Origin of the sequence: Corynebacterium sp. HMSC05C01, assembly GCF_001807155.1 — a bacterium.
GTDB classification, from domain to species: Bacteria; Actinomycetota; Actinomycetes; order Mycobacteriales; family Mycobacteriaceae; genus Corynebacterium; species Corynebacterium coyleae.
This window is the reverse complement of the sequence record NZ_KV787932.1, coordinates 1-97240: the sequence shown is the minus strand read 5'-3', so window position 1 is coordinate 97240 and position 97240 is coordinate 1. Positions and strand designations below refer to the sequence as shown.

Sequence of the window (97240 nt, the reverse complement as noted above, 5' to 3'; positions counted from 1 at the left end):
GACAAGCAAAATGCGCGCAGTGTTTGAGGACGAAGGGGTCACGCTGGTCGCGTAACCACGCACGCGTCATCTGACGGGTCGAGCCACTCCAGCTCTTTGCAATCAATCCCCTCGGCTATAGCAGTTGCAGTTTCCTTCCATGCTGTGAACTCGGCTGCCAGCAGGCTGGGGTCTTCCGAAGTAAACGCTTCTCGAAGGTCACGCACGCACGCCTCTCGGTCGTCCAGGGAAAGCGAGAGCATCCAAGGAAACGCTCGAATCATTCGTTCCACGTGATCAAACAAACGCCTTCGCCTTTCGACACAGCTAGCAAAGTTCTACTACGCAAACTTATGCGGTCATCGCGCGGAAGTCGAGGGGTATCAGACATCCTGCTCACGTAAAACAGCGCATAAAAACACCCCAAATGGAAAATTAAGAGTGTGCTGTGTGTCATAATTCGCAAACTGTGAACCACGACACGAATGGAGGACGCCCATGAGCTCGCTCATCCTAGTGCTCGTCGGCCTCGCGATGATGGCCGCCGGCTACCTGCTGTACTCAAAGTTCCTGGGCAAAAAGGTGTACCAACTCTCGGACGCCTACTCTACGCCCGCCCACACCATGGAAGACGGCGTGGACTACGTCCCCACCAACAAATACGTCCTGTGGGGCCACCACTTCACCTCCGTGGCGGGCGCAGCACCGATCATCGGCCCGGCCGTCGCCGTGATTTGGGGGTGGGTGCCGGCGTTCCTCTGGGTGACGCTCGGCACGGTGTTCTTTGCGGGGATGCATGACATGGGGGCGCTGTGGGCGTCGCAACGCCACCGCGGGCACTCCATTGGCACACTGTCCGGGCGCTACATCGGCGCGCGCGGACGCAACCTGTTCCTCATCGTGATCTTCCTGCTGCTGCTCATGGTCAACACGGCCTTCGCGGTCGTGATCTCCAACCTGCTGATCTCCACCCCAACCGCCGTCATCCCGACCTGGGGCGCGATCCTGGTCGCCTTGCTGATCGGCCAGGCGATCTACCGCTTGAACTGGAACTTGCCGCTGGTGTCCTTCGTCGGCGTGGCGGCTCTCTACGGCCTGATGATCCTCGGCGACCGCATGCCACTCGCCCTGCCCGAAGTCATGCTGGGCATCCCTGACCGCGGCTGGTGGATCATCTTCCTGTTCCTCTACGCCTTCATCGCCTCCCTGCTGCCGGTGTGGGTGCTGCTGCAGCCGCGTGACTACATCAACGGCCTGCAACTGTTCGTCGGCCTGATCATTCTGTACGGCTCGTTCTTCGTCGTCCGCCCAGAGGTTGTCGCTCCGACACTTCGCGACACCGTCCCCGACGGCACCCCCGGCATCTTCCCGCTCCTGTTTGTCACCATCGCCTGCGGTGCGATCTCGGGCTTCCACGGCATTGTGTCCTCGGGTACGTCGTCGAAGCAGATCGATAAGGAAACCGACGTGCGCTTCGTCGGCTACTTCGGCGCCGTCGGCGAAGGCCTGCTCGCACTGGGCACCATCGTTGCGACGACCGCCGGATTCAACACCATCACGGATTGGGAAAACGTTTACAACGAATGGAACGCCGGCGGCGTGGACGCCTTCATCCAAGGCGGCGGCGCACTGATGAACGAAGGCCTGGGCATCCCGCAGTCCCTGTCCGGAACAATCTTGGCGACGATGGCCGTCCTCTTCGCCGCCACCACCATGGACTCCGGTATCCGCCTGCAGCGCTTCGTCGTCACTGAAATCGGCGACCTGATGGGCTTCAAACTTTCCGGCCTCATCGCCACCATCATCGCGGTCGGCTGCGCACTCGGCCTGACATTCTCCATGGGCATCGACGGTTCCGGCGGCATGCTCATCTGGCCACTGTTCGGCACCACCAACCAGCTCATGGCCGGCCTGACCTTGTCCATCGTGGCGATCATGCTGACCAAACTGCGTCGCCCCTCCTGGCCGGTGCTCGTCCCGCTAGTCTTCGTCACCGTCATGTCCCTGTGGGCTGCCGTGCTGCAGGTGCGCACGTTCTACAACTCCGGCAACTGGCTGCTACTCGTCCTCGACGTGATCATCATCTGCTGCGCAATCTGGGTCATCGTCGAAGCGTTCACGGCGATCTCGAAGGCACGCCGCGAGCCCGCAGTGATCTGGCGTGACGACGAAACCATGCCCGGCGAACACGCTGCCGCCGGCGCTGACGCGGACGCTGCAGATGCTCGAGCGCTTTAAAGCCTTCGCGGCCGGCCTGGACGAGTTCTACAAGGCACCCTATCGTCGAGAATTTGCCCGCGCCGCCCGCGAAGAAGACGACCTGTTCACGCTGCTCGTCGCCTCCGAAACGCTTGGCATCCCCAACCCCGCCTCCTTTTACACCCTTGAGCTCATGCCATTGCTTTACGACGAATTCCACGCCTGGCACACCCGCATGGGCATGTCCCACTCCCCCTTGGACGGCGTGCGATGCTGCTAGAACCCGCACCCGTAATGTTCTTCGGCGGCAAAGGCGGCGTGGGCAAAACCACCGTGTCGGCCGCCACCGCGGTGCGCCTCGCCGAAACTGGCCGGCGCGTGCTGCTGGTGTCCACCGACCCGGCGCACAACCTCGGCCACATCTGGTCCGTATCGCTCTCCGACACGCCGACCGAACTCGAACCCGGCTTGAGCGTCGTCGAACTCGACCCCGCCACCACCACCGAACGCCACCTCGCCGAAGTCGAGCAGTCCATGCGGGCAATGATGCCGGAGCGCATGCACCCCGAAATCCGCCGCCACCTGGACCTGTCGCGCAACTCCCCCGGCATGCACGAGGCGGCGATGCTGGAACGCGTGGCGGAACTTGTGGACACCCAAGGCGTAGACCACATCATTTTCGACACCGCCCCCTCCGGCCACACCTCCCGCCTACTCGCTCTGCCGGAGTTGATGGCGGCATACACCGGCGGGCTGATGCAGCGCCGCGAACAGTCCGACAAGTTCTCCCGCGCCCTGCGTGGCCTCGGCGGCGCGGACGAGGACCCGGTGCAGCGCCGCAACCAGCAGATCCGCACCACGCTGTTACGGCGGCGTCGCAAGTTTGAGCGCCTGCGCGACATCCTCACCGACCCGGCCGCCTGCACGTTCACCATCGTGCTCACCGCCGAGCGGCTTCCGGTCCTCGAGAGCACCGAACTTTACGACGACCTCACCCACCACCACATCCGCGTCTCCGGCCTCGTCGTCAATCGCCGCAGCCCCGCCGGCACTGCTGGGGCTGGCGCTGGCTCGAGCGCTGGCGAGTTCTTGGCCGCCCGGCGCGCCGTGGAAGACGAAGCGCTGGCTCTTCTGGACGCGAAACTCCCCAACGTGCCGCGCGTGGAACTGCCGTGGCTGCCCGGGGAGATCGGCACCCGCGCCGCGCTCGCCGACATCGCCGAGCGCCTGTAGCCTCTCCCAAGCCCCCGCTCCGAGGAGTGGAAGGTGTCCGATTGGCAGCTTAGGGGCAAACCCGAACTCGCTTCGAAGCCCTTTTTCATCTGGCCAGCTGAGTTCGGGTTTGCTCCTAAGCTCACTTTTCGCCGTATTCCACCTCGGCGCGGTATAGGCTCACTCGCAATATCTGCGAGCGAGAGGAGCCCCTATGTGCCGTCCCGTCCACTGCACAACCTGCGGCAAGACGCAACGGCCGCGGGCCTAGTAGAAGCCCTCGAAGGCGCTGGCTTTCTTCGCGGTGCGCTCGAGGCGAGACTCGGTCATGGAGGCGATTTGGTCGATGATCACGCGCTCGCGCTCGGCGTCGGTGTCGGCCGCTTCGAACCAGGCACGGAACATCGTGTCCAGGGTGCCCGGGGCGCCGGCGCGCAGGTACTCATGGACGCGGTAAATCCGGTCGCGCTGACGGTCCTGACGCGCGAGATGGGCGGGCACGTCCATGACGTAGAGCACCGCGACGGTTTTGAGCAGGCGGACTTCGGCCTCGACGTCGGGAGGAACGATGAGGCGGCCGTGCTGGCGCCCCATCAGGCCCGAACCGGCGCCCACGCCGCCCGCGCCGCCCGCGCCCGCGCCGGCAGCAGCGTCGGTGCCTAGGTTCCCGTCGAGGGTCGCCTTGGTCACGCCGCCGATGTAGCGTCCCACCAACTGCGACGTCAGCCCCTTCAGGCGAACCCAAGAGGACAGGGTGTAGTCGAAGTCGGCGGCGGCTGCGATGGCGGGAAGGGCGCGGAGGCGGTCGGCGGCGTCGACGAGTGAGTCGGCGTCGCCACCAAAGGCGGCGGCACCCTTCTCGGCAAGGGCGGCGAGTTCGACGAAGTCCCACAACACCTGCAGGGAGACGCGCCCGGAGACGATGCCGTCTTCGACGTCGTGGACGGAGTAGGCGATGTCGTCGGAAAAGTCCATCACCTGTGCCTCCATCGGTGGCATGTCGTCGGTGTGGCCTTCGCGCGCCCACGCAAGCACCGCCGCATCCTCGTCGTAGGCGGAGTACTTCCGGTTTAGGGTGCCGTCGGGGTTGGTGCGGGTCACGGGGTATTTCACGGCGGCATCTAAGGAGGCGCGGGTGAGGTTGAGGCCGTAAGAGTGGTCGTCGATAAGCACTTTGGGCTCAAGGCGCGACAGGATGCGCAACGTCTGCGCATTGCCCTCGAAGCCGTCGGGCGCGACCTCGTTGAGCGCGACTTCGCCGTTGTGACCGTAGGGCGGGTGGCCGATGTCGTGGGTGAGGCCGGCCATCTCGCACAGGTCGGGGTTCAGGCCGAGGCCCTCGCCGATGCCGCGCGAAATCTGGGCGACCTCCAGCGAGTGCGTCAGGCGCGTGCGCGGAGTGTCACCGTCGCGCGGGCCAACAACCTGGGTCTTGTCCGCTAATCGACGAAGCGCCGCCGAATGCAACACACGGGCCCGGTCACGCGCAAACGCACCCCGCGAATCCGGCGCAAGCTGCGCCCCCTTCGGACCCTCGGCGGTGCGGCGTTTCGTATCGTCGGCGTTATAGGCGTACACGAAGCGCTACCCTAGTCGCATGACTAGCCGTTACCTTCGCGTCCTCGCCGTCGGCGGCATGCTGTTTCTCGCAGCGCCCGCCTCAGGTTTTGCCGAAACGCCCGCGCTTGCGCAAGGCGTGGCCACGGAAACCACCGTCCAGCCAGGGCTTTTAACCAAGCCTGTGACCGACGACGCCGGCGTGCTCACCGATAACGAGCGCGCCGAGATTGAACAGGCGATCCAGCAGGTCAGCCAGTCCCAGGGTAAGTCGGTGCGTGTGGTGTTCCTGCGTACCTTTGGCGGCATCAGCCCGTCCGACTGGGTCGACCAGGCCGTCGCCGCGAACGGTTCCAACACCGCCGTGCTGGTGATTTCCCCCGACGAGCGCGCCTACAACGTCGGCGGTGGCGAAGAATGGACCCAGGCCGAGATCGACCGGATGAACGACGCCGCCTACGCCCAGCTAAGCCAGCACAATTGGTCGCAGGCGGCGCTGAATGCGGTTGAGTCGGTCGATGGGTCGTCGTCGTCAAGCAATAGCGATGGCGCGGGCGCTGGCTGGGTCGCAGGCGGCCTCGGTGTCGCGGCGCTTGCCGGCGGTGGCATGTACGCGGCAACACGCAAGGGTTCGCGCAAGCAGCAGGCCAAGCAGATCGCGTCTGCGAAGGCGCTCGACCCGGCGGATACTGACTCGCTCGGCCGCCTGCCCACCGCGACCCTGGAGGAGGTCGCGCGCGACGCGCTCGTGTCCGCCGACGAGTCCATCACGCAAGGCAAGGAGGAGCTGAAACTGGCCACCTCCGAATTCGGCGCCGAGCGCGTCCGCCCGTTCACCTCCGCCATGAACGACGCCACCCGCACCCTGCAGCGCGCGTTTTCCACGCACCAGAAACTTTACGACGCCATCCCCGAAACCGAACCCGAAAAACGCGCCATGCTCCTCGACATCATCTCATCGTCGGGCAAGGCTGAACAGGCGCTTCGCGACAAAACCGCCGAGTTCAACGACATGCGCGGCGTCCTCATGCGCGCGCCCGAAGAGGTAGACAAGATCCTCGCCCGCACCGTGGACATCCGCGCGCGCCTCGAGCCCGCCCGCGCCACCCTTGCGCAACTGCGGGAGGCGTATGCGGTGGAGATGTTGTCGTCGATAGTGGACAACGTCGATGTTGCGCAGGCCTCCCTCGACGAAGCCGAAAAGGCGCTTAACGACGCCCGCAGCCTCGCCGCCCAACCCGCCGGCCGCCAAGGCGCACTCCTGGACACGCTCGCGGCTGCCTCGCACGCCGTGGAGGTCTCCGACACCAACCTCAACGCCATCGAACACGCCGAAGAGAACATCCGGGCGGCGAAAACCAATTTGCCAGCGCTTATCGACGAAATCCGCGCCGAACTCCGCGACATCGAAACCGTCAAGGGCTCCCGTGAGCAGGGCGCGCGTATCGACGTCGCCTCTTTGAACGCGGTTTCCGCCAAGGCCCAGCGCATGCTCGACGCAATGGGCAACCGCGCCGACACCGACCCGCTTGCCCTCTACGAGGAACTGGCGAACATGGACGCCGAAATCGACGACGCCCTCGACCGTGCCCGCGGCGTCGCCGGCGACCAAGCCCGCGCCCTGCAACTGTTCGACCAACAAATGCAGGTCTGCACCGCGCAGATCCAGCGCGCCGAAGACTTAATCCGCTCCCGTGGCCGCATCATCGGCTCGCACGCCCGCACCTTGCTCGCCGAGGCTAAGCGCCAGCACGCCCAAGCGATCCAGCTGCGTGTGCGCGATACGCGTACAGCTATCGACGCCGCCCGCACCGCCACCGACACCGCCCGCCGCGCCGAGCAGGCCGCTAACGACGATATCCGCCGCTACCAAGCGGCCCGCAACCGCGAAACCGCCGACTCCCTGGCCAGGGCGGTGCTGTGGGGCACGCTGCTCTCCGGTGGTGGAGGCGGCGGGGGTGGCTTCGGGGGAGGCGGCGGCGGCTTTGGAGGTGGTGGCGGCGGGGGCTTCTCCGGCGGGCGCCCCTCCAACCGCGGCGGCACGTTCTAGGCGGCACGACTGCTAGGTCGGGCGCCTGGCGCTGTGCGTGGCGCCGCAGCCGCTGTGCTGGCGCTCGCATGGGAGCGAGGCGCGCAGCGCTAGTTAGTGCAGCGCTAAATGCGGGTGCGGCGCGTGGGCGTGTCCACGAAGGTCAGCGCCCACGTCATGAAGACAAGATCCTCCATGGGCAGGTCGGCTTCGACCGCAGCGTCAACACCGGCCTTGATGTCGACGTGGAGGTCGCCCGAGGCCTTCCCGCGGGTCACGGCGACGAGGGTTCCGGCGGCGTCGCGGATCTCGCGGTGCAGGCCGGTGCGGTTCAGGGTGTAGCGGCGCCCGTCGCAATCCGCGGTGTAGCGCGCCACCGTAAACCCAGCCTTGCGCAGAACATACTCCCCGCCCGTATCCGCATCGACGGCCTTAAACCGGCGCGCGCTGCCCGCAGTGATGCGCAGCACGGCGCTCGGCAATGCCCCACCGACAGTGATGGTGTCGTCGGTGGCGGTGGCGCGGGTGCGGGAGTCGTCGAGAAGCGTGGCGCCCTGCCAAATCACAGCAACGCCACCACAACGATGAACAGCGACAAGAACACCAAAGTGCTGATCAGCGCGGTCGAATTGACCATCTTGCGGGCCTCAAGCACCTCGCGGGTCAACCACGCAAGGCCGGCAACCTGGGTGGGCGGCAGGTCGGTCTCGCCCTCGAACTCGAGGATCGCCTTGCGCACACCGTTATGGTCCTGGGTGAACTGGGCAACCTTCTCGCCGCTCGCATCCTCGACCACCCAGTTCTTGGAGGTCTCCGGGACGAACGCGTAGGCGTGGCCCTCGATGACCAGGTCGATGCGCTTCGCGCGCTTCAAACTGTTCGACGTGCGCACGATCTCCTCGCCGCGGCGCGTCGCTACCGCACCCGATTCGGGGTGCGACACCAACTGCCACTCCTCGCCGCCCACAATGGCGCGGTCGTGCGAGAACACACCCAACACCTCGGGTCCGTCCTCGGCGAGCAACTTCGGCGCGTCGCGGTCCGTGCGATCCCAGCTGACGTAGTGCATTAGCAGCCGATCAGGCGGGCGGCCAGGTAGGCCTCCAGCTCGTCGAGAGGCACGCGCTCCTGCTCCATCGTGTCGCGCTCGCGAACGGTCACAGCGTTGTCCTCAAGGGTGTCAAAGTCGTAGGTGACGCAGAACGGGGTGCCGGTCTCGTCCTGGCGACGGTAACGACGACCAATCGCACCCGAGGTGTCAAAGTCCACGTTCCAGTACTGACGCAGCTTGGTAGCCAACTCCTCGGCGGGGCCGGCGAGTTCCGGCTTCTTCGACAGTGGCAGCACGGCAACCTTCACCGGCGCGAGGCGACGGTCCAGGCGCAGCACGACGCGGGTGTCGGTGCCGCCCTTGGCGTTGGGTGCTTCTTCTTCATCGTAGGCGTCGATAAGAAATGCCATCATGGCGCGGCCCAGGCCAGCGGCCGGCTCGATGCAGTACGGGATCCAACGCTCCTCGTTCTGCTGGTCGTAGTACGACAGGTCCTCGCCGGACGCCTCGGAGTGGGTCTTCAGATCGTAATCCGTACGGTTGGCCACGCCTTCGAGTTCGCCCCACTTGGAGCCGGTGAAGCCGAACGCGTACTCGATGTCCACGGTGCGCTTGGAGTAGTGCGACAGCTTCTCCTGCGGGTGCTCGTACAGGCGCAGGTTCTCCGGGTTGATGCCCAGGTCGACGTACCAGTTGAAGCGGTTTTCAATCCAGTACTCGTGCCAGGTTTCGTCCTCGCCTGGCTTGACGAAGAATTCCATCTCCATTTGCTCGAACTCGCGGGTGCGGAAAATGAAGTTGCCCGGGGTGATTTCGTTGCGGAACGACTTGCCAATGTTGGCGATGCCGAACGGCGGCTTGAGGCGCGCGGACGTCATCACGTTTTTGAAGTTAACGAAGATGCCCTGCGCAGTCTCCGGGCGCAGGTAGTGCAGGCCTTCCTTGTCGTCGACGGGGCCGAGGTAGGTCTTCATCAGGCCGGAGAATTCCTTCGGCTCGGTCCAGTTGCCAGGCTGGCCGGTCTCCGGGTCGTTGATGTCGGCGAGCCCGTTTGCTGGCGGGTGGCCGTGCTTCTCCTCGTAGGCTTCGATCAGGTGGTCGGCGCGGTAGCGCTTGTTGGTGTAGAGCGACTCAACGAGCGGGTCGGTGAACACCTCGACGTGACCGGAGGCTTCCCACACGCGGGTGGGCAGGATGATAGAGGTGTCGACGCCGACGGTGTCGGGGCGGGAGGTCACCATGTGCTTCCACCACTGGCGCTTGAGATTTTCTTTCAGCTCGACGCCGAGTGGGCCGTAGTCCCACGCGGAGCGTGTTCCGCCGTAAATCTCACCTGCGGGGTACACCAAACCACGGCGTTTGCAGAGGTTGACGACGGTTTCGATCTTGGATGCGGGCATCACAATCTCCTGCGTGTAATACGGTTGCCAAAATACGTCGATCAGTCTAGCCGTTTCACTTTGCGACGACGCAGACGACCCTTTGGACATAAGTCCCACCTTTACGCCTGCTTCGAGTAAACTGTGTGACAACTGTGTAGGACTGTCGTCGAAAGGGGCCGCCCATGCGTGACGACCTTCGCTTTTCGCCGGAGGAGTTAGACCACACTGCCGCACTGATCCGAGTGCTGGATTCGGAGATGCGTCTTCGGATTTTGCTGCTGCTGCACGATTCACAGCGCGCGGTCCATGAGTTGGTGGGGATTTTGGGGAAGTCGCAGCCGCTGGTGTCGCAGCATTTGCGGGTGCTTCGCAACGAAGGCCTAGTCGCCGCCAAACGCTGCGGCCGCGAAGTCGCCTACGAACTTGCCAACCCCACCGTGATCCGGATTATCCACGCGCTCGTAGACCATGCCTGCGAGTTCTACGCGCCGGCCGCTGACACAACCCGGCGCACGTCGGTGCCGGGCCAGGACTAGCCCGAATCAGCACTAGGCAAGATCCGGCTAGGCCTCGTCTCAGTCGAGCGCCATCCCGGCTAAGCTGGCCCGGTATGAAACACCGCCCACACAGCACGCGTCCGGTCCCGAAGCTTGGCCCGAGGATGACTAAGCAGCGCGCGGCGGTCGTCGATACGCTGCGTGGCTTAGACAAATTCGCCTCCGCACAGACCATCCACGAGATCCTCACCGAACAAGGCGAGTCCGTAGGACTGACCACCGTCTACCGCACGCTGCAATCCCTCGCGGACGTCGACGCGGTGGACGTGCTTTACTCCCCCGAAGGCGAAACGCTCTACCGCGACTGTCTCGCCGACCACCACCACCATCACCTCCTGTGCTCCAAATGCGGGCGCAGCGAGGAAATCGAAGGCGGCCCGGTAGAAAGATGGGCCGAGGTGATGGCGAAGCACTACGGCTACGAACTCGTCGGCCACGACGCCGAAATCTACGGCGTGTGCCGCGACTGCCAGGCCAAACGCTAGCTATCGAACTTATCTACCGCGCCGCCAAAGCGCCGGTCACGCTTCGCGTACTCCAGCACCGCGTCCCACAGGTCCTGCTTAGTAAAGTCCGGGAACAGCACGTCCTGGTACACCATCTCCGCGTACGCCGACTGCCACAGCAGGAAGTTTGAGGTGCGCTGCTCCCCCGACGGGCGCAAAAACAGGTCCACGTCAGGCATGTCGGCGCGGTACAGGTAGCGTTGGATGGTTTTTTCGTCGACGTGGCGCACGCGGTCGTCGATAAGCGCCTGCACCGCGTCGGTGAGTTCGGCGCGACCGCCGTAATTGACGCACATCGCAAGGGTGAGCCCCGTGTTGTGCTTCGTGAGCTCCTCGGCGACCTCAAGCTCCTCGATCACGCTGCCCCACAGCTTCGGGCGGCGCCCGCACCACACCACGCGCACGTTCTTCGCGTGCAACTCATCGCGCTGACGGCGCAGCACATCGCGGGTGAAGTTCATCAAAAAATGCACCTCGCTCGGCGAGCGCTTCCAATTCTCCGTAGAAAACGCGTAGGCGGACAGCCACTCCACCCCACCAAGTTCGATGCAGGCGTCGACGGCATCCATGAGCTTCTCCTCGCCCACCTTGTGCCCCTCCGTGCGCTTCAAGCCCCGTTGCTGCGCCCAGCGGCCGTTGCCGTCCATCACCAGTGCGATGTGTTTCGGGATGAACTTCTTGTCAATCTTCGGTGCGCCCATGGGCGTTCATTATGCCTGCCCCATGATCTTCAGGCTCTTCAGCCCGGCCTCAAGGTTGTGCTGCACATGCGCCACGGTCGCGCGGTGAATCTGCGCAACGCGTATCGACGACACCCCGTACCCACCCCGCAACAACCACATATCGTGCAGCGTCTCCGGATCCACATCCATCGAGCCGGTGGGCCGGCAGTTGTTACACACCGCCCCGCCGACGGTGGCGTTGAACGCCTTGTGCGGGCCCGGGGCCTGGCAGTTCGCGCAGTTAAACAGGCTTAAACCCCAGCCGGCGTGCTCGGTGGCCTTGAGCATAAACGCGTCGAGCACCAGCGTCGGGTGCTGGTCGGTCTGCAGGTTGGTTAGCGCCTCCTGCACAAGCGCGAACAGTTCCGGATCACCCTGGTCGTAGGAGAGCTTCTCGGCGACCTCCATGACGGCGCAGGCGGCGGCGTAGCGGTCGAAGTCGTCGATGATGCGGGCGCCGAAGTAGGTGACGGTGTCGGCGCCGGTGATCGTCGATAAGCCTCTGCCCGGATACACCTGCACATCCACATCCACAAACGGCTGCAAGCGCGAGCCGAAGCGACTTTTCACCTTGCGCACACCTTTCGCCACCCCACGCACCAAACCATGGTTGCGGGTCAGCAGCACAACGACGCGATCCGCCTCACCGAAATCGTAAGTGCGCACCACAAAGGCGCGATCGCGCCACGACGGCCTAGAAGCCAAGTCGGCCCAACGCCTTCGGATCCTGCTGCCAGTTCTTCAGGATTTTCACGCGCACGTCCAGGTAGATGTTCTGGCCGACCAGGTCGATGATCTGCTTGCGCGCGCGGTGCACAATGCCGCTTAAGCGCCGCCCGTCCGGGCCCTCAATGATGCGCTTCTGGCCCGGGCGCTCCAGGTACAGCACCGCGTAGATCATGGTGCGCTCCGGGTTGTTCGGGTCCGGATGCATTTCGTCGATTTGGACGGCGACGGAGTGCGGGAGCTCGTCGCGAAGACCGCGCAGTGCCTCCTCACGGATCAACTCGGCGATACGCGTCTCTACATCCTCGTCCGTGGTGTGGCCCTCCGGGTAGAAACGCGGACCCTCCGGCAGATGCTCGATCAAGATGTCCAGCAGCGTGTCCGTCTGCACACCCGCGGTTGCAGAGACCGGCACGACCTCGCTGTCAGGCCCGAGCAGGTCGTGCAGTTCGAGCAGGCGCTCGCCGACGGTGTCCTTGCCGGTCTTGTCCAGTTTGGTCACGATGCCCACGATCGGCGTGTTCGGCTTCGTTTTGCGGATCTCGTCGAGGATGAAGCGATCACCGGGGCCGATCTTCTCGTCCGCCGGCACGGTAAAGCCGATGACGTCCACGTCCGCGAACGTGTCCTTGACAATGTCGTTGAGGCGCTCGCCCAGCAGCGTGCGCGGGCGGTGAATCCCCGGCGTGTCCACCACAATGACCTGCGCACCGTCACGGTTGATCACGCCGCGGATCGGGTGGCGAGTCGTCTCCGGCTGGTCGGCCATGATGGCGATCTTCTCCCCCACCAGCGCGTTGGTCAGCGTGGACTTGCCGGTGTTCGGCCGCCCGACGAAGCTGACAAAGCCCGACTTGAACCCGTCCGGCGTGTTTGTGAAACCGCCGTTCGCGATCGCGTCTTCTGGCAGGTTGTCCGGGAAATCAATCATGGTGCGCATCCTACCGTTGTGGATAACTTTTTCGGTGGTGTGGGAGTTATCCACAGATTTTTTGCGGGGTCTTGTGGGGGTTGCAGTGGGTTTCTAGCGTCTGATGCATGGATTTTATTGAGTTTTGTTCCGCGGGCGTGGGGATGCTCGCCGGGTTTTCTCGGGAGGCCGCAGTTGCAGCTGGCTTATCGACGACACGAGCGCGCGACCTCGCCCGCGTCTTCGATACGTACTATGGCCCGACCAAGTTCACGCGCAAGCAGGCTGATGCGCTGGCGTTGGCGGAGGGGTTGCCGATCGACCAGTTGGTGCTCATCGAGAAGAAGTTGGTTGTGGTGGGCTCGGCTGCTGAGCGGTGGCGCATCCGGTTGGATCTGGTGCGGCATCGTGGTTCGTTTCGCTCGTTGTCGAAGCGCATCAGCAGGCTTATCGACGTCCCCGTGACCGCCCCCAAACCCTCCTGCCGGTTCACGCGCTCGCGTGAGGGCATGCGTACCATGACGCTGACGTACAACGAGCGCGACTTGGCGGATTTGGAGCACACGCTGCGCTCGATGGTCGATGAGGATCGGCCTGCTGCGGAGCAGATGGCCGGCTCACTGTTCCGCCTGTTGCGCGAGGGCGGCGGGGTGCCGCGCGCGGCGCTGCGGCCGATGATTTTGGTGCCGATCCAGGCCTACACCCGCATCATGGACGGCTGCGGCGACGACGTCGAACTTGTACTTACCGACGGCACCACGATGACCGGCGCCGAGTTTCTCACCCACGAGTTTGGCGACGTGCTCGAGGTGGCCGCTTTCCACCCGCAGAAAGGTGCGGTGAACCTGTACCGGACGCAGCGGCTTGCGAATGGGAAGCAGCGGACGATGTCGAAGTTGATGTCGCCACGTTGCGCCTTCCCCGACTGCAGGCATTCCGCCGAAACCACCCAAACCCACCACATGCACGCCTGGAAACACGGCGGGATGACCAACATAGACAACCTGGCGCAACTGTGCGCCTACCACAACGGAGTCAACGACGACGACCGGTGGCGGGCGATCCGCGGGCACATCGACAACCCGAACGGGCGCATCTGCTGGATCGCACCCAACGGGACCGAAGTGCCCACCGTGACGGGGGCGATGGAGCTGCTGTTCGACTAATCGATTCACCCGGCCCCGAAAACGCGAAAAACCCGCCCGGGTGGGCGGGCCAGTCGGCGTGCCTGAAACGAGTTAGAGGGCTTCGACCTCGAACTGGAGTTGCGGGTTGGCGTAAAACTCCTGGGCCTCGACGAGCTGGAGTTCGTTGGTCTCGGCCTCGAAGGTGAGGCGCAGCATGTCGTAGACCGAGGAGGCGGTCTTTGCCAACGCGTCCTTTGCGTCGTGGCTGCGCACGTAGTGACCGGTGAACAGCGCTGCGGTGACGTCACCGGAGCCGTTGCGCTTAAACGGCAGGCGCGGGGTGCGCACGATCCACTTACCGTTGTCGTCCACGGCGATCATCTCGATCGCATCCTCGGGCGTTTCGGGGCGCTCCACCGAAGTCACCAGCACGGTCGACGGGCCCATCTCACGGGCCGCATCCACCGCGGCGAGGGTCGAATCCAGGTCGGTGACGTCGCGCTCGGTGAGGTAGCCCAACTCGAACTGGTTCGGCGTAATGATGTCCGCCACCGGCACAATCGTCGAACGGAACAGCGGCGGGATCGTATCCGCCACGAAGCAGCCCGACTTCGCCGACCCCATCACCGGATCGCACGCATAGAGCGCATCCGGGTTTTCAGCCTTGATGTCGCGCACGGTGCTGACGATCACGTCGGCGATTTCCGGGGAGGCCTGGTAGCCGGTGAGGATGGCGTCGATAAGCGGGAACGCATTGCGGTCGCGGATGCCCTTGAGCACCGCCGCAACGTCGGCGGCCGGAATGATCGGCCCCTCCCACGCACCGTAACCCGTGTGATTGGAGTAGTTCACCGTATACACCGGCCACACCTCGTGGCCGATGCGCTGCAAAGGAAAGACCGCCGCCGAGTTGCCAACATGGCCAAACGCGACGGCGGACTGGATCGAGAGAATATTGCTCATAGGAGCATTTTAGAGCTCCGGCGACACCAGAATCTTCACTGCGGTCTCGTTGCGGTTAATCAGGGTGTCAAAGCCCTCGTCGACGACACCGTCGAAGCCGATCTTGCCGGTGATGAACGGCTTCAGATCAATCTTGCCGGACTCCACCAACTTGATGGTCTGCGGGTGATCGTGGGCGTAGCCGATGATGCCGCGGATGGTCAGTTCCTTCATCACGAGCGCGTGGATGTCCAGCTCGGCCTTCTTCGACCAGATGGACTCGACGACCAGGGTGCCCTTGAGCTTCAGGCAGTCGATCAGCTGGTCGAGCACAACGTTGACGGAGGTGCACTCGAATGCGACGTCGACACCCTTGCCGTCGGTGATCTTGTCAACCTCTGCCTTGAGGTCGGTTGCGCTCGGGTCGATCGCGTAGTCTGCGACACCTGCGTCGAGCGCCTTCTGGCGACGCAGCTCGGAGAGCTCGGAGACGATGACGGTCAGGCCGTATGCCTTCGCCACAGCTGCGGTGAGCACACCGATCGGGCCGGCGCCACCAATGAGGGCGACGTCGCCTTCCTTCGCCTCAGACGCAACGAATGCGTGGTGGGCGACGGACAGCGGCTCGATGAGCGCAGCCTCGTCGAGCGGAACATCGTTGGAAATCGGGTGAACCCAGCGACGCTGCACAGCGATCTTCTCGGAGAGGCCGCCGCCACCACCTGCGAGGCCGATGAAGTTCACGTCCGGGTGGAGGTTGTACGGGCCCGGCTCCTTCGGGTCGACGTCGTCCGGCAGGACGTACGGCTCGACGACAACGTGCTGGCCGACCTCGAGGTCGTCGACACCCTCGCCGAGCGCCGAAACAACGCCGGAGAACTCGTGGCCGAGGGTGATCGGCGGCTCCTCACCGGTGATGGGGTGCGGATGGCCAGGCTTCGGGCAGAAGATCGGGCCTTCTAGGTACTCGTGCAGGTCAGTGCCGCAGATGCCGCACCAGGCGACGTCGATGAGCACCTCTCCCTTGCCTGCAACCGGGGCGTCGATTTCCTCGACGCGGATGTCCTTCTGGCCGTAGTAGCGAACTGCTCGCATGGTGGAACTCCTTTCGGTTGGTTACAGGTGCTACGATACCCCGTTTTCGGGTTCCTCGCCGACCGCAACCAGCACGGTGCGGGTCTTGATGCGTCCGCGTCGGTCGCGGCCGCCTTCTGCGGTGTAGCGGATGCCGTCGCGCAGGATGGAGGCGCCGGGAAGGGGCACGCGGCCGAGTTCGTACGACAGCAGGCCGGCGACGGTGTCCACATTGTCGACGACCTCCTCCGAGTACTCCAGCGTGTAGTCGAGGTGGTCGGCGAGGTAGTGCACGAGGTCGTCGAGAGGCAGGCGCGCTTGGACGCGGAAGACGCGCTCGTCGATTTCTTCGATGGGGGCTTCCTCGTCTTCGTCGTATTCGTCGGTGATTTCGCCGACGATTTCTTCAAGAAGGTCTTCCATGGTGAGCAGGCCTGCGACGTTGCCGAACTCGTCGATAACCACCGCGATGTGGGTGTTCTGCTGCTGCATCGCGCGCAACAGCAGGTCGAGCGGCTTGGAGTCCGGGATGAACATCGGTTGGCGCATCAACTCGGTCAGTGGCGTGTTCGGGTCGACGGGCGCGCCGCGGTCGGTGAACATGTCTTTGAGGTAGGCGACGCCGATGATTTCGTCGACGTTTTCGCCGATAACGGGCACGCGCGAGTGGCCGGAGCGCACCATGAGTGCGGTGGCTTGGCGGGCGAGTTTTTCGCCTTCGATCCACACCATTTCGGGTCGCGGAACCATGACTTGGCGTGCGGTGGTGGAGGCGAGGTCGAAGATGTTTTGGATCATGCGGCCTTCGGTGGTTTCCACCACGCCTTTTTCTTGGGCGACTTCGACCATTTCGCGCAGTTCGATTTCGGTGGCGTATGGCCCGTTGCGGAAGTCTTCGCCGGGGTGGAACAGGTTGCCGATCCAGATGAGCAGTTTCGCCACTGGTCCGAGCACGGTGTGGAAGATGTGCAGGCCTTGGGCGGCTTTGAGCGAGATGGTGTACGGGTTACGTTTGCCGGCGGTGCGTGCGAACACGCCGATGATGGAAAATTGCAGCAGCGTGACGACGATTACCGCCACCGCAATCGCCCACGCATCTGACGCGATGACGTCCATGGCCAGCATCGCCGCCGAGACTGCCGCCATAACGTCTAAGACGGTGCGCAGCAGCACGAGGGTGTTGATGTGATTCGCGCGATTTTCGACGACGCGCAGCAACGCATCTGCACCCGGCGTCTCATCCTTGACCATGCCTTCCACGCGGGCACGCGAGATGGGTGCCAGGGCGGATTCGACGGAGCCGAGCAGGCCGGAGAGCAGTAGCGCAACGACGGTGATCGTTGCGAAGGTGATGGTCAGTGTCACTCGGCGCCCTTCATCAGCTTGTCTAGCTCGTCGCGGTCAGCCGCGGACGGGAAGGCGTGCGGGCCGGTCGGCTTCGGCTGGTATGCCACCCCGCGGCGGGCCAGGTCGTCGTACCAGTCGGCGAGGATCTCGTTTTGCAGCGCGAACATTTCCCGCTCGTCTTTCGGCTCGATGTGGTCGTAGCCGAGCAGGTGCAGCACGCCGTGGACGGTGAGCAGCGCCATTTCGTGGGCGAGGTCGTGGCCGGCCATCTCGGCCTGTTTGCGGTCGTAGGCCGGGCACAGGATGATGTCGCCGAGCATCGCGGGCCCCAGCATGTCGGCGTCGGGCCGTCCCCCACCCGGGGTGAGTTCGTCCATGGGGAAGCTCATCACGTCGGTGGGGCCTTCGAGGTCCATCCAGCGGACGTGGAGGTCGGCCATGGTGGCTTCGTCGACAAGCGTGATGGTTGCTTCGGTGTCGGGGTGGACGTCCATGGTGCGTAGGGCGTAGGAGGCGACGTCGATAAGCATTTGCTCGTTGACTTCCGCCTCGCCGGACTCGTTTAAGACTTCAATGCTCACTGCGCTGCCTCCGCTTCGCGCTCTGCTTCAATCTTCTGCTGCCGCTTTTCGTAGCGCAGCGCGTTCTGGGCATCGTGGTGGTCGTAGGCGGCCACGATGCGGGAAATCAGGTGGTGGCGCACAACGTCGTCGGCGCGCATCTCCTGGAACGAAATGTCCGGAATGTCGCTCAAGATACGACGCGCCACACGCAGGCCCGAGACGGTGCCGCGCGGCAGATCCACCTGAGAGGTGTCACCCGTGACCACCATCTTCGAACCAAACCCGAGGCGGGTCAGGAACATTTTCATCTGGGCGCCGGTGGTGTTCTGGGCCTCGTCAAGGATGACGAACGCGTCCGACAGGGTGCGCCCGCGCATGTAGGCCAGGGGCGCGACCTCGATGATGCCGGCCTCGATGAGTTTCGGGATGGCCTCTGGGTCCATCATGTCGCGCAGCGAGTCGTACAGCGGGCGCAGGTACGGGTCGATCTTGTCGGAAAGCGTGCCGGGGAGGAAGCCGAGTTTCTCACCGGCCTCTACGGCGGGACGCGTCAGGATGATGCGTTTGACCTGCTTGTTCTGCAGCGCCTGCACCGCCTTCGCCACCGCAAGGTACGTCTTGCCGGAGCCGGCAGGCCCGATACCGAAGGTGATCGTGTTCTCGTCGATCGCATCCACATAGCGGCGCTGACCGGCAGTCTTCGGGCGGATAACCTTGCCGCGCCGCGCAATGATCTCCTCGCCGAGGATGTCCGCGACCGAGCCGGGGGCTTCCATCTCCATGAGTTTCACCGCCTCCACGACGGTGTCAGGGCGAAGCGGCACGCCGCGTCGCGCCATGGACTCCAGCTCCTCCACCACGCGCAGCGCGTGCGCCACGTGGGCGGCCGTGCCGCGCACCGACAAGGTGGTGCCGCGGGCGTGGAAACTCACGTCCAGATAGCGGTCCAGTAGTTGGAGGTTGTTGTCGTTGATGCCGAGGACGGATTGTGCGTACGCCGAGTCGAGTTCGACCTTGCGCGTCACCATTTCTTCCATGTGCGTTTACCCTACCAGCGGTTTGTCAGCGCGCCGATCGCGCTGAGCGCCGCGAACGCGGCCGTTGCGGTGCGCAGGACTTCGGGGCCGAGTTTCACGGCGTCCGCGCCGAGCAGTTCGAGTTCGTCTTGCCCGATGCCGCCTTCGGGGCCGACGATGAGCCAGACGTCCTCGCCGAAGGTGACCTCACGCAGCGGCACGGTCGCATCCTCGTGGAGTACAAGCGCGTGACCCTCGTTCCTCGGGTCACGGAGGAGATCGGACAACTGGTTCGTGGTCACCGGCTCGTGGATCTCGGGCACCCACGCGCGGCGCGCCTGCTTCGCGCTCGCCAGCGCTTGCGAGCGCCACTTCTCCACCTGCTTCGCCTGCTTGTTCGCCGGCCAGCGCGCAATGGTGCGGTGCGAAATCCACGGCACGATCGCGTCCGCCCCGCCTTGGACTGCCAGGTCGACGGCAAGTTCCGCACGCTCACTTTTCGGGATCGCCTGCACGACCGTCACGCGCGGCGTGGGGCGCTCCACGAACTCATGCTTATCGACGACCCCCTCAACCCTTGAGGCATCCACCCGCGTGACGGTGACTTCCGCCTGGTTGCCGGTGCCGTCGAAAAGCATGATGCGCTCACCCGGCTGGATGCGCTTAACGTGGGCGTGTTTGGCCTCGGGGCCTTCGATGATGCCGGAGGTGGGGTCGTCACTAAGAAAATAGGGCAGGCTCATCGGCGGAAACGATCACGCATCCGGGAGAAGAAACCATCGCCGTGCTCGCCGCCCTCGGAGTGGACTTTAGGGTCCTCCGGGTGGCCGGCGCGCAAGTCCTCGAGTGCAGCGCGTTCCTCGTTGGACAGCGCGGTGGGCACGGTGACCTCGATGTGCGCGATCATGTCGCCGGCACCTTCGGCGCGCAGGCGCGGCATGCCCTCGCCGGAAAGCACGACGCGGTCGTCCGGCTGGGTGCCGGCGGGCACCTCGATGCGGGTCTCATCGCCCGTGAGATTCTCCACGGTGAGCTCGGTGCCCAGCGCCGCGTCATACATGGGCACAGTCAGGCGCAGGTGCAAGTCGTTGTTGTCGCGCACGAACACCGGGTGCGGCTCGACGTGCACCTCGACGTACAGGTCGCCGGCGGGACCGCCGCCGTGGCCGACCTCGCCCTGGTCCGCCATGCGGATGCGCATACCGTTATTGATGCCGGCCGGGATGTTGACCACCAGGTCGCGGGTGGCGCGCACGCGGCCGTCGCCGGCGCACTGGGCGCACGGGTCGGTGATCACTTCGCCGAAGCCGTGGCACTTGTGGCACTCGCGGGTGGTCATCACATTGCCCAGGAAAGACTGCTGCATCTCCTGGACCGCACCCTGGCCCTGGCATACGTCACAGGTAACCGGCTTAGCCCCTGACTTGGAGCCCGAGCCGTGGCATTTGTCGCACAGCACCGCCGTATCGACGGTGACGTCCTGCTTCACGCCCGTGAACGCCTCTGCGAGCGTGATCGAGGTGCGCAGCAGCGCGTCGTTGCCCGGCTGCACGCGCGAGCGCGGCTGGCGAGCACCACCGCCGCCGCCGAAGAACGCCTCGAAAATGTCGCCGAGGCCACCGCCGCCGAAACCGGCGCCGCCCATGCCGCCGCCGGCCTCCATCGGGTCGCCGCCGCGGTCCACGATGGAACGCTTCTGCGGATCCAGCAGCACCTCTTGGGCTGCTGCGATCTCCGCGAACTTCTCGGCAGCTTCCTCGGACGGGTTCACGTCCGGGTGGTATTTGCGTGCGAGCTTGCGGTACGCCCGTTTAATTTCCTGCTCGGTGGCGTCCTTGTCCACGCCGAGGATGCCGTAGTAATCGCGAGCCATATCTTCCCTTCTATTCACCCCGCAGTGTGCGGCTGATGTAACGAGCCACGGTGGCAACCTTCTGCATGGTACCGGGGTAGTCCATGTGGGTTGGACCGACTACCCCGAGGCCGCCGAGTGCTGCATCGCCTGCCCCGTACGCTGTTGTAACAATTGAGGCGCTGGATAATTCCTCGTCTTCGTTTTCGCGGCCGATGCGCACGGAGACACGTTCGAGTTCTTGGGCGCCGGCGAGCAGTTTCAGTACGACAACTTGCTGCTCGAGGGCGTCGATGACGTCCTGGAGGCCGCCGGAGGGCACGAGCAGGTTTGAGGAGCCTGCGATGATGAGGCGGTCGGGGGCGGCGTCGACAAGTGTGGTGATGAGCACTTCGGCGGCGCGCGTGGTGGGTTCGGTCAGGTGCGGCGGGGCGCTGACCGCCACGCCGGCGAGTGAGGCGGAGGCGTCGCGCATGTTCTTGCCCACAAGTGCGTCGTTGAGGATGTCGCGAAGGATGCGCACGCCGTCGTCGCCAATTGGCGCGGCGAGATCAACGTTGCGTTGGTCGACGCGGCCGGCGTCGGTGATCAGCACGAGCAGCAGGCGCGTTGGTGTGAGTTCGACAACCTCACAGTGCTTCACCCGCGAGGCGGACAGGTTCGGCAGTTGCACCACGGCGGCTTGGTGGGTCAGTTGAGAGAGCAGTTGCACGGAGCGGCGTAGCACGTCTTCGAGGTCCACCCCGTCTTCGAGGAAGTCCAAAATCGCGTGGCGCTCGGCGGCGGACAGTGGTTTGACGTCGTGGAGCGCATCCACGAACTTGCGGTAGCCGGCCTCGGTGGGGATGCGCCCGGACGAGGCGTGCGTCTGCGAGATGTAGCCCTGCTGCTCAAGCACCGCCATGTCGTTGCGGATCGTGGCCGACGACACCCCCATGTTGTGCCGCTCCACCAGCGCTTTGGAGCCGACGGGTTCTTGGCTGGCGATGTAGTCCGCCACGATCGCCCGCAGCACCTTTTGGCGCCGCTCGTCTGCTGCGCTCATGATCGCCTCCTTACTCGGCTGCCAGGATATCGGTGATGATGCCGTCTGCAAGCAGTCTGCCGGTATCAGTCACGCGCAAGCGCTCTCCCCGCTCTAGGAGCCCCGCGCGCACATGCTTATCGACGACCCCACGCGCCCGATCCCCAACCCACCCGGCCGGAATCCCCTCACGCAGGCGAAGCCCGAGCATGATCGCCTCCATGTGGGCTTCGTCTGCGGTGATGGTTTCGGTGTCCTGGATGGGCAGGGTGTCGTCGTGAAGCAGTTGTGCGTAGCGCTCGGGGCGCTTGACGTTGAAGAAGCGCTCGCCGTCAATGAAGCTGTGCGCGCCGGGGCCTGCGCCCCACCAGTTCTGGTTGTGCCAGTAGATGAGGTTGTGGCGACACTCGCCGCCGGGTTTGGCCCAGTTGGAGACCTCGTACCAGTCGTATCCGTTGCCCTCCAGCGTTGCGGCGATGATCTCGTAGCGGTCCGCGTAGACGTCCTCTTGCGGTGCGGGCAGTTCGCCGCGGCGGATCTTGCGCGCCATGGCGGTGCCGTCTTCCACGATCAGTGAATAGGCGCTGACGTGGTCGACGCCGGTTGCAAGGATGGCATCCAGGGTGCGGCGTACGTCGTCGTCGGTTTCGGTGGGCGTGCCGTAGATCATGTCCAGGTTCACGTGCTCGAAGCCTGCGGAAAGGGCCTCGCGTGCGGCGGCGACGGCGCGGCCCGGGGTGTGCTGGCGGTCTAGGACTTTCAACACCGGCGTGGAGGCGGACTGCATGCCAAGCGAGACGCGGGTAAACCCGGCATCGCGCAGGCCCGCGAAGTAGTCGGGGCTGGTGGATTCAGGGTTGGACTCGGTGGTGATTTCCGCGCATGCCGCAATACCGAACGTGTTGCGGATGGCGTCCAGAATGCGGCCGAGGCCTTGCGCGCCGAGCAGGCTTGGGGTGCCGCCGCCGATGAACACGGTCTGGGCTTCCGGCAGCCCCCGGGCAGCCGCGAGTTCGAGTTCGCGCTCCAGCGCGTCGAGGTACTGCGCGTGCGAGGAATCCACCTCGGTGGGCGTATACGTGTTGAAGTCGCAGTAGCCACAGCGCGTCGCACAAAACGGCACGTGGATATACACGCCGAAGGAATCCATCACGGAACCCCCCACCTAAGCCCCGCGCAGGGAACGCTTCGCCGCCACCTTCGCCACAATGCGGTCGATGCGGGCGCGCTCCTCCAAAAACTCCGGCGGGTTGGATCCGCGCATCGTGCGTACGAACGCCGGGTGGTCCAAGCAGACGGTTTCCACCCAGCCGATCACGGCTTCCTCGACGATCTCACCGACCCGCGCGTACAGGTGCGGAAGCGACACCACACCGAGTTCGCGAGCGACCATGTCAGTTTGCTCGAGGGTAAACGAGACGATCTCCTCCAAGTGCTGCACCACCAGTTCGGTGCGTCCGACGAGTGCGTCGTGCATCGTCTGCACCGAGAACGGTGCTTGAAGGGGGAAGAGATCTTTGAGGCCGGCGGCGTCGAGAAGTTCAGGCTGCGGGATGCGCTCCTCTGGACGCACCCCCACCGACAGATAGCCGGCGGCGCGGCCAGACGTTAAAGCTTGGCGCAGGCCGATTAACTCGGCGACGATGCGACGGGCGTCCTGGCGGGCGTCGTCGACAATCTCCTCGAACTCTGCCAGGCAATCTTCAGTGAGCTCACCGTCATAGTCCGCAATCGACTCGGCGACGTGCTCGATGTACTCCGCAACCTCGTCGCCGATGTTGTAAATCTCCTGGGTAAGTTCACGGTGACGCAGCACGGCTGCAGTTTTGTGCACGGCGTGAACCCCCTTAAAACGGACTGTGGAAGTGACAAAATGGGATGCTATGCCACAGCGTGAGCCGATGAGGGTAGGCGCGCCGCTAACGCTGATACAGCTTGTCGATGTCCTCCTGGAAACGCTGGAACACCACATTGCGCTTCACCTTCATCGTCGGCGTCATCTCGTCGTGCTGCTCCGACAAGTCGCGGTCGAGGATGCGGAACTTCTTAATCGCCTCCGCGCGCGAGACGGTCGCGTTTGCCATGTTCACCGCGTCTTGCACCTCGGCGCGCAACGCCGGGTCCTGCGCCAGATCCGACACCTTCTTGTTCGCCGGGATGTTGTGGTTCGCCTTCCAGCGCTTCAGTTCCTCCTCGTCGAGGGTGACCAGCACGCCGACGAACGGTTTACCGTCGCCGACCACCAACGCGTTAGAGATCAGCGGGTGCTGGCGGATGATCTCCTCCATCGGTCCCGGGGAGATGTTCTTGCCGCCGGCGGTGACGATGAGGTCCTTCTTGCGGCCGGTGATGGACACGAAGCCGTCTTCGTCGACCTCGCCAAGATCGCCGGTGTTGAACCAGCCGTCCGTGAGCGCTTCCTCGGTCGCGGCCGGGTTGCGCCAGTACTTGGAGAACACGCCGGGGCCTTTAAATTCGATCTCGCCGTCGTCGTTAATCCGCACCGAGTAGCCATTGACCGGGCGGCCAACGGTGCCGATCTTGTTGCTGTGCGCGTTGTTCACACACGCCGCCGCACACGTTTCGGTCAGGCCGTAGCCCTCGTAGATCGGCACACCCATGCCGCGGAAGAAGTGCGACAGGTCCGCGCTCATCGCGGAGCCACCCGTAATCCCGTACCAGACGGAACCACCCATGGCCTCCTTGATCTTGGCGTAGACCAGTTTGTCGTAGAGCTTGACCTTGGCCTTCTGCACTCGCGACGGGCCGTCCGGCGTATCCAGCGCCTTGGAGTACTCAATCGCGGCCTTTTCGGCCTCCAAGAAGACACGTTTGCCAATCGCGGAGCCATCCGCGGCCTTGTTGTAGGCACCCTCACGCACCTTTTCAAACACGCGCGGCACGCCGATGACCAGGTTGGGGCGTGCGCGCTGCAGCTCCACGGTCAACGTCGAAGTATCCGACCAGTGCGACTGGGTCGCGCCCGAAATCGTCCACGCCAGCGCCACCGCGCGCGCCAGCACGTGCGCCAGCGGCAAAAACGTCACCATGCGCTGGCCAGGGAAGGACACGGAGCCGATCTCGTTTTCCAGCAGCGCCCACGCCTGGTACGCCCAGTTGCCGTGGGTGATCTCCACACCTTTGGGGCGGCCGGTGGTGCCGGAGGTATACACGATGGAGCCCAGATCGGGGTGGCGGGTGGCGGCAACGCGGTCGTCGATAAGCGACTGCTCCACCTCGCGGCCCTCAAACTTGATCTGCTCCACGGCGGCCGAGTTGAACTCGTAGATGCGCTGCAGCTGCGAGGTCGAGTCGGCCATGCGCGGGGTGCCGTCCTCGCCGAGGAGGAACGGGCTCATGAGCATCGTGTGGTCGCGCGTTTCCGTGAACGCGATTTTCGCGCCGGAGTCCTCGAGGATCCACTGGATTTGGTGCATCGAGGACGACGGGTAGATTGGCACGGATGCGGCGCCGGCGGCCCAGATGGCGAAGTCGAGCAGCGCCCACTCGTAGCGCGTGCTGGACAGGATGGCCACGCGGTCGCCGGGCTCGATACCTGCGGCAATCAGCCCCTTGGCCACGTCGTAGACTTCTTGCAGGAACTCCCCTGCCGTGACCGAGATCCATTCGTAGTTGCGGGGCCGCGAGAACAGCACGAGGTGCGGGTGCTTCTCGCACATTTCGATGAGTCGGCTCAGGCACGTTTCCGTGTCGTTGAGGGTGAATCCAAGTTCCGTCGTGTGAGAAGTCGATGGCATGGTGCCCAACATTACCGACGTTTTGGCAGAATGCGGAAGCGTGACCAACGTGGAACTGCTGCACGCCCTTGCCGAGTCCTATGGCTTTGGCACCTCCTATCGCGCGACTGATGGTCGGATGGTGTCGCCGCCGCCTGAGTCGTTTGTGGCGTTGTTGCGGGCGTTGGGGCTTTCGCTTGACGACGACCCCACCGACGAGGAACTCCACTTCCACCTGGATGCCCGGCGCGAGCACTGGGCGACGCGCCCCTTGCCGCCGACGGTGGTGGCCACCGAGGGACACGAGAAGCACTTCAACGTGCACGTGCACGACGGGCACCCGGCGCACTGTTGGATCCGGATGGAGGATGGTTCCTCGCGGGATTGTTACCAGGATGAGAATTGGGCGCCGCCGTTTACGGCTTCAGATGGTGTGGTGTGGGGCGAGGCGACGTTTCATACGCCTGGGGACCTGCCGCCGGGTTGGCACGAGTTGCATCTGGAGTCGGACAATTTTGATGCGGTATGCACGTTGCTCGTGGTGCCCGATTGCTTGTCGACGAACTCCGCCGTGGTCCAGCACCCTGTCTGGGGTGTGATGGCGCAGTTGTATTCGGTGCGCTCTGCGTCCTCGTGGGGGTTGGGTGATTTTGGGGACCTGGCGTTGTTGGCGGAGACGGTCGCCGCGCAGGGGGCTGACTATCTGCTGATCAACCCGGTGCACGCTGCCCAGCCTGTGCCGCCGGTGGAGGATTCGCCGTATTTGCCCACGTCGCGCCGGTTTATCAACCCGCTCCACATTGCGGTGGAGCAGGTGCCGGAGTTTGAGCTGGTGGATAGTGATTTGCGTGCGGCGATCACCGAGTTGGCCGCGCCCCTGAAGGCATTGAACACCTCGCCGGCGCCGCTGGATCGCGACCGTGTGTTCGCCGCAAAGTTGGCGGCGCTGCGCGAGCTGTTCTGGGCCTCCCAGGCCGATGCCGCGCGCACCCACGACTTTGAACTGTTCTGCCTGGACGAGGGCGAAGGCCTGCGCGAGTTTGCCACCTGGTGCGCCGCGCAAGCCGCCGAGTCGGAGCACCACCCGGAGCACCACCCGGAGCATCGCTCGAGGCACGCTGGCGGCGACATCGAGGACCTCGTGCAGTTCTACATGTGGCTGCAGTTCATCGCCGACGAGCAGCTGCGCCTCGCCCAGGAGCGCGCGACAGCGGCCGGGATGTCGATCGGCATCATGACGGACCTTGCGGTGGGCATCCACCCTGGCGGCGCGGACGCGGCGACACTGCGCGAGGTGTTGGTGTCCGATGCGTCGGTGGGAGCTCCCCCGGACCAGTACTCGCAAAAAGGCCAAGACTGGTCGCAGCCGCCGTGGAACCCGCAGCAACTCGCCGAGTCCGGCTACGGGCCGTGGCGCGACCTGCTGCGCACAGCGCTGCGCCACAGTGGCGGCATCCGCGTCGACCACGTGCTCGGACTGTTCCGCCTGTTTTGGGTGCCACGCGCCGGCACACCCGCTGGCGGGGTGTACATGAACTACGACTTTGAGGCCATGGTGGGCACCCTCGTGTTGGAGGCGCAGCGCGCCGGGGCGGTCGTCGTCGGCGAGGACTTAGGCACGTTCGAGCCGTGGGTGCAGGACTTCCTGCGCGACAAGGGCATTTTGGGCACCTCGGTGCTGTGGTTCGAATCCATCCCGCCGGGCGTGCCGCGCCCCTCGCAGCAGTACCGCCACCTGGCGCTTACGGCTGTGGGCACGCACGACCTGCCGCCCACCGCTGGCTACCTCAAGGGTGCACACAACGAATTGCGCCATGAGCTCGGGCTTGTCGACGACCCCGTGGAGCACCTCAACGCCACCGACCGCATCTGGATCGACCAGGTGCTTGGCCTCGCGCGGGAGGAAGGTGCGCTTACCGGCGACGACGAAAAGGCACTGATCACGGGACTGACGCGCTTCGTCGCCTCCACCCCATCGGCGATGACGTGTACGAACCTGGTGGACATGGTTGGCGACGAGCGCATTCAAAACCAGCCCGGCACCAACGGCGAGCAGTACACCAACTGGCGCATGCCGCTTTGCGACGCCACCGGCACCCCCGTGCTCATCGAACACCTACCGGAGATGGAGTTGTTTAAGGCGGTGGCGGAGGCGTCGATACGCAACTAAAGCGCGCCGATCACCGCAGCAACAATGACAAGAGCGATGAGCACCCACATTGCTTGGGTCACCCGCGACTGCGGGTACTTACGCTGCGGCTTGGGCAGCTGTTGATCCTGCTTGCGCAGCTCTTCAGGGTTGGCCATGGTGCCCAAGCCTAGACCGAGCCGGTCGACGACCCAAAGCAGCACATAGGACACCGCCGCGCACGCCGGCAGCGCCAGCACCACAATCAGCGGCACCTGCAACCACGGGCTCAACCCCATTAACCAGCCCATTTAGACCGCTTTCAACGCCATCATCACGATCGGGCTCACCGCGGCAACAACCACCAAAATGCCGATAATGATCCCGATAACTTGCGACGCCGACGGGCCCGACGGCGCCTGCTCCACCGCCTTCTGCCTTGGTGCCACCGTCGGCACACTCGTCGGCGTCGCGGCACCAGACTCAAACGTCGCCTGCGCAGGCGTCCTTCGCGGCACCAAGGTCGGCGTCAACGTGATCGTGCCACCCGGCGGGTTGGTGATCGTCGTGGAGTAGCGCAGCGAATACTGGTACTCCAAAAAGTCGTCGACCTGCTCCTCCCCGTACACCGGGCCACTGTCGAGCGAACTGGCGCGCTGGAACCCAATCAACTGATGGTTATCCTCGCCCGCGACATAGTTCGCGCCCGAGATCACCCCCACCAGGCCGCGGCCCGGGATGTACACCGGCCCACCGGAGTCACCTGGCACCGGCATCTTCGGCGCGTCGAAGTACGTGGTGTTTTCAACCGTGCCGACGAACTTGCCGCACGTCGAGGCATCCGAGCGCCCATGGGTGGAGTACCCGCGGAAGCAGATCGTGTCGGTGCTGCTGATCTTTTCCACCGGTATAACCGTCCCGCCATACGGGTTGCCGCCAACACGAACGTCTTCGAACCAGTAGATCACCGCCCAGTCGTTGGCGGACGTCTTCGGCGAATACGCCCGCGCGGGGAAGATCAACCCTGCGGGCTCGTCGATTTGTTTGCCGGCGCTATCTGCAAGGTAGACCAGCGCGCCCTGGGGGAAGTACTGCTCGTTTTGTACCACGCAGTGGGCGGCGGTGTAACTGCGGCGGTGCTCGACGTCGTTGAAGCCAAGCGTGCAGGCGGTGAGGCGGTTAGAGCCTAAATTATCGACGAAAATCCGCCCACCCTGCGCCGCATTCAACGCAGGCGAAGCAGGCGCGACTGCAGGAACCACCGACGCCGCAAGCGTCGTGGCAACCACCGCAGCCGCGCACCAATGCTTCACACTTCCGCGGGACATGCCGCCAGCGTAGCGCAGGCCGTTAACCGGCTATGCCGATACGTCGGAGCCCGCCAGGCCGCGACGCTCCAGCAGCGGACGCGTGTCCTTGTCGCGGCCACGGAACGCACGGTAGGCCTCGGCGTAGTCGCGCGAGGACCCCTTGGACAGGATGGTCTCGCGGAACTTCGCGCCGGTGTCGCGGTTGATGCCTTCCTGTTCGACCAACTGGTAGCCGTCGGCATCAAGTGCTTCTGCCCACAGGTAGGAGTAGTAGCCCGCCGAGTAGCCGCCGGCGAAGATGTGGTTGAACCAGGTGGAGCGGTAGCGCGGCTCGAGCCCGTCGATGTCCAGACCGACCTCGCGCAGGGCTTCTTCCTCGAAGGTTTGGATGTCGGACGGGGTGTCCTCGGTGATCGAGTGCCACGCCAGGTCGATCGCGCTGGCCGCGAGGTACTCGGCGGTGAGGAAGCCCTGGCCGAACTGACGCGAGGCCTTCAGGGCGGCGAGTTGCTCGTCGGAAATGACCTCGCCGGTGTCCACGTGGCGCGCGTAGTTGCGGGCGATCTCCGGGGCGAACGCGTAGTTCTCGTTGATTTGGGAGGGGAACTCCACCCAGTCGCGCGGCACGTTGGTGCCGGAGTTCGACGGGTAGCGCACGTCCGACAGCAGGCCGTGCAGCGCGTGGCCGAACTCGTGGAACAGGGTGGTCACTTCGTCGATAGTGAGCAGGTTTGAGGTGATCGACATGACGTTGACCACCACCGGCTTCGTGCCCGCCAGGTGCGACTGGTCCACAAAGGAGCTCATCCAGGCGCCGCCGCGTTTCGACGAACGCGCGTTGTAGTCCGTCAGCAACAACCCAATGCCAGTGCCGTCTTCTTCCTTCACCTCCCAGACGTCCACGTCGTCGCGGTAACCGTTGAGGTCCTCGCACTTTTCCACCGTGATGCCGTAGAGGAGGTTGGCGGCGTAGAACACGCCGTCGGTAAGCACCTGCTCGAGCGGGAAATACTTGCGGATCTCCGCCTCGTCGATGCCCAGTTCCTGCTCGCGACGCTTCGCCTGCCAGTAGGGCCAGTCCGCGCCGTCGAGGTCTTCACCGGCGAGTTCGGAGGCGAGCTTGCGCTCTGCCTCGGCGTTCGCGGCGGCGGCAGGCGCCAGGTCCGCGATCAGTTGGCGGGCGGCGGCCGCGTTGCCTGCGGTCTCCTCGGCGATGACGTAGTCGGCGTGCGAATCGAAGCCGAGCAGCTTCGCGCGCTCGAGGCGCAGCTTCACCGACTCGGCGACGATGTCGGCGTTGGTGTCGCGGCCGCGGGCGCGGGAGGCGTCGAAAAGTTTGTGGCGCGCGCCCGAGTTTTCGAGTTCGGCTTGCAGGGACTGGGTGGTCGGCAGTTCGATCGGCACGACGAAGCGCTCGCCGTCCTGGTAGGCCTCGATCTGTGCCTCGGATAGGCCCGCAAGTTCCTCGCGGGTCAGTTCCACGGCGAGTTTCTTCGTATCTGCCAGCAGGTTGCGGCCGAAAAGTTCGGAGAGTTCCGACAGGCGCTGGTTGATCTCCTGCAGGCGCGTCTTGCCGGCCGCATCCAGGTCGGCGCCGCGGCGTGCAAACCGGCGCTTGAGTTCGTCGTGAAGCCGCTGCGATTCCTCATCCTCCGGCGTCGTGACCTGCTGGATGCGGGAGTAGAGCTCGCTGTTTTGGTAGATCGAGTCCACGTGCGCGGACAACTTCGGCACTATCCGGTCGGCGACGGCGTCGAACTCGTCGGTGGAATCGGTGCCCTGCAGGTTGAAGAACCACGCCATGACACGGTCCAGGTCCGCACCGGCGAGCTCGAAGGCCTCGACGGTGTTCTCCCAGGTTGGGGTGTCTTGGGTGGTGATGTCCGCGATTTCCTGCACGTGGTTGACCAACGCCTGTTCAAAGGCGGGTTCCACATGCTCAAGCCGGATTGCGGCGAAGTCCGGCAGGTTGTAGGGCAACGTCGATGGCGCAAGCAAAGGATTTGTCATGCGCGACAGTCTAATAGCTCAAATTGCCCTTGAATGTGACGTTGCCAACAGTGAACTCGGCGTCCCACAGGTTGCCCTGCGCGACCTCGAAGGGGAACTTCGCGTTCGTGGTGGCACCCGGCCCGAGCGGCATGTCGATGCCGACGACATCCACCTGGGCCTTCTCCGCATTGGAGATGTAGGAGGCGTCGGTGTAGGAGGAGCCGTCGGTGCTGTAGCGCAGTTCCGGCTTCAGGGCGTCGACAGGCAGTGGCGCGTCGGACGTGTTGGTCACCGCAATAACGACCACGGTGCCCACGCCTGTCGACGACGTCCCCTGCCACTTGTACGACAACTCCATCGCCGGATCCTTGACGGACTTGCCGGTGACCTCGTCGGTGACCTTCGGGTCGGTTTCCTCAACGTTGAAGGTGGGCTTGTCGTTGACCTTCGATTCGACGGATTCTTCGAGGTTCTGGCTGGTTTCGTCGCCAATCGGGTCTTCTTGTTGGTCCACGCAAGCTGCCAGCGGCATGGTCGTGGCCAGGATGACGGCGGCAAGCCGGGTGCTCGTGCGGATGGACATGTGCGCCTCGTTTTCTGTCGCGTAACTAGTGCTTCGCTGCACACAATACCGCGCAGGTACCCTGTGGAAATTATGCAGTCTTTGATGCGCGTCGTTCGCAGTGCTTCCGCGTTGTGGCCGTTTTATATCGCGGTTGTGGTGGTGTCGTCGATAGTCGCGGGGCTTGGGCTTATCTCCCCGTTCCTCATTCGGGAGGCAACCGACACGATCATTGCGGCGCTTGGCGACGAGCCCGTGCCCGACGCAACCCGCACCGTCGTCTGGCTCGCCATCGCGCTGTTTGTCGCAGAGGCGTCCGCTTCCATGCTGCACAACGTGTCCGGATACCTGGGCGATGTGATGGTGGCGCGCATCCGCCAGATTCTGTCTACGCGCTACTTTGCCAAGTTGCTCGCACTACCGCAGCGTTACTACGACAACCAGGTCACCGGCACGATCATCGCGCGGCTGGACCGCTCGATTGCGAACGTCACGCAGTTCATCCAATCCTTTACCAATAATTTCCTGCCGATGCTGCTGCAGGTCGTGGCCATTTTGGGCATCACGGCCTACTACTACTGGCCGCTGACGGTGCTGCTGGCGCTGCTGTTCCCGCTGTATACGTGGCTGACGGCGTTGACGTCGAAACGCTGGCAGGTTTTCGAGCAGGAAAAGAACGCCAATATCGACGAGGGCAACGGGCGTTTCGCCGAGGTCGTTGGCCAGGTGAAGGTGACCAAGTCCTACGGTGCCGAGGTGCGCGAGTTAGAAAAGTTCGGCCGCCACTACACCAACACGGTGGACATCACACGGCCGCAGTCGCGCTGGTGGCACTCCATGGATACCGCGCGCGGCGTGGCCATGAACCTGATCTTTTTGGGGATTCACCTGATCCTGTTCACGCGCACGCTCGATGGGCATTTCACGGTTGGTGAGATGGTCATGCTCATCCAGATGGTGACCATGGCGCGCCAGCCGGTGACCATGATGAGCTGGATCGTCGATTCCGCGCAGCGCGCCATCGCCGGCTCGCGCGACTACTTCAAGGTGATGGACGAGCCGGTCGAGCCGACCGCGAACCGCCAGCTGGTGGCCGCGACGGAAGCCTCCGGCATGCCGGCGCTCGACGCAACGCAGCAGACACCGCTGAGGGTGCGCGAACCGGTCGTCGCATTCGACAACGTCACCTTTGAGTACATGCCGGGTGAGCCGGTGCTGCACGATGTGACGTTTACCGCCCGTGAGGGCGAGAAGATCGCGCTGGTTGGCGAGTCCGGCGGCGGCAAGTCCACGATTGTGAACCTGCTGCTTGGCCTCTACCCCATCACGCGTGGCCGCCTTGAGGTGTGCGGCGAGGAGATCTCGCACCTGGACGTGGAGAAGCTGCGCGCCACCACGGGTGTGGTGTTCCAGGAGGCGGCGCTGTTTTCCGGCTCGGTGTTTGAAAACATTGCCTACGGCAAGCCGGACGCGACGATGGAAGAGGTCGTTGCCGTGGCCAAGCGTGCGAACGCGCACGACTTCATCATGAAGTTCACCGATGGTTATGACACGATCATCGGCGAGCGCGGCCTGCGCCTGTCGGGTGGTCAGCGCCAGCGTGTGGCGGTGGCGCGCGCGATGCTCAAGGACGCCCCGCTGTTGATCCTCGACGAGGCCACCTCCGCCCTGGACACCAAAGCCGAGCGCGCCGTCCAAGCGGGCCTGGATGAACTTATGCGGGATCGCACGACGATCATGATCGCGCACCGCTTATCGACGATCGCCGGCGTGGACACCATCATCACCCTGCGCGACGGACGTATCGACGAGATCGGCTCGCCGGCAGATCTGGCTGTCTCTGGCGGTATTTATTCAGAGCTGTTGCGCCTGACGGCATCCTCTTCTGCTGCAGATAGGAAGCGGTTGAAGGCATTTGGCTTCGCCGCCGACGGGGGCGATGACGACGAGTACGACGAAGATGAAGACGAGGGCGCAACGGACTAAACCGAAATCACGTTCAAAAGTTCTTCAAGACCTCTAAAGTCCTGCGGATTCCTCGTATACAAATCAAGCCCTTCCGCCACAGCAGTGCTTGCGATCAAGAGATCAAACGCACGCCCTCGTGGCTTTCGCCCGGCACGGATCACTGCCCCATATACAAGGGCATAGGCTTGTGCTGCACGATCGTCGAACGGAATACACTCAACTAGTTCAGCGATTGCACGGGCCTGATTTGATCGGCGGGCACGCTCCAAAGGATCCTGCGCTGCAACAGGGCCGACAGCCAGCTCAGCGAAAGCGATAGACGAGATTGTCCACTGCTCTGGCAGTAGATTTGGATCTATTTCATCGAGATCGAGGAGCACTGATGTATCCAACAAGCCTCTGCTAGTCACGCGGATCAATTCGTTGGTCTACATACTCGTCAATATCGGCCCGGAACTTTTCAAAATCGACTTTCGGAAGCCGCCTGACCGTTGCTAGCAAGTCTTCTTTTCGTGCGAATCGTGGCTTCCTTAATGGTCGCAATTCACCTACCGGATGCGAGTTGCTTGTAATCACAAATGTCTCCCCCTCGTCGAGCGCTCGCATGATGCGCCCGCTTTCATTTCGCAGCTCTCGCTGGCTGATTGTCTCCGTCATGCACCGACCGTAGCACCACGCGCTACGGCATAAAAGGGTCCGCGAAAGAAAAAATCCCACTACCGTAGGGCGCATGCAATTTCCCAGCCTTGAAACCCTGCAAGCCCGCGGCACGCGTAAGTGGACGCAGTTCGACGCTGACGTGCTGCCGTTGTTCATCGCGGAAAGCGACTTCCCCACTGCCCCTGCGGTGAAGGAAGCGATTGCGGATGCGGTGGAACGCGAGATGTTCGGCTACACCCCGGCGCCGCACGCGCACCATTTGGGTGAAGCGGTGGCTGGGTTCTACGAGCACCGCTACGACTGGCGCCCGGACGCGGATAAGATCTTTCCGGTTGCGGATGTGGTGCGCGGTGTGATGCTGGCGATCAAGTACTTCACCGAGGGTGATGTGATTGTGCCGGTACCGGCGTATTTCCCCTTCCTGGAAGTGGCTCAGGTTGCGGGCCGCAAGCGTGTGGATGTCTCCAGCGCAGGCGGGCTCGACCTGGATGAGGTGGACGCGGCGTTTGCCAACGGTGCGGGCAGCATCATCGTGACCAACCCGTTCAACCCGGGCGGCTACGTGTTCACGGCCGACGAGTTGGATGCCGTCTGCGAGGTCGCGCGCAAGCATGGCGCGCGGGTGATTGTCGACGAAATCCACGCGCCCTTGGTCTTCGACGGCGCCCACGTCTGCGCCGCAGAGAACAACCCGGACGTGTGCATCACGGTGACGGCAACGTCGAAGGCATGGAACGTAGCGGGCTTAAAGTGCGCGCAAATGATCTTTACCAACGACGAGGACGTCCGTACGTGGAATGCGTTGTCGGGGGTAGCCAAGGACGGCGTAGGTACCCTCGGCATTGTTGCCGCGGAAGCCTGTTACACGCACGGCCGCGAGTTCCTCGACGAGGAGATTGAGCAGCTGCGGGCGAACCGGGATTGGCTCGTCGAAAACCTGCCAAAGGCGGTGCCGGGTATTGCGATGGAGGTCCCGCAGGCGACCTATTTGATGTTCCTGGATTTTAGAAACACCAAGCTTGTGGACGAAAAGCCGGCGGCGTGGCTTCGTCGTCACGCAAAAGTTGCGATGAATGAGGGCATGGACTTCGGCCCCGGCGGGGAGCATCGCGCGAGGATGAACTTTGCTACTTCCCCGGAGATTCTCCAGGAGGCGGTCCGGCGGATCGGGGACGCGATCGACGCGCTCCAACATCCCACCTACTGGAACTTAGTTCCCATCTGGCGGGCGTGTGGTTTATGCTAAGACAACTGCACACTAGCTAGAGAGGTTCTCCCAATGGGTTCCACAGCGATTTCGCAGGCAGATGGCCAGTCAACGAATGGGCGCTCCACCAGCGCAATCATCGTGACGGCGCTTGCCCTGTTCTCAATGTTCTTTGGTGCGGGAAACCTCATCTTCCCGCCGATGCTGGCCGTCCAGGCCGGTGACAACTTCTGGCCGGCACTCATCGGCTTCCTGGTCACCGCATCGCTGCTGCCGGTGCTCGCCGTCATCGCGATTGCCCTGTCCGGCTCGAACCTGCGCGACCTCGCACAGCGTGCCGGCACCGCCTTCGGCGTGGTCTTCCCGGTTCTCGCGTACCTGTCCATCGGCGCGTTCTACGCACTGCCGCGTACCGGCGCCGTCTCGTTTGAAACCGCGATCACCCCGCTGTTCGGCTTCGATTCGCTGTTCGCTTCTGGCATCTTCAACATCGTGTTCTTCGGCATCGCCCTGGCGCTGTCCTGGAACCCGAGCACCATCATGGAGAAGCTGGGCAAGTTCCTCACCCCAGCGCTGGTCATCTTGCTGGTGATCATGATCTCCGTGGCGGCATTCCGCTGGACTGCCGAGCCGGTCACCCCGCAGGAGCCGTACGACAACGGCCCGCTGACCTCCGGCCTGCTCGAGGGCTACCTGACCATGGACTCCATTGCGGCGCTGGCGTTTTCCATCGTGGTGATCTCCACCCTGCGCGGCCACGGCTTCAAGGAAGGCACCCCGCTGGTCAGCGGCACCATCGCAGCCGGCGTCGGCGCAGGCATCATGCTGGCTCTGGTCTACGTCGGTCTTGGCGTAGTCGGTCGCGTCATGCCGGGCGCATCCAACTTTGACAACGGTGCGGGCCTGCTCGCCGAAGCCTCCAACCTGACCATGGGTGGTGCCGGCCAGGCGGTCTTCTCCGCCATCGTGCTGCTTGCCTGCCTGACCACCGCTGTCGGCCTGATCACCGCAACCGCCGAGTACTTCTCGGAGCAGTTCCCGGGTTCCTACCACGTGTGGGCCGTCATCTTCGCTGTGGCTTCCATGATCATGGCAACGCAGGGCTTGGACTTCGTGATGGCGATTGCCGCTCCGGTGATCGGCTTCCTGTACCCGCCAGCCATCACCTTGATCGCACTGACGCTCATCGAGCCGGCATTCCGCGCACGTACTCGCTTTAGCTGGGCGTTCTTCCTGCCACTGTGGGTCGCCGTGGTGTGGTCCGCTATCGAGACCTTCATCTCCCTCGAGTGGGCCGCCGACGCACTGCGCCCAATCGTGCAGTGGGCACCGCTGGCCGCCGAGGGCCTCGGCTGGGTGGTCCCGGTTGTCGTGGCGTTCATCATCGGTTTGATCGTCGACTTTGCTAAACCGAAGCCAGCGATGATCCCCGGCACTATGGAGTCCGTCGAGGGTGAGGACCTCTCCGCGGAGGGCGACGCGAAGCCGGTGCTGCAGTCGTAGTCGCACCTGGCTCTCCTGCGAGGCCCCACTGTTCGCAAAACGCGTACGGTGGGGCCTTATGCGTACGCCACTTTCTCTGATCGATTTTTGCACCCGCTACCCCGACGAGTCCGTCGGCGAGGCGATGAAGCGCTCCGTTACTTTCGCGCAAAAGGCGGAAGGGTTGGGCTACGACCGGATTTGGTACGCGGAGCACCACAACATGTCGAGCATTGTGTCGTCGTCACCCGCAGTGCTCATTAGCCACATCGGCGCGAAGACCGAGCGCATCCGCCTCGGTTCGGGCGGTGTGATGCTGCCAAACCACTCCCCGTACGTGATTGCGGAGCAGTTCGGCATGCTCGAGGAGCTCTATCCCGGCCGCATCGACCTTGGCTTGGGCCGCGCGCCCGGTACTGATCAGCAGACGCTGGGCCGTGCTTTGCGACGAGACCCTGCCGCCGCCGAACGCTTCCCCGAAGACGTTCTCGAGCTGCAGGCGTGGCTGTCCAACGAGTCCCCACTGCCAGGCGTGACCGCGATGCCCGGGTTTAACACGAACGTACCGCTGATCATTCTGGGTTCGTCCATGTTCGGCGCATCCCTGGCCGCAAAGTTGGGCCTGCCGTACGCGTTCGCCTCCCACTTCGCGCCGCAGCACTTGGAGCAGGCCACCACCTATTACAAGGAGAATTACCAGCCGTCGGAGCGCTACCCGGAGCCGTACTGCATCGCCGCGGTCAACGTCACAGCTGCCGATTCCGAGCAGGAAGCCGAGGAACAAACCCGTATCGTGCACCGCAACCGCGTGCGTGCGTTTATGGGTCGTCGTGGCACTGCACTTTCGGACGATCAGCTCGACGCCGTGGTCAATTCCTTCCAGGGCCGTCAGATCACGGACATGCTGCGCTACACGGCGAAGGGCACCGGCGAGCAGGTTGCGGAATACCTCGAGGCCTTCCAAAAACTGGCCAATGCGGACGAGTTGATGATTTCGCTGCAGTCCGGCAGCCACGATGCAACCCTGCGCAACATGGAAATTTTGGCCGGTTCCTGGGGAAAGTAAAATTCTGGTGAACAGTGGTCTAGGATTTGGCTATACAAATCCGCTTCGACCACGAAAGAACTGACCCTCATGGCTCAATTGCCCACCGGTCCACTCCGTCGCCCACAGCAGCACGAGGAGATCGCCGATTATCTTCGCGACGAGATTTTCGCAGGTCACATTCCTGCGGGTGAGTCGCTGCCAAGCGAGGTCGAGTTGTGTGAGCAGTTCAACACCTCCCGCGGACCGGTGCGTCAAGCGGTAGCGACGTTGCGCGCGGAGGGCCTGCTCTCCTCGGGCCGCGGGCGTCGCTCCCTGGTGCTGTCCAATACCCGCACCGAGACGTTCGAGGAGATCCTGTCCACCACCTCGTGGCTGTACCGGATGGGCAAGAACCCGGGCGAGGTGGTCAACCGCCGCGGCATCATCCAGGCCGACGAGACCGTCGCCGAGAAGATGCGCATCACACCGGGGGCGAATGTGTACGTCCTTGACCGGGTGCGCAGTGCCGACGGTGAACCGCTGGTGGCCGAAGTGATGTACTTCGACGCGTCGCTGACTGACGTGATTGAGACGGTGGACACCTCCGAGGATTCCATCCACCGCGAACTCATTCGCGCGGGCGCGGACTTTAACAACCTGTCGCGTTCCTTCACGGTGGAGCGCGCCGATGCGCAGCTGGCAAAGCAGCTCGGTATCGAGGAAAACGACCCGGTAGTTGCGGTGGCGCTGAAGGCGCTGACACACAACGGTGACGTGCTCGAATACGCCGTGCACATCTTCCGCGCGGACAAAGTGTCCTTCGGATTGAACAATGTTCGGGGGCACTCGTCCCCCCTGTGGTTCCAGGTGGAATCCGACATCCACTAATCTCACAGCATGCTTTCAAGGACGCTGGTCGCAGCCACCGTCTCCCTTTCACTTGCGTTGGCTGCTTGCACCAATTCCGAGGCCCGCGATGAGGTGGTGGTTGCGGCTTCCGCAGCACCTGCTGGCTTGGACTTCACCACCGTTGGCGGCGCTGCTGCACCCCAGGCTCTCGTGGGCAATGTGTACGAGACGCTGGTGCGTATCGACGACAACGGCCAGCCCATCCCCCACCTCGCCTCCTCGTGGGACCGCGACGGCGACACATTCATCTTCCACCTACGCGACGACGTGACGTTCTCCAACGGCAAAGCGTTTACCGCCGAGGACGCCGCGTTCTCAATCGATTACGTGCAAAACGAGTGGACGAATGGGTTGAAGGCCCAGATGGCTCCGGTCGTCGATACGCACGTGCTCGACGAGCACACCTTGGCCGTCACCATCGAGGGTGACGCGGACGCGTGGCTGTGGTCCATGGCAACGCTGACCGGCGCGATGATGACCCCGGCGAGCATCGAGCGCCTGGCCACCGACCCGCTGGGAACCGGCCCATACACAGTGCAGCGCTTCGACATCGGCGAGAAGATCGTCTTCGAGGCACGCGAGGACTACTGGGACGGCTCCGTCGAGCGCAACGCCGTGATGCGTTACTTCGACGACCCGGTCTCCGCCGTCAACGCGCTGCGCGTGGGTGACGCGGACGTGGTGTGGGCGATGCAAGCCCCGCAATTGATCGAGACGCTGCCCGAGGACATCCGGGTGGAAGTGGGCACCACCAACGGCGAAGTGCTACTGAGCATGAACAACCAACGCGCCCCCTTCGACGACCCCGACATCCGCCGCGCGGTGGCGTACGCGATCGACCGCGACGCGATCAACGAGGTGGTCTACAACGGGCTGGCCACCGACACCGGCGGCGCCCCCGTCCCACCGACCGACCCGTGGTTCACCGGGCACAACTACTACCCCTTCGACCCCGACAAGGCCCGCAAACTGCTCGCCGGGCGCACCCCGGAGGTCACCATCACGGTGCCCAACCTGCCGTACGCACAGACCGCATCGGAGCTGCTCTTCTCGCAACTTCGCGACGTCGGCTTCAACATCAAACTGGAAACCGTCGAGTTCCCCGCCGTATGGCTCAGCCAAGTGCACAAGGGCCACGACTACCAGTCCTCACTCATCGCCCACGTGGAGCCACGCGACGCCGCCCAACTGTTCGGCAACCCGGACTACTACCTGGGCTACGACTCGCCTCAGGCTCAGCAGCACTTCGCGGACGGCGACATCAAAGCCGCCATCGACCAAGTCATGGCCGACGCGGCGTCGCTGACCCTGGTCAACGCGCCCAATATCGTGCTCTACGCCCCAGGCGTGAGTGGGCTCAACCCCAACGTGGTCACTGACTCGCTACGGCTGAACGAGGTGAAGAAATGATCCGCACCATCAGCAAACATCTGCTGCGCTTTGTGCTGCTGCTCGTCGCCGCCAGCCTGATCATCTTTACGCTGCTGCGCGCAGTGCCGGGCGACCCGGCGCGCATCGCGCTCGGCGTGGCGGCAACCGAGGCAGACATCGCAGAGCTCAACACCCGCCTCGGGCTCGACCGCCCGTTGCCAGCGCAGTACTTCGACTGGATTTCAGGGCTGATCACCGGCGACTTTGGTGTGTCGTTGTCCTCGGGCAAGGAGATCACCGAATCCGTCATTGAACGCGCCGGGGTATCGCTGACGCTTACGGTGCTTGCGATGACGGTGTCGCTGCTCGTCGCGGTACCCGCCGGTGTGTACATCGCGGGTCGGCGCCGTTCCGCGGGACCTGCGCTGGTCAGTGGCCTGTCGCAGGTGGGCATCATCGTCCCGTCGTTTTTGGTCGGTATCGCGCTGGTGGCGTTGTTCTCCGTACGCTTAGGCTGGCTGCCCGCCAACGGGTGGGGCACGCCTGCGCACGTGGTGCTGCCGGTGGCGGCGCTTTCACTTGTGCAGGCGTCGATTCTGACCCGCTACATTGCGGCGTCGGTGCGCGAGGAGCTGGGGAAGGATTATGTGCGTACGGGACGGGCGCAGGGGTCGTCGATACGCGCAGTGCTCTACTCCTCTGCCCTGCGCAACGCGGCACTGCCGGTGATAACGGTCGTGGGCGTGCAGCTGGCGTCGCTGGTCGTTGGCGCGGTGGTCATCGAGCGCGTGTTCACGATCCCGGGGTTGGGCACAATGCTTCTCGACGCCGTAGGCAACCGCGACCTCACCACCGTTCAAACTGTGATGATGCTGGTCGTGGCCTTCACGCTGGTGGTCAACCTCATTGTGGATCTGACTTACACGGTGGTCGACCCGCGGATTCGGAGGCAAGCATGACAACACAACGCAAAATCGGCGGGCTGATCGTCCTGGCCGTCGCGGCAGTTGCGCTGCTGTCGCTGGTGTGGACGCCGTTCGACCCGCTACAGGCCGACGTTCAGAACCGACTCCAGGGCACTTCGGCAGCGCACTGGATGGGCACCGACCAGTTCGGCCGCGACATCACCTCGCGCGTCATGGACGGTGCGCGCCTGACCCTAACGGTGGCCATCGGCGCGGTTGGGCTTTCCGCGTTGGTCGGCGTGCCGCTGGGCATCTGGGCCGGTATGCGCCGCGGTGCGTCCCGGTTTGTCATGGCCGGCGCTGACCTGCTGCTCGCCTTCCCCGCGCTGCTGCTGGCCATCGTGTTCACCGCCGTGTTTGGTGCCTCGATTTGGATTGTTGTGCTGGCCATCGGTATCGCCGGCGCCCCCGGGTTCGTCCGCGTCGCCCGCGCCGGCACGCTGCAGGTGATGCAAAACGACTACATCCTGGCCGCGCGCATTGCCAAGGTGTCGGGCCCTGGGATCGCGTGGCGCCACGTCCTTCCGAATATCTGGCCGATCGTGCTCACACAGGTCTCCGTCGCCGTAGCTCTCGCCATTCTCGCCGAGGCTGGCCTGTCCTTCCTCGGCCTCGGCTCCCCCGCACCCTACGCGTCGTGGGGCCGTATGCTGCAGGCCTCGCAACCATTCTTGGCCACTTCCCCGCACCTCGCACTGTGGCCGGGCCTGGCCATCGCGGTGACCGTGCTGGGATTTAACCTGCTCGGAGGCACCGATGATCGACGTTAAGCACCTCAGCATCGACGGCATTCTCCACGACATCACCTTCCACATCGCCCCCGGCGAGCGCGTGGGCATCATCGGTGAATCCGGCTCCGGCAAGTCCGTCACCGCCTTAAGCATCATGGGGCTGAGTGACCTGCCCGCGACCGGATCCATCACCGTCAACGGCACAGAGATGGTGGGCACCCGCGACCGCGTGCGCCGCCGAGTGCGCGGAAAAACCGTCGCCATGGTCTTCCAAGAGCCCATGACCGCACTCGACCCGCTGAAAAAGATCGGCCGGATCGTCTCACGCGACCTGCTCCGAGACGTCGGCGTGGACCGCCCCGACGCCTACCCGCACGAACTTTCCGGTGGCCAGCGCCAGCGCGTGCTCATCGCGCTTGCCCTTTCTCAGGACCCGGACGTGCTCATTTGCGACGAGCCCACCACCGCCCTCGACGCCATCGTCCAGTCCGACATCCTCGACCTGCTCGACCGGCTTGTCCGCGAGCGCGGCATGGGCCTTTTGTTCATCTCCCACGACCTTGCCGTGGTACGCCGCATGACCGACCGCGTACTGGTGTTCAAGGACGGCCGCATCGTCGCTGGCGACTCCGACTACGCCAAAGCACTCGCCGCCGCAGCCGAGCCCGGCGCGCCCGCTGCCCCTGTCACGCTCGGCGAGCCGGTCGTCGAACTGGATGGTGTCTCGCTGCAGCGCGGCGCCACCATGGCAGTCGACAACGTCACCCTCACCGTCCGCGAGGGCGAGCGCCTGGCCATCGTGGGCGGCTCAGGCTCGGGCAAGACCTCGCTGCTCCACCTGATTGCGGGGCTGCGCCAGGCCACCTCCGGCACCGTGACGGTCGCAGGGGACGTGCAGATGGTGTTCCAGGACCCGTACTCCTCCCTTGACCCACGTATGGAGGTTGGGGCGTCGATTCGTGAGGTAGGCGTCGATAAGCAACGCTCCGACGAAATGCTCGAGCGCGTCGGCCTTGCCGGCACCGGCCACCGCAAGCCGGCGCAATTCTCCGGCGGGCAGCGCCAACGCATCTCTATTGCGCGCGCCGCAGCCCCTCGCCCGAGCATTTTGCTTGCCGACGAACCCGTGTCCGCCCTCGACGCCACCATCCAGGACCAAGTGCTTGACCTGCTTCGCGACACCATAGGCGCCAACACCCTCATCTTCGTCACCCATGACTTAAACGTCGCGCGTGAACTCTGCCCCACCGTCGCCGTGATGCAGTCAGGGCGCATCGTCGAGCAGGGGCCAACCGAGGAGATCTGGGCCAACCCACAGCACCCCTACACCCGAGAACTGCTCGCCGCCGTACTATAGGCACCCATGAGTGCCGCAAAAATCTGCGTGGTCGGATCCATCAACGCCGACCTCACCGTCAATGTTGACCGACACCCCACCCCAGGCGAAACGCTACTCGGCTCCGGCGGAGGCATCACCGCCGGCGGCAAGGGCGCGAACCAAGCCTGCGCCGCCGCACGCCTCGGCGCCCCCGTCGCACTGGTCGGCGCGGTAGGCACCGACTCGAACGCCATCCCGGCAACTGCACTGCTGCGCGAGGCGGGCGTCGACCTCACCCACGTCGAAGAAGTCACTGAGGTCACCGGTCTTGCCGTGATCACCGTCGCAGCCAACGGCGAAAACACCGTCCAGGTCGTCCCCGGCGCCAACGCACTGGTCGACGCCGACTTCGTCTCCCGCCACGCCGAACCCGTCGAAGCCGCCGAAGTTGTCCTGCTGCAAGGCGAAATCCCGGCCGACGGCTTCGCCCGCGCCGTCGAACTGGCAAAGGGTCGCGTGGTGATCAACCTCGCCCCCGTCGTCGACGTACCACGCGAGGCCCTGCTCGCCGCCGACCCACTGATGGCCAACGAGCACGAAGCAGGCCTGATCCTCGACCAGCTTGGCTACGACTCCACCGGCACCCCCGAGGACCTCGCACGCCGCCTGAAGGACGCAGGCTTCGCCTCCGTCGTGCTCACCCTCGGTGCAGCAGGTGCGCTCGTGGTTGAAGGCGACGCGCTGACCCACATCCCCTCCCCACAAGTCGAGGCCGTAGACACCGTCGGCGCCGGCGACTCCTTCGCAGGCGCGTTCTGTGCCCGCATCATCGAGGGCGACACGCTCGTCGAGGCCTCCACCTATGCGTGCCGCGTCGGCGCGTTCTCCGTCACCCGCCCCGGGGCACAACCGTCCTACCCGACCGCCGCCGACACCCTGCCTGGAGCGTAAACCCAAATGAGCCCTCAGATGATGCCGCGACGGTCGTCGTCGACAAGCAATAAACGCCCCATGCGCGTCCAACGCACACAAGGCGTCTACCCCGACGACATGCACCCCGGCCTCGTCCCGGGCATCAGCGTCGAAGAATCACGCCACAACTTCAGCCTGGACAAAGTCGTTTTCGGCGTGACCGCCGCAGCGATCCTTGCCTTCATCATCTGGGGCGTGACCTCCCCAGAACAGGTCGGCTCGAGCGCGTCAAGCGCACTGTCATGGGGCCTTCGCAACTTCGGCTGGCTCTTCAACATCGTGCTCGTCGCCTGCGTCATCATCATGGCAGTGCTGGCGTTCTCTCGCTTCGGCAACATCACACTGGGCAAAGACGACGAAGAACCCGAATACTCGTTCTTCTCCTGGGTCGCCATGATGTTCGCTGCAGGCATCGGCGTAGGCATCTTCTTCTTCGGCCCCTCCGAACCACTGACCATGTACCTCGACCCGCCACCGCTGACCGTCGAGGCCGAAACCGAAGAAGCACTGCACCGAGCAATCGCCCAAGCCAACTTCCACTGGGGCCTCTCCCCGTGGGCGCTCTACGCACTGGTCGGCGGCGCCATGGCCTACTCCTGCTACCGCCGCGGACGACCCACGCTTATGTCGTCGCTGTTTACCCCGGTGTTCAAGCGCTCAGGCCCTTTCGGCACCATCATCGACATCCTGGCGATCGTGGCCACCCTGTTCGGCACCGCGGCCACGCTGGGTATTTCTACCCTGCAGATCGGCGACGGCATCGCCATCATGCGCAGCGGCGACTCCGCCCCCATGGGCGTGCTGCTGACCGTCATGGGCGTGCTCACCATCGGCTTTGTTATCTCCGCCGTCTCTGGTGTGGGCAAAGGCATCCGCATCCTGTCGAATATCAACATCTCGTTGACGTCGGCGGCCATCCTGTTCATCTTCGCCACCGGGCCAACCCTGCTGCTGGTCAACCTGCTGCCGTCAGGCACCCTGGTCTACGCCGACCGCTTCTTCGACATGGCGTCGCGCTCCTTGTCCTGGGGTGAAGACACTCTCGACTTCCAGTCTGCCTGGACTGCCTTCTACTGGGCGTGGTGGATCGCCTGGGCACCGTTCGTCGGCATGTTCATCGCACGAATCTCCCGCGGACGCACTCTGCGCCAATTCGCGGTAGTGACCACGCTCGTCCCCACCGCCGTGCTCATCTGCGCGTTCACCATCTTCGGCGGCACCGCAATCACCTTCTCCCGCGAAGGCCGCGAAGGCTTCGACGGCACCGCCACCCCGCAGCAAGTGCTCTTCAACATGTTCGGCGAAATGCCGCTGGCGGAGATCACCCCGTACATCCTCATCGGCATCCTCGCGGTGTTCTTCATCACCTCCGCAGACTCCGCCTCCGTGATCATGGGCTCCATGTCGTCCAAGGGCGACCCCGAGCCGAACAAACTCGTGGTGGTCTTCTGGGGACTGGCCATGATGGGCATCGCTGTGGTCATGCTGCTCTCCGGCGGCGAAGACGCCCTGTCCGGCCTGCAGTCCCTGACCATCCTGTCCGCAATGCCGTTCTCAGTGGTCATCCTGTTGCTGATGTACTCGTTTATCAAGGACCTCTCCACCGACCCCATCGCCATCCGCAATTCCTACGCCCGCAACGCGGTGAAGTCCGCCGTCATCCGAGGCATCGAAGAATACGGCGACGACTTTGAAATCGTGGTCGAGCCCTCCGCAGCAGGCGAAGGCGCAGGTGCCGAGTTCGATTCCACGTCCGACGAATACACCGACTGGTATCGACGCACCGACGAAGAAGGCACCCCCGTCGGCTACGACTACGAAACCGGCGAATGGTCCGACGGCTACCAGCCCGAAGAGGAAGACAGCACAACCGCCGAGAACGACGGCGCCGCCGAAGACAACCGCGGCTAGCTACTTCCCCGCCATGTCCAGCAGGCGGCCGAGCACCGCCTTGCCGTGGCGGCGCAGCCCGTCGTGCTGGAACTGGTCCGTCTCAAACACCTTCGCACCGATGACATCCGCAGTAGCCAGCGACAGCTCGCGCGGCACATAGATGTCGTCGGTGTACACCGCCGCGTATGCGTCGTGGCCCGAACCGAGCCCGGCGTAGAGGTTGTCCCAGTCGTCCTTTACTGCCAGCGCCTCTGCTGCAGCCTTGAACGGGCGCAGCTCCGGATCCTCGTCGAATTGGAACGGGAAGATGTGCTCGCCGGTGAGGTAAAACTCTTCGTCGTCAGGGCTAGTGTCCGGCGCAAACCCTGCAAGTTCGCGGGAGACTCGCTCCGCCGCCCAGTTCGTCGCCCCCGGCACCGTGCCGCCGTAGATCGACTCATGCACCGCCGCATACAGCGGGCCTTTGGCGAAACTCACACGCTCCCCCACCGACGCCAAAAAGTCCGTGCGCAGCCTGCCGTTCGGGTGAAACGGCGCCTCAAACAACTGCGCCAGCGACGCGAACCCATCCTCGCGCCCCAACTCAATGCCGAGAGTGCGCAGGCGCCGCGCGCTCAGCCGCTCGCCGGTAGGCAGCAGTTCCTCCTCCGCCTCAAGGTGGCGGCACACCTCGCGGATCGTCCGCTCAGCCTCCGGGTACTGCTCGTTGAACTGCAGGTGGCGGTGCTTGAGCTTGGCAAAGGTCGCACGGTAGACGCTCTCTACGCCCTCGCTTATCGACGGCAACCCGCCCGTAAACAACGCCCTCCCCACACTCTCCGGGTGCACGGCCAAATAATGCGTCAGGCAGAACCCGCCAAAGGACTGGCCCAACACATCCCACTGCTTCAGCCCCATCTCCTCACGCAACGCTTCCGCGTCGGCGATGATGTCGCTGGCGCGAAGCTGGGTGAGCACGGTGTCGTCGATAAGCGACGGCGTCGCCGAATCAATCCTGGTCGAGCGGCCCGTCCCGCGCTGATCCAACATGACCACCTGGTAGCCGCGCTCGAGCGCAGTTTCCACCCACTCGAACCGCTCACGCGGCGCCGGAAAACCCGGGCCACCCTGCAGGAACAACAACGCCGGGGCATCCGCCTCACCGAAGATGCGGGCGAAGATGGAAAAGCCGCCACGGTTCAACACAATTTCACGCATACGGCGATTGTAGGAACCTGGGCGAGAGTTTCCACGTCAAATAGTTATGTACGACGGAATGAACATCGAATTCCCGCCAACCATCGTCAATGCGTCCCAGATGGAACGCGGACAAAACTACCTGCCTGTTAGCAAACAACGCTTCATCCACGAGCGCCACAGCCTGGAACAGTGGGCAGTCCAACTCGCGGCACGACACCACCCACACAACCAGAAATACGACGTGCCCGCAGCCGTGCGCGCCGTCGTCCACGCGTACGAACGCCCAGGCAGCGTGGTGTGCGGATTCTCCGCGCTCGCTCTCTACCGGTTGCCCTTCCTCGTAGAAGGCGCAGACACCACTCTCCGCGCGCCCACACCTCAAAAACTCACCGCATCGGCTGTATCTCCCGCCGTCTCACGACTCCACGCCCCACACACAGAAACATGGACCCTCACCCACCGCGGTGTGCCCATCCGCGTTTCTCGACCATTACGTGCAACCGTGCAGGCTCTGCAACAAATTCGACGAGACGAACACTCGTGGCAGACAGAGCCAATCCCCGGTGTGAGCCCAGAAATGGTCAAGGCTGTACAACTTGTCGACTGCGCCCGTCGACACCTCGGACTACAGGCGGAAGACATTCGCGCCAGCGCCCTTCGGCAAATCAATCAACGGTGGCTGTCTCGGGTGCTCGATCTGTCCCGTTCAACTGCCGATTCGCCGAAAGAAACCGAACTGCGGTTGCTCCTCCAGCCAGTGGTTCGCAACTACGGCCACACGCTCGTAGAGCAGTATCCGCTGACAGTGGGCGGCAAAGCCATTACGACCTTTGATTTTGCCATCCCCGAACTCAAGATCGGGATCATGTTCGACGGCCGACACCACTGGGAGTCCGACCAACGACAGTTAGATACGTCCATCAACCTGACATCGATGCTTCATGGTTGGACGGTTCCCCGGGCGGGGTCGAAAACCATGCAGCAATGCGTCGAGGTCGTGGAGAAAACGATCCGGCAGGCGCGTCGGCGCTAGCGCGATGCAAGATGTTACAAGGCCCACGGTAGCGACCTGGGCAAAGTGTAAAACCACGCAGGCGGTACTGCGTGGTTTTACATCAAACTAGGGCGCCGAACTACTCCTCGTCGGTGGACAGCGCTGCCACGAACGCTTCCTGCGGCACGGTGACCGAACCGATGGACTTCATGCGCTTCTTACCGGCCTTCTGCTTCTCCAGCAGCTTGCGCTTACGGGAAATGTCGCCGCCGTAGCACTTCGACAGCACGTCCTTGCGCAGGGCGCGGATGTTTTCACGGGCGATGATCTTCGAGCCGATCGCGGCCTGGACGGGCACCTCGAACTGCTGGCGTGGGATGAGCTCTTTGAGCTTCTTGGTCATCTTGTTGCCGTACCACTGGGCGGAGTCCTTGTGCACGATGGCGGAGAACGCATCGACGGGTTCGCCCTGGAGCAGGATGTCCACCTTGACCAGGTCGGCTTGCTGCTCGCCGGCTTCTTCGTAGTTGAGCGATGCGTAGCCCTTGGTGCGGGACTTCAGCATGTCGAAGAAGTCGAAGATGATCTCGCCGAGCGGCATGAGGTAGCGCAGCTCCACGCGGTCCTCGGAGAGGTACTCCATGTTCTTCATCTGGCCGCGCTTGGACTGGCACAGTTCCATGGTGGAGCCGACGAACTCCTGGGGCACGATGATCGTCATGTTCACGATCGGCTCGTACACCTCGGGGATTTTGCCGCCGGGCCAGTCGGACGGGTTGTGCACCATTTGTTCGGTGCCGTCTTCGGAGATCACGCGGTAGGTGACCGACGGTGCGGTGGAGATCAGATCCAGGTCGAATTCGCGCTCGAGGCGGGTGCGGGTGATCTCCATGTGAAGCAGGCCCAAGAAGCCGCAGCGGAAACCGAAGCCCAGGGCGACGGAGGTTTCGGGCTCCCAGGTGAGGGAGGCGTCGTTCAGCTGCAGCTTCTCCAGCGATTCGCGCAAGGCCGGGAAGTCCTCCTGGGAGACTGGGAACAGGCCCGAGTACACCATCGGCTTCACTTCCTCGAAACCTTCTAAAGGTTGCGAAGCGCCCTTGGAAGCCCAGGTGACGGTGTCACCGACGCGGGTTTCGCGCACGTCCTTCACGCCGGTGATCACGTAGCCGACCTCGCCCGGGCCAAGCCCCTTGGTCTTCTTCATCGTGGGTGAGACCACGCCGATTTCCAGGATCTCGAGCGTGGTGCCGGTGTTCATCATCTGCACCTTCTGGTTCGGCTCCAGGCGGCCGTCCATCATGCGCACGTAGGTGACAACGCCGCGGTAGGTGTCGTAGACGGAGTCGAAAATCAGGGCGCGGGCCGGCGCCTCTGCGCCGTGCTCGGACTCCGGAGCCGGGATCAGCTCAACGACGCGGTCGAGCAGTTCCGGCACGCCCTCGCCCGTCTTGCCGGACACGCGCAGCACGTCTTCCGGTTCGCAACCGATGATGTTGGCGATCTCGAGTGCGTACTTTTCCGGGTCGGCTGCCGGCAGGTCGATCTTGTTCAGGACCGGGATGATTTCCAGGTCGTTGTCGATGGCCATGTAGAGATTGGCCAGGGTTTGGGCTTCGATGCCTTGGGCTGCGTCGACAAGCAAAATTGCGCCCTCGCACGCGTCGAGGGAGCGGGCAACCTCGTAGGAAAAGTCCACGTGGCCTGGGGTGTCGATCATCTGCAACACCATCTCTTCACCCGCGTGCGCGCCGGTCTTGGGCACCCACGGCAGGCGAACGTTTTGAGCCTTGATGGTGATGCCACGTTCGCGCTCGATGTCCATGTTGTCGAGGTACTGGTCGCGCATCTCACGCTCGTCCACCACGTTGGACAGCTGCAAAATGCGGTCTGCCAGCGTGGACTTACCATGGTCGATGTGGGCGATAATGCAGAAGTTACGGATGCGGGCGGGGTCCGTGAACGTATTTTCCGCGAAGTTCGTCGATTTGGCAGCCATAATTGCTTCATCTTACGTGTCGCGCGACGCGCTAACGTGTGGGCATGCCAACTGAGTTTCACAGAGCTGGTTTAACGCACCGTTTGCGCAAGCCTGCGTGGTGGCGTCCGCTCGTCGAGTTCGTGGTGCTTGCTGTGTGCATCGCAGCGTTCACGATGGCGATGGCGGTGCCGATCGGCCTTGCCGCTGGGTTCTACGGGCTGGGCGATCTTTTCGACGAAACCTCCTCCGACCCGCTTGCCTCCCTGGTGCAGGTGTTGTTCATCGCGGCTTGGCTGCCTGCGCCGTTTATCGCCGCGCGGGTACTCGGCCGCAAACCTGGTGCGCTCTCCAGCATCGAGGGGCACTTCCGCTGGGGCGTTGCTGGGCGCGCGTTCGTGGTGGTCGGCGCGATCTATGGGGCGCAGGTGCTTCTCGACGCCCTCCTGTTCGGGACCGGCGACCTTTCGCTGAGTCCTCGCGAATGGATGCTGCTCGCCGCCTTTGTGGTTGTCGTCCCGCTGCAGGCCGCGGCCGAGGAGTACGTCTTCCGCGCGAGCCTGCCGCAGATCCTCGGCCAGTGGATCTCACCTGGCTGGATTTGCTACGGGCTGCCCGCCGCCGTGTTCGTGGCGTTGCACTTGTACAACTGGATCGGCCTGCTCGACATCGCCATTTTCGCCCTGTGCGTCGCACTGCTGACCTGGCACACCCGCGGTGTGGAGGCGGCCGTAGTTTTGCACGCGGTGTCCAACACGATTGTGTTTTCCTACGGCACGCTGGGATTGACTGATCCAGGCGAAACAGAAATCACCCTGCCTCAAACGGCCGTCTCCGCGTTGCTCACCATCGGAACGACCGCGCTACTCATGTGGGTGCTGCGCAACGTAGGGAAACATTCGCAGCAAAAAGTGGTTGTTCCATCCCCCGCGAAGGCTTAGAGTGGCCAGTGACCATAAACCGGAGGTGAAACCGTGGCGTTTGAGCGCTTTAAGCGAAAGAGGAAACCCGTCCTCGACCACGGTTTTACGCTGTTTGGTGATCGACTGACATCCCAGATCCAGCAACGCCGTGGTCGTGCCCCGCAAGTCTCGGTGCGCCCCACCGACTCCGTGTGTCGCAGCATCTACTACGCCCCGGACATGGACGGCACCGCCGAACCAGGCGAGGTTGTTTGGGTCACCGTCCCTTCACATCCGCCGCGGCAGCGCTCGATCCTGATCGTGGGCCGCGAGCGCCACGACGTGTTGGGGTTGCTGATCTCCCCCGAGCGGGAACACGAAAACGATGAGCGGTGGTTTGAAATCGGGCCGGGCGATTGGGAATCCTCCGGCCAGCCATGCTGGGTGCGTTTGGATAAGACCCTGGTCGTGCCGGAATCAGACGTGGAACGTCGCGGCACCACCGTCCCGCCACGCCGCTTCCAGCGGGTGGCCAACACGCTGCGCGAACGCTTCAACTGGTCGTAACTCCAACAGTTTGGTTTGTGCAGTTCACACTGTTATTCTTTCGGGGTTGTTCGCATCCGGCGCTCAATAGGGTGTGCGGTGCTACGCGGACAGGACCTTGGGTTCGCGTTTGATACCCAAAGCACTGCACGCAATGCCCTGCCAGATGCCGCGACATGTACATGTTCGATTGAGAAACCAAGAGGTATTTCACGATGGCAAACATCAAGCAGCAGAAGAAGCGCGTTCTCACCAACGAGAAGCGTCGTCAGCGCAACAAGTCCTTCCGTTCCGCTACCCGCACGGAGATCCGTAAGTTCCGTGAGGCTGTGGAGTCCGGCGACAAGGCTGCCGCTGAGGCGCAGCTGCGCGTTGCTTCCCGCAAGCTGGATAAGGCTGTGACCAAGGGCGTCTTCCACCGCAACTCTGCGGCGAACAAGAAGTCCAACATGGCTCGCGCCCTGAACAAGATGGACTAATTGCCGTTGTTCACAGGTTGATCCCGCCCAGGTTTATTCGGGGCGGGATTTACTTGTTTCTAACGCCGCGTGCGGCCCGACAAAAGAGGAACTTCCGTGAAAATTAAAAAGCGTGCGGTTGCGGCCGCGCTGACGTTTAGCCTGATGGCATCCCCTGCAATCGCTCCAGAGGCGAAGGCTGCAGACCCGTCCGTTTCGGCATCCGTGGATGCAGCTGAGCTCGTTTCTGCATTGTCGAAACTCCTTCCGATGAATAACCCGCAGGTCAAGCAGGCGCTTGGCGTGTTGACGTTGATCATCGCCGGTATTTTGGTTGCGGTGCCGATGGCGGAAGCGGGGTCGTCGATACGCAATGGCTCCGTGGGCGACAAGGCTCCGGGCAAGCACACGCGCCGCATCGTGGTGGATGGCACCTCGCGCTCCTACGATGTGGTCCTGCCGTCGAACTACTCCGAGGGTGTCGCCTACCCGGTGATTCTTGGTTTTGGTGGCTGGCAGCACACCGCGAGCCAGACGCGTGACTACCAGAAGTTCGAGACCGCAATCGACAACACGATTGTGATCTACGCGCAGGGTGTTGACAACGCGTGGGCTGGCGCGCCGTATGCCCGCACGTCGCTGAATGAGGACATCGCCTACACGCGCGCCATTATCGACGACGCCGCGACCCAGTACGGCGCCGACCCGAACCGTGTCGTCGCAGCCGGCCTGTCCAACGGCGGCGGGTTTGCGGCCGCACTTGCCTGCCACGCCCCCGACACCGTCAAGGCGGTCGCCTCCGTCGCTGGTGCGTTTTACAACCCGACCGTGACCGGCTGCGCCTCCGGATCGGTGCCGACGCTGATCATGCACGGCACCAACGACAACGTAGTGGGATACAACGGCGGTATCCGGCACGGTGCGTTCTACGAGTCGGTGGATAGCGTCATGCGCACCATGGCCTCGAAGAACAAGTGCTCGGGCGCGACCACCCGTTCGCGCTCCGGCAACGTGACCACGTTTGAGGCGCAGGGCTGCGACGCGGCCACGCGCGTGGAGCGCATCGAGGGTGGCATCCACACCTGGTTCACCGACCCGAGCGCAACCGCCCACACGGTGCGCTTCCTCCTGCCCTACCTGTAAACGGCGAGCCGTTTACAGGGCGGTTAGAGCGCCAGCGCCCCGCGCACGATCAAGGTCAGGCCGACGATAACGAAGAACGCGCCTGCACCGATGTCGATGTAGGGGCCGGCGCTCAGGAACTTCCGCCGCACCCGCTGGGTAGAGATCACCTGGACAAAGACGGCGAACAGGACGAAGGAGCTCAGCCACAGCGCAAACGTCACGATGAGGGCGGTGCTCAGGCTGGGGCTGGGCGGCAGCAGTGGGGCGATCATGGCGGACAGCGCGATGACGATCTTGGGGTTGGCGAGGTTCGTTGCTAAGCCACGCATGTATGCAGAGCGCACCGTGCCGAGCCGCTGCTCCGCCTCTTCGAGGGTCATTGGTGGGTTGTGCCGATCCGCGAGACCACCACGAACGTTGCTCGCACCCATCGCGATCAGCACTGCACCACCCACCAGTTGGACGTAGGTCAGCGCGTCTGGGAACGCGTTGAGCAGCGCCGCAGCACCAAAGACGGTGAGCGCGCACCACATGAGCACGCCAGTTTGGATGCCGATGGCGGTTGCCCACCCGTGGCGGCGCGAACGCGTCGCGGTGCGGGTAATCAGCACCACGTCGGGACCTGGCGCGGCGGCACCGATGACGTTGAGGCCGATGATGACGGCGAGATCTCCCGGCGCGATCATACGAGCTCCGCGATGCGTCGCACGGCGTTTTCCAGGGCGAACTCGGCGTCGCCGCCTTGGCCTTTCACCTCTGCGTCGAGGTCAGCCACGATGATCACCGCTTCGGACACCGCTCGGCCGGACCAGTAGCGCGCCACCTGCATGGTTTTCTTGGCCACGTACGGGTGCATGCCTACGGTGCGTGCGATCTGGTCGGGGTTGCCGCGCACGCCGTAAAGTTTCGCGATGTCGCCGACTTTGTGGGCGAGCGCTGCGGCGATGGTGGCCGGTTTGACGCCCAGTTGAAGTGCTCGGCGCGTCGATGCGAGTGCACGGTCGGCGCGACCGGCGACCATTTGGTCGGCGATGTCAAAGCCTGCGACCTCCGCGACGCCAACGTAGTATTCGCGCACTGCGGCGACGGTGATTTCCCCGTCGGTGTCGGCGACAAGCTGGCTAACGGCGGAGGCGAGTTCGCGCAGGTCTGAGCCGACGGATTCCAGGAGTGCGGCAACCACATCGGGGGTAGGGCGCACGCCGTGGGAGCGGAACTCTTCGGTGACCCAGGTGCGACGTTGGCCGTCGTTAAGCGGATTGGCCTCGTGCACATCGGCGAGTTTTTTGAACTTGGGCACCAGCGACTTCTGCCGCCCACCACCGGTGTGCTGGATGATGATCACGATGCCGGGTGCAGGATCCACGCACGCTTTCAGCAGTACCTCGGTGGGTTCTTTGCCTGCGAGTTCTGCGTGTTTGACCAGTACGACGCGGTCTTCGGCGAACAGTGACGGGCTGGTTGCCATGGCGATTTCGCCTTCGGTGACGTCGCCTGCGCGCAGGGTGGTCACTTCGATGCCGTCGCCAGCGTCGGCAATGATCTTTTTTGTGGCACGCTCGGCGAGGAATTCGTCTTCGCCTAAGACAAGGTGCACGGGGTTGAGCATGACGACCATCTTAAAACTCTCGCCGCGGCAGCACTTGGGTGCCATCCGGGTAGATGGCAACGTTGCCGTCGCGGTTGGGAAAGATCACGGGGATGCCCTGGTCAGTGACCACGGGTCTTCGGTGGGGGCGGCCCTTTTCAAGCACGACAACAAGCTGCGTGCCCGGCGGAATGGGCAGGGCATCTTCTTGCTTTTCGACGACATGAGCACGCAACCTGCCCACATCCACGGGCGTGCCCGCCGGCGCCTGCGACAGGACCACACCGAACCCGCACACAAGCGCCGCCGCCAGAGTGGTCTTCGGGTATCCGGCAAACAAGCCCGCGAGGAACCATCCGTAGACAACCACGACGACGATGGGTTCCGTCTCTACCGTGGCACCGGGAAACCGTGCACCGTTTTCTGCAACCACACGCACCCAATAGGCCATGGGTTCCACCACCCACAGCACAGGTGCAGCCAACCCGCCGTGGATGAGGCCGAGCAACACCGCCGCAAGGCCGAGCACGGTCACCGGGCCGGTCACCGGTGCGACGATGACGTTTGCCACCACAGAGACTAAAGAAGCCCGGCCGGCCATCATGGCGACAATCGGCATCGTCGCTACGTCGGCGGCAACCGCAACGGCAAGTGCACGCACGAGAATGTCGGGCCAGCCCGTGGCAGCAAGGACGCGGTACAACAGCGGAAACAGCGCGACGATGCCCGCGGTCGCCGCTACCGAGAGCGCGAACCCGTAATGCACCGCCAGGTCTGAATCCACCAGCACTAGGCCGATCACCGATAAACACAGCGCGTGGATCGGCTCGGACTGGCGTGAAGCCAACACCGCAGTCAACCCCACCAACCCAGACACGGATGCGCGCAGCACGCTCGGCTCGGGTCCGACCAGCGAGGCGTAGAGCAACAGCGCCGCAGCCGACGCCACGATACGGCCCCGCAGCCCCAAGCCCACTGCCGCTGCGGCAATCGCTGCGAACGTGGTCACGATTGCCACGTTCGCACCAGAGACTGCTGACAGGTGCGAGAGGCCAGTGTCGATGTAATCCTGTTGTTCCTGGCTGGTTTGCAACGAGACGTCCCCGAGCACCATGCCCGGGATCAGCCCTTGGGCGGACTCCCCCACGGTGGCCTGGACAACGCCGGCAAACGTTTCCCGGGTGTGCTGTGCAAACGCAGCCAACCCCTGCGGTGGGGCGACCACCTCAACTGACCCGTTGACCGCAATCGGGTTGATCCCGGCCATCTCCGATTCCTTCACCACGCCGCGCACAACCACCTGGGCGCCGGACACGGCAGTGTCCGGCACTTCATCGACAAACACGGGCGTCAGCGTCGGGTTGCCATCTACCTGCACGCGGACGATGAACCTGCCGGTGCTCGTCTGCTTCGGCGCGCCCGATACCCGGCCCACGAACTGACCCGCGGGCTCCCACGCCCGCGCAATGCGCAGTCGCACCCCGGTGGTCACGACGGCGGCCGCACCCATCCCCGCAATGAACACCGCCTGCCCGTAGGCGCGCAGCACCACAGCACCGATAACGGCCACCAGCACCACAACCACCGCGATGCCCACTCCGAGGGTGATCGCCACCGCAGCCGCTGCCCACACCACCAGCGCCGCCGGGACAAGCCTGATCTCCCCCACTTACCCCACGCCCCGTCTATAAGCCAACCTGGTCGCGCATTGCCGCAAGTTTCGCCGGTCCAATTCCTTTCACGTCAGTCAACGCATCTACCGACGCAAACGGCCCGTTTGCCTCACGGTGCGCCACGATCGCGGCTGCGGTTGACGGGCCGACTCCGGTAATCGTCGTCAATTCCTGCACCGATGCGGAGTTGATCGACACCACCCCACCCGCCGAAGCGGCAGCAGCGCCAGCACCGCCAGCAGCGCCAGCACCGCCACCGGAATCCGTAGCGGCCGGTGGGGCGTGTTGGGAGCGGACGTGGATCTGTTGGCCGTCGACAAGCAATTGCGCATGATTGATCGAGATCAAGTCAGCATCCGGCAATGGCCGGGCCGTCTGCAGCGCATCCGCGACCCGTGCACCCTGGTTCAACGTGATCAGGCCCGGGTTTTCCACCTCACCAACAACAGAGACCACCACGGTGCCTGTGACCTCGGTGGGAGAGGCGACCTGCTCCCACGCAACGCCCTCATCATCCACGGGGCCGGATCGGGTCACCGCCCATCCGCCGACGGCGAGCAGCACAGCGCCGGCGGCGGCCGCAGCTTGTTTCACAGGGATGCGCACCCGCGGCTCTGGGTAGCGCACCGTCAGGAGGTCTTCTTCCCCGGTGGGCCGGGTGAGCTCCTTGAGTCGTTCAGTGGCGTTCACACCAAAAACGCTATAAACCCCCGGCACACGCGCCAAGGGGTCAGAAAAAATCTGTGGATAACCCGCCATCTACGGGCGACGAAAACAACAGTTATCCACAATTACGAGATGAGAACACCACCGACAGGCCGATTGCCCCTTCGCCGGTATGCATCGCGATCACCTTCACCAGCGGCTCGACCATGACCCGTGAGCCTTCCGGAAGTGTTTCGCGCAGCAGGTCCGCGAGTTGCTCGGCGGCGTCCGGCGCGTCCGCGTGCTGCACTGCGGCGAAAACGGGCTCGTCGCACGCGCGCTCTTCTACCAACTCGGTGAGTTTGGCAAACGCCTTCGACTGTGTGCGAGTCTTGCCCGCGAGTTCGAGCTTGCCTTCCCTGATGTGCAGGATCGGCTTGTTTGCCAGCAGCGCAGCCGAGAGCATCGCGGTGCCGGCAGGCAGGCGGCCGGACTTGCGCAAATCGTCGAGTTGGTGCAGGTACAACCACGTTTCGGAGCGCGCAATGGTGGACTTCGCCATCGCTTCGCACTCGTCTAACGTGCCGCCTTCCGCCGCAACAGTCGCGGCTGCCATCGCTGCGGCGCCGATCGCCATGCCCGCGGAGTGCGTCTCCACGACACGGACTGTGCCTGGGAACACCGCAGACGCGGCCACCGCAGCCGACCAGGTGGACGAGAACGTCTTAGCAAGGTGGAGGGCGATCACACCGTCGTCGCCACCACGCTCGAGCTGGCGGGCATAACAGGCGGCGAGTTCCAGCGACGACAACCCGGACGAGGACTCCCCTTCTGCGCCCTCGACACGGTGCAGGTCAACGACGCAGATATCGAGTTCCTCCACGACCTCCTGCGGCAACCCCGCGGAGGAATCCACCACGACGCGAACACCCATTAGTTACGGCCTCGGTTCCAGGCTTCGATGTACCACTGGGTCTTGGTGTCGTCGTCAATGCGCGGCATTGCCACCAGCCGTGACGTGTTCGCGTTACCGAGCCCCTTGAACAGCGGATACTGAGACACCTGCAGACCAAGCAGCGTGGCGGTCAGCGCGGCGATGGTGCCTCCGTGCGCCACGAGCAGGACAGCAGCATTGTCCCATTCATCGTGGTCACGCATGAGTTCCATGACCACTTCGCGGGAACGTTGCGCAACGTCGATGCGGCTTTCGCCCTCTGGCGGCGCCCAGGTGGGGTCGGTGCGCCACAACGCACGAGCCCCGTCGTGGGCGGTGTCCACTTCCTCGTGCGTCTTGCCTTGCCACTGGCCAAGGTGGGTTTCGCGCAGACGCTTATCGACGACTACCTCAAGGCCCAAATCTGCCGCCACCACATCAGCCGTATCCTTCGCACGGATGAGGTCAGATGACACGATCTTGTTAATACCCAAGTGCCGTAGGTCCTCTGCCGCAGCGTGCGCCTGGGCGCGTCCGCGCTCGGACAGTTCAGTATCCAGCTGGCCCTGCATGCGGCGAGTTGCGTTATAGAGCGTCTCGCCGTGACGCAGCAAAATCAGTCGGCGCTGCATGGGTCTTAGTACTCGTCGTCCGCGGCTTCGGGTCCCTCACCTGCCAGAGGAAGGTCCTCGATGGTCTGGGCTTTGCGCAGGTCGGCTTCGTCGCCAAACGCTGCGGGACGCTCGTAAGGCTCGAGCCCTTCGACCTCAATGGCCGGGCAGTCTGCGTACAGGCGGTCCAGGCCGTAGAACTCGCGCTCGGCTTCGCGCTGGATATGGACCACGAAGTTGCCGTAGTCAAGCAACACCCAGCGGTTTTCGCGGTTGCCCTCACGGCGCTTCGGTTCAACACCCAGGTCGGTCAGGTCGCCTTCGACCTCTTCAACAATGGCGGCAACCTGGCGTTCGTTATCTGCAGAGACGATGACGAACACGTCGGTGATCGCCATGACGTTAGACACGTCGATAACAGCGATATTGGTGCCGAGCTTCTCGTCGGCGGCCTTCGCGGCTACCTTGGCGCGGTCAATGGAGATCTGCGGGGCAGTCAAGTGGCAATCCTTATTCAGGTCATGGACAAATCAACTGGGCCATTGTCCCACGTATGACCGCAACATTTCCAGTTCAGGGGTCGCGCCTAGGGTGCGTAGAGCGAATTCTTCGCGATGTACTGCACCACACCGTCCGGCACCAGGTACCAAACCGGGCGCCCGTTGGAGGCGCGCTCGCGGCAATCGGTCGAAGAAATCGCCATGGCGGGAATCTCCACGAGGTGCACGCGTTCCTGGATATCCGCAGGCAGCATGTCTTCGCGCAACTCGTAGCCGGGGCGCGTCACGCCGACGAATTCGGCGAGTTCAAACATTTCTTCCCAGTCGTGCCAGGACATGATCGACGCCAACGCGTCCGCGCCCGTGATAAAGAACAGGGCCTCGTCCGGGAATTGTTTTCGTAGGTCCCGCAGGGTGTCAATCGTGTAGGTGGGTCCCCCGCGGTCGATATCCACCCTTGAAACGGAGAAGCGCGGGTTGGACGCGGTGGCCACCACGGTCATCAGATAGCGGTCTTCCGCCGGACTGATGTGCCGGTCGGCCTTCTGCCACGGCTGGCCGGTGGGTACGAAGATGACCTCGTCGAGGTTGAAGCGATCCGCCACCTCACTCGCGGCAACGAGGTGGCCGTGGTGGATCGGGTCGAACGTGCCACCCATCACCCCGATGCGCCGGGCGTTGTCCAGCGATGCCGCGTAGTGCTCAGCCATTGGGTGTTTACCTCAATCCTGGCAGTGGCTGGATGTTAATCGACTCAATAAACAGCAAAGACATGCCGATGACGCCTGCGACCAGCGCGCCGAGAATACCCAGCACCGTGCCGATGATCACCGGACGATTCGACTCGTCAGCCCACTTTGCCTTGTTGGAGCTGCCCGGCTGGGACACGGTCTCCGTGACACAGATCTGCTCGCCCTTGCTGTTGGTCACCGGGACGGGGTTGCCGCCCTCCTCATCAACTTTCCACTGGCACGTTTCCTTGACGGTTTTCGTTTCCTCGGTCTTGCGCACAAACTCTGCGGCCGAGGCAACAGTAGGCGTCGCGCCAGCCAACAACGCGGCAGCGACAGTAGCGGAAATGATGCGGTTCATTAGCGGTAGCGTACCTGATCAACAAATCGGCCGAAAGCATCCGAGACTTGGTTGTCCCAGCGCGATGGCCAACGGAAGTAACGCGCGTGGTTGCCACCAGTTGGCTGGGATGCCTGCAGCGTCTGAATGGACAGGTCACACACGGAGTCCTGCGGCAAGCAGTAGTTCACGCGGTTCGGGGTCGCCCCTGCGGTCTTGGTGTTAAACGGCAAGAAGCCAAGCATGCCTCCGGCACCACCTGCTGGCACGCCGACGGTGGACCAATCCCCCGCCGCCGTGTTCGGGTTGCCAAAGTAGACCACACCCGCCAACTGGCCACGGCGTGCCAGTTCGCGCTCGTGCTCAAGCAGAATCATCGCGCCTTGCGAGTAGCCGGACAGGATGTACTTCGGGCGGCAACCACTGCGATGCTCGTAGTCATTGACCATCTGCATCACACCGGTGCGTCCGATCTGGACCGAATCCACGAACTCTGTGGCTACTCGCCTTGCCATCATCCACACCGGGTTGGCGTACTGCAGCGCAAGAGCCAGTGCCTGCAGGATGGTGCTTGGTACGGCAACCGACGGTACGTCGTATTCGGGGAACGTCGCCGGGTAGTAGCGCGGCTCCAGGCCGATGACCTCGACGTCCTTCATCAGCGAGTTACCGCCGTGGGTGGCTGCGTAGCGACGCTCCGCATGCTGCAGGAACGCACGAATCGTCTCACCCTCCCAACCGTTGGAGGTCCACGGCGCAGCCCACGAATACTTCGTGCGGTAAATCTGCGTGTTCTGGCCCGAGCCGCGGGCAGCGATGACGGCGACCGCCGGACAGCGCGTCTGCGCGTCTGCTTCGGGGGTCGGTGCGACGGGGCTCAACGTTGCGGTCACAGCCGTCGCAATAGCCGTGGCAAACAGCGCAAACTTGGCGCGAATGGAGGTCCGGGATTTTAGCACGCCGATAGACTAGCGCACCTGGCCATTACCTTCCAGAATCCACTTCGTGGTGGTCAGCTCCGGTAACGCCATCGGTCCGCGCGCGTGAAGCTTTTGTGTAGAGATGCCGATCTCTGCACCCATGCCGTATTGCTCCCCATCCGTGAATGCGGTCGAGGCGTTGAGGACGACGGCGGCGGAGTCGACGGCGGCAGCAAATCGTCGCAAAGCATCTGCGTCTTGGGCTGCGATCGCATCCGTGTGGCCGCTGGAGTAACGCGCGATGTGCGTGGTCGCACCATCGACGCCGTCAACGATGGCGCTTGCGATGTCCATGCTGAGGTATTCCTCGGCGAAGTCCTCCTCCGTTGCGGGTTCTACGGTGGCACCGAACGCAGCATGCTTATCGACGTCACCATGCACCACCACACCAGCCTCCTGCAGCGTCGCGATGATGGTGTGTTTGTCGGTCTCGGACAGGTGGGCGTCGATAAGCACCGTCTCTGTCGAGTTGCACACGCTGACCCGGCGCGTCTTGCCGTTGAGCAGCATCGCGATCGCCTTGTCCAGATCTGCGGACGCGTCGATGTAGAAGTGACAGTTGCCAGTGCCGGTCTCGATGGTGGGCACGGTCGCGCCGGTCACCACCGCGTTGATCAAACGTGCACTTCCGCGCGGGATGACCACGTCCACCAGCCCGCGGGCGGTGATGAGGTCCTGGACAGAATCATGGCTCTCGCACGGCAGGAGCTGCACGGCCTCGCGCGGCAAATCGTTGGCAGCGAGGACGTCCTGCAACACGGCGACGAGCGCCTCGTTGGAGTGGCGCGCCGTCTTGGAGCCACGAAGCAGGGCCACGTTGCCCGACTTCAGCGCCAGACCGAACGCATCGACGGTGACGTTCGGGCGTGCCTCGTAAACCATGCCCATCACGCCGAGCGGGACGCGCACCTTCTTCATCTGAATCCCGTTGGGCAGCGTACGTCCGGTAAGCACCTCGCCCACCGGATCCTGCAGGCCCGCAACCTGGCGCAGCCCCCCGGCGATGCCGTCGATGCGTTCCTCGTCGAGCGCCAGCCGGTCCAACACCGACTCCGCCAGCCCGTTCGCGCGACCCTCTTCGATGTCGCGCGCGTTGGCTTGAAGGATTTCACCTGCGCGCTCGGCCAGTGCCTCCGCTGCCGCCAACAGCACCGCATCCTTCGCCGGTGTCGGCAGCACCGCAATCGTCGGGGCAACATCCTTGGCACGCTGTGCTTTCTGCAGTACCTCGTCGCGCTCGGCTTGGCGTTGCTGATCAGTCTGTTGGGCAGTCATGCGGCAATCGTAGCCCGCAGACTTCGTGCTAGTACCCGGCCTCGACGTCGACCTCGGTCGACATCTTCTCCCCCGCTTCGAAGAGGCCCCAGTTCTTCAACGCCAGCGCCCCGATGCGGCGTTCCATGTACCGCGGGATATTCGCGGTGTGCGGCGTGATCACACAGTTATCCAGGTCCCACAGCTTGTGGTCCGCCGGCAGCGGCTCCGGCTCCGTCACGTCAAGACCAGCGCCACGGAGCTTGCCGTTGACCAGTGCGTCGGTGAGCGCCTCCGTATCAATCAGCGGACCGCGCCCAACATTGACGACGACCGCCGTGTCCTTCATCTGCTCAATCCGCTGCGCATTCACCATGTGGCGGGTTTCCTCCGTCAACGGGGTAAGCAGGACAAAGTAATCGTGCTCAGCCCAGACCTCGTCGGCGTCCTCCATAGCGACGGTCCGGTCCGCGCCGGCCACCGGGTTGCCCGAGCGGTTCACGGCGGTGATCCCCATGCCGAACGGCTCGAGGAAACGGATCAGGGTTTTACCGATGCCACCAGCGCCGATCAGCGCAAGCTTCTTGTTGTCAAAGAGGTATTCCTTCTCTTTGAACAGCTGTGTGTTGTTCCACTCGCGGTCCACGGCCTTCATACGGTGCTCGACGGCAAGCAGGAGGGCGAGGGTGGATTCGGCCACGGTGTCGTCGTAAAGCCCACCCGCATTAGCAAAGCGCACACCGTTGGCCGCATGTTTAGCCAGGATTCCGGCCTCCAGCAGGCCTTCAATGCCGGCGTACTGGATCTGCACGACCTTCACGCTGTCGGGCAGTTCATCCGGGAAGTCCTTCGGGCCGCCACCGAACAGCACGAGGTCAGGGTTGCCCTCAAGGGCAACGTGCTGATGCCCCTTCGCTTCCAGTGCGGCGATGGGCTCGTCTTTGGGCTTGGGCAAATACGTGAACTTCATGCCTGCCCAGAGTACGGAAATTCTCCGCGGAGAGCACCAATGGAAGCAGCACCTGTGCAGTGAAAATTGTAGGTAGCTGGAAGACAACAAATTCCCGCGACATTTCCATCAGAAAGCAGTCAACTAAACTGTCAAAATCCTGTACGGTTTTCATGACCCCGCCCGCGATAGAAGGCTTGCCAATGACATCTCCGCTTTCCCCTGCCCTCGTGAACTTCTTAATGGACCAAGGTCACCGCCAAGTGGATATTGCCCGCGAGTACGGCGTTTCCCGTCAATACATCCACCACCTTGCGAAACAAGGTGGCTACAATCCTCCGACCACAATCGTTCAAGAGAACTTGCCTTGGGACGTCGACCCTGCTTTCGTGAGGAATTCGACTTTCATCGCCTTCCGACTCATTGGCCACAATATGGTCGCGCCCGGAAAGTTGACTGAAGAGTCTCGTGAACGTGCCAACGGACTCTTGAACCGTCTCCGTAAATTCGATGTGGTTGTCGATTACGATCCGTCATATCCACCTGTCATTGGCCTGACCAGCCTGCCAGGTTTCGCCTACCTGCCACGCACTGCAGAAGACGAGAATTTCGTAATGAAGATCAAACCCGGAACCCGCGTCACCCCGCTTGGCGACAAAATCTGGCGGATGCCTGACGAGCCGATTATCTAACCCCTACAACCTGGACGCGTAGTTGCTCAGATAGTCCGCGTGGACGACTGGGCGACGCTGATGTTCGGGCAACTCATCAGAGTGGCGCCCTAGCATCCCGGCGAGTTCGGCGGCGTCGTACGCCGCCTCGCCACGGCCAATGGCTTCGGAGTCGGGCCCGAGGATCTCCACGATGTCGCCGGCGTGGAACTCGCCCTCGATCCCGGTGATCCCCACCGCGAGCAGGCTTGTGCCGCCACGGGTCACGGCTTCGACCGCACCTTCATCCAAGCGCAGCACACCTTCCGCGTCTGCTGCATAGAGCGCCCAGAACTTCCAGGCCGACAGCTTCCGGCCTGGTCGTGTGTGGAACACTGTGCCCACCTGTCCGTGGTCGAGTGCGGCGTCGATGTTCTCCGTTGCAGTCAGTAGCACCGGCACGCCGCCGCGCGCCGCCAAGCGGGCCGCCGACACCTTCGCGGCCATGCCACCAGTGCCGAAGACACCGCCATCGCCGGCTTGGACGGTTTCAAGGTCCTTGCCGGTTCGGACTTCGTCGATACGCACTGCCCCGGGTTCGGCCGGGTTGCGGTCGTAGAGCGCATCCACATCAGAGAGCAGCACCAACGCGTCCGCAGCGATCAGCGTAGCGACGATCGCCGACAACCGGTCGTTATCACCAAAGCGCATCTCAGAGGTGGCCACCGTGTCGTTTTCGTTGACAATCGGCACCGCACCCATCTGACGCAGCCGCTCGAGAGTGCGCTGCGCGTTGCGGGCCCGCTCACGCGAACCTGCATCCGACTGGGTGAGCAACACCTGGCCAGTCGTCCGGCCATAGCGGGCGAAGGAGGCACCCCACACCTGAGCCAGGTGAATCTGGCCGACCGACGCTGCGGCCTGCTTCGTCGCCAAATCACGCGGGCGCGTCTTCAACCCGAGCGGGACCATGCCGGCGGCGATCGCACCGGAGGACACGACAACCACGTCGGTACCGCGGGCGATGCGTCCTTCGATGGCGTCGACGATGCGGTCGATTTTTGCTGGGGATACCTGCCCGGTGTCGTCGACAAGCGAACTGGTGCCCAGTTTCACCACAATGCGACGTGCGGACGCGATCTGGCTGCGAAGATCCGACATCCCTATCCCTGCCAGCGCTCGCGATCGGCCTCTTCGCCGGTGCCGTAGTCGTACTCGTCGATCAGGCCACGACGAGCCTGCGATGCACGCTTGCGCTCCGCCGAGGACACACGGTCGGTGCCACCAAGACGCGCGTCCTGGCCACGGCCGGCAAGGGTCGGGTCGCCACCAATCGACGGCTCCCAGTCAAAGGAGATCTCACCAATCGTGACCGTATCGCCCTCTTCCGCACCGAGCTTGCGCAGCATTTCCTCCACGCCAGCTTTGTTCAGACGGTCAGAGAGGTAGCCGATGGCCTCGTCGTTTTCAAAGTCCGTCTGACGGATCCAACGCTCCGCCTTCTCACCGGTAACCAGCCAACCCTCCGGGTACATCGGGTCGCGGGTGACCTCGATGCCGCCACGGTTGGAACGACCCACCGCGCGCGGACGGATCACCTCAGCCTCAGCAGTGCGCTCCGGCTTCGGGCGAGCCTTGCGGGCCTTCTTGACGATCTCCCACATCGCCCACTTCAGCTCATCAAGACCTTCGCGGGTGGCGGTGGAAATCATGTAGATCGGCCAGCCGAACTTCTCCTCGACGTCGTCCTTGAGGAACTCCGCGAGCTCCTTAGCCTCCGGCACGTCCATCTTGTTCAGCACCACAATGCGGGGACGCTCGCGCAGATCGCCCAGGCCGGTGTCCATATCCAACGCCTCGGCGTAGGTATCCAATTCGTGCTCCAGCGCCTCGATGTCGGAGATCGGGTCGCGCCCCGGCTCCATCGTGGCCACATCCACGATGTGGGCCAGCACGGCGGTGCGCTCGATGTGACGCAGGAAGTCCAGACCAAGCCCCTTGCCCTGGCTTGCCCCCGGGATCAGCCCGGGCACATCGGCGATGGTGAACGTGTCATGGCCAACGTTGACCACACCCAGGTTCGGCGCGAGCGTGGTGAAGGGGTAGTCCGCAATTTTCGGCTTTGCCGCGGAGAGCACTGCAATTAACGACGACTTACCCGCCGACGGGAAACCCACCAGGCCCACATCAGCCATGGACTTCAGTTCCAGGATCAGGTCCAGCGCTTGGCCCGGTTCACCCTTGAGCGCGAAGCCCGGTGCCTTGCGCTTGGCGGTAGCCAGCGCAGCATTGCCCAGCCCACCGAAACCGCCTTCTGCAGCGATGAAGCGGGTGCCAGGCACGGTGAGGTCTGCGAGCACCTCGCCCTCTTCGCTGCGCACAACGGTGCCGACCGGCACCTCGAGCACGAGATCCTCGCCGCGTGCACCGTTGCGCCAATCACCCGCGCCGTTGCCACCACGCTTCGCCTTCACATGCGGGCGGTATTGGAAATCCAGCAGGGTGTGGACCTGTGTGGAAACCTCAAGGATGATGTCGCCACCGTGGCCGCCGTTGCCACCGTCCGGACCGCCGAGGGGTTTGAACTTTTCGCGGTGGACGGACACACAGCCGTGGCCACCATCGCCGGCTTGGAGGTGCAGGGTGGCACGGTCAACGAATTGAGCCATGGTTGTTTTCCGCCTTTCTGTAACACGGACGATGATATGCAAAAAGCGCCGCAAGCCCGAATGCACGGGACCTGCGGCGCCGAAGCGTTACACGCGCTTACGCGGTTGCGGTGTTTTCCTCAACAACGCCTGCTGCCTCAGCCTGCTCGAGGACCTCGGAAGCAACACCCTGGCCGTCAGCCGGGATGATGTTGACGATGCGACGCTTGCGCTTGATGCCGAACTGCACGGAGCCGGAGGCCAGTGCGAACAGCGTGTCGTCGCCGCCACGGCCGACGTTGTCGCCCGGGTGGAACTTGGTGCCGCGCTGGCGGACGATGATCTCGCCGGCCTTGACCTGCTGGCCACCGAAGCGCTTCACGCCGAGGCGCTTCGACTCAGAGTCACGACCGTTCGAGGAGCTGGATGCACCCTTCTTGGTTGCCATAGTTCAATCTCTCCTAGTTGGTTACTTGATGCCAGTGATCTTGACGGTGGTCAGCGGCTGGCGGTGACCCTGACGGACCTTGTAGCCGGTCTTGTTCTTGTACTTCAGAATCTTGACCTTCTTGCCCTTGCCCTGCTCAACGATCTCCGCGGAGACCTTTGCCTTGGACAGAGCGTCGGCACCGGAGGTGACGTTTGCGCCATCAACGAGAAGGACCGGGGTGAGTTCGACCTTGTCGCCTGCTTCACCCTCAAGCTTCTCGACCTTGACGAGGTCGCCTTCGGCAACCTTGTACTGCTTGCCGCCGGTCTTGACGATCGCGTACATAGAGGGTTACCCCTTATCTCTACTCGCCCAACCTCGGCATGCAACGAGGTCGGAATGGAACAACTTAAGCGTTTTAGGGCCTAACGTGGCCAGCCGTGCCCGCATGCAAAGGCAACGAGGCGGCACGCCCCAAAACAGCGACTGTCAAAGACTACACCGCCCCTACGCGTTACTCCAAACCGCGCCCGCCACCACGTCGGGTAGCACGGCGGCGGCCACGTCGTGCAGCAGGCGCTTGTCGACGAGTCTCCTTCTTCACCGGCTTGTCCTCCGGATCCGCTGCGACGTGCTGACGCACCGGCGCAGAGGTTGCCGACTTGCGGACAACACGACGGCGACCACGACGGTTCGTCTTCGTCGTCACCTGCACGGTTGCCCCTGCTTCTGCGCTCCTCGATTTACGAGACGCACTGCGCTTCGGGGTCTTTTCTTCCTGCTGTACCTGCTGTTCCTGCTGCGCTTGCGACTCCTGCTCGAAGTCTTCCCGGCGCGGCCTGTGATCGGATCGGGAGTTGCCGCGCGTGCGACGCTTGCGGCGCGGCGAGGCCTCGAACTCCTCAACCGCTTCCTCGTACGTCTGGGTCGGCTTCTCTGGCTGCGCCGGCTTCTCGGACCGCTCGCCGCGCTCCGGGGTGGTGGCGCTGTCACGCTGCCCATCACGCTGCTCAGTGCGCTGCTCACCACGCTTCGGGGCATCGGAGCGGCCGCGGCCACGGCTGCCGCCACGGCGCCCGCGACGGCGGGTCTGGCGCGGCTTCTCTTCGCCAGCCGACTCTTCAGTCGGCTCCTCAGCGGAGCCGTTTGCGGATTTGTCGGAGGAGAAGATGGAGTCGAGCAGTTCGTCCATGTGGTCGTCGTCAAGCGGCTGCTTCTGCTGCGGCTTGCGCTGAGGCTGCTTCGACTCGCGTGACTTGCGAGCAGGGCGCTCGGGCTTCCTCTCCTCGGCCTCGACGGGGTCCTCAGTGAGCACAACACCGCGGCCATCACAGCACTCGCACGGCTTGGAGAACGTCTCCAGCAGGCCGGTGCCCAGGCGTTTGCGAGTCAACTGCACCAGGCCCAGCGAGGTCACCTCAGAGACCTGGTGGCGCGTGCGGTCGCGGCCCAGCGCCTCGTTGAGACGGCGCAGCACGAGGTCCTGGTTTTCCGGCAGGATCATGTCGATGAAGTCGATGATGATCATGCCGCCAATGTCACGCAGACGAATCTGACGCACGATTTCCTCGGCAGCCTCAAGGTTGTTCGACGTCACCGTCTCTTCCAGCGATCCGCCGGATCCGGTGAATTTGCCGGTGTTGACGTCGATGACCGTCATTGCTTCTGTGCGGTCGATGACCAACGTGCCGCCGGATGGCAGCCACACGGTGCGCGACAGTGCCTTGGAGATCTGTTCGTCGACGCGGTATTCCTCGAACGCATCCTTGCCGTCGTGTGCGTTGCGGTCGAACTTCTCCAACCGGTCCAGCAGATCCGGCGCAACCGACTGCACGTACGCGTGCACGGTGTTCCAGGGCTTCCGGCCATCCACGATCAGGGAGGTGAAGTCCTCATTGAACAGGTCGCGCACAACCTTGACCAGCAGGTTCGGCTCTTCGTAGAGGGTCACCGGCTTGGCACCCTTGGAGTTTTTCTCCTCCTCGGCACGTTTTTGGATCGAGGTCCACTGGTTGTGGAGACGGTTCACGTCCGCAGCAATCGCTTCCTCGCTGACGCCCTCTGCGGCGGTGCGGATGATGGCACCGCCCTTGCCCGGCACCACGTCCGCAAGGATCTGCTTAAGGCGCTTGCGCTCCGGGGTAGGCAACTTGCGGGAGATACCTGCGCTGCGCCCACCCGGGACGTAGACGAGGTAGCGGCCCGCGAGCGAAATCTGGGTACTCAACCGTGCACCCTTGTGCCCGATCGGATCCTTAGTCACCTGCACCAGGACTTGGTCGCCGGACTTCAGCGCATGCTCGATGCGGCGCGAACGCCCACCGAGGCCGGCAGACTTCCAATCCACCTCGCTGGCGTAGAGCACACCGTTGCGGCCCTGCCCGATGTCGATGAAGGCAGCTTCCATACTCGGCAGCACGTTTTGCACACGCCCCAGGTAGATGTTGCCAATCATCGAGGCCTGCGCATCGGAGGTGACAAAGTGCTCGACGAGCATGCCGTCTTCAAGCACACCAACCTGCGTGATCCGCCCCTGCCCGTCGTGGCGCTCCCGTTCACGCACGACCATGTGGCGCTCGACCGATTCGCGGCGCGCCAAGAACTCAGCCTGGCTCACAATGCGGGAGCGCTTGCGGTGTTCCTCGCGGCGCTCCGAGCGACGACGGCGCTGCGCCTCCAGACGAGACGACCCCTTGATCGCCACAGGCTCGTCGATCTCGCTGTGCGTATCGACGACACCCTCACCCGAATCCTCTACCTGGCCATCTTCGAGTGGCTCGTCTACCTGCTGCTTCTGTGAGGCGGTGTCCTCGGCCGGCTTCGCCTTGCGGGTGGCGCGGCGGCGTTCCGAACGCGTCGGTGCCTTAAACAGCGGCGCGTGAGTAGCGGGGATGCGATCCTCTTCCGGATCCTCCTGCGGCGCCGGGGTGATCTCGGGCTCGATATCGGTGAGCGGTTCCTCGGCCGGTTCCTCCGCTGGTTCTTCGGCAGGCTCCTCGGCCGGTTCTTCAGCCGTCTGCAGTTCCGCCTCGACCTTTTCTTCGATCTGGTGGATCTCGTTTTCCACGTCCTTGCGCACGCGGTTACGGATCTTCTCATCCGCCTCTTTATCGCGCTCAGGGTCGGATGTGGTGCTGGCACCTGCCGCCAAGGCGTCGAGAAGCATGTCTGCTTCCGCCTTGGTCAGCGTGGACTGCGCAACCTTCACCAGACCTAAGTCTGCGAGTGCGACAACCAAGTCCTTCGATGGGACATCAAGCATTTTCGCCAGGTTGAACACCCTGGTCTTTTCCGACAGCGCCGAGCGGTCAAAATCGGCGAAACGGTTTGATTTATTTTTAGCCAAAGCGGCACGCTCCAGTGTTCCTGCCGTGGCCAACCGTCATGTCCGGGCGCCGGCAAGACTACCGAGCAGCCGCGCGGAACATCGTGTGCCACGGGTATGCAAAAGTTTCTCAGCTCCGAGTCATCCTTGCTCGTCGCCTGAGACTCATTCTTGCACAACTTTCGTGCCACAGATACGCGACGCTACTGCTCGGCGACACGCAGGAGATCAATCACCGCAGAAACCGGGGCGTCGCGGTGGTTTTCGGTCACCGCAGCACCGACGGCTACCTGGACAACACGGGTGGAGTTCAGACCGTCCACACCATGCTGTTCCATCATTTTGGTGACCATGCCCTTGAGCTCCTCAAGACCAGCGGAGGAAAACGCCTGCACTTCGCCCGGCTCGCGTTCGGAATCGACGAAAGCATAGACCGTCTGGCGTACGCGCTCTGCTTGTGCGCACGAGATGACATTGACAACCGCTTCAGCGAACTGCACAGGGTCCTTCAGGTCGACGCTGCCACCCATGATCTCGTGGAACACCTTACGGCGGGACTCAAAAAGCTGATCCAGGCATGTGACCACGAGCTTTTCGCGCGTGGAATAGTAGTAACCGATCGACCCGACCGGCACTTTTGCTTCGGCGGCCACCTGCCGGTGGGTCACGCCGCGGAGCCCCTCGTTGAGCAGCAATTCAGTTGCTGCGTGAAGAATTGCTGCGCGCTTTTCAATCGCGCGCGCCTGCTCGGACCGTGATGACGTTGCCATCTACCCTCCATCGCATCGTGTAGACATGCGATTTCTTTAAATCCAATAAAAGCCGTAGAAAATCATAGAGTTTCGTTTCGTGGAAACGAAAACGGCACCTGCGCCCCTCACACGGGGCACGGTGCCGGGAAGCGGACTTACCGCTTAGAGGTTCGGGAACCAGATAGCGATCTCGCGCTCAGCGGACTCCGGAGAGTCAGAGCCGTGCACGACGTTCTCACCAACGGTCAGGGCGAAGTCGCCGCGAATGGTGCCAGGGGTTGCCTTGGACACCGGGTCGGTGCCGCCAGCGAGCTGACGCCACGCCTCGATGGCGCGCTCGCCCTCGACGATGCCAGCCACCAGCGGAGCGGAGGTGATGAAGTCGACCAGATCGCCGAAGAACGGCTTGTCCTTGTGCTCTGCGTAGTGCTTCTCAGCGGTCTCGCGGTCAGCGGTGCGCAGGTCGAGCTCGACGAGCTTCAGGCCCTTGCGCTCGATGCGGGAAATGATTTCGCCGACGTGGCCGTTTGCCACGCCGTCCGGCTTGATCAGGATCAGAGTACGTTCAGTCATGGCTCGCAATCTTACCCAACCCGACACGTGTTGCACGTCTTGGCTATGCCGTAGTCTTGCCCCCATGTGTCACCGCAGCCCACTTCCGGATATTGATCTACCGGGGACAACCCTGTTCGCGTCTGTCTTTGCGGCGGGTGAAGAGGCGCTGCCGGATACCCCCGCAATTACGGAGATCGACACTGGCCGCACAGTCACGTACCCGCAGTTGCGTGCGTTGGCGCTCGGCACTGCGGCCTCGCTCGCCGCGCGCGGCGTGGGCCCGGGCAGCGTCGTCGAGCTGCGCATGCCGAACTCCATCAACTTCGCCGCGGGCCTCCTCGGCGCATCCGCGACTGGCGCACGTGTGTGCGTCATTGGGCAATCGCTTATCGACGACGAAGCGAACCACCTCGCAACCCTCGCCCACACCACCGACCGCGTCACCACCGAGGACATCCGCCCCGGCGAGTTCGAACCCGTCGGAAGCGCTGACGACGTTGCGGTGATTCCGTTTTCCTCCGGCACCACAGGCCTGCCGAAAGGCGTGGAGCTAACCCACGTCGCGATCACCGCCAACGCCGCCCAGTTCAACGCAGCACTGGCTGCAAGCGGAATCGTCCGGGGCGGTGGCGTGGTAGCTCCCCTGCCCTTTTCACACATCTATGGGCTAAACACACTGCTGTTGTCGTCGCTGACCGCACGCCGACACGTCTTCACCGCGGCCCGCTTCAACCTTGCAGAGTTCACCGCTGCCCACCGCGGCCACGCAATCGATGTGTCCTACATCGCTCCCCCGCTTGCACTCGCGTTGTCCAACCACCCCACCCCTGAAGATTTCGCCACCACCCGTTTTTTGGTGTGCGGCGCGGCATCGCTGGATACGAACCTGGCGCGCAAAGTCGAGCGCCACATCGGCGTTGAAATCCTGCAAGGCTACGGCACGACCGAATCCGCACCCGTGACCCACGTCGGTATCTCCGGCAAGTCCGATCCGGGCACGATCGGATTCGCCATCCCCAACACCGAGTTCCGCCTCAGCGAGGACAACGAACTCCTCGTGCGCGGGCCCCAACTCATGCGTGGCTACTTGGACAACCCGGCTGCCACCGCAAGCGCCATCCAGGACGGTTGGCTGCACACCGGCGACATCGCCCGGATCAACGAGGATGAAACGGTCACCATCATCGACCGCGCCAAGGACGTGTTCAAGTACCACGGGTTCCAAATCGCCCCCGCAGAACTCGAAGCGCTCCTGCTTACCCACCCCGATATCGACGACGTCGCCGTGACAGGCCACCGCCGAACGGTGGACGGGGTGGTTGAGGAGGTGCCACGGGCGTTCGTCGTCACGCAACAAGCGCTGAGCGACAACGCCATCATGGCATGGGTTGCGCAGCGCGTCACCCCCTACAAAAAAGTGCGCATGGTCACTTTCGTCGACGCCATCCCCCGAAGCGCAGCAGGCAAAATCCTACGGCGCGAACTTACGTCCCCAGGTGCTGAGTAACCAGGTAACCGTGGCGCATACGCTGAATCATCTCCGAGCGCATTTGAATGATGAAGTACCACACGATGCCGAAGATCACGCCCACAGCGGTCACCGACCAGTGGATGAAAAAGCCAAAAATTAGTGGAACCTGCAACGCCAGGTCGATCCACAGGGCGCCGGGCTTGCGCTGAAACGCAGCCATCACCACGTGCGCCAGACCAACAACGGTGATGTAGACCCAGTTAAACGTGGTCCAGTGCTCACCCTCATCCACCTTGAGGATCACCGTGAGGATGAGCAAGATCGTGATCGCTTCCATGATCAACGTGCCGGACAGAACACCGGTAAGCCCAGCCATCGGATCCTTCACCGGAGCGTGACCGGGCCCAAGTGGGCCCATTTCCTGCTGCGTCTGCTTTCTCGCCATGGTGGTAATCGTAGCCAGACCTAGCTGGCATCCATAACCTGCGCCCGGCGCGGCGCCGCTGCAAGGTAGACAATGAACGGCAGCGCGAGAACGAACAACCCCACGGTGCCAATCGTCGCTCGAGGACCTTCCGGGATGACCTGCAGCACGGTAAACAGCCACGCGAGCGCCGACAAAATGTACACGTTCAAGGTTTTGCGCAGCAGGTGGTTGACGTCGCGGTCCACCTTCACCGACTCGTTAATACTCGGAACACCAAGTTGTCCGCGCAGTTTCGACGGAATACCAATGACCGCGTCGAGTGGCTCGATGACGCTGATGTGAGAGTTCTGGCGGAAACGGGCGTCGTCGACAATCGCCATCGCACGCGCCGCAATCGTCCGGTCGCCGTAGCGCAGCCGCACAATATCCGAATCCTCGATGCCCAACGACTGCATCGAATCCGCGGTGAGGCGCACCACTGCGCGGGACTCGTCGATGTCGTTCGGTCGAGCGACCCGCATCACGTAGGTTCGCGAACCGAGGAGTTTCCTCGCGGTCCAGTACCACGACCTGCGCAGCGGGTTCTTGCGCGCGGTGGAGCGTTCGTTGTCCCCGAACACCGACGTGCCCTCCCCTTCGATCATCGGCACGACCATGATGTCGAAGAATTTCGCCGCACGAAGGGCCCTATTGAGTTGGATGCGGTCTGGGTACGCGATGTCGTCGATACGCTCGCGCGGCCAAACACCCCTGTCCTTGTAGTGGGTGTCAATGAGCGTGTGGTGCTCTGGCGGGATAGCGTCGCGATGCGCCTTTGTGATGTCCATCGGCGGGTGCAGGCGCAACAGGATGCGCTGATAACGAGAAATCTTGATGGTGCCGTCGGAGTATTCGCCTTCTGGGAACGTCTCGATCTCGTCGCGGGTGACAACGAACGAGCACCTGGTAAACGGGCATACCACCCGGTAGTGCTCCGCTTCCGGCAGCCGGGCGCGAACGGACTCGCTGATCACGATCGAACTATCGCCCGCCTTGTCCGCGCGCTGTTTCACGTTGGTGGAAAACACCTCCGCGTGCACAGGCTGAACCGACGCGACACCGTCAGGCACGGCACGGAGGATGCGTGCGGTTGCAGATGCCTCCTCGCCCGCACCACCCTTGATCAACTGCACCGCGGTAGTGCCGTCCAAGAGCGCCGGGTGGAAATCGCTGAGCCCCTCCCAGCCCGGCCAATCCCGGCCGATGACCAGTGAGTTCACCGGGTAGGTTGCCACACTGGCTTTCTTCCCGTTGAGTCGCACCTCACGGGCCGGCAGGTACATCTCGGTCATAGCTGCTCCAGATATTCAACGACTGCTGCTGCGACATCGATTCCGGTGGTTTCCGTCAGCGACGCAAACTGCGCGTTCGAGTTCACCTCGCCGACCAGGGGGTCTTGCGCATCAAGGAAGTCCACCGACCCAATATCCAGCCCGAGCGCTGCCATCGCGGCGCGCGCAACGTCGACGTATTCGGCCGGGGGATCCCAGGCTTCCGCACGCCCACCACCTGTGATGTTGGCGCGGAAATCTCCACCTTGGCCAAAGCGCCGCATCGCTGCGACGGGTGTGTCGCCCACCATGTAGATCCGCGCGTCGCGGCCGTGCGAGCCGGCAACATACTCCTCCACAATCACCGGTGAGGGGTACGCCTCACGCAGCACGTCGATGAGCTCGTCGCGGCTATTTACAAGAAACACCCCGCTGCCCCACGACCCAACGGCATGTTTCGCCACCGCCGGAAACCCCAGGGCATATTCGACGGCGGCGAGAAACTCGCTGTTCGCCCATTCCTCCGCCTCGAGGTTGCGGTACACCAGCGGCGCGGTGATCGTTTTCGGGTGCGCGATCCCCGCCCGAGTCAGCGCCGCATGCGTGTACGCCTTGTTGTCGCACAGCGCAATGCTTTGCGACGAATTCACGCACCTGACCCCGAACGCCTCCAACTGCGCAACCGCGGCGACATCCTTATCCATGATGAAGGCCACCTCGGGAAGGTTGTCCAAATGAGTAACTGCGTAGTCGGTGGTCACACGCTCAATCTGGCCGTGTGATGCCCCGATGATCTGGTCGAACTGCCACTCAAACTTGTCCCAGTGCAGCCATCGGTTAGTCACCAGCCAGGTCGGTTTCACGCCAATTCCTCCGCAAAGCGCTGCACGATGCGCGTCAACGCAGCGAGCATGTGTTCGCGCGGCCCTTCGTCGAGCGCAGCACTGTTCATCTCCACCTGCACGTATGGGATGTTGGTACGCGCCGCGACATCGGAGGACACGCGGTGAAGCCCCATTGCGGGAAAGATTTCGTCGACAAGCACGGGCACACCGCACGCGTTGAACTCGGCGACCACAATGTCGCGCACCCGCCAATCATCGTGGATGTTGCGCCCGCGACCGGTGCCCAGGATCACCTGATCGGGCCGGTCCGGGTTCATCTGGTGCAAGTCGATGCCCGCAACGATCCCGCGCTGCTCGACCTCGCGCACCGCGACGTCCCGGAACGGACTGTGCTCGTCCGAGTTCGGATCCGCCTTATCCGCGTCGGTCTTGATCAACGCTGTAGCACCTGCGTGCTCGTGGAGTTGCTCCGCGAGCCAACGGGTCGCGGGCTCCGCAAGCTTGATCTTGCCGTCGCGCTGCTGCTCAACGGCGTGCGGCGCCGTAACAATCACAGGCGCCGTGCCAGGCAACAGCAGGTGCGCGGTCACTGCACACCCCGCGACGAACGCAGGTAGGTGCGCGCCTGACCTGCGGTGGCAACGGAGCCGGTGATGAGCACACCGACGCCTTCGGGGCCTTCCTCCTCGGCCAACTCGATGGCGAGTTCGATCGCCGAGGGCAGGTTGTCGTCGACACGCACACGCTCATCGCCGAAGATCTCGTAGGCGATCTCCGCCAACTCGTAGGCATCCATCGCGCGCGGGTCGGTATTCTGCGTGATCACCAGATCCGCCAGCACCGGCTCGAGCGCGCCCAGCATCGCGCGAGCGTCCTTGTCCGCGAAGATGGACACCACACCGATGACAGACTGGTAGTTGAAGTCGCGCTGCATCGCCTCGGCGAGCGTGGCCGCACCATGCGGGTTGTGGGCGGCGTCGATGAGCACCACCGGATCACCCAGCACACGCTCCACGCGCGCAGGCACCTTCACCTCCGCGAAGCCCTGGCGCACCGAATCCATATCCAACGGGTGCTCGCGGGACACGCCGAAGAAACTCTCCACCGCAGCCAGCGCCACCGAAGCGTTCTCTGCCTGGTGTGCGCCGGAAAGCGGCAAGAAAATGTCGTCGTAGACTCCGCCAAGGCCCTGCAGCGACAGTTGCTGGCCGCCGACGGCGACGGAGGAGTCGTCGATAGTAAAGTCGCGCCCCTGTCGCGCCACCGCAGCGCCGGTTTCCACCGCGCGCTCCAGGATGACCTGCATCGCCTCCGGCTCCTGCTCAGCAACGATGGCGATGTTTTCCGCCGGTCCGTAGCCGTCGCGCTCACGCGCCTTGATGATGCCGGCCTTGTGCGCGGCGATCTCCTCAATCGTCTCGCCGAGGAAACGCTGGTGGTCGATACCGATCGGGGTGATGACGGACACGTCCGCCTCCACCACGTTCGTCGCATCCCAGGTGCCGCCCATGCCGACCTCGACGATCGCAACATCCACGGGTGCGTCCGCAAACGCCGCGTACGCAATGCCGACAAGCAGCTCGAAACGGCTCATCTCCGCCTCGCCGCGCTCGCGGAAGTGCGCGTCCACCATGTCCACGTACGGCTCAATGTCGCGCCACACATCCACGAAACGGGTCTGGGAAATTTCCTCCCCGTCGATGAGGATGCACTCGGTGACACGCTCCAACTCCGGCGAGGTGAACAACCCCGTGCGACGGTTCAGCGCACGCAGGATCGACTCCGACATGCGCGCCGTCGACGTCTTGCCGTTCGTGCCCGCCACGTGAATAACGTTGAAGGACTGCTGAGGCGTGCCCAGCAGATCCATCAGCATCGCAATGCGATCCAGCGACGGGTTCGGGTCATTCGCCGCCGCACGCGCATCCAACTTGGCAACCACCGTGTCAAAGTCCGGGTGGTCACCCTCCGGAGCCAGGGTTGGTGCAGGCTCGTCGGTATCGGCGTCGGAGCCGTCCGCGGTTTCCGCCGGCATGTCGGCCAGGTTGAGCGTGATGCCGTGATCGGTCATCTCCAGGTGGCCGAAGTCGGTGTCACGGCCGGATTCGAGGTCGGCGATGTCGATGCCCTCGAGGGCGTCGTCGCCAAGCTGTGCTCGAAGTGCCTCGTACGCTGCCCGCGCTTCCGGGTCGAACGACTTATCCGCCATTACTTCAGCGCCTCAAGACGAACCGTGACGCGCTCAAACTCTTCCTGTGCGACCTTCTGACGCGCCTTGATCTTCTCGACGACCTGCGCCGGCGCATTAGCCAAGAACTGCTCATTGGCGAGCTGCCCGCCAGTGGTGTCGAGCTCCTTCTGCGCCGCCGCAAGCTCCTTTTCCAGGCGCTTGCGCTCCGCAGCGACATCGACGGTGTCGGAAGTATCCAACGCCACGTCCAGGTTGACCTTGCTCAGACGCATCTCAATGCTTGCGGATGTCTCAAAGTCATCCTCCGGCGCCGTCACCTTCGCAATCTGGCGCACCATTGCCTCCTGGCCAACCAGATCAGCCGAAGCGAAGTCCAGGCGAGCCGGCACCTTCTGCGACGGCTTCACACCCTGATCAGAGCGGAAGCGACGCAGCTCGGTGATCAGCTTGATCGAATCTTCGATGCGACGGCGAGCGTCCTCATCGGTCGCGGCACCACCGTTGGTGTCCTCTGCGGTCGGCCACGGCGCGAGCGTCACCGTTTCGCCGCCGGTCAGTGCCTTCCACAGCACCTCGGTGATAAACGGCATCGTCGGGTGCAGCAGGCGCAGCACAACATCGATCACACGGCCGAGGACCACCTTGGTGTTCTCACCCTGCTCGCTCTCGCCGTCCCGCGGGATCTGGGTCTTGGCGATCTCCAGGTACCAGTCACACAGCTCATCCCACGCGAAGTGGTAAAGCGCCTCGTTGGCCTTGGCAAACTGGTAATCGTCCAGGTAGGCGTCCACCTTGGCGCGGACTTCCTCGGCTCGATCCAGGATCCAACGGTCAGCGTCGGTCAGCACCTCGCGTGCAGGCAACGCGTCCACGCGCGCGCCGTTCATGAGTGCGAACTTGGTGGCGTTAAACAGCTTGGTGGCAAAGTTGCGGGCAGCGGTTGCGTGGTCGTCGCCAATCGGCAGGTCCACACCCGGGTTCGCACCACGGGCCAGGGCAAAGCGCAGCGCATCCGCACCGTACTGCTCCACCCAATCCATCGGGTCGATGCCGTTGCCCAAGGACTTCGACATCTTGCGGCCCTTCTCGTCGCGCACCAGGCCGTGTAGGTAGAGGTGCTCGAACGGGATCTGCGGGCGGCCATCCTTACCCTCCCCCAGGATCTCCGGGGTGGTCGAGCCTGCAAAGGTGCCGAACATCATCATGCGGGCAACCCAGAAGAACAGGATGTCGTAGGCGGTAACCAGCACGGTGGTTGGGAAGAACTTCTCCAAATCCGGGGTCTTGTCCGGCCAACCCATCGTGGAAAACGGCCACAGTGCCGACGAGAACCAGGTATCCAAAACGTCTGGATCCTGCTCGTAGCCTGCCGGCGGCTCTTCGTCCGGGCCGACGCAAACCACGTCACGCTCGCCGTTGTCGTCCTCCGGGCCGTACCAGATCGGGATGCGGTGGCCCCACCACAACTGGCGCGAAATGGTCCAGTCGTGCATGTTGTCCACCCAGTCGAAGTAGCGCTTCTCCATCGACTTCGGGTGAATCTTCGTGTCGTCTTCGCGCACGGCGTCGCCGGACATCTTGGCCAGCTCATCGACCTTGACAAACCACTGCAGGGACAGGCGCGGCTCGATCGGCTCACCGGAGCGTTCCGAGTGGCCCACAGAGTGGACGTACGGGCGCACTTCCTTGACAATGCGGCCCTGCTCAGCCAGTGCCTCACGCACGGCGACGCGGGCTTCTTCGCGGCTCATGCCGTCAAACTTGGTGCCGGTATCGGCGATGCGACCTTTCTCGTCCATGACGATCGGCATCTCAAGGTCGTGGCGCAGACCCATCTCGTAGTCGTTCGGGTCGTGCGCCGGGGTGATTTTCACCGCACCGGTGCCGAGTTCCATGTCCACGTAGTCGTCGGCAATGACCTTGACCTGCATGCCTTCGCGCAGCGGGTGCTCGAAGACTTCGCCGATGAGGTGTGAGTAGCGCTCGTCGTCAGGGTGAACGGCGATGGCGACGTCGCCCAGCATCGTCTCCACACGGGTGGTGGCGACGATCAGGTGCGGCTCGTCGTCGTTGAGCGAGCCGTAGCGGATAGAGACGAACTCGCCCTCGACATCCTTGTACACGACCTCAATGTCGGACACGGCGGTCTCCAGCACCGGCGACCAGTTGACCAGGCGGTAATCGCGGTAGACCAGGCCGCGGTCGTAGAGCTGCTTGAAAATGGTCTGGACGGCGCGCGACAGGCCCTCGTCCAGCGTGAAGCGCTCGCGGGACCAGTCGACGGAATCGCCGATCGCACGCATCTGCGAGGTGATCGTGCCACCGTACTGCTCCTTCCACTCCCACACCCGGTCAATGAACTCTTCACGGCCGTAGTCGTAGCGGTCCTTGCCCTCTTCGGCCTTGAGCTTCGCCTCGACCTTGGTCTGGGTGGCGATGCCTGCGTGGTCCATGCCCGGCAGCCACAGCACCTCGTAGCCCTGCATGCGCTTGCGGCGCACCAGGGAATCCATCAGCGTGTGGTCGAGCGCATGGCCCATGTGCAGCTGACCCGTCACGTTTGGCGGCGGCAGCACGATGGAGTACGCAGGCTTGTCAGAGTGGGCGTCGGCAGTGAAATAGCCTGCCTTGACCCAGCCTTCGTAGAGGTCGCGTTCGTGGTCGCTGGGCTCCCACGACTTCGGCAGCGCGTCAGTGCGGTTCAGATTTTTGTCAGTCACGCGACCTATCTTAACGAGCTCCCTAGAACAGCTTGTCGGCGATCGCCGCCTCGTCCTTCAAGGCGGTGATGTTGGCGTCGATACGAGCCCGCTGATCGTCGCTGAGCTCCAGCTTTTCGACGACCTCCCACGCACCGTTTTCACCCGTCACCGGGAAGCCGAACACAAGCCCTTCGTCCACGCCGTACTGGCCCGTCGACGGCAACGCAGCCGTCGTCCACTTGCCAGCCGTGCCCTGTACCCAGTCGCGCATGTGATCCACCGACGCCGACGCTGCAGACGCCGCCGAGGACTTACCGCGCACCTCGATGATCTCCGCGCCGCGCTTGGCCACGCGCGGGATGAACTCGTCGGTATACCAGGCGCGATCCACCTCAACCGGGTTGCCGTCCACCGTGGCGTAGGTGATGTCCGGGAACTGCGTATCCGAGTGGTTACCCCACACTGTCAGGTGCTCAATGGCAGTCGAGGACACCCCGAGCTGCTGCGAGAGCATCGACAGCGCACGGTTGTGGTCCAAACGCATCAGCGCGTTGAAGCGATCCGCTGGCACATCCGGCGCCGCCTTGTTCGCAATGTAGGCATTCGTGTTCGCCGGGTTGCCGACCACCAGCACGCGGACGTCATCCGCAGCACCGTTGTTGATCGCCTGCCCCTGTCCGATGAAAATCTTGCCGTTTGCAGCCAGCATGTCCGCGCGCGACTCGCCCTTGCCGCGCGGCTTCGCCCCCACCAGGAACGCCGCCTGCGCACCGTCGAATGCCTTGTTTGCGTCGTCGGTCACCGTGATCTTGTTCAGAAGCGGCAGCGCCGAGTCGTTGAGCTCCATTGCCGTGCCCTCAGCCGCACGCACTGCCTCCGGGATCTCCAGCAGCGTCAGGTTCACCGGACGATCGGGGCCGAAGACGTCGCCTGCTGCCACGCGCCACAGCAACGAGTACGCAATGTTGCCTGCTGCGCCGGTAACAACGACGTTTGCGGGGGTCTGGGACATGATGAGGCCTCCTCTTTCTGTTTCTGTTTCCCCTTCAACCTACCCCCACAGGGGGCAACATTGGCCGGTACTGCGCCACTGATCTGCCAAGTGGTGCACGATGAGAGGAAGCAAAGAAGCGTATCGACGACCCCACCACACCGAACCACACCGAACCACACCGAAAGGGAGCCCACGGACATGGCCGACACCGCCGCACCCGAGACTGCCACCTCCCCTTCCCCCGGTGCTGTCGTCGATGCCGCGATTGTCGCGTTTGCCCACAACGGTTACGACGACGTCAAACTCAACGCGCTTGCACGCACCACGGGCATGAGCAAGCGCATGATCCACTACCACTTTGGTAACAAGCGCGGCTTGTACCTCGCAGCGCTCAAGGTGGCAAGTGCTCGCATCACCCCGCCTCAGGACATCGCCACCCGCTCCTACGCCGCCCCCGTCGAGGGGATGCGCCGCTACATCGACGCCCTCTACCACGCGTTTTTGGACCACCCCGACGGTGTGCGCCTCGTCCTGCGTGAAAACCTCGACCCCGTCGCCGCCGAAGAAGACGCCGCAGCGCTTGTCAGCGAGAACGAAGTACTCCTCCACGTTGAACGTCTGTTGCTCGCAGGCCAAGACGCGGGAGCATTCCGCCCCGGTATCTCCGCTGTCGATCTGCTCACGCTGGTCGCATCGCTGTGTTTCTTCCGCGTGGGCAACAGCCTGACCGCACTGAGCGTCAGCGACGTGGACTTTGCAAGCCGCCGCAACGTCGACGGCATGCGCCGCATGGTCATCGACACCGTGCTGACGTTCCTCACGTCCAACATCCCCTACTCCGGCTACGAGTCCTACCTCGAACCCACCCCCACTGCGGAAGAAGAAACCGCCGACGTCTACAGCGACGACGGCGGCCTAATCTAAGCAGAACTGCGTTACGCGGAGCGCTGCTTTTCTTCCTCGATGAACTTCGGCTCGCCCTCCCCGCGAGCGGCTGCCTCATCCAGCACAACCTCAGCGACGCCGTCACGATCCGGCAACTCGTACATCACCGGAACGAGCAGTTCCTCCATGATCGCACGCAGGCCACGCGCACCGGTCTTGCGCTCCGCTGCCTTGTCCGCGATCACACCAAGCGCCTCGTCGGTCACCGTCAGTTCCGCGCCGTCCATCGCGAACAGGCGCTTGTACTGCTTCACCAACGAGTTCTTCGGCTCCGTGAGCACGCGCTTCATCGAGTCGCGGTCCAGATCATCGACGTGCGCGATGATCGGCAAACGGCCAATAAACTCGGGGATCAGGCCGAACTTCACCAGATCGCCCGGCTGCACCTGCGCCATCATGTTCGCCTCGTCGCGCTCCGACTTCGAATCGATCTCCGCGCCGAAGCCGATGCCCTTCTTGCCCACGCGCTCCGCGATCACCTTGTCCAGGCCAGCGAACGCGCCGGCCACGATGAACAGGATGTTCGACGTGTCCACCTGGATGAACTCCTGGTTCGGGTGCTTACGTCCACCCTGTGGTGGCACGGACGCAACCGTGCCCTCCAGGATCTTCAGCAGCGCCTGCTGCACGCCCTCACCCGAAACGTCGCGGGTAATCGACGGGTTTTCGGACTTGCGGGAAATCTTGTCCACCTCGTCGACGTAAATGATGCCGTGCTGCGCACGATTCACATCGAAATCTGCCGCCTGCAGCAACTTCAGCAGAATGTTCTCCACGTCCTCGCCGACATAGCCAGCCTCGGTCAGGCTGGTGGCATCCGCGATCGCGAACGGCACATTCAACATGCGCGCCAGTGTCTGCGCGAGATAGGTCTTGCCAGAACCCGTCGGGCCAAGCAGCAAGATGTTGGACTTGGAAATCTCCACTTCCTCGTCCTTCGCACGGGCCGAAAGGTTCGACTCCTCCGCCTTAATGCGCTTGTAGTGGTTGTACACAGCCACAGCAAGCGTGCGCTTGGCCGCATCCTGGCCGATCACATACTCGTCCAGAAACGCCGTGATCTCCGAAGGGCGCGGCAAACGCTCTCCTGATTCCTCCTGGCGTTCTGCGCCGGCGAGCTCCTCTTCGATGATCTCGTTGCACAGTTCGATGCATTCGTCGCAAATGTAGACGCCTCCGCCCGCAATCAGTTTGCGGACCTGCTGCTGGCTTTTGCCGCAGAAAGAGCACTTCAGAAGGCTAGCGCTGTCATGCGTAGTGGCCATATGCGCGTATCTACTCCCGTTCCCTCGCCGAAATCTTCCCCAAGTCTAGTGGGTGCTGAACCCCACACCCTACAACGCACGACGACACATCCCTGTTCCCGTCCCACGCACCCAAAACGCGGTGGGACTAAACTAAGCGCATTGTCCTCGGAACGATCAGCTAGCCTAGACACATTCTTTGATGTGTCTGAAAGGAAATCCGTACCCGTGAAACGCAGCCGCGCACTTGCCACCATCGCCGCAGCGCTCATCGCCGTCCCGGCGCTCTCCGCCTGCGGCGGCTCGGACGACGAGGCACGCATTGCTGAACCGGTGCTGGATTTCCCCCAAACCAGCACAACAGCCACCCCAACCCCGACGACCACCACCTCCGAGGAAGACGACGAGACCACAACCTCCTCGTCCACAACCACGAAGAGCTCCTCGAGCTCCTCGTCGAAGACGTCCACCACGACGAAGTCGTCCACCAAGTCCAGCAGCAGTCGCCGCAGCTCGAGCGGATCCGGCAACTCCGGCGGTTCCGCACGCGAGCCAGAGGTCGCTCCCGCACCGGACGAGCCGGGTGCTGCCTGCGCATGGCCCGCACAAGGCTCGCAGGGCGCCAGCGACGAATACAGCACCTTCTGCGACCGTGAATGGGCCCGCACCGTCACACCAGACGGTCAGGACTACTACTGGGTCGCACGGGGTAACGGTTGGGCGTCTGTAGACCCGCAAAACACCGCAGACGGCGTGTGCTGGTCGCGCGGCGACTTCGAGGGCGCACCAGAAGCCATCCGTAACGCAGTGAAGTTCTGCGACGACGCAGCGCCGACCTCCGCCGACGTCGTGGAAACCCCAACCGAACAGTAGGTGGTTGTGGTGCGACGCCGGTGAGGGCGTCGTCGTAAAGCTAAAAAGCGCCCTTACGGGCGCCTTTCTTTTTAGCCGTTGAGCTTGCGGTAGTCGAAGACCTGGTCGATGATCCCGTACTCCACGGCTTCCTCAGCGGTGAGGATCTTGTCGCGGTCGGTATCAATACGAACCTGCTCTGGCGTACGGCCCGTGTGGTGCGACAGCGTGTTCTCCATGAGACGACGCATACGGTCGATCTCAGCCGCCTGGATCTCCAGGTCCGACACCTGACCCTGGGTGCCCTGGGTAGCCGGCTGGTGGATCAGCACACGCGAGTTCGGCAGCGCCGCACGCTTACCCGGCGCACCGGCAGCCAGGATGACTGCGGCGGCGGATGCAGCCTGGCCGAGGCACACCGTCTGCACGTCGGGGCGGACGTACTGCATCGTGTCGTAAATCGCCATCAACGCGGTAAACGAACCACCCGGGGAGTTGATGTACATCGTGATGTCACGGTCCGGATCCTGGGACTCCAGGACCAGCAGCTGGGCCATGATGTCGTTCGCCGACGTGTCATCAACCTGGGTGCCAAGGAACACAATGCGCTCCTCAAACAGCTTGCCGTACGGATCAATCTGCTTCGTGCCGAAGCTGGTCTCCTCCAGGAACTGCGGCAGCACGTAGCGGGAGCTGGGCATTTGGAAAGTCATAGTAAAAGTCTCCTCTTCTCGTTGCTTGCCTTAGTCGCCAATCGCGTGCTCGCCAGCCATGGCGGCATTCTCGATGACGTGGTCCACGATGCCGTATTCCTTGGCCTCCATTGCGGTAAACCAGCGGTCGCGGTCCGAATCCTTCGTGATCTGTTCGAAGGTCTGGCCGGTGTGCTCTGCGATAAGTTCAGCCATCTCACGCTTCGTCGCGGCAAACTGCTCAGCCTGGATCGCAATATCAGCAGCAGTGCCGCCAACACCAGCAGACGGCTGGTGCATCATGATGCGTGCGTGCGGCAGCGCGTAACGCTTGCCCTTCGTACCGCCAGACAGCAGGAACTGGCCCATGGAAGCGGCCAAACCCATGCCGTAGGTAGCGATGTCGCACGGGGAGTACTTCATCGTGTCGTAAATCGCCATACCTGCGGTCACCGAACCGCCCGGCGAGTTGATGTAAAGACTGATGTCGCGCGTCGGATCCTCAGCCGACAGCAGCAGAATCTGGGCGCAAAGCTTGTTGGCAATCTCATCATCCACCTGCTGACCCAGGAAAATAATGCGCTCCCGCAGGAGGCGCTCGTACACCGAGTCTCCCAGGTTCATACCTTGAGTCGGGGAAGTCATAACAGATGCTCCTTCGCTAGTTCGTCGTGTAACGCCACCACCCTACTCGCGCGCGCGGGGGAGTTGAACCTTGTTCGCTACCGGCGTACGGCCAATTCTTATCGACGACCCCACGCCCCACACAAAAAAGCGGCCGGAAGCGAATGCACGCTTCCGGCCGCCCAAAAATCCTTGGTTTAGAGGGGATTACTGCTCCTCAGCAGCCTCGTCCTCTTCCTCGATCTCACCGAAGTAATCGTTCGGGTCAACCTTGTTGCCAGCCTCATCCTTCACCGAGGTGCGAGAGATAGCGGCGGCGAGGGCCTTGCCGCGACGCACGTCGGAGAACAGGTTCGCAATCTGGCCGGACTGCTGCAGCTGAGCCACGAACTGGTTCGGGTCCATGCCGTAGGACTGTGCGGTGAACAGGATGTGGTCGGTGAGCTCCTGCTGGGAAACCTCCGGCTTCTCCTCCTCCGCCACAGCGTCGAGGAACAACTGGGTGCGCACGGACTCTTCAGCCTGCTCGCGGGACTCCTTGTCAAACTCTTCGCGGGTCGTGCCCTGAGCCTCAAGCAGCTGCGCCAGTGCGTTCTCGTCGTGAGCCATCTGGCCGAGCAGCTGGTGGAGCTGGTTGTGCACCTGCTCGTCGACGATCGACTCCGGCAGCGCGAACTCAACCTGGGCGAGGGCAGCCTTGAGGACCTCGTCGCGAATGTCAGCAGCCTGCTTCGCCTTCGCGTTCTCCTCAACCTGCTCGCGGGTGGACTCACGCAGCTCGTCGACGGTGTCGAACTCGGACGCCATCTGGACGAACTCGTCGTCAAGATCCGGAAGCTTGCGCTCCTTGGTCTGCTGGACGTGGACCTTGACGGTCGCCTTCTTGCCCTTGTTCTCGCCGTACTGGATCTCGGTTTCGAACTCGTTGTCTTCGCCGGTCTTCATGCCGCGCAGAGCGGTGTCCAGACCCTTCATCAGGTCGTCGGCGCCGACGCGGTAGGTCAGGCCCTCAGCGGAAGCGTCGTCGAGCTTCTCGCCGTCAATGGAAGCCTCAAGGTCGATGACCGCGAAGTCGTCGGTCTTCATCTTGCGCTTGGTGTCCTTGAGCTCACCGAAACGCTCGCGCAGGGAGTCGAGCTCGGCGTCAACAGCCTCGTCGTCAACCTTGAGCTCCGGAACAGTGACCTCAATCTTGGCGAAGTCCGGCACCTTGATCTCCGGACGGACGTCGATCTCAGCGGTGAACTCGACAACGTCGTTGTCCTCGATCTTGGTGACCTCAATCTCCGGCTGGCCCAGCGGGTTCAGGTCGTTCTCTGCCAGAGCCTGCTCGTAGCGGGTCGGCAGCATGTCGTTGACAACCTGCTCCAGGATCGGACCGCGGCCGAAACGAGCGTCGATCAGCTGGCGCGGAGCCTTGCCGCGACGGAAGCCCGGAATGTTGACCTGCTGGGAGATCGCCTTGTATGCCTGGTCGATCTCCGGGCCAAGCTCGTCGAACGGCACGCTGACGTTGAGCTTAACGCGGGTGTCGCTGAGCTTTTCGACGTTAGTCTTCACGGGTTTCTCCTGTACTTGTTTCCATCAACGAGTTTCAGTGCTTATAAGTGGCGGGCCCGTACAAAACGGGCCCGCCTTTGTCGGGGCGACAGGATTTGAACCTGCGACCCCCTGCTCCCAAAGCAGGTGCGCTACCAAACTGCGCCACGCCCCGTAGGCGGCAAAACCGCCACGGTATGAACCGAATCAGTAACCACTCAAGCGGTTCAGGTTGATCATTGTAGCGGGCGTTTATTCCAGGGTCACATCGGGGCATAAGAAAACCGGTTCTGCATGCAGAACCAGCGTTTACCCTGGATCAAAGGTGGTAACGGTGGATACAAAGGCTGGGGTGATCAGGTTCGTGACCTGGCGGCGAAGCTCTTCCAAATCCGTGTCCTTGGTGTGTTGGATCGAGACGACGACTGCTTCCACGTCGGTGGCGTGGCCGTCATCGTCGTAACGCAAGAAGACTTGGGATTTGCCGTCCGAGCCGATACCCCGGATCACCCCATCCACCCGTGCGGTATCCAGGCGCTTGCAGATGTCGTGCGCGATCACGAGTAGGGGAAGGCGCTCGCGGGTCTCGGCGGTGGCGTAGCCGTAGACGGTGCCCTGGTCGCCAGCACCGGTGAGCACGAACGCGGATTCATTCCCGTCGCGGGCTTCGAGGGAGGTGCTAACGCCTGCGGCGATGACCGGGAATTGAGTGTGAGTGTGCACGGTGACCTTCCACCCGGCAGGACTGTAGCCGGCGCAGATCACCGCGCGGCGCAAACTTTCACGCACACGCACACGCGCACGCGCAGTTGAGGTGTTTTCGCCTGCGACGATGATGCGGCCCTTGGTCGCCATGACCTCCACCGCGCACCGTGCCGCCGGGTCAGTGACGAGCAGGTCGTCGAGGATGGTGTCGGCGATGAGGTCGCAGAGCTTGTCCGGGTGACCAATACAGGTCGACTCACCGGTACGAACAGTGGGCATCGGGTGTACTCCAATCAACTGGGAAGTGGGTAGGGACAAGAAATGCCCACCCCGGCATTCACCGGGATGGGCAACAACAAAAGGACGAGTGAAGCGCAGCAGGTCTGTGGGGTTAGCGGGATTTGAGCAGGCGCTCCATCAACTCATCCGCAGGGCTGGCTCCTGCGTACTCACGGGTGCTGGTGGCGCAGACAATTTCGCAGATCTCGTACCAGTACACATTCGCCTGCTTAGAAAAGCTCTGGCTCATAGCGACGAACGGGGACGCGATCGTAGCCCCAGTGGTTGGGTGCGTGCCGAGCAGGCCGAACTTGGTAATCGCCTCCTCGCACTGGATGTAGCGGGCGAACGCCTGGGCGTAGGCCTCAATCAATCTTGGGGATACGAAGGAGGCAACACCGCGTGCGTTGAGCCAGGCCCAGGTTTCCCGGTAGAGCTCCCCAGCCAGCAGCGGCTGACCATCACGCTGTGTCGCGGACAGATAGGCGGAAGGTTCGGGCATAGTTTCCCGTCGAGTGCAGCGCCTTCACCCATGTCCACACCGTCCAGGCCGAAAGGGTCCAGGTCGACGGGTTCGAGCAGACTGGAGGCGGGTTTGCCGGCTTCGAGCTTGTCCTTAAGGGGATCGGGTTTCGCGCCGGCGCGGACGCACCTGCCGCCGCGGTTGGTGCCGTCCTTGGCCACGAGCCCACCTCCTTCCTGGGTTTAATAGGTCAATCCGGGGTTTGATTCGGGATTTTTGCGCGCAGAGGGCCTAGCCCGCCAGCCCATGGCCTAGGCGCTAGAGATTTCATGCCCCCTACGGGGCCTGTAAACCCCGCAGAGCGTCGAAAGGAAGAAAAACTACTCTCAAAACTTCCACCGGGAATCTAAGGCTCTCAGAATCGCTTAAAGCGCGTTTTATGCTGCGAAAATGATTGGAGGTATCAACTCTAAGCAGTGCTCAAACACTCATTGAACAGCTACTTGAGTTTTGTAAGCGAGGTGATCGGAGTAACCAATCTGCTGCACTTGACAGGAGTGGGCTGTTATTCCTTGTGTTACGAAGATATGGTCGATGGGTGATCTTAAAAGGTTGGGCGCACCAGCTGGCCACGTACCAGTGGGGGTGGTTGAACAGAGCTCTTGCGAATCAATAAGCCTGCCTCTAGTGGCAAGAGGTCCGTGGCGAAGAGTGGCGTTAAAGTCGCCCGCGATTATAAGCGGTTTTTGTATCGAGCTCCCAAACTCAACGACACGATTGATGTCATCTCGCCACTGATTCATAAGTCTAGGCAACGGTGGTGCTGTATGTAGCCCTAGAATCACAGGAAGCCGAGCATCCTCAAACTCGATGGCAACTGTTCCGAATGATGTTACCGGGCCTCGTGTAAAGTGCGCTGCTCCAAGCCTTTTATGTACTACGACTGACGTGGGGGCGATTTGCCCTGTATAAGTGTTCGGAAGACCATCATTACGAGTTTCAAAGAGCTGGCCGTCATAGTTTGACGTTTCTATCGCTTCACGAAGCTCATAGCCGGACGTTTCGGGCAGAACGATGATATCGGGATCCCATGTACTGACAAGTTGTTGGAAATCGCTGGTGGCCAGCATTGATCCCGTATTAAACGTAACGACCGTCAGGTTCCTCTCTGTAACAGTGGAATGTTGTTGGCCGCTGACCTGATGTGGGATACCATTCGGTGCAAACAAAAATCCTGCTCCCGCGACAATCCACACTAAACAAGAAGTTAGGGCAAGTCTTGGCCATCGCCTCCACCAACCGACACCGGTAGCACACCCGCCAAGGAGTAGTATCACCAGACCCAGTGCTTGCGGGAAGGCTAACACCTGAGCGAAGGGAAGGTAGACGCTCAACGATCTGGCAACCCCAAACTGTGGGAATAGCGCCACAATACAGGAAAAGCCGGCCAACACAATCCCGCAAACAAACATAGCCTTGCACCAGAGTAATCGCTTAGAACCACTCTGGTGCAAGGCTTCCCAATTGTCGCGACTCATGGGACTCTGGTCAGCTACCGTAACGTCACCAACCGGTTGTTGTGTGCAAGCCATTCACAACGGTCGGAGGCGCTATCATAGGTGCGATAGCTTTGACCAACTGATCGACCAGTTGCGTTGTTAGCGAGATCCATCTCCTTATCACGGCCAGAAGATTCAGCTTCATGGCGATCACCGAACCCCCGCGCTTCTCCCACGCCCATGTCGATGGTCATTCTGGCACTCCAATAGCAGTGGCGGTAAGCGTCACCCTTACCCTGATACAGAGAATCCCTGCCGAACTTGGCCTGGGATCTTGCAAGTGCATCATCTGCTGCCGATTTAGCGGATGCGCATTTACCCATGTTCCAGGGTTGCGCGCAGAACCTAGCTTCTGCACCGTTCAGCCCACCAGGATAGTATCCGTAAGTGGTGAACTCATCCGGTCGAACAGGTTGCGACTCGCCGACGTCAAGAGCGTCAAGACTGAACCTCTGAAGCTGGTCTGTGGTCAAGTAGTGACTTGCTGAAGTGGGTTGCGTGTTAGCATCTTGCGTTTCTTCAGCCCATGCTGGTGTTGTGCCGAGGCCGAATGTGAGGGCCAAGGCGGTGACGACAATTGAAGTTCGGAGTGTGTGTTTTAACGTAGTCTCTTTTGCTTGAGATTGCACCATGGCAAAACCCTAATACAGTGTCTGCCAGATCGCAACCCTATCGACAATGTGTGGCGGGACACACTTTGCTAATAGGTGTAGACGCGTGGGGCTTGTCGCCACCGGTCACAATCCAACGCGGACTGCCTAGAGTGGCAGGGCTTACACAACGCTTTAAGGTTGCTCTCATCATGCGTACCACCCTTCGAGAGTGGTTGGATGTGATGCACCTCGACCGCTGGCGTGACCCGCCCTGCTTTCTGGCAGTCCTCACACAACGGGTGGGCCGCGAGATACCGCTTGCGTACCTGTTTCCACACCTTGTCGTAGCGGCGGTTAATCTTTGGGTCGCGCTGGTACTTGCGATAGCGTGCAGTCTCAAGCTTCGCGTGCACCGAGCAGTAGCGCTCGTGGGTGAGCTGCGGGCAGCCGGTGTCTGAGGTCACGACATATTTGACAGGGTGTGCCTGCAGAAGGTGTTGTGATCCTTGACAGGCCAGTCGCGACATAGTTGACACTTAGGGCTACCTCAGCCGTGTCGGTGACGCTTGACCGGTGAGTCGGGACATGTTTGACATCATGAACAGTCCCAACCGCAACCTCGCCATTGTCAGAGCCGTCAGAGACCAAGGTGCGACACCCACCAACGTCGCCAAACGCTTCGGCATCTCACGCCAACGCGTCCACCAGATCCTCAACGCCTACGACGCAGGCGGCGCAGATGCAATCGCACCAAAATCACGCGCCCCTCACACCCACCCGCACGCGGTACCAGAAGCGTTACGAAACGAAATAATCGACATCCGCAAGCAACTCACCCGGCACGGACTTGACGCAGGGCCCGAAACCATTGCCTACCACCTTGAACAAGACGGCAAACGTGTCCCGTCGACTTCCACGATCCGCCGCATTCTCACGAACGAAGGGCTCATCACCCCACAGCCGAAAAAGAGGCCGAAAAACTCCTACATCCGCTTCGAAGCCGCAATGCCCAACGAATGCTGGCAAGCCGATATCACCCACCTCTTTCTTGCCGACAACACACGAGTAGAAGTCCTCGACTTCCTCGACGACCACTCGCGATACCTGCTGTCAATCACCGCGGCTGCCGCATTTTCAGGCGCTGCCGTCGCTGCCGAACTGGGTCGCCTCATTGCCCACTACGGTCCACCAGCATCCACGCTGACAGATAACGGCCTGGTGTTCACCACCCGCCTTGCCGGACGTAAAGGCGGGCGAAACGCGTTCGAAAAAACACTCGCCACGCACAAAATCCAACAGAAAAACGGCCGGCCGGGCCACCCACAAACCCAAGGCAAAATCGAACGGTTCCACCAAACCCTCAAAAAATGGATCAACGCCCAACCCCCAGCACAAACCATCGACGAGCTGCAACAACTCCTCAACGAATTTCGCCAATACTACAACTGCACACGCCCCCACCGAGCCCTAGGCAGACGCACGCCACAACAGGCACACACCACCGGAGTCAAAGCCACACCCAACGACAACCCCAAAGAAGAATGGCGCACCCGAAACGACACCGTCGACAAAAACGGCAAAGTCATCACCGAGCACTACATCGACACCGCCCGCGACTACCAAAAGGCCTACTGGAAACACGGCGACCCACCACTTCACGCCGAATGAACAAAACCGGCACCCCAGAACAAAAACAACTGGGATGCCGGTCCGTCCAGCATGTCGCGACTCATGACAGTGGAGGGAATGACGGGAATCGAACCCGCGTCTTCAGCTTGGAAGGCTGAGGTATTAGCCACTATACGACATTCCCATGCGTAGAAACGCTGCCTTAACGGCTGCTCGGAACTTTAGCGCAGGTTCACCCGTTGAACCAAACAACAACGAATTTTAGGAGGAGCCATGCTCGGTCTGTTGCTCATCGTCTTTGCTATTGGTGCGTTGATCATGCTGCCCACGATGGGTGGTGGCGGTCGTCGTCAAGTGCAATCGCGCCAGCAGGTGCAGATTTCTTTCGACGACGCCTACGCCGACGCCAAGCGATGGACCGACCGCCTCGGCTCGCAGGTGCTGAACCTCTCCGGCAACGACGCCGCCTCCACCCAGGCCATGGCCGACGCCTCCGAGCGCTTCAACGCAGCAAGCGCAGGTCTTGCCGACGCCCGCACGCCAAAGCAGGCCATGCTCGCCCGCGAATCCGCGCTCGAGGGCCTGCACTACGTCAACGCCGCGCGCGAAATCATGGGGCTTCCCGCCGGTCCTGCGCTGCCAGAGTTGGAAGGCCAGCGCCAGGCAGGCCGCGTGACTGAACAGCGCAGCGTGCGCCAAGAAGACGGCACCGTTGTTACCGCATCGCCCGTAGCCACCGAGGCGACCCCGCACTACTACCCCGGCGGCGCCGTCGCAGGCCGCCCCGTGCCAGCCGGCTGGTACTCCACCGCATGGTGGGCCCCGGCGATGATGACGGGCATGTGGGCTGCGTCGTCGATGATGTTCTACTCCACCATGTTCGCCGGCATGTCCGGCGCCGCCGCACCCGAAGCGTTTGAGGCTGGCGGTCTCGGCGACGCTGCTGGCGCCGAAGGCATGGGCGACATGGGAGATATGGGTGATATGGGTGACATGGGTGGCGGCGATTTCGGCGGAGACATGGGTGACTTCGGCGGCGGCTTCGACTTCGGAGGCTTCGACTTTTAGGCGTGCGCTAGACTGCGCACGATTGCCTACCCCCTACCTATAAGGAGTGGCCGTGCGTATTGCCGTGCTGCTGAAAGAGGTGCCGGACACCTACAGCGACCGCGAAATGAACCTGGAGACCGGTCTGACCGACCGCTCCGGCGACGTTGTTGCCGACGAAGTTGGCGAACGCGCCGTCGAAGCAGCGCTACGCATCGCGGAAGCACTTAACGACGACACCGTGGTCGAAATCCTCAGCGTCGGCCCCGAAACGTCTGCCGACTCGATCCGCCGCGGCATCGCCATGGGGGCCACCGAGGCCTACATCGTTTCCGACGACGCCTTGACCGGCGCAGACGTCACCCTCACCGCCGAGGTGCTTGCGGCGTTGATTCGCAAGAACGGTTATGACCTCGTCGTCACGGGCAACATGTCCTCCGACGGTGGCACCGGCGTCGTCGCCCCCATGATCGCCGAACACCTGAACTGGCCCGTACTGACCAACCTGACGGAACTGACCGTCGACGGCACAACCGCCACCGCCACTCAGGCTTCCGACGGCGCGATCGTCGAACTGCGCGCCGACCTTCCGGCCGTCGTCGCTGTTGCCGACGAGTTCGCCGACCCCCGCTACCCCAACTTCAAGGGACTCATGGCGGCGAAGAAGAAGGAGCTCAACACGCTCACACTCGCCGACCTGGACATCGACGCGGAAGATTTCACCCACCCGCGCGCCATCATGGTCGCCATTGACAAGCGCCCGGCCCGCGAGCGCGGCGAAATCATCGACGCCAACTCTACCGCCGCCGCGAAACTCGTCGACTTCCTCGAATCCAAAAACCTCATTTAAGGAGCACCCATGACTGAAATTCTCGTTGTCCCGGACCGCTCCCACGACGGCAGCCTCGACCCCCACGCCGCCGAACTCATCGGCGCGGCCTCCGAAATCGGCACCCCCATCGTTCTTATCGACGACCGCACCCACGCCGACGCCCTCAGCACCCTCGGCGCGGCCACGGTGCTGGTTTCCGACGCCCCACTTGTCGACGCCACCACCACCGCCCTCACCACCCTCAACCCCGCCGCCGTGTTGTTTTCCCACACCGTGCGCGGGCGCGAAACCGCCGGCCGTGTAGCCGTGCGCGCAGGCAAGGCGCTGTTGACCGACGCGGTGGCGGTTCGTCGAGACGCAGAAGGCATCGTCACCGACCACCAGAACTTCGGCGGCGCCTACACCGCAACCGCCGCCGCCACCCACTCGGCGCCGGTGATCACCGTGCGCCCCGGTGCCGTGGAAACCCGCGCCGCTGCCGTCGCAACGCCTGAGGTGCGCGACCTCGACGTCGAGCACTCCGGCGCACGTACCGCCGAGGTGGTCTCCGTCACGCCGGTCGAGCGCACCTCCACCCGCCCCGACCTGCTCACCGCAGACAAGGTCGTCGCCGGTGGCGTCTCGCTCGGCGACGCCGACATGTTCGAAGAACTCGTCGGCGGGCTCGCGGACACCCTCGGCGCCGCCGTCGGCGCCACCCGCTCCGCCGTCGACGAAGACCAAGTCGCCTACGAAGCCCAAATCGGCCAAACCGGCGTGCTGGTCAGCCCGAAGCTCTACATCGGCATCGGCATCTCCGGCGCTGTCCAACACCTGGTGGGCATGCAAACCGCCGACACCATCGTCGCCATCAACAATGACGAGGATGCCCCCATCTTCGACATCGCTGACTTCGGCATCATCGGCGACCTCTTCGACGTCGTCCCACAGATCATCTCCGAGATCGAGGCTCGTAAGTAATGCCCCAACTCCGACGCGGCCTGCCCCGTGTTCCCGGCGGCGAACCATGGCCCCCGCTAATCGACGACCCCACCACCCCGACCACCTCCGCCCCCGCTGAGCCTGTCGCGGCGCCTGCCACTGTGTCTGCTTCCTCGCCGACCACCGGTTTGCGCCAGGGCCTACCTCGTACCCCGGGTGGTGAACCCTGGCCACCGGCCACCGCCGTCGCTGCCTTCGCAGGCGCTGCGGGCGCTGCTGCGGCTCCGTCCACAGCGACACCGAGCGAGCCTGACGCTGCTGCGACTAGCACGGCCGACGCAGCCGATCAGGCCACAGCTCCAGCTGCAGCCCCCGCAAACACCGTCGAGGTTGCCTTGCGCCGCGGTCTTCCCCGCGTCGCAGGCGGCGAAGCCTGGCCACCCGCCGGTACTGTCCACGTGCCCGCACCAGCCGAGCCCGAGGTCGCACCGGCACCGGAACCGGAACCTGCACCGACTCCTGAACCCGCAGCCGAAGCAGCCCCCGCTGCCGCAACAACCGCCGACGCCACGCCCGAGCCCGACCCGGCTCCGGCAGCGCCGGCGCCGGTGGAGGTGCCGGCGGGGCGTGGGGTCGTCGATAAGCGATGGCTCATTCCAGCCCTCGTACTGGTCATCGCAGCATTCGTCGGCGCACGCTGGTTCATCGGCACCGACACCGGCGCCGACTTCGTCGCACGTTACGACGGAATGCAGCCACTACCCGACAACGCCCCCGTCGGCTTCCCCGCCTGGCTCAACTGGGCCCACTTCTTCAACATGTTCCTCATGGCGCTCATCATCAAGACTGGTCTCGACGTGCGCAGAGAGAAGCGGCCGGCAGGCTACTGGACGTCGAAACGCAACGGCAAAAAGATCTCACTGACCCAATGGCTGCACCAAACCCTCGACATCGCATGGGTCGCACTCGGCGTAGTGTTCTACATCCTGCTGTTTGCCACCGGCCAATGGGTCCGCATCGTGCCAACCAGCATCGACGTCATCCCCAACGCCATCTCCGCAGGACTGCAATACCTCGCACTCGACTGGCCCGACGAACACGGCTGGGTCCACTACAACGCGCTGCAAGAACTCGCGTACTTCACCACCGTATTCATCGCCTCCCCACTCGCGATCGCATCCGGCTTCCGCATGAGCTCCATGTGGCCGAAAACGTGGAACGGGGTGCCCGTCGCGTGGGCACGCGCCGTGCACTTCCCCACCATGATCTACTTCCTCATCTTCATGGTCATCCACGTCTTCCTCGTTGCGACGACCGGCCTGCGCGCCAACCTCAACGCCATGTTCGCCGCCCAAGACTCCACATCCTGGACCGGCACCTTGGTATTCCTCGGCGCCGTAGCCGTCACTGCGCTCGGATGGTTCCTCGCCCGCGGATCCTTCGCAGCACCACTCGCGAAACTGACCGGCAAAGTGACCAAACGCTAAAAGTCAAGACCCAGCAAAATCTGTGGATAACTTTCCGGCATGAGTCGGTGGGTTATCCACAGATTTTTTGTTGGGTCTTGTCGGTTGTTAGGCGGTTGCTTAGCGTTCATGCCATGGCATTTGTAGACCTTCTCGGCT

General features: G+C 63.2%; 94 protein-coding genes and 2 tRNA genes. 33 read left to right on the top strand and 63 right to left on the bottom strand.

The features are described from left to right. Nucleotides 1-477 precede the first annotated feature (477 nt). From HMPREF3145_RS00785 to HMPREF3145_RS00775, 3 genes are read left to right on the top strand one after another with little or no spacing between them, the layout of a single operon-like run. Complete coding sequence (locus HMPREF3145_RS00785) at nt 478-2217, top strand: carbon starvation CstA family protein (protein ID WP_070421364.1); 1740 nt, start codon at nt 478-480, stop codon at nt 2215-2217. Further along, entirely contained in the window at nt 2201-2458 is a 258-nt protein-coding gene (locus HMPREF3145_RS00780; RefSeq protein WP_070421363.1) for a cory-CC-star protein, read from the top strand. The genes HMPREF3145_RS00785 and HMPREF3145_RS00780 overlap by 17 nt, the downstream gene beginning before the upstream one ends. Then, complete coding sequence (locus HMPREF3145_RS00775; protein ID WP_070421362.1) at nt 2449-3411, top strand: ArsA family ATPase; 963 nt, start codon at nt 2449-2451, stop codon at nt 3409-3411. Before HMPREF3145_RS00780 ends, HMPREF3145_RS00775 begins: the two co-directional genes overlap by 10 nt. 246 nt (nt 3412-3657) lie before the next feature. Here HMPREF3145_RS00775 and HMPREF3145_RS00770 read toward each other — a convergent pair whose 3' ends face one another. After that, nucleotides 3658-4968, bottom strand: coding sequence for a deoxyguanosinetriphosphate triphosphohydrolase (locus HMPREF3145_RS00770; protein WP_070421361.1), 1311 nt, complete (start codon nt 4966-4968; stop codon nt 3658-3660). A 19-nt stretch (nt 4969-4987) separates the two neighbouring features. Here HMPREF3145_RS00770 and HMPREF3145_RS00765 point away from each other — a divergent pair, with 19 nt between their 5' ends. After that, nucleotides 4988-6997, top strand: a complete 2010-nt coding sequence (locus HMPREF3145_RS00765) for a TPM domain-containing protein (protein ID WP_070421360.1) — start codon at nt 4988-4990, stop codon at nt 6995-6997. A gap of 104 nt (nt 6998-7101) precedes the next feature. Here HMPREF3145_RS00765 and HMPREF3145_RS00760 read toward each other — a convergent pair whose 3' ends face one another. From HMPREF3145_RS00760 to HMPREF3145_RS00750, 3 genes are read right to left on the bottom strand one after another with little or no spacing between them, the layout of a single operon-like run. Further along, nucleotides 7102-7542: a hypothetical protein gene (locus HMPREF3145_RS00760; RefSeq protein WP_070421359.1), complete on the bottom strand. Its 441-nt coding sequence runs from the start codon at nt 7540-7542 to the stop codon at nt 7102-7104. Next, entirely contained in the window at nt 7539-8045 is a 507-nt protein-coding gene (locus tag HMPREF3145_RS00755) for a hypothetical protein (RefSeq protein WP_070421358.1), read from the bottom strand. Before HMPREF3145_RS00755 ends, HMPREF3145_RS00760 begins: the two co-directional genes overlap by 4 nt. Beyond that, entirely contained in the window at nt 8045-9427 is a 1383-nt protein-coding gene (locus HMPREF3145_RS00750; protein ID WP_070421399.1) for a glycine--tRNA ligase, read from the bottom strand. Before HMPREF3145_RS00750 ends, HMPREF3145_RS00755 begins: the two co-directional genes overlap by 1 nt. 164 nt (nt 9428-9591) lie before the next feature. Here HMPREF3145_RS00750 and HMPREF3145_RS00745 point away from each other — a divergent pair, with 164 nt between their 5' ends. After that, entirely contained in the window at nt 9592-9945 is a 354-nt protein-coding gene (locus HMPREF3145_RS00745; RefSeq protein ID WP_070421357.1) for an ArsR/SmtB family transcription factor, read from the top strand. 74 nt (nt 9946-10019) lie between these two features. Then, the gene (locus HMPREF3145_RS00740) at nt 10020-10451 is read left to right on the top strand and encodes a Fur family transcriptional regulator (protein ID WP_070421356.1); all 432 of its coding nucleotides are present in this window, start codon (nt 10020-10022) and stop codon (nt 10449-10451) included. Here the strand turns inward: HMPREF3145_RS00740 and HMPREF3145_RS00735 are convergent. Genes HMPREF3145_RS00735 through era form a run of 3 tightly spaced genes read right to left on the bottom strand, consistent with a single transcriptional unit; the run spans nt 10448 to nt 12851 of the window. Further along, complete coding sequence (locus HMPREF3145_RS00735) at nt 10448-11173, bottom strand: isoprenyl transferase (RefSeq protein WP_070421355.1); 726 nt, start codon at nt 11171-11173, stop codon at nt 10448-10450. The two genes, HMPREF3145_RS00740 and HMPREF3145_RS00735, sit on opposite strands and share 4 nt — an antisense overlap. Before the next feature lie 9 nt (nt 11174-11182). Beyond that, a complete protein-coding gene (gene recO, locus HMPREF3145_RS00730; RefSeq protein ID WP_070421354.1) occupies nt 11183-11899 on the bottom strand; it encodes a DNA repair protein RecO in 717 nt (238 codons plus the stop codon). Further along, entirely contained in the window at nt 11889-12851 is a 963-nt protein-coding gene (gene era, locus HMPREF3145_RS00725; RefSeq protein ID WP_210384125.1) for a GTPase Era, read from the bottom strand. Before era ends, recO begins: the two co-directional genes overlap by 11 nt. A gap of 107 nt (nt 12852-12958) precedes the next feature. Here era and HMPREF3145_RS00720 point away from each other — a divergent pair, with 107 nt between their 5' ends. Next, nucleotides 12959-13996, top strand: coding sequence for an HNH endonuclease signature motif containing protein (locus HMPREF3145_RS00720; protein ID WP_141740763.1), 1038 nt, complete (start codon nt 12959-12961; stop codon nt 13994-13996). A 72-nt stretch (nt 13997-14068) separates the two neighbouring features. Here HMPREF3145_RS00720 and pdxY read toward each other — a convergent pair whose 3' ends face one another. The 11 genes from pdxY to HMPREF3145_RS00665 all read right to left on the bottom strand — a co-directional run bounded on the left by pdxY (nt 14069) and on the right by HMPREF3145_RS00665 (nt 25533). After that, on the bottom strand, nt 14069-14920 hold the full coding sequence (pdxY, locus tag HMPREF3145_RS00715; RefSeq protein ID WP_070421351.1) for a pyridoxal kinase PdxY: 852 nt from the start codon (nt 14918-14920) through the stop codon (nt 14069-14071). Between the two features lie 9 nt (nt 14921-14929). Further along, nucleotides 14930-15994, bottom strand: coding sequence for a 2,3-butanediol dehydrogenase (locus HMPREF3145_RS00710; protein ID WP_070421350.1), 1065 nt, complete (start codon nt 15992-15994; stop codon nt 14930-14932). Between the two features lie 30 nt (nt 15995-16024). Further along, on the bottom strand, nt 16025-17338 hold the full coding sequence (locus HMPREF3145_RS00705) for a hemolysin family protein (RefSeq protein WP_070421349.1): 1314 nt from the start codon (nt 17336-17338) through the stop codon (nt 16025-16027). Further along, nucleotides 17335-17901, bottom strand: coding sequence for an rRNA maturation RNase YbeY (ybeY, locus tag HMPREF3145_RS00700; RefSeq protein WP_070421348.1), 567 nt, complete (start codon nt 17899-17901; stop codon nt 17335-17337). Before ybeY ends, HMPREF3145_RS00705 begins: the two co-directional genes overlap by 4 nt. Beyond that, nucleotides 17898-18920, bottom strand: coding sequence for a PhoH family protein (locus HMPREF3145_RS00695; RefSeq protein WP_070421347.1), 1023 nt, complete (start codon nt 18918-18920; stop codon nt 17898-17900). Before HMPREF3145_RS00695 ends, ybeY begins: the two co-directional genes overlap by 4 nt. 11 nt (nt 18921-18931) lie before the next feature. Beyond that, nucleotides 18932-19642, bottom strand: a complete 711-nt coding sequence (locus HMPREF3145_RS00690) for a 16S rRNA (uracil(1498)-N(3))-methyltransferase (protein ID WP_070421346.1) — start codon at nt 19640-19642, stop codon at nt 18932-18934. Beyond that, the gene (gene dnaJ, locus HMPREF3145_RS00685) at nt 19639-20772 is read right to left on the bottom strand and encodes a molecular chaperone DnaJ (protein WP_070421345.1); all 1134 of its coding nucleotides are present in this window, start codon (nt 20770-20772) and stop codon (nt 19639-19641) included. The genes HMPREF3145_RS00690 and dnaJ overlap by 4 nt, the downstream gene beginning before the upstream one ends. A gap of 10 nt (nt 20773-20782) precedes the next feature. Continuing rightward, complete coding sequence (hrcA, locus tag HMPREF3145_RS00680) at nt 20783-21799, bottom strand: heat-inducible transcriptional repressor HrcA (RefSeq protein WP_070421398.1); 1017 nt, start codon at nt 21797-21799, stop codon at nt 20783-20785. A gap of 7 nt (nt 21800-21806) precedes the next feature. Beyond that, complete coding sequence (gene hemW / locus HMPREF3145_RS00675) at nt 21807-22925, bottom strand: radical SAM family heme chaperone HemW (protein ID WP_210384128.1); 1119 nt, start codon at nt 22923-22925, stop codon at nt 21807-21809. A gap of 15 nt (nt 22926-22940) precedes the next feature. Beyond that, the gene (locus HMPREF3145_RS00670) at nt 22941-23609 is read right to left on the bottom strand and encodes a hypothetical protein (RefSeq protein WP_070421344.1); all 669 of its coding nucleotides are present in this window, start codon (nt 23607-23609) and stop codon (nt 22941-22943) included. An 85-nt stretch (nt 23610-23694) separates the two neighbouring features. Continuing rightward, nucleotides 23695-25533 (bottom strand): AMP-dependent synthetase/ligase, encoded by a 1839-nt coding sequence (locus HMPREF3145_RS00665; RefSeq protein WP_083279299.1) that lies wholly within the window; start codon nt 25531-25533, stop codon nt 23695-23697. On the opposite strand from HMPREF3145_RS00665, the gene malQ reads away from it, so the two are divergent. Further along, nucleotides 25532-27682 (top strand): 4-alpha-glucanotransferase, encoded by a 2151-nt coding sequence (malQ, locus tag HMPREF3145_RS00660; protein WP_371325685.1) that lies wholly within the window; start codon nt 25532-25534, stop codon nt 27680-27682. The genes HMPREF3145_RS00665 and malQ overlap by 2 nt on opposite strands. Here malQ and HMPREF3145_RS00655 read toward each other — a convergent pair. From HMPREF3145_RS00655 to HMPREF3145_RS00640, 4 genes are read right to left on the bottom strand one after another with little or no spacing between them, the layout of a single operon-like run. Then, the gene (locus tag HMPREF3145_RS00655) at nt 27679-27951 is read right to left on the bottom strand and encodes a hypothetical protein (RefSeq protein WP_070421342.1); all 273 of its coding nucleotides are present in this window, start codon (nt 27949-27951) and stop codon (nt 27679-27681) included. The genes malQ and HMPREF3145_RS00655 overlap by 4 nt on opposite strands. Then, nucleotides 27952-28968 (bottom strand): trypsin-like serine protease, encoded by a 1017-nt coding sequence (locus tag HMPREF3145_RS00650; RefSeq protein WP_070569608.1) that lies wholly within the window; start codon nt 28966-28968, stop codon nt 27952-27954. It abuts the gene before it with no gap. A 30-nt stretch (nt 28969-28998) separates the two neighbouring features. Continuing rightward, nucleotides 28999-30960: a M3 family metallopeptidase gene (locus HMPREF3145_RS00645; RefSeq protein WP_070421340.1), complete on the bottom strand. Its 1962-nt coding sequence runs from the start codon at nt 30958-30960 to the stop codon at nt 28999-29001. 10 nt (nt 30961-30970) lie between these two features. Next, on the bottom strand, nt 30971-31525 hold the full coding sequence (locus tag HMPREF3145_RS00640; protein WP_070421339.1) for a hypothetical protein: 555 nt from the start codon (nt 31523-31525) through the stop codon (nt 30971-30973). A 72-nt stretch (nt 31526-31597) separates the two neighbouring features. Between HMPREF3145_RS00640 and HMPREF3145_RS00635 the strand changes: the two genes are divergently transcribed. Beyond that, a complete protein-coding gene (locus HMPREF3145_RS00635) occupies nt 31598-33490 on the top strand; it encodes an ABC transporter ATP-binding protein (protein WP_070421338.1) in 1893 nt (630 codons plus the stop codon). Here HMPREF3145_RS00635 and HMPREF3145_RS11390 read toward each other — a convergent pair. Both HMPREF3145_RS11390 and HMPREF3145_RS11385 read right to left on the bottom strand, forming a co-directional pair. After that, complete coding sequence (locus HMPREF3145_RS11390) at nt 33487-33882, bottom strand: type II toxin-antitoxin system VapC family toxin (RefSeq protein WP_353887091.1); 396 nt, start codon at nt 33880-33882, stop codon at nt 33487-33489. The two genes, HMPREF3145_RS00635 and HMPREF3145_RS11390, sit on opposite strands and share 4 nt — an antisense overlap. Then, nucleotides 33875-34129 carry a type II toxin-antitoxin system Phd/YefM family antitoxin gene (locus tag HMPREF3145_RS11385; protein ID WP_083279298.1) on the bottom strand — a complete coding sequence of 85 codons (255 nt, stop codon included), beginning with the start codon at nt 34127-34129 and terminating at the stop codon, nt 33875-33877. The genes HMPREF3145_RS11390 and HMPREF3145_RS11385 overlap by 8 nt, the downstream gene beginning before the upstream one ends. 73 nt (nt 34130-34202) lie before the next feature. Here HMPREF3145_RS11385 and HMPREF3145_RS00630 point away from each other — a divergent pair, with 73 nt between their 5' ends. From HMPREF3145_RS00630 to HMPREF3145_RS00585, 10 genes are all read left to right on the top strand, one after another. Next, nucleotides 34203-35378 (top strand): MalY/PatB family protein, encoded by a 1176-nt coding sequence (locus HMPREF3145_RS00630; protein ID WP_070421337.1) that lies wholly within the window; start codon nt 34203-34205, stop codon nt 35376-35378. Between the two features lie 33 nt (nt 35379-35411). Next, entirely contained in the window at nt 35412-36842 is a 1431-nt protein-coding gene (brnQ, locus tag HMPREF3145_RS00625) for a branched-chain amino acid transport system II carrier protein (RefSeq protein ID WP_070421336.1), read from the top strand. A 58-nt stretch (nt 36843-36900) separates the two neighbouring features. Next, a complete protein-coding gene (locus HMPREF3145_RS00620) occupies nt 36901-37887 on the top strand; it encodes an LLM class flavin-dependent oxidoreductase (protein WP_070421335.1) in 987 nt (328 codons plus the stop codon). 69 nt (nt 37888-37956) lie between these two features. Next, nucleotides 37957-38736: a GntR family transcriptional regulator gene (locus tag HMPREF3145_RS00615; RefSeq protein ID WP_070421334.1), complete on the top strand. Its 780-nt coding sequence runs from the start codon at nt 37957-37959 to the stop codon at nt 38734-38736. A 9-nt stretch (nt 38737-38745) separates the two neighbouring features. Beyond that, nucleotides 38746-40167 carry an ABC transporter substrate-binding protein gene (locus tag HMPREF3145_RS00610; protein ID WP_070421333.1) on the top strand — a complete coding sequence of 474 codons (1422 nt, stop codon included), beginning with the start codon at nt 38746-38748 and terminating at the stop codon, nt 40165-40167. Further along, nucleotides 40164-41087, top strand: coding sequence for an ABC transporter permease (locus HMPREF3145_RS00605; RefSeq protein ID WP_070421332.1), 924 nt, complete (start codon nt 40164-40166; stop codon nt 41085-41087). The genes HMPREF3145_RS00610 and HMPREF3145_RS00605 overlap by 4 nt, the downstream gene beginning before the upstream one ends. After that, entirely contained in the window at nt 41084-41863 is a 780-nt protein-coding gene (locus tag HMPREF3145_RS00600) for an ABC transporter permease (RefSeq protein WP_070421331.1), read from the top strand. Before HMPREF3145_RS00605 ends, HMPREF3145_RS00600 begins: the two co-directional genes overlap by 4 nt. Beyond that, nucleotides 41850-43181, top strand: coding sequence for an ATP-binding cassette domain-containing protein (locus HMPREF3145_RS00595; RefSeq protein ID WP_070421330.1), 1332 nt, complete (start codon nt 41850-41852; stop codon nt 43179-43181). Before HMPREF3145_RS00600 ends, HMPREF3145_RS00595 begins: the two co-directional genes overlap by 14 nt. Nucleotides 43182-43187: 6 nt before the next feature. Then, nucleotides 43188-44093 carry a ribokinase gene (locus HMPREF3145_RS00590; protein WP_070421329.1) on the top strand — a complete coding sequence of 302 codons (906 nt, stop codon included), beginning with the start codon at nt 43188-43190 and terminating at the stop codon, nt 44091-44093. A gap of 21 nt (nt 44094-44114) precedes the next feature. Beyond that, nucleotides 44115-46025: a BCCT family transporter gene (locus HMPREF3145_RS00585; RefSeq protein WP_083279305.1), complete on the top strand. Its 1911-nt coding sequence runs from the start codon at nt 44115-44117 to the stop codon at nt 46023-46025. Here the strand turns inward: HMPREF3145_RS00585 and HMPREF3145_RS00580 are convergent, their stop codons facing one another. Further along, the gene (locus HMPREF3145_RS00580) at nt 46026-47204 is read right to left on the bottom strand and encodes an alpha/beta fold hydrolase (protein ID WP_246817446.1); all 1179 of its coding nucleotides are present in this window, start codon (nt 47202-47204) and stop codon (nt 46026-46028) included. 46 nt (nt 47205-47250) lie between these two features. On the opposite strand from HMPREF3145_RS00580, the gene HMPREF3145_RS00575 reads away from it, so the two are divergent. Next, nucleotides 47251-48219, top strand: a complete 969-nt coding sequence (locus tag HMPREF3145_RS00575) for a hypothetical protein (RefSeq protein WP_070421328.1) — start codon at nt 47251-47253, stop codon at nt 48217-48219. A gap of 100 nt (nt 48220-48319) precedes the next feature. Here the strand turns inward: HMPREF3145_RS00575 and lepA are convergent, their stop codons facing one another. Next, nucleotides 48320-50176, bottom strand: a complete 1857-nt coding sequence (gene lepA / locus HMPREF3145_RS00570) for a translation elongation factor 4 (RefSeq protein ID WP_070421327.1) — start codon at nt 50174-50176, stop codon at nt 48320-48322. A gap of 44 nt (nt 50177-50220) precedes the next feature. On the opposite strand from lepA, the gene HMPREF3145_RS00565 reads away from it, so the two are divergent. From HMPREF3145_RS00565 to HMPREF3145_RS00550, 4 genes are all read left to right on the top strand, one after another. Continuing rightward, nucleotides 50221-51096: a CPBP family intramembrane glutamic endopeptidase gene (locus HMPREF3145_RS00565; RefSeq protein ID WP_083279297.1), complete on the top strand. Its 876-nt coding sequence runs from the start codon at nt 50221-50223 to the stop codon at nt 51094-51096. 33 nt (nt 51097-51129) lie between these two features. Beyond that, entirely contained in the window at nt 51130-51624 is a 495-nt protein-coding gene (locus tag HMPREF3145_RS00560) for a type II toxin-antitoxin system PemK/MazF family toxin (RefSeq protein ID WP_070421325.1), read from the top strand. Nucleotides 51625-51818: 194 nt separating this feature from the next. After that, complete coding sequence (gene rpsT / locus HMPREF3145_RS00555) at nt 51819-52082, top strand: 30S ribosomal protein S20 (protein ID WP_070421324.1); 264 nt, start codon at nt 51819-51821, stop codon at nt 52080-52082. Between the two features lie 96 nt (nt 52083-52178). Beyond that, nucleotides 52179-53204, top strand: coding sequence for a CE1 family esterase (locus tag HMPREF3145_RS00550; protein WP_141740761.1), 1026 nt, complete (start codon nt 52179-52181; stop codon nt 53202-53204). A 23-nt stretch (nt 53205-53227) separates the two neighbouring features. On the opposite strand, the gene HMPREF3145_RS00545 is transcribed toward HMPREF3145_RS00550, so the two are convergent. From HMPREF3145_RS00545 to HMPREF3145_RS00490, 12 genes are all read right to left on the bottom strand, one after another. After that, entirely contained in the window at nt 53228-53872 is a 645-nt protein-coding gene (locus HMPREF3145_RS00545) for a LysE family translocator (RefSeq protein ID WP_070421323.1), read from the bottom strand. Beyond that, on the bottom strand, nt 53869-54804 hold the full coding sequence (gene holA / locus HMPREF3145_RS00540) for a DNA polymerase III subunit delta (protein WP_070421322.1): 936 nt from the start codon (nt 54802-54804) through the stop codon (nt 53869-53871). Before holA ends, HMPREF3145_RS00545 begins: the two co-directional genes overlap by 4 nt. A 1-nt stretch (nt 54805) precedes the next feature. Then, the gene (locus HMPREF3145_RS00535; RefSeq protein WP_070421321.1) at nt 54806-56443 is read right to left on the bottom strand and encodes a ComEC/Rec2 family competence protein; all 1638 of its coding nucleotides are present in this window, start codon (nt 56441-56443) and stop codon (nt 54806-54808) included. A gap of 16 nt (nt 56444-56459) precedes the next feature. Further along, on the bottom strand, nt 56460-57137 hold the full coding sequence (locus HMPREF3145_RS00530; RefSeq protein ID WP_070421320.1) for a ComEA family DNA-binding protein: 678 nt from the start codon (nt 57135-57137) through the stop codon (nt 56460-56462). Nucleotides 57138-57228: 91 nt separating this feature from the next. Continuing rightward, nucleotides 57229-58026, bottom strand: coding sequence for a DegV family protein (locus tag HMPREF3145_RS00525; protein WP_070421319.1), 798 nt, complete (start codon nt 58024-58026; stop codon nt 57229-57231). Then, nucleotides 58026-58658, bottom strand: a complete 633-nt coding sequence (locus tag HMPREF3145_RS00520; protein WP_070421318.1) for a histidine phosphatase family protein — start codon at nt 58656-58658, stop codon at nt 58026-58028. The genes HMPREF3145_RS00525 and HMPREF3145_RS00520 overlap by 1 nt, the downstream gene beginning before the upstream one ends. 5 nt (nt 58659-58663) lie before the next feature. Continuing rightward, the gene (rsfS, locus tag HMPREF3145_RS00515) at nt 58664-59137 is read right to left on the bottom strand and encodes a ribosome silencing factor (protein WP_070421317.1); all 474 of its coding nucleotides are present in this window, start codon (nt 59135-59137) and stop codon (nt 58664-58666) included. Between the two features lie 86 nt (nt 59138-59223). Next, on the bottom strand, nt 59224-59847 hold the full coding sequence (gene nadD, locus HMPREF3145_RS00510; protein WP_070421316.1) for a nicotinate-nucleotide adenylyltransferase: 624 nt from the start codon (nt 59845-59847) through the stop codon (nt 59224-59226). A gap of 7 nt (nt 59848-59854) precedes the next feature. Next, nucleotides 59855-60229 (bottom strand): hypothetical protein, encoded by a 375-nt coding sequence (locus tag HMPREF3145_RS00505; protein WP_070421315.1) that lies wholly within the window; start codon nt 60227-60229, stop codon nt 59855-59857. After that, the gene (locus HMPREF3145_RS00500) at nt 60229-61167 is read right to left on the bottom strand and encodes a cutinase family protein (RefSeq protein ID WP_083279295.1); all 939 of its coding nucleotides are present in this window, start codon (nt 61165-61167) and stop codon (nt 60229-60231) included. The genes HMPREF3145_RS00505 and HMPREF3145_RS00500 overlap by 1 nt, the downstream gene beginning before the upstream one ends. A 9-nt stretch (nt 61168-61176) precedes the next feature. Next, nucleotides 61177-62463, bottom strand: coding sequence for a glutamate-5-semialdehyde dehydrogenase (locus tag HMPREF3145_RS00495; RefSeq protein ID WP_070421314.1), 1287 nt, complete (start codon nt 62461-62463; stop codon nt 61177-61179). Between the two features lie 28 nt (nt 62464-62491). Beyond that, nucleotides 62492-63412 (bottom strand): D-isomer specific 2-hydroxyacid dehydrogenase family protein, encoded by a 921-nt coding sequence (locus HMPREF3145_RS00490; protein ID WP_070421313.1) that lies wholly within the window; start codon nt 63410-63412, stop codon nt 62492-62494. A gap of 182 nt (nt 63413-63594) precedes the next feature. Between HMPREF3145_RS00490 and HMPREF3145_RS00485 the strand changes: the two genes are divergently transcribed. After that, complete coding sequence (locus tag HMPREF3145_RS00485) at nt 63595-64083, top strand: hypothetical protein (RefSeq protein WP_070421312.1); 489 nt, start codon at nt 63595-63597, stop codon at nt 64081-64083. Between the two features lie 3 nt (nt 64084-64086). On the opposite strand, the gene proB is transcribed toward HMPREF3145_RS00485, so the two are convergent. The 7 genes from proB to ndk form a co-directional block, all read right to left on the bottom strand. Then, on the bottom strand, nt 64087-65202 hold the full coding sequence (gene proB, locus HMPREF3145_RS00480) for a glutamate 5-kinase (protein ID WP_070421311.1): 1116 nt from the start codon (nt 65200-65202) through the stop codon (nt 64087-64089). Between the two features lie 2 nt (nt 65203-65204). Next, nucleotides 65205-66710, bottom strand: a complete 1506-nt coding sequence (gene obgE / locus HMPREF3145_RS00475; RefSeq protein WP_070421310.1) for a GTPase ObgE — start codon at nt 66708-66710, stop codon at nt 65205-65207. 97 nt (nt 66711-66807) lie between these two features. Further along, complete coding sequence (gene rpmA, locus HMPREF3145_RS00470) at nt 66808-67137, bottom strand: 50S ribosomal protein L27 (protein ID WP_070421309.1); 330 nt, start codon at nt 67135-67137, stop codon at nt 66808-66810. A 21-nt stretch (nt 67138-67158) separates the two neighbouring features. Continuing rightward, on the bottom strand, nt 67159-67464 hold the full coding sequence (gene rplU, locus HMPREF3145_RS00465) for a 50S ribosomal protein L21 (RefSeq protein WP_070421308.1): 306 nt from the start codon (nt 67462-67464) through the stop codon (nt 67159-67161). Nucleotides 67465-67633: 169 nt separating this feature from the next. After that, complete coding sequence (locus tag HMPREF3145_RS00460) at nt 67634-70465, bottom strand: translation initiation factor IF-2 N-terminal domain-containing protein (RefSeq protein WP_083279294.1); 2832 nt, start codon at nt 70463-70465, stop codon at nt 67634-67636. Between the two features lie 182 nt (nt 70466-70647). Next, entirely contained in the window at nt 70648-71214 is a 567-nt protein-coding gene (locus HMPREF3145_RS00455) for a TetR/AcrR family transcriptional regulator (protein WP_070421307.1), read from the bottom strand. Between the two features lie 144 nt (nt 71215-71358). Then, entirely contained in the window at nt 71359-71769 is a 411-nt protein-coding gene (gene ndk / locus HMPREF3145_RS00450) for a nucleoside-diphosphate kinase (protein WP_070421306.1), read from the bottom strand. A 64-nt stretch (nt 71770-71833) separates the two neighbouring features. Between ndk and HMPREF3145_RS00445 the strand changes: the two genes are divergently transcribed. Continuing rightward, on the top strand, nt 71834-73258 hold the full coding sequence (locus tag HMPREF3145_RS00445) for an AMP-binding protein (RefSeq protein ID WP_070421305.1): 1425 nt from the start codon (nt 71834-71836) through the stop codon (nt 73256-73258). Here HMPREF3145_RS00445 and HMPREF3145_RS00440 read toward each other — a convergent pair. Genes HMPREF3145_RS00440 through HMPREF3145_RS00410 form a run of 7 tightly spaced genes read right to left on the bottom strand, consistent with a single transcriptional unit; the run spans nt 73236 to nt 81709 of the window. Beyond that, nucleotides 73236-73667, bottom strand: coding sequence for a DUF4233 domain-containing protein (locus HMPREF3145_RS00440; protein ID WP_070421304.1), 432 nt, complete (start codon nt 73665-73667; stop codon nt 73236-73238). The two genes, HMPREF3145_RS00445 and HMPREF3145_RS00440, sit on opposite strands and share 23 nt — an antisense overlap. Nucleotides 73668-73687: 20 nt before the next feature. Continuing rightward, the gene (locus HMPREF3145_RS00435; protein ID WP_070421303.1) at nt 73688-74980 is read right to left on the bottom strand and encodes a hypothetical protein; all 1293 of its coding nucleotides are present in this window, start codon (nt 74978-74980) and stop codon (nt 73688-73690) included. Further along, nucleotides 74977-75822 carry an ATP-grasp domain-containing protein gene (locus HMPREF3145_RS00430; protein ID WP_070421302.1) on the bottom strand — a complete coding sequence of 282 codons (846 nt, stop codon included), beginning with the start codon at nt 75820-75822 and terminating at the stop codon, nt 74977-74979. The genes HMPREF3145_RS00435 and HMPREF3145_RS00430 overlap by 4 nt, the downstream gene beginning before the upstream one ends. Then, nucleotides 75819-76394 carry a hypothetical protein gene (locus tag HMPREF3145_RS00425; RefSeq protein ID WP_070421301.1) on the bottom strand — a complete coding sequence of 192 codons (576 nt, stop codon included), beginning with the start codon at nt 76392-76394 and terminating at the stop codon, nt 75819-75821. Before HMPREF3145_RS00425 ends, HMPREF3145_RS00430 begins: the two co-directional genes overlap by 4 nt. Next, nucleotides 76391-78013, bottom strand: coding sequence for a bifunctional folylpolyglutamate synthase/dihydrofolate synthase (locus HMPREF3145_RS00420; RefSeq protein WP_070421300.1), 1623 nt, complete (start codon nt 78011-78013; stop codon nt 76391-76393). Before HMPREF3145_RS00420 ends, HMPREF3145_RS00425 begins: the two co-directional genes overlap by 4 nt. After that, entirely contained in the window at nt 78013-80715 is a 2703-nt protein-coding gene (locus HMPREF3145_RS00415) for a valine--tRNA ligase (protein ID WP_070421299.1), read from the bottom strand. Before HMPREF3145_RS00415 ends, HMPREF3145_RS00420 begins: the two co-directional genes overlap by 1 nt. A 22-nt stretch (nt 80716-80737) precedes the next feature. Next, entirely contained in the window at nt 80738-81709 is a 972-nt protein-coding gene (locus tag HMPREF3145_RS00410; protein ID WP_070421298.1) for a malate dehydrogenase, read from the bottom strand. Nucleotides 81710-81889: 180 nt separating this feature from the next. Between HMPREF3145_RS00410 and HMPREF3145_RS00405 the strand changes: the two genes are divergently transcribed. Beyond that, entirely contained in the window at nt 81890-82615 is a 726-nt protein-coding gene (locus HMPREF3145_RS00405) for a TetR/AcrR family transcriptional regulator (RefSeq protein ID WP_070421297.1), read from the top strand. 11 nt (nt 82616-82626) lie between these two features. Here the strand turns inward: HMPREF3145_RS00405 and clpX are convergent, their stop codons facing one another. Then, the gene (gene clpX / locus HMPREF3145_RS00400; RefSeq protein WP_070421296.1) at nt 82627-83901 is read right to left on the bottom strand and encodes an ATP-dependent Clp protease ATP-binding subunit ClpX; all 1275 of its coding nucleotides are present in this window, start codon (nt 83899-83901) and stop codon (nt 82627-82629) included. Between the two features lie 207 nt (nt 83902-84108). Here clpX and HMPREF3145_RS00395 point away from each other — a divergent pair, with 207 nt between their 5' ends. Further along, nucleotides 84109-84753 carry a hypothetical protein gene (locus HMPREF3145_RS00395; protein ID WP_070421295.1) on the top strand — a complete coding sequence of 215 codons (645 nt, stop codon included), beginning with the start codon at nt 84109-84111 and terminating at the stop codon, nt 84751-84753. A gap of 71 nt (nt 84754-84824) precedes the next feature. Here HMPREF3145_RS00395 and HMPREF3145_RS00390 read toward each other — a convergent pair whose 3' ends face one another. The 9 genes from HMPREF3145_RS00390 to HMPREF3145_RS11375 form a co-directional block, all read right to left on the bottom strand. After that, nucleotides 84825-85445 carry an ATP-dependent Clp protease proteolytic subunit gene (locus tag HMPREF3145_RS00390; RefSeq protein WP_070421294.1) on the bottom strand — a complete coding sequence of 207 codons (621 nt, stop codon included), beginning with the start codon at nt 85443-85445 and terminating at the stop codon, nt 84825-84827. Between the two features lie 30 nt (nt 85446-85475). Then, nucleotides 85476-86069, bottom strand: a complete 594-nt coding sequence (locus HMPREF3145_RS00385; protein ID WP_070421293.1) for an ATP-dependent Clp protease proteolytic subunit — start codon at nt 86067-86069, stop codon at nt 85476-85478. Nucleotides 86070-86255: 186 nt separating this feature from the next. Continuing rightward, nucleotides 86256-87608 carry a trigger factor gene (tig, locus tag HMPREF3145_RS00380; RefSeq protein ID WP_070421292.1) on the bottom strand — a complete coding sequence of 451 codons (1353 nt, stop codon included), beginning with the start codon at nt 87606-87608 and terminating at the stop codon, nt 86256-86258. An 80-nt stretch (nt 87609-87688) separates the two neighbouring features. Next, a tRNA-Pro gene (locus tag HMPREF3145_RS00375) sits at nt 87689-87762 on the bottom strand. A gap of 134 nt (nt 87763-87896) precedes the next feature. Then, the gene (locus HMPREF3145_RS00370) at nt 87897-88571 is read right to left on the bottom strand and encodes an S-adenosylmethionine synthetase N-terminal domain-containing protein (RefSeq protein ID WP_070421291.1); all 675 of its coding nucleotides are present in this window, start codon (nt 88569-88571) and stop codon (nt 87897-87899) included. 112 nt (nt 88572-88683) lie between these two features. Next, nucleotides 88684-89073 (bottom strand): P27 family phage terminase small subunit, encoded by a 390-nt coding sequence (locus HMPREF3145_RS00365; protein ID WP_246817443.1) that lies wholly within the window; start codon nt 89071-89073, stop codon nt 88684-88686. A gap of 449 nt (nt 89074-89522) precedes the next feature. Then, nucleotides 89523-90290 carry an endonuclease/exonuclease/phosphatase family protein gene (locus HMPREF3145_RS11380; protein WP_168162434.1) on the bottom strand — a complete coding sequence of 256 codons (768 nt, stop codon included), beginning with the start codon at nt 90288-90290 and terminating at the stop codon, nt 89523-89525. A gap of 296 nt (nt 90291-90586) precedes the next feature. After that, the gene (locus HMPREF3145_RS11575) at nt 90587-91225 is read right to left on the bottom strand and encodes a DUF6973 domain-containing protein (protein WP_141740759.1); all 639 of its coding nucleotides are present in this window, start codon (nt 91223-91225) and stop codon (nt 90587-90589) included. A gap of 68 nt (nt 91226-91293) precedes the next feature. Then, nucleotides 91294-91713 (bottom strand): HNH endonuclease, encoded by a 420-nt coding sequence (locus tag HMPREF3145_RS11375; RefSeq protein WP_083279292.1) that lies wholly within the window; start codon nt 91711-91713, stop codon nt 91294-91296. 70 nt (nt 91714-91783) lie between these two features. Here HMPREF3145_RS11375 and HMPREF3145_RS00355 point away from each other — a divergent pair, with 70 nt between their 5' ends. Then, entirely contained in the window at nt 91784-92854 is a 1071-nt protein-coding gene (locus HMPREF3145_RS00355; RefSeq protein ID WP_070421390.1) for an IS481 family transposase, read from the top strand. A gap of 70 nt (nt 92855-92924) precedes the next feature. Here HMPREF3145_RS00355 and HMPREF3145_RS00350 read toward each other — a convergent pair. Further along, nucleotides 92925-92999 (bottom strand) — tRNA-Gly (locus tag HMPREF3145_RS00350). Between the two features lie 89 nt (nt 93000-93088). Between HMPREF3145_RS00350 and HMPREF3145_RS00345 the strand changes: the two genes are divergently transcribed. From HMPREF3145_RS00345 to HMPREF3145_RS00330, 4 genes are read left to right on the top strand one after another with little or no spacing between them, the layout of a single operon-like run. Beyond that, a complete protein-coding gene (locus tag HMPREF3145_RS00345; RefSeq protein ID WP_070421289.1) occupies nt 93089-93883 on the top strand; it encodes a hypothetical protein in 795 nt (264 codons plus the stop codon). A 52-nt stretch (nt 93884-93935) separates the two neighbouring features. Next, a complete protein-coding gene (locus tag HMPREF3145_RS00340; RefSeq protein ID WP_070421288.1) occupies nt 93936-94712 on the top strand; it encodes an electron transfer flavoprotein subunit beta/FixA family protein in 777 nt (258 codons plus the stop codon). 9 nt (nt 94713-94721) lie between these two features. Next, complete coding sequence (locus tag HMPREF3145_RS00335) at nt 94722-95654, top strand: electron transfer flavoprotein subunit alpha/FixB family protein (protein WP_070421287.1); 933 nt, start codon at nt 94722-94724, stop codon at nt 95652-95654. Then, complete coding sequence (locus HMPREF3145_RS00330; RefSeq protein WP_083279291.1) at nt 95654-97102, top strand: cytochrome b/b6 domain-containing protein; 1449 nt, start codon at nt 95654-95656, stop codon at nt 97100-97102. Before HMPREF3145_RS00335 ends, HMPREF3145_RS00330 begins: the two co-directional genes overlap by 1 nt. Nucleotides 97103-97240: the final 138 nt, after the last annotated feature.

Coding starts and splice junctions, on each gene's coding strand:
- HMPREF3145_RS00785 (WP_070421364.1), top strand. CDS start 478: ATGAGCTCGCTCATCCTAGTGCTCGTCGGCCTCGCGATGATGGCCGCC.
- HMPREF3145_RS00780 (WP_070421363.1), top strand. CDS start 2,201: ATGCTCGAGCGCTTTAAAGCCTTCGCGGCCGGCCTGGACGAGTTCTAC.
- HMPREF3145_RS00775 (WP_070421362.1), top strand. CDS start 2,449: ATGCTGCTAGAACCCGCACCCGTAATGTTCTTCGGCGGCAAAGGCGGC.
- HMPREF3145_RS00765 (WP_070421360.1), top strand. CDS start 4,988: ATGACTAGCCGTTACCTTCGCGTCCTCGCCGTCGGCGGCATGCTGTTT.
- HMPREF3145_RS00755 (WP_070421358.1), bottom strand. CDS start 8,045: ATGCACTACGTCAGCTGGGATCGCACGGACCGCGACGCGCCGAAGTTG.
- HMPREF3145_RS00750 (WP_070421399.1), bottom strand. CDS start 9,427: ATGCCCGCATCCAAGATCGAAACCGTCGTCAACCTCTGCAAACGCCGT.
- HMPREF3145_RS00745 (WP_070421357.1), top strand. CDS start 9,592: ATGCGTGACGACCTTCGCTTTTCGCCGGAGGAGTTAGACCACACTGCC.
- HMPREF3145_RS00740 (WP_070421356.1), top strand. CDS start 10,020: ATGAAACACCGCCCACACAGCACGCGTCCGGTCCCGAAGCTTGGCCCG.
- HMPREF3145_RS00735 (WP_070421355.1), bottom strand. CDS start 11,173: ATGGGCGCACCGAAGATTGACAAGAAGTTCATCCCGAAACACATCGCA.
- era (WP_210384125.1), bottom strand. CDS start 12,851: ATGATTGATTTCCCGGACAACCTGCCAGAAGACGCGATCGCGAACGGC.
- HMPREF3145_RS00720 (WP_141740763.1), top strand. CDS start 12,959: ATGGATTTTATTGAGTTTTGTTCCGCGGGCGTGGGGATGCTCGCCGGG.
- pdxY (WP_070421351.1), bottom strand. CDS start 14,920: ATGAGCAATATTCTCTCGATCCAGTCCGCCGTCGCGTTTGGCCATGTT.
- HMPREF3145_RS00710 (WP_070421350.1), bottom strand. CDS start 15,994: ATGCGAGCAGTTCGCTACTACGGCCAGAAGGACATCCGCGTCGAGGAA.
- HMPREF3145_RS00695 (WP_070421347.1), bottom strand. CDS start 18,920: ATGGAAGAAATGGTGACGCGCAAGGTCGAACTCGACTCGGCGTACGCA.
- HMPREF3145_RS00690 (WP_070421346.1), bottom strand. CDS start 19,642: ATGAGCCTGCCCTATTTTCTTAGTGACGACCCCACCTCCGGCATCATC.
- dnaJ (WP_070421345.1), bottom strand. CDS start 20,772: ATGGCTCGCGATTACTACGGCATCCTCGGCGTGGACAAGGACGCCACC.
- hemW (WP_210384128.1), bottom strand. CDS start 22,925: ATGGATTCCTTCGGCGTGTATATCCACGTGCCGTTTTGTGCGACGCGC.
- malQ (WP_371325685.1), top strand. CDS start 25,532: ATGGTGCCCAACATTACCGACGTTTTGGCAGAATGCGGAAGCGTGACC.
- HMPREF3145_RS00665 (WP_083279299.1), bottom strand. CDS start 25,533: ATGCCATCGACTTCTCACACGACGGAACTTGGATTCACCCTCAACGAC.
- HMPREF3145_RS00655 (WP_070421342.1), bottom strand. CDS start 27,951: ATGGGCTGGTTAATGGGGTTGAGCCCGTGGTTGCAGGTGCCGCTGATT.
- HMPREF3145_RS00650 (WP_070569608.1), bottom strand. CDS start 28,968: ATGTCCCGCGGAAGTGTGAAGCATTGGTGCGCGGCTGCGGTGGTTGCC.
- HMPREF3145_RS00645 (WP_070421340.1), bottom strand. CDS start 30,960: ATGACAAATCCTTTGCTTGCGCCATCGACGTTGCCCTACAACCTGCCG.
- HMPREF3145_RS00640 (WP_070421339.1), bottom strand. CDS start 31,525: ATGTCCATCCGCACGAGCACCCGGCTTGCCGCCGTCATCCTGGCCACG.
- HMPREF3145_RS00635 (WP_070421338.1), top strand. CDS start 31,598: ATGCAGTCTTTGATGCGCGTCGTTCGCAGTGCTTCCGCGTTGTGGCCG.
- HMPREF3145_RS11385 (WP_083279298.1), bottom strand. CDS start 34,129: ATGACGGAGACAATCAGCCAGCGAGAGCTGCGAAATGAAAGCGGGCGC.
- HMPREF3145_RS00630 (WP_070421337.1), top strand. CDS start 34,203: ATGCAATTTCCCAGCCTTGAAACCCTGCAAGCCCGCGGCACGCGTAAG.
- brnQ (WP_070421336.1), top strand. CDS start 35,412: ATGGGTTCCACAGCGATTTCGCAGGCAGATGGCCAGTCAACGAATGGG.
- HMPREF3145_RS00620 (WP_070421335.1), top strand. CDS start 36,901: ATGCGTACGCCACTTTCTCTGATCGATTTTTGCACCCGCTACCCCGAC.
- HMPREF3145_RS00615 (WP_070421334.1), top strand. CDS start 37,957: ATGGCTCAATTGCCCACCGGTCCACTCCGTCGCCCACAGCAGCACGAG.
- HMPREF3145_RS00610 (WP_070421333.1), top strand. CDS start 38,746: ATGCTTTCAAGGACGCTGGTCGCAGCCACCGTCTCCCTTTCACTTGCG.
- HMPREF3145_RS00605 (WP_070421332.1), top strand. CDS start 40,164: ATGATCCGCACCATCAGCAAACATCTGCTGCGCTTTGTGCTGCTGCTC.
- HMPREF3145_RS00600 (WP_070421331.1), top strand. CDS start 41,084: ATGACAACACAACGCAAAATCGGCGGGCTGATCGTCCTGGCCGTCGCG.
- HMPREF3145_RS00595 (WP_070421330.1), top strand. CDS start 41,850: ATGATCGACGTTAAGCACCTCAGCATCGACGGCATTCTCCACGACATC.
- HMPREF3145_RS00590 (WP_070421329.1), top strand. CDS start 43,188: ATGAGTGCCGCAAAAATCTGCGTGGTCGGATCCATCAACGCCGACCTC.
- HMPREF3145_RS00585 (WP_083279305.1), top strand. CDS start 44,115: ATGCCGCGACGGTCGTCGTCGACAAGCAATAAACGCCCCATGCGCGTC.
- HMPREF3145_RS00580 (WP_246817446.1), bottom strand. CDS start 47,204: ATGCGTGAAATTGTGTTGAACCGTGGCGGCTTTTCCATCTTCGCCCGC.
- HMPREF3145_RS00575 (WP_070421328.1), top strand. CDS start 47,251: ATGTACGACGGAATGAACATCGAATTCCCGCCAACCATCGTCAATGCG.
- lepA (WP_070421327.1), bottom strand. CDS start 50,176: ATGGCTGCCAAATCGACGAACTTCGCGGAAAATACGTTCACGGACCCC.
- HMPREF3145_RS00565 (WP_083279297.1), top strand. CDS start 50,221: ATGCCAACTGAGTTTCACAGAGCTGGTTTAACGCACCGTTTGCGCAAG.
- rpsT (WP_070421324.1), top strand. CDS start 51,819: ATGGCAAACATCAAGCAGCAGAAGAAGCGCGTTCTCACCAACGAGAAG.
- HMPREF3145_RS00545 (WP_070421323.1), bottom strand. CDS start 53,872: ATGATCGCGCCGGGAGATCTCGCCGTCATCATCGGCCTCAACGTCATC.
- holA (WP_070421322.1), bottom strand. CDS start 54,804: ATGGTCGTCATGCTCAACCCCGTGCACCTTGTCTTAGGCGAAGACGAA.
- HMPREF3145_RS00525 (WP_070421319.1), bottom strand. CDS start 58,026: ATGGGTGTTCGCGTCGTGGTGGATTCCTCCGCGGGGTTGCCGCAGGAG.
- HMPREF3145_RS00520 (WP_070421318.1), bottom strand. CDS start 58,658: ATGCAGCGCCGACTGATTTTGCTGCGTCACGGCGAGACGCTCTATAAC.
- nadD (WP_070421316.1), bottom strand. CDS start 59,847: ATGGCTGAGCACTACGCGGCATCGCTGGACAACGCCCGGCGCATCGGG.
- HMPREF3145_RS00505 (WP_070421315.1), bottom strand. CDS start 60,229: ATGAACCGCATCATTTCCGCTACTGTCGCTGCCGCGTTGTTGGCTGGC.
- HMPREF3145_RS00495 (WP_070421314.1), bottom strand. CDS start 62,463: ATGACTGCCCAACAGACTGATCAGCAACGCCAAGCCGAGCGCGACGAG.
- HMPREF3145_RS00490 (WP_070421313.1), bottom strand. CDS start 63,412: ATGAAGTTCACGTATTTGCCCAAGCCCAAAGACGAGCCCATCGCCGCA.
- HMPREF3145_RS00485 (WP_070421312.1), top strand. CDS start 63,595: ATGACATCTCCGCTTTCCCCTGCCCTCGTGAACTTCTTAATGGACCAA.
- proB (WP_070421311.1), bottom strand. CDS start 65,202: ATGTCGGATCTTCGCAGCCAGATCGCGTCCGCACGTCGCATTGTGGTG.
- obgE (WP_070421310.1), bottom strand. CDS start 66,710: ATGGCTCAATTCGTTGACCGTGCCACCCTGCACCTCCAAGCCGGCGAT.
- rpmA (WP_070421309.1), bottom strand. CDS start 67,137: ATGGCAACCAAGAAGGGTGCATCCAGCTCCTCGAACGGTCGTGACTCT.
- rplU (WP_070421308.1), bottom strand. CDS start 67,464: ATGTACGCGATCGTCAAGACCGGCGGCAAGCAGTACAAGGTTGCCGAA.
- HMPREF3145_RS00455 (WP_070421307.1), bottom strand. CDS start 71,214: ATGGCAACGTCATCACGGTCCGAGCAGGCGCGCGCGATTGAAAAGCGC.
- ndk (WP_070421306.1), bottom strand. CDS start 71,769: ATGACTGAACGTACTCTGATCCTGATCAAGCCGGACGGCGTGGCAAAC.
- HMPREF3145_RS00445 (WP_070421305.1), top strand. CDS start 71,834: ATGTGTCACCGCAGCCCACTTCCGGATATTGATCTACCGGGGACAACC.
- HMPREF3145_RS00440 (WP_070421304.1), bottom strand. CDS start 73,667: ATGGCGAGAAAGCAGACGCAGCAGGAAATGGGCCCACTTGGGCCCGGT.
- HMPREF3145_RS00435 (WP_070421303.1), bottom strand. CDS start 74,980: ATGACCGAGATGTACCTGCCGGCCCGTGAGGTGCGACTCAACGGGAAG.
- HMPREF3145_RS00420 (WP_070421300.1), bottom strand. CDS start 78,013: ATGGCGGATAAGTCGTTCGACCCGGAAGCGCGGGCAGCGTACGAGGCA.
- HMPREF3145_RS00410 (WP_070421298.1), bottom strand. CDS start 81,709: ATGTCCCAGACCCCCGCAAACGTCGTTGTTACCGGCGCAGCAGGCAAC.
- HMPREF3145_RS00405 (WP_070421297.1), top strand. CDS start 81,890: ATGGCCGACACCGCCGCACCCGAGACTGCCACCTCCCCTTCCCCCGGT.
- clpX (WP_070421296.1), bottom strand. CDS start 83,901: ATGGCCACTACGCATGACAGCGCTAGCCTTCTGAAGTGCTCTTTCTGC.
- HMPREF3145_RS00390 (WP_070421294.1), bottom strand. CDS start 85,445: ATGACTTTCCAAATGCCCAGCTCCCGCTACGTGCTGCCGCAGTTCCTG.
- HMPREF3145_RS00385 (WP_070421293.1), bottom strand. CDS start 86,069: ATGACTTCCCCGACTCAAGGTATGAACCTGGGAGACTCGGTGTACGAG.
- HMPREF3145_RS00370 (WP_070421291.1), bottom strand. CDS start 88,571: ATGCCCACTGTTCGTACCGGTGAGTCGACCTGTATTGGTCACCCGGAC.
- HMPREF3145_RS00365 (WP_246817443.1), bottom strand. CDS start 89,073: ATGCCCGAACCTTCCGCCTATCTGTCCGCGACACAGCGTGATGGTCAG.
- HMPREF3145_RS11575 (WP_141740759.1), bottom strand. CDS start 91,225: ATGGTGCAATCTCAAGCAAAAGAGACTACGTTAAAACACACACTCCGA.
- HMPREF3145_RS11375 (WP_083279292.1), bottom strand. CDS start 91,713: ATGTCGCGACTGGCCTGTCAAGGATCACAACACCTTCTGCAGGCACAC.
- HMPREF3145_RS00355 (WP_070421390.1), top strand. CDS start 91,784: ATGAACAGTCCCAACCGCAACCTCGCCATTGTCAGAGCCGTCAGAGAC.
- HMPREF3145_RS00345 (WP_070421289.1), top strand. CDS start 93,089: ATGCTCGGTCTGTTGCTCATCGTCTTTGCTATTGGTGCGTTGATCATG.
- HMPREF3145_RS00335 (WP_070421287.1), top strand. CDS start 94,722: ATGACTGAAATTCTCGTTGTCCCGGACCGCTCCCACGACGGCAGCCTC.
- HMPREF3145_RS00330 (WP_083279291.1), top strand. CDS start 95,654: ATGCCCCAACTCCGACGCGGCCTGCCCCGTGTTCCCGGCGGCGAACCA.